Source organism: Mucilaginibacter galii, assembly GCF_014635825.1.
In the GTDB taxonomy this organism is placed as follows: Bacteria; Bacteroidota; Bacteroidia; order Sphingobacteriales; family Sphingobacteriaceae; genus Mucilaginibacter; species Mucilaginibacter galii.
This window is the reverse complement of record NZ_BMDO01000005.1, coordinates 230686-320434: the sequence shown is the minus strand read 5'-3', so window position 1 is coordinate 320434 and position 89749 is coordinate 230686. Positions and strand designations below refer to the sequence as shown.

The following is an 89749-nucleotide window of genomic DNA, read 5'->3' as shown; positions in this document are numbered from 1 at the left end:
GGTAGGTCTGCAAATAGTTCCGCTTTAAGGTCAGATCACTCGTGTTAATGCGCATAACAAGTTAACTTAGTTATTTAAAGTTAAGCTTGTCCCCGAATTATCTGACCTTTACAATTGCGAGCGACAAAGAAGCAATCCCTGCGCTGGCTAATCAAGCGGTTTACCTGTAGTGTAGAGATTGCTTCGTACCTCGCAATGACGCTTTTATAAAATATCCAGTACCTAAATGTCATTGCGAGGAGCGTTAGCGACGTGGCAATCTCTTTATGCTATGTTACCGGGCGTAGGAGATTGCCACGCTATCGCTCGCAATGACATTGTTTTTAAGTTTAAGTGTTAAAAATCGCCAGCAAACTTAATTTCGATGTAACAAACCCGATAATAATGTCAACCTCGCATTATTATAGCCACTTTATTAAATATATTTAAGCCAAATTAACTAAAACTGCAAAATGAAGAAACTTTTACTCGCTTGTTTTGCCCTTTTCATGGTTCATTTGAGTTACGCCCAGGAAACTTTCCCGGTAAATGGCTCTTGGGACGTACGATCGGGGCAATATGCATTTACCAATGCCACTATTGTGGTGAGCGCGGCTCAAACCATTAATAATGGCACCTTAACTATTAAAGATGGCAAAATTGAGTCGGTTGCCGCCGGTGGCACCGTGCCCAAGGGTTATGTAACTGTTGACCTGAAAGGTAAATACATTTACCCCGGATTAATTGATGCCTTTACCACTTACGGTATTCCCGAAGCTCCGCGTACTGCCGGTGCAGGCGGTGGCGGTTTTAACCGTGTATCGGTTCCGGTTAGTACCAAGAACGGCCCTTACGGCTGGAACGAGGCCATTCGCCCCGATGTGAACGTGAAGAACATGTTCCATGTAAACACCACCCGTGCCGAAGAAATGAAACGTAATGGCTTTACTGCCGTGCAATCTTTAATTCAGGATGGTATTGCCCGTGGCACCTCGGCCGTGTTAAGCCTGGCCGATGCCCGCGATAATGAGGTGATCATCAAAGACGAGGCTGCTGCACACTACTCTTTTAGCAAGGGTACTGCCGCTACCAACTACCCATCGTCGTTAATGGGCAGCATTGCTTTGATCCGTCAAACTTATTATGATGCCCTTTGGTATAAAGGACAAAGCAAAGAGTACAATATTTCGTTAGCCGAGTTTAACCGCACCCAAACCCTGCCGCAATTTTTTGAGGTGAGCGATGTGCAAAGCATCCTCCGTGCCGATAAAATAGCCAGGGAGTTTGGCAAAACTTATATTTATAAAACCGACGGACAAGAATACCAGCGAATAGATGCCGTAAAGGCTTTAAACGCCAGCTTTATTGTTCCTTTAAATTTCCCGGCCGCTTATGATGTGGAAGATGCACTGGATGCCCGCAACATTAGCTACAGCCAAATGAAAAACTGGGAACTGGCCCCAACCAACCCGGCCACTTTAGAAAAAGCAGGCATCCGCTTTGCCTTAACTACCAATGGCCTAACCAACGCCCGCGATTTTTGGACCAACTTGCGCACCGCTATCACCAACGGTTTGAGCGAAAAGCAAGCCTTACTGTCGTTAACCGAAATACCTGCTTCGATGTTAGGCGTTAGCGATAAGATAGGCACGCTTGCTAAAGGCAAAATGGCCAACTTTATTATTACTTCAGGCAACTTATTTAAGGCCGATAACACCATTTACGAAACCTGGGTACAGGGCGAAAAATTTGCAGTAAGTAAAATGGACGTAAGCGATCTGCGCGGTACCTATAGCTTAAGCGGCAGCGGCTTTGCCAATACCAACTTAGTAATTGGCGGTACACCCGGCGCTTACACGGCCAACATTAACCGCAGCGGTGCCGATAGCACCCGCACTACCGGTACCATTGTACGCACCGGCGATTTGGTGAGCCTGTACTTCGATCTTAAAAACAAGCCTTCGGGCAACATCCGTTTAAACGGCTATATTACTTCGTTATCACCAGTTACCATGCGTGGTACCGGTGTACTTCCCGATGGTGGTTCTGTTAACTGGACGGCTACTTATACCGGTACTGCACCGGCAGGCGGCGGCTTTGGTGGCCGCGGCGGCCGTGGTGGCGCAGGTGCAACTGGCACTACAGGTGCCGAGCAAACCGCTAAAGCTCCTGTGGTTGGCCCGGTGGTTTATCCTTTTGCAGCTTTTGGCAACGTGGTACTACCTAAAGCCGAAACAACTTTATTTAAAAATGCTACCGTTTGGACCAACGAAAAAGAAGGTGTTTTACAAAATGCCGATGTATTGATAGAGAACGGCAAAATTAAAGCCGTAGGTAAAAACCTGCAGGCAGGTGGCGCCAAGGTTATTGATGCTACAGGTAAGCATATCTCGGCTGGTATTGTTGATGAACACTCGCATATTGCGGCATCAAACGGTATTAACGAAGGCACGCAATCGGTAACCTCCGAAGTACGTATTGCCGATGTAATAGATGCCGAAGATATTAACATTTACCGCCAGCTGGCCGGTGGGGTTACTACTTCGCACATTCTGCATGGTTCGGCCAATGCCATTGGCGGCCAAACCCAATTGATGAAACACCGCTGGGGTGTAATGCCCGAACAGTTGAAATTTGAAGGCAGCGATGGCTTTATAAAATTTGCCCTGGGCGAAAACGTTACCCAAAAGAACAGTCCGCAGCAGTTTGGCAATGCCAATGTACGTTTCCCGCAAACCCGTATGGGTGTAGAGCAGGTGTATATTGATGCCTTTACCCGCGCTAAAGAATACAAAGCCGCCCGTGCCGCCAAAGGCAGCACTACCCGCCGGGATCTGGAGTTGGATGCCCTGGTGGAGATCTTAGATGGCAAGCGTTTTATCACCTGCCACTCTTACGTCCAATCGGAAATTAACATGCTCATGCACGTGGCCGACTCTATGGGTTTCAAGATCAATACCTTTACTCACATTTTAGAAGGTTACAAAGTGGCCGACGGGATGCAGAAACGCAAAATTGCCGGTTCTACCTTTAGCGACTGGTGGGCTTACAAGTACGAGGTTGCGGAAGCTATCCCTTACAATGGTAAGCTCATGCACGAGGTTGGCGTATTAACCGGCTTTAACTCTGACGATGAAGAAATGGCCCGCCGCCTTAACCAGGAAGCTGCCAAAGCCGTTACTTATGGCAACATGAGCCAGGAAGATGCCCTGAAACTGGTAACCCTTAACCCAGCTAAAATGCTGCATGTGGATAACCGCATTGGTAGTTTGAAAGCAGGTAAAGATGCCGATTTAGTATTATGGTCGGCCAACCCGCTATCTATTTACGCCGTTGCCGAAAAAACTTATGTAGACGGTATCCCTTACTGGGATTATGCTAAAGATGCCGACAGCCAAAAAGCTTTAAAAGCCGATGAAGGCCGCATTATTCAAAAAATGATTGAGTCTAAAGGTCGTGGTAACGCTACCCAGCGCCCTGCGTTTCAACGTCCGCGTTCTTACCAGTGTGAAGATGTTGAAGAAGATGCGTACATCGTAGCCGATGATTATAACCACATGAAGCAAACCACCGTTCAGTCTCATCAATAATAAGTTAACAGAAATGAAAAATATATTCACCAAAAAAACCATGTCATTAAAAAGCCCCTCCCCGGCCCTCCCCGGAAGGGAGGGAGTTAATCAAAGTCCTCCCTCCCGGGGAGGATTTAGGAGGGGCTTCTTTTTAAGTTTTGGAGGATTGATGCTTACGGCAGTCCTCGCGTTTGGCCAGGCCAATATAATGCCGGCTAAACCGCAAAGCGGCCCTATTGTTATTACAGGTGCCACAATCCACGTAGGTAACGGTAAGGTAATTAACAACGGTTATATTGCTTTTGATAAAGGAAAAATTACCGCCATTGGCGAAGGCACTGCGCCAAATTCTGGCGGCGCTACTATAGTAAATGCATCGGGCAAGCAAATTTACCCGGGCTTTATTTGCCCTATAACTTCTTTGGGTTTGGTAGAGTTCGAGTCTATCCGTGCTACGGATGATGAAACCGAAACCGGCGAATTGAACCCGCATGTACGCTCGCTCATTGCTTATAATACCGATTCGAAGGTTATACCAACCGTACGTTCTAACGGCGTTTTGCTGGCACAGCCTACCCCGCAGGGCGGTATCATACCGGGTCAATCATCAGTAATGATGCTGGATGGTTGGAACTGGGAAGATGCAGCTTATAAAAAAGACATCGGCATCCACTTAACCTGGCCGGTAGCTAACCGCGGTGGCCGCCGTCGTGCCTTCGTAGTACCGGGCGCTTCGCAGGAATCTCCCACCGAACGTGCTCAAAAAGCCATTGACGAGTTAAGCAGCCTGTTCTCGCAAGCCAAAGGTTATGCCGAAACCAAGCCTGCGGTTACCAACGTTCGTTTAGCTGCTATGGTGGGCTTGTTTAACGGCACTAAAAAGCTGTTTATTAATGCCGATGGTGCCAAGGAGATTATCCAGGCGGTAAACTTTGCCAAGCAGTTTGGCGTGCAAGCCGTTATTGTAGGCGGTAAAGAAAGTTACCTGGTAACCGATGTATTGAAAGACAATAACGTACCGGTGATCATCAAAGAAACCCAAACCCTGCCTGCTAAAGACGAGGATGATGTATACCTGCCTTACAAATTACCCCACCTGTTGCAGGATGCCGGCGTGATGTACGGCTTAACCGGCATTGGTTTCTGGCGCCAGCGCAACCTGCCTTTTGAGGCCGGGCAAGCGGTTGGCTACGGCTTAACTAAAGAGCAGGCTATCTCCATGATCACGCTCAACAACGCTAAAATTCTAGGTATTGATAAAACGACCGGTACTTTAGAAACCGGTAAGGATGCCACGTTATTTATCTCTACCGGCGATGCCCTGGACATGCTGACCCTGAACGTGGAGAACGCTTACATTGTAGGCAAGGCCATTAGTTTAGATAACCTGCACAAACAACTGTACAAACGCTACAGCGAAAAGTATGGATTGAAAGCAGACGGAAAGTAGTTGCGGGGAGCGGGGTTGAGAAGTGCGGGGGAGCGGATAATTGCTTGCTTGCCCAATATCTTTTTCTCATTACCATATCCCAACCCGTCATTGCGAGGTACGAAGCAATCCCTGCGGAGACATGAACAGCTCGCTCAGCTTTTGCAGAGATTGCTTCGTATCTCGTAATGACGGGGTTTATAATAAAAAAGAAAGGCTTGCCGATTGGCAAGCCTTTCTTTTTTATAGAGGAAAGCTAAACTTCCCCATCAACACTGCCGGGTTATCACCAGTAGCTATCGGCTCCCCCACCACCGCTTCGTTAGCCAGCAGTGCAAACAAAATAGCTTCTTTGGCATCAGCGTTAATGCCTATGGTACCAGTGTCGGCTATCTCAACCTTAGGAAACGCTTGCTGAAGATAGTTAACGATAAAATTATTTTTAGCCCCGCCGCCGCTTAGAAGCAGTTGATCTATCTGGATATTGATGTTTGCTTTAATAAACCTGATGATGCCCTCGGCCGTAAATGCACTTAAAGTGGCCAGCAGGTCCTGAGGCGAAATGGTTAAGGCGTCGGACCGTTGCTGCGCTTGCTGTACATAGCTGGCGCTGAACAATTCGGGGCCGGTGGTTTTGGGGGCAGGTTGGGTGAAGAATGCATCTTTAAGCAATTCCTCCAGTAACGGTTGATGTACTTGTCCGCCGGAAGCTAAGCGCCCGCCATCATCATAAGGCTGATTAAAATATTGCTGACATACGCGGTCTATCAACGTGTTGCCGGGGCCAACATCGGTACAAATAATGCGTTGTTTACTGGCTGGCAGCCACGTTAAATTGGCAATGCCACCTATATTAAGCAGTATTCGATTTTTGGTGGGATGGCTGCCCAGCAACACATCACCATATAAAGCCAGCGGTGCACCTTCGCCACCTGCCGCAACATGCTTTTGCCTGAAATCGCTAAGGGTTAAGATGCCAGTCTTTACCGCAATATGGTCGCCGTCGCCTATTTGCAGGGTGGCATTGGGGTAACCCATTTGCCCGTGCAAGCGCTGCGGGGCATGGTAAATAGTTTGACCATGACTGGCAATAAGGTCAATATTTTCTGGCTTGTAGTTCCAGCTTTGCAGGGCTTGCAAAATGTAATCGGCATGCAGGGTGGCTATACTGGCATTGAGTAAACACAGCTTTTCCAGGCTTACCTGTTTTTGGGCAAATACATGCTTAACGTCTTGCTTTAAAGCATCGGTGTAAGGTACAGTAGTAAACTCTAATAATTCAAAACGTGTGTCGAAACCGCTGCCTGTAAAACGGCATAGCGCAATATCCAGCCCGTCTAACGAGGTGCCCGACATGAGGCCGATAATGAGCCGCTCGGGTTTTTGAGCAATTGTAAATAACTTTTGTAAGTTAGCGTTCAGCATAAGTTTAAAGGTAAAAATTGTTTGCTACAAACAATAGCTTATATTTAAGCATCGCTATGGCTCCACGTCGCAAAAAAACTTCCTCCCGCCTGGTTTCGCTCGATGCATTTCGGGGGCTAACGGTCATGTTCATGATCCTGGTAAATAACCCGGGCGATTGGGGGCACATTTACAAACCCTTAGAACATGCCGAGTGGAACGGATGCACACTGGCCGATCTGGTTTTTCCGTTCTTTTTGTTCATTGTGGGGGTATCTACCGTTTTCGCACTCGAAACCAAGAAGCAAACCCAGGCCGATCATGGCCAATTAATGCTTAAAATACTACGCAGGGCAGCCATTATTTTTGGACTGGGATTATTTATGGCGCTATACTGGTACTGGGATTTCCACACTGTACGTATTCCGGGGGTGTTACAACGCATCGCTTTGGTATACCTGCTTTGCGGGTTAATTTATGTTAAAACAGATTACCGCATTCAAGCTGCTTTATTCATCCTGATACTCATCGGTTACTACCTGCTCATGACCCGTGTACAGGTACCCGGCTACGGCCAGGCCAGTTTACAACCCGAAACCAATTTAGGTGCCTGGTTAGACCGCCTGCTGTTTACCCCAGCCCACTTGTGGAACCAATCGCGCACGTGGGACCCCGAAGGTTTGCTGGGTACATTGCCTGCCATGAGCACCACATTGCTGGGTATACTCACCGGTACCTGGCTTAAACGCAAGGAAATGATTGAGGGCACCAAGGTGGGTGCCATGCTGCTGGCAGGCATAGTGCTTGCTGGTGCAGGCTGGTGGTGGAATGCCTCCTTCCCTATTAATAAAGCTTTGTGGACCAGTTCGTACGTATTGTTTACGGGTGGTATAGCTTTGATCGTATTTAGTTTGTTCTACTTTTTTGTTGATGTACTGGGTTATAAAAAATGGACCACCCCACTGGTAGTTTATGGTGTTAATGCGATTACGGTATACGTAGCATCAGGCTTACTGGCGCGCACATTAAACAAAGTACAGATCAGCTTTCAGGGTGAAGATATGAGTTTAGGCAGCGCCCTTTACAAAGTCTTTTTTCAAAATTTTCTCTCGCCCATTAATGCCTCGCTGGCCTGGGCTATTGCTTTCGTACTGGCGTGGATGATCATTTTATGGATCATGTACAAGCGCCGCATTATAGTGAAGATCTAAACGCTCTTCCATGCACTGGCCTCGCCCAGCAACATTTGGCTAAAAATGCTTTTGGGGGCCAAATCTAAATAGGGGTAAGTAATCTTGCTCAGATGCAAGCCCTGCGGATAAGCGGGCTTTATTTCCTGCGGCAGCAAGGGGTTTATAAGGTGTTGCTCAAATGCGTCAACGCTTAATTTCCCGGTGCCAATATCTATGAGTTTACCCATAAGCGTACGCACCATTTTGCCTAAAAACCGGTTGGCAGAGATATAAAACCTCAGTTTATCGCCGGTATTATCGGTAAATATTGTTGCTGCGCTAATATTGCAGATGGTATGCTCATTTTTATCGGGTGTAGCACAAAAAGCATGGTAGTCGTTATAGCGGAGCAACAGGCTGGCTGCCCGCTGCATTTGCTCAACATCCCAGTCTTTAATAGCATATTGGGTACTTACCTTGTTTAAGAACGGATCTTTATAGGGATGGATAAAGTAGTTGTACGACCGTTGAATGGCATCAAAACGGGCATGCGGCAGTCCCGGCATGGGTATAATGTCAAAAACGGCAATATCATCGGGCAGCAATTTATTGAGCCTGAAAAGCAGGTCGTAATCCCAGCCTTCCTCAGCATCCATATGAAAAAAGAACTGGCTGGCGTGTACATGCGCGTCGGTACGGCCACAGCCTACAATGTAAGTTGGCGTTTTTAAGATCTGGCTCAATGCTTTTTCCAAAACAGCCTGGACGCTATGTGCATCCGGGTTTTTTTGCCAGCCGTTGTAATGGGTGCCCATGTAGGCAATGTGAAAAAAGTAACGCAAAGGGTTAATGGGGTTTAATGGCTTCACAAATTTTAAACTGTCAGTTTATCGAAGGCCCGATTAAGCGGCGAATGTTTCGACAAGCTCAACATGGCAAAGAAGTTGTTTTGGATGTTAGCCCGTCGAATACTTAGTAAAGCGTACAAGTCTTCGACAAGCTCAGACTGACAAGTTACTAATAAACTGTATGTTAAATAAAACAACTAACGCAAATCTTCTGCCGTGTACAACGGTCTTATTTCAATCTCACTGGGAACCGGCATGGGGTTAGGGCAGCGTTTTACCCAGGCAACGGCTTCATCCATATCTTTAACGTCCCAAAACCAGTAGCCCGCAACCAGCTCGCGCGGATGAGGGAAAGGTCCATTAATAACCGTTCGCCCCGAACCATCAAACGCAATGCGCTTGCCCTGCGAAGATGGCGTGAGCCCGTCGCAGTCGCCCGCTTTCATAATACCGGCATCTATCAGTTCCTGATTGAACCGGCCCATTGCCTCCATCGACTCCTGCGTATCGGCCGTTGCCTCAAAGCCTTTTTCGCTACTTTCCGTAGCTTTTACCAGTACCATTACGCGCATTTGCTGTGATTTTATGCTTCTAATATAAATAATTTCAAAATGCAGGCAGTTTGCTGTTTCTGCCCTCCTTTTATTCAACCACCTTCATATCATTGTAAAACGGCAGGTATATTTGTCCCGGCTGCGATGATGCATCAAACAAGATAATACCCCTGCATATCTCCTGCGGGTCAATTTCGAAAGCGATGCCTTTAGCCGACCGGTAAATAGCATAAGCCTCTTTTTTCAGCGTAAACGTAGCCGATTTTTTAACCTCGTACACCTTACTGATCTGTTGCAATGTTGAACCATTATGAATCCCTTCCGCAGTCATGAACCAAGGGGATGTCACCCTGATCTGCTTTACCCGGGCAACGTCATCTTGCGTGCCCATTTGCCTTCCCGTATAAATCATGGTTTGATAGCCGGTGGTATCGTGCCCGGCATACCAAATAGATAAAGCTTTGCCCATGGCCGCATCGCCCCCATCGGGTTTACCCAAGCGTTTAAACACCTCGGCGGCATCTTCGCCCAATGCAGTTTGCCCTATGGCTTTACCCGGAACAATCAGTTTATCGGCGGGTACCGGTTTATTTGCTGCAGTGGTATCGCTCTCTTGCTTTACCGTATCTGGCGCATGAGTAGTTATCGTATCAACAGCTTCACCTGTTTTAGGTGATTGATTGCAGGCCATTAAACCCATGGAGGCTAAAATGATGATGGAATATCGCATATATACTATATACAGTTCAAACCCCGTTACTGTTCGGCATGCAACTAAAATACCGTTGCTTTGTAGTATACATCTAATGAGCAACAAAGGGCAGCAAATTATTGGTAAATGGTTTAAACAAAAAGGTTGGCAGCAGTTCCCGTTTCAGCAGGAAATGCAGGATGCCTATTTGGGCGGCTATTCGGGCTTGCTTAACGCACCTACCGGCAGCGGTAAAACCTTTGCCTTGTTTCTTCCCTTTTTGGTAGGCTACATTAACCAGTACCCCGACACTTATAAAACGCGCAAAAACAACGGCCTGCTCATGTTGTGGATTACGCCATTGCGAGCTTTGACCAACGATATCCGCAAGGCTATGCAGGAAGTGTGCGACGAGCTGGAACTCCCCTGGCGCATAGGCACCCGCACGGGCGATACCTCTGCTGCCGAAAAGCAGGCCCTCCGCAAAAAACTACCCGAAGTACTACTTACCACCCCCGAAAGCCTGCACCTCATGCTGGCCCAAAAAGATTATCCCAAAATGTTTCAGCACCTGCAAGTGGTGGTGATAGACGAATGGCACGAACTCCTGGGCACCAAACGTGGCGTGCAGGTGGAGTTGGGGTTGTCGAGGTTGAAGAACCTCCCCCCGGCCCCCTCCAAAGGAGGGGGGGATGAAAATCTCTTGGAGAAGCTTGTACAAAAAGAGCCTGTGCAGGATACATACCCGGGGTATCATACTACGGATGCGTTGACTTGGAATACGAATATTGACAATGCCAAACAAATGCGCCAAGTACCAACTGAGGCAGAAAATGTGTTGTGGCAACATTTGAGAAGAAAAAATTTGGGTTACCGCTTTAGGCGGCAGCATTTAGTAGGTAATTACATACCCGACTTTGTTTGCTTGGAAAAGAACCTGGTAATTGAGGTTGATGGTGGGTATCATTCTGAATCGGAACAATATATACTCGATAAAGAGCGAACCTCTTATTTGAATGAAAAGGGTTATCGCGTAATTAGGTTTACAAACAACGACGTACTGACCAATCTTGATGGCGTACTGGAGCAGATCAATGTTTCATTGTTAAACAAAGGCAGTATCGAAGAGCCTGGAACCAGTGCTGAAGTTAACCCCCTCCCCTTTGGGGAGGGCTGGGGAGGGGTAATCTGGGGTATCAGCGCAACCATTGGTAACCTGGAGCAGGCGGCCGAGGTATTGTTGGGTAATAACTTTCCGAAAGACAGGATGCGGATGGTGAGGGCCAACATCAGCAAGAAGCTGGATATACGGTCGGTTATCCCGAAGGATATTGATAATTATTCGTGGACGGGCCATATTGGATTGAAGCTATTACCTGAGGTAATGGAGATTGTGGCGGGCAGCAAGACGACGTTGATTTTTTGCAACACCCGTGCACAATCTGAAATTTGGTATCATGCTATATTGGATAATTACCCCGAGTATGCGGGCATCATGGCCATGCACCATGGATCGCTGGATAATGAGTTACGCAACTGGGTAGAAGCCGCCCTGCACCAGGGTGCTTTAAAACTGGTAGTTTGTACCTCAAGTTTGGATTTAGGTGTCGATTTTAGGCCGGTAGATACCGTGGTGCAGGTGGGCAGCCCTAAAGGGGTAGCCCGTTTTATGCAGCGTGCAGGGCGGAGCGGTCACCATCCGGGCGCGGTATCTAAAGCTTATTTTATCCCAACGCATTCGCTGGAACTATTGGAAGGTGCTGCATTAAAACAGGCAATTACCAACGTCAATTTTGAAAGCCGCGATCCTATATTACTGGCTATTGATGTGTTAATCCAATACATGGTTACCTTGGCGGTAAGCGATGGCTTCAGGGCCGATCAGTTATACAAAGAAGTTAAAAGCACTTATGCATTTGCCGATTTGCGCGAGAGCGAGTTTGGCGAATTGCTGGAGTTTATAACTACCGGAGGTGCCACGCTATCGCAATACGATGAGTTTTTAAAGGTGGAAGTTGAAGACGGACTGTACAAGGTAAACAGCCGCCGCATTGCTATGCGCCACCGGTTTAGCATTGGTACCATTACCAGCAGTGTAAGCCTGCGGGTTAAAATGCTGCATGGCGGCAGTTTGGGTTCTATTGAAGAAGGGTTTATATCGCGCCTTAAACCAGGCGATACCTTTTGGTTTGCAGGCCGCAGCCTGGAGTTTGTGCAGTTGAAGGAGATGACGGCCTTTGTCAAAAAATCGAACAAAACCAAGGGAATCATCCCCAGCTGGGCAGGCGGACGAATGCCGCTATCATCGCAGCTATCTTCAGTGTTACGCGAAAAGCTGGACGAGGTAGCTCACCACCTCGAAAAAGACGAAGAGGTGGTGGCTCTGCGCTCGCTATTTAATATGCAGGAGCAACTGTCGCACTTACCTAAAAAGACCGACCTGCTGATAGAATCATTTGAATCGCGCGATGGACATCATTTGTTCTTTTACCCGTTCGAAGGGCGGTTAGTGCATGAGGGAATGGCTTCGCTACTGGCCTATCGTATTGCCAAGATCAAGAAAGCCACCTACAGCATTGCCATGAACGATTATGGCTTCGAGTTGCTTACGGATGAACCCATCCCCTTAATGGAAGCACTGGAAGAAGACCTCTTCAGCATTCACAACCTTATAGAAGATATTCAAAATAGCCTGAACGCTAACGAAATGGCCCGCCGCCGTTTCAGGGATATTGCTCACATTGGCGGTTTAGTATTTACAGGCTATCCCGGTCAGCCGATAAAGAACAGGCATTTGCAAGCCAGCACCGGGTTGTTGTTTGATGTATTCAGGGAATATGAACCCAACAACTTACTCATCAGGCAGGCTTATAACGAGGCGCTGGCTTTCCAGTTGGAAGAGTTCAGGCTGCGCGAAGCCCTGCAGCGTATACAGCACCAGGAGATCATCATTAAAACAGTTGACCGCCCCACTCCTTTTGCCTTCCCCATTATGGTTGACCGCCTGCGCGAAAAACTAACTATGGAAAGCCTTGAGGAACGTGTGGCCAAAATGGCCCGCCGCTACGATTCGCTGGAGTTAGGCCCCGAAGAAGAACCTGAACCCATTGAACCGCCTAAGCCGTATAAAAAGAGGCGCAAGTTTTTATAAAGGCTTTTACCTCATGCTTTTTGAAAAACCCGTCATTGCGAGGTACGAAGCAATCTCTGCACGATAGGTGGTGGGCTACTTTTCTCCGCAGGGATTGCTTCGTTCCTCGCAATGACGTTTTTTTTACGAACCCTGTCATCTCGAACGATAGTGAGAGATCTTGTTCGAATGGCAACATAAACAACATGCACGGAGTAACAAGATTTCTCGTTAGCACTCGAAATGACAGGATTAAAACTACATAATTTTCACCTGCATCTCTTTAAACCTTGGCAACAGCTTTTTGAGCAGATCGCTTTTAAAGCTTGCTTCGCTGTAAATATTGGTTATCCAAACCAGTATTTTTAATTCCACACTGTCGGCGGCAATGGTATTTACCAATATTTCGGGTGGGAGATTTTTAACGGTATTATCGGTTTTGCCTATTTCTTCTTCAATAATTTTACTGATAGCCGTTAGGTCGGTATCCACAGGCACTTTAAAGATAACTTCTGCTTTGAGATAATCGTTGCTCAGCGTCCAGTTCACCAAACGGCCAGAGAGCAAGTCGCCGTTAGGGATGATCACCTCCGAACCCTGCGGGGTCAGCATTTTGCTGGAGCGGATGCCAATATCCTGCACCTTGCCTTTTTTGTCGGCCAGTTCTACATAATCGCCTATGCGAAAAGGCTTTTCAAAAATAAGGATGATGCCCGATACAAAGTTATTCACGATGTTTTGCATTCCTAAACCAATACCCACACTCAAGGCACCTAAAACCACGGTCAGCTTATCTAAAGGCACACCCGATGCCGTAACAGCCAGCAACACACCAATAATAATGATGATAAGCCTGATCAGCGCCAGCTTTGAGCCTTTGTGCTCCGTTTTTTCATCGAAGGTTACGCTACTTTCGCCAAACAGCACGCCTATATGTTTTTGCAACATATTAGCCAGGTAAACAATTACGCCAAAGAAAAGCACATTGCTCAGGGTAAAGGTTACGCTGCCAAAACTGCGCTGCTTAACCAATAAATTATGCAGTAAAGCAAACACGCCACCTGCAATGCTCAGGTTAATTAAAAACACCAGCAGCCACAAAATTACCGCTACTACAGAAAGTATTTTTTTGAACGAAGCACGGGTTTTAGCCAGGTTAATACGCGAGAACAACCCGTTATTACACGAACTTACTTTAATTTGCAGTTCAAGGGCATCGGTAAGGGTTTGAACAAATACCGCCAGCCCGATTATTTGCGTAAGCCCGATAACGGCCGTTGTGCTGCAAACCTTGGCTAAGCTAATGCGGCCAAAAATATTGAGCACAATAGAAAGCACATTTAGCCCTACATAAATAATGATGATGGGCTTTATTAACCGTTCGGCAATGTTAGCTTTTAACAGCTTTTTGTAGAAGTAAACCCCAATATAAATGGCCACAAAGTTGAGCGCCATCAATAATAAACGCATCCATATGGCATCGTGTACCATACTGGTAGTTACAATAATAACTACGTATAGGGCTACAATAAGGAGCCAGTAGTTGAGATCGCTTTTGGCCAGTGTTTTCCAGAAATGTATGGTAACGGCCACCAACAGTAAAAACTGTGTAAGCTCAATGTACATGGAGGGAGAATCGGGCTCGAAAAGCGGCGTTAGGTTCAGCATCACCATAAGCGTGGCCAGTATGGGGTAAGGCTTAAGGTAAGTAAAGGTTAACTCCCCTAATTGCTGCTTACTTTCGGGTTTGCGGGCACCTTTATAATTACGGTAAACCCAGATATAGAAGACCAACCCGGCCAGGAAAAGCAGAATGCGGTTATCCCAGGTGGAGTCGATAAAATAACCCAATATCTTGTTTTGACCGCTGTACGACGTCCTGATAAGGTCGCCAATACTGCTGCCATCCTCGTTCTTTGCCGGGGCTGACCAGATGTAAGGCGACTCGCGGCTCAGCGCATTTTGCCCTGATTGGCGCAGCCTGTCGTTAATTACATTCTGCAGATCGGTAACGGTTAAGTACGAGGCCGAAACATCGGCCAGCAGGCGGCTTATGGTATCGAGCTTGGCCGTAGTAATTTTGCCCGCGGTTTGCAAACGCAGCTTTATATCAACCAGTTGCTTGTTGTAAAGCCGCTTTTCGGTGGTATCTCTGGCGGTCACCATCAGCACCGAATCGTTGCTGAGTTCTATTACTTTTTCGGATAGGTTTTGTAGGTTGTTATTGTACTTGGATAAAGCCGTACGCCAGTCGGTTAGCTTAGTTAAGGCATCTTTTAAGATGAGGTTGTAACTCAGCAGGCTTTTTGAGTCGATAACCTTGCGCGCCATATCCAGGTCTTTTTTTACCGGGGCTATGTCTTTATTTACTTCGGCCAGGCCGGTACGGATGTTATCAATACCATACCCTCTTTTGTTGGTGGCATTAATTTCGGTAATAGCGGCCTGTGCCTTTTGGATGCGGAAAAGTAAAGTATCGGGGATGGTTTGTGCCGAATCAGTTGGCGTTTTGGTGGAGTCTTGCGCGTGGGCAAGCGGGGCAACCAAAAGCATACAAACAAACGTTAAAAAAAATATAATTACTTTAATGAATTTGTATTGATTCGGGATGGATTTGCTCATATTCAATTAGGCAGTTAACCCATTACAGGTAATTTTAATTAAACTATTTATACAACCATCTCATAGAACGGTTTTAGCTAACTTGATTTTGAATAATCTTCAGATGGTTAGATGAGTTTGAATAATTGGACTCCATTTGTATATATTCATCGCTTAATCCATAACAAAATATGAAACCACTTTTATTTATTCTTTTCCTGGCTCTGTTCGCTTCTTGTTCATCAAATGAAAAAAACGACATAAGTCAACAAGGGCTTAATGGAAGTATAATTAAAATAACAGAAACGAAGTATGTCGCTAAAGAAAAATTTGGGGTGGTTTCGAAAGGGCGATTAGAAACCACTGACGTAATTGAAGTCAATGAGCAAGGAAATTTTTACAAAGAAATCTACACATCATTTCCTGACCCAGAACTTGATACTGTACTTGGCCCAGAATATAACACTAAAAGTGAATTTATTACATTATCTAAATTCAATGATAAAGGAGAGCGAATTTCAATATTAGATGGAAAGACCAATAAAGTTGGATCAAAATATATTTATAACGAGGATGGAAAAGTTATTGAAATAAACAACTACAACAATGAAGGTAAGTTGTCATCGAAAACTAAATTCACATTTGATGAAGGGCGCCTTACGCAAAGTAACGAATATAATAGTGATGGCAGCTTAAACTCCTTTACAAAATATAAAATGAATGAAAACGATAAAGCAATTGAAGCTGCTAACTTCACAAATGAAAATAAGTTAAGTGGTAAAACAACCTATTCGTTCAATGATAATTTGATAACTGGTTATAAACTCTTTAAAGACAACAGACTAACCGACACCTATAAATTTAAGTATGTTAAATTTGACGATCACAAGAACTGGACCATTAAACACATATCTATCAATAACAAAATTGAAAGTATTGTAGAACAGAAAATAAATTACAGGTAAACTGAGTAGCAGTAAATGAGGTGAAGTATAAATTAGTTAGCATTAGGATCAACGCAAAACCATTGCCTGCTTTCAAGGTTATTCCTCAAGCATCATGGCTATAAAAAACCAACAACCCGTTATCCTTACCGGCCGCCTTAAATGGGTAGAGCGTATTGCGCATCTGTTTGATGATCAATTTACTGTTCCGGGCACCAAGTTTAAGTTCGGGTTAGATCCTATCGTAAATCTTTTCCCGGTGGCAGGCGATGCCGCCGGATTTTTAGTGGGCGCCGCATTGGTACTTACCATGGCCAAAAACGGGGTAAGCCGCAAAGTGCTCATTTTAATGATGCTCAATTTGCTCATTGATGGACTTATTGGTGCTATTCCGCTTATTGGCACCGTCTTCGATTTCTATTATAAAGCCAATACCCGCAACATTAACCTCCTTAAAAAGCATTACGAAGAAGGCAAGTATCAGGGAAGCGGTACCGGCACACTGGTTATCATTGTATTGGTGCTTTTATTATTCCTGGCGTTGTTCACTTACTTAAGCTATAAAGTAGTGTCTTATGTCGTCCATCTTTTCTAACAAATAGTGTAAAAAGTACACTCATAAGCAGGACAATCGATTGCGTAAGTTTTTGCAGGTATTAATGCTGTTTCAAAAGCAAATTCTTTCAATTACTCAATAATTATTATTTAGTTTGTGTATCGGGGTGTTAGCAATTGTGTTTAACGTTTACCGGTGCTAAACTTATAAACCAAACTGTTAACAGCAGTTTTTATTGAATACAGGCTGCTTTAAAGCCGCCAGCATTGACTATGAAAAAGTTTTTAGATGAGAATTTTTTGCTGCAAACTGAAACTGCGCAGCGCCTGTACCACGAGTACGCCAAAGATCTTCCTATTATAGATTATCATTGCCATTTGCCACCAGATCAAATTGCGGCCGATCTTAACTTTAACAACTTAACTCACGCCTGGCTCTACGGCGACCATTACAAATGGCGCGCCATGCGTACCAACGGCATAGACGAAAGCTACATTACCGGCGGCAAATCTGACTTTGAAAAGTTTGAGCAGTGGGCAGCTACCGTGCCTTACACCCTGCGCAACCCTTTATACCACTGGACGCACCTGGAATTGCAGCGCTATTTTGATGTGAACGACTTACTATCGCCATCAACAGCCAAGCAAATCTATGATGATTGCAGCGCCAAGTTGCAGTCGCCCGAGTATTCGGTGCAATCGCTCATTAAAAAAATGAAGGTGGAAACCATTTGCACCACCGATGATCCATTGGATAACCTCGAGTACCATCAGCAACTTACCCAAAACGATGTGGTAAAAGTTTTGCCGGCTTTCCGCCCCGATAAGGCCATGAATGCCGATGATACCGCAGCACTTAATGATTACATAAACAAGCTTGAACAAGTAGCCAACGTAAGCATCGGCGATTTTGACAGCTACCTGCAAGCGCTGAAAAGCCGCCATGATTACTTTGCGGCCAACGGCTGTTCGGTATCTGACCACGGTTTGGAGCAAATTTATGCCGAGGACTTTACCGACGAAGATATTAGAACCATTTTTGGTAAGATACGTGCCGGGGGAGTCTTAATTCCGGGCGAGATCCTGAAATTCAAATCGGCCATGCTGTTTCATTTTGCCGTTTGGGATCATGAAAAAGGCTGGGTACAGCAATTTCACCTGGGTGCTTTGCGCAACAACAATACCCGCTTGTTAACCAAATTAGGCCCCGATACCGGCTTTGACTCCATTGGCGATTTTAGCCAGGCACGTGCCCTGTCTACTTTCCTGAATAAATTGGATACTGAAGACAGGCTGGCCAAAACCATCATCTACAACCTAAACCCTGCCGATAACGAGTTAATGGCTACCATGATTGGTAACTTTAACGATGGCTCGGTTGCCGGCAAGGTACAGTTTGGCTCGGGCTGGTGGTTCTTGGACCAGAAGGATGGTATGATCAGGCAAATGAATGCCTTGAGTAATATGGGCTTACTGAGCCGCTTTATTGGTATGCTGACCGATTCGCGCAGCTTCCTGTCGTTCCCTCGTCATGAGTATTTCCGCAGGTTATTGTGTAACCTGTTTGGCGATGATATAGAGAACGGCGAACTGCCTAACGATATTGAGTGGACAGGCAAAATAGTGCAGGACATTTGCCATTACAACGCAAAAAATTATTTCCCATTTTAAGGGAACGATAAATATCAATTGTCATCTCGAATGATTTGAAAGAAGCCCCTAAATCCTCCCCAGTAGCGAGGACTTTAAACCCCCTCTCTACCGGAGAGGGCTGGGGAGAGGCTATTTCTCGTTAACGCTCGAAATAACAGCATAAATAACATCACTTAAGAATGAGTGAAATTTTAACGAAAGATTACAGCACCGGCTCGGTATTAAACTTTGGCGAACTGCTTTTGCGCATAACGCCCGATGCCGGCGGCGATTGGCTGCAAGAAAACAACCTGCCCGTGTTTGTGGGTGGTGCCGAACTTAACGTAGCCACGGCATTAGCCCTTTGGGATGTGCCTTCCAAGTACTTTACCGCATTGCCGCAAAACGGTATGTCAAACCAACTGATTTCTTTTTTGCAGGAAAAAGATATTGACACTTCACCCATATTTTTTCACGGTAAACGCATTGGCCTTTACTTTTTAACCAAAGGGCAGGATCTAAAAAACGACGCCCTTATTTACGACCGTGCAGGTTCGGCCTTTGCCGAGTTAACCCCGGGTATGGTAGATTGGGATAAAGTATTAGAGGGTGTTACCTGGTTCCATTTCAGTGCTATTTGCCCAGCCATCAGCCAAAATGCGGCAGAGGTTTGTAAAGAAGTGCTGGAAGCGGCATCACGCAAAGGCATTACCATATCGGTAGATTTGAATTACCGCGCTAAATTGTGGCAATATGGCAAACAGCCCATTGATGTAATGCCCGAACTGGCACAGTATTGCGACCTCATTATGGGTAACATTTGGGCTGCCGAACGTATGCTGGGTGTAAAGGTAGAAGAACTGGTAACCGAATCGGGCCAGAAAAGCCTTTATGTTAAAGAAGCACAAAACAGTTCGGAAGCCATCATCAAAGCTTTCCCTAAATGTAAAGCGGTGGCCAATACCTTTAGATTTACAGCCGATGATAACACTAATGTAGAATACTACACCGTTTTATATACGAACGATAAAGTGTACCTTTCGGGCGAGCACCGGGCCGAAACTATTATAGACAAAGTAGGCAGCGGCGATTGCTATATGGCCGGTTTAATCTATGGATTTTACAACAACTTTGATCCGCAGGCAACGGTTGATTTTGCCACCGCGGCCGCCTTTACCAAATTATTCGTGAACAGCGATGCCACCAACCGCAGCGTTGAATTTATACAAGAAGCCATTATTAAATGAAAACCAAGCAAGAAGTTTTAGATAGTATAGTTACGCAGGGCATGTTGCCCCTGTTTTTTTATAAAGATGCCGAGGTAAGCGTAGAGGTAACCCGTACACTATATAAAGCCGGTGTTCGTGTATTTGAATACACCAACCGCGGCGAGGCCGCACTCGAAAACTTTAAGCAGTTAAAAGAACTGCAGCAAAACGAAATGCCCGATTTGCACCTGGGGATAGGCACTATAAAATCGGTACACGATGCCGATGCCTTTATTAATGCCGGTGCCGATTTCCTGGTATCGCCCATTGTAAACCCCGAGGTGGCTAAAATGGCGCACGACCGTAACATGCTTTGGATACCCGGCTGTATGACACCTACCGAAATTTACACCGCGCAGTGCAATGATGCAGCGTTGATCAAACTTTTCCCGGCCAACATCTTGGGTCCTGCGTTTTTGTCTTCCATTAAAGAACTGTTCCGCGACCAGTTATTTATGCCAACCGGTGGGGTGGAGTTAGAAGCTAACAATATTTCTACCTGGTTTAGGGCCGGTGTTTGTGCGGTGGGCATGGGCAGTAAGCTTATTAGCAAAGAAGTGTTAGAAGGAAAATTATACGACCAGTTATATACCGACACGCAAACTGCCATTAACCTGGTGCAAACCAGCAGATAATAACCAACCGAACCTAAAGAAATGAAAGACGTCAAATTTAGTAATTACCGCTGGACCATTTGCGCCCTGCTGTTTTTTGCTACTACCATTAACTACCTTGACAGGCAGGTATTAAGTTTACTACAACCTACGCTTGCTAAAGAGTTTGGCTGGACCAACAGCGATTACGGAACCATTGTAGGGGTGTTCTCACTTGCTTACGCATTTTCGATGTTGTTTGCCGGCCGTGTGGTTGATTACCTGGGTACCAAAATGGGTTACACCTGGTCAATCATTTTATGGTCGTTAGGGGCTATGCTGCATGCCGTTGCTCATTTAATTCCCGGTAAAATATTGGGCTTTTCTTTAGGCCGTACGGTATTGGCCGCAGGCGAATCGGGTAACTTTCCGGCGGCTATAAAAGCCACAGCCGAGTATTTCCCTAAAAAAGATCGTGCTTTAGCCACAGGCATATTTAACTCGGGCGCTAACGTAGGTGCCATATTAGCGCCTATCGTAGTACCCTGGATTGCCGAAATGTACGGATGGAAATGGGCTTTCATTTTAATAGGTGCCCTGGGTTTCATATGGTTAATATTCTGGTTAATATTTTATGAATTGCCTTCTAAAAACAAAAAATTAGGTCAGGCTGAGTATGAATACATTCACAGCGACGAAATTCTGAGTAACGAAGGTATAGTTGTAGAACGCGAAGACGATGGCAAGAAATTTACTTACAGCCAATGTTTAACCTACAAACAAACCTGGGCCTTTGCTTTCGGCAAGTTCATGACGGATGGCGTTTGGTGGTTCTTCCTGTTTTGGTTGCCTGCCTACTTTAAGGCACAATATAATATGACGGGTACAGCAATTTCTTTACCTATCGCCGTTTTATATACTACTACCATGTTCGGCTCTATAGGTGGCGGGGCGTTTCCGGCTTATTTTATTAAAAAAGGTTACGATCCGTATACCGGCCGCATGAAAGCCATGTTTATTATCGCATTGTTTCCGTTAGTCGTTCTGTTAACGCCTTACTTAAGCCAGTACAGCTATTGGTATGCCGTAGGTTTAATTGCTATTGGCGCATCGGCCCATCAAGCCTGGAGTGCTAACATATTTACTACCGTGGGCGACATGTTCCCGAAAAAAGCCATTGCCACGATTACCGGCATTGGCGGTATGGCCGGCGGCATAGGCTCATTTTTATTAAGTAAGGGCGGTGGCTTATTGTTCGATTATTACGAAAAGCAGGGACACATTCAAACCGGCTATTCAATCATGTTTGTTATTTGTGCGGTTGCTTATGTAATTGCATGGGTAGTAATGAAGAGCCTGGTTCCGCGTATGAAGCCTATTGAGTTATAATTGAATACCTCATCATTACGAGGCACGAAGACAACCGACCGTAGGGAGCTCATTAATGCCATTGGAAACAATTAACTCATTAATAATCTCTGCGGGGACTGATCAAGCGTATATCTGGCATGCAGAGATTGCTTCGCTATCGCTCGCAATGACGATAAGACATTTTTAACAACCCGAACACAAATATTAATCTTAAACAATTATCATGAGTTTTAAAGACGAGCTTAACGGCTTATTTGTTGAGGAAAGTCAAATCCCCGAGGAATACCGTATTGAGCCCATTCATCAGCGCGAGTACTTAAGTAATGGCGAGATGAAGCAATGGGATGGCGAGGTAAGCGAGGTTTACTCGCCGATATGTATACCCGGTCCAACGGGATTGGAGCGCAAACTGATTGGCAGCTACCCTCTGGGTACCGAAGTAGAGGCTATGGAGGCTTTAGCCGCCGCAGAAACTGCATATAACAATGGTCGTGGCGAATGGCCCACCATGAGCGTTGACGGGCGCATTAAGTGCCTTGAAAAGTTCGTATACAAAATGGTAGAACAGCGCGACCTCGTGATCAAATTAATCGTTTGGGAAATTGGCAAATCTGTAGCCGACTCTACCAAAGAATTTGACCGTACCGTTGAATATATTAACCTGACCATTGATGCGTTGAAGGATCTTGACCGTCAGTCATCGCGTTTTGAAATTGCCGAAGGTGTGGTGGCACAAACCCGCCGTTCGCCTATTGGTGTGGTGTTATGTATGGGCCCCTTCAACTACCCGTTGAATGAAACCTTTACTACGTTGATCCCGGCCATTATCATGGGCAACACCATCCTTTTCAAGCCGCCGAAACATGGCACCTTGGTTCACTACCCTTTACTACGCGCCTTCCAGGAATCTTTTCCTAAAGGTGTGGTGAATACCGTGTATGGTCGTGGTGCCAATGTAACCCCGGGCTTAATGGCTACCGGTAAAATCAATGTGCTGGCCTTTATTGGTAGCAGCAAGGTGGCTAACGACTTAAAAAAGCGTCACCCTAAAATTAACCGCCTGCGTGCGGTGCTAAGTTTGGATGCCAAGAATGCCGCCATCGTCACCAAAAGTGCCGACCTGAACATTGCTGTGGCCGAGTGTATTCTGGGTTCGTTGTCTTATAACGGACAGCGTTGTACAGCCATCAAAATCATCCATGTGCACAAAGATGTGGCCGATGAGTTTTTGAAACTACTGAGCGAAGGCATTGCCAAACTAAAATACGGCATGCCGTGGACCAAAGGTGTAAACCTTACCCCGGTAGCCGAACCCGGCAAACCGGCCTATTTAAAAGAGTGTATTGATGATGCGATTGCCAACGGTGCCCGTGTGGTAAACGAAAACGGCGGCGAAACGGTAGCCTCTTTCGTGTTCCCGGCGGTAGTTTACCCCGTTAACGCTCAAATGAAGCTGTACCGCGAAGAGCAGTTTGGCCCGGTTATCCCGGTATTGCCTTTCGATTCTATTGAGGAACCTATTCAATACCAGATAGATTCGCCGCATGGTATGCAGGTAAGTATCTTTAGTACCGACGCCGAGGAAACTGCCAGCCTAATCGATCCGTTCGTGAACCTGGTAAGCCGTGTAAACATTAACGCCCAGTGCCAGCGCGGCCCTGATGTGTTTCCATTCACCGGCCGTAAAGACAGTGCCGAGGGTACGTTATCTGTTAACGATGCCCTGCGCTCGTTCTCTATTCGCTCACTGGTAGCTACCAAGATGAACGATACCAACAAGCAATTGCTGAACGAGATCATTAACAAGCATGATAGTAATTTCTTGAGTACGAATTATATCTTTTAGGAGTATAGATTACAAATAAAGAAGGACGGTTAAATAACCGTCCTTCTTTATTTAAATTTCGCTTGTCATGCTGAGCTTGTCGAAGCATTCGCCGCTCGGTTAAGTCTTCGACAAGCTCAGACTGACAGGTGGATTATAGTTTGAACAACTAAACCTCGCTTAGCACCTTCTTTACCCAAGCCCTACCCCATTCTTCTTTTTGTACATCAGTCCATAAAGAAGGATAAAAAATGCGTTTTTGAAAACGCGGAGGCAGATACTTTTGCCAGTTGGTGCCGCCCGTGGCCCTGATCTCCTCGGGCTCGCGGTGCAGGTAGCGCACAGCCGATTTATAGTGCGATAGCGGCCAGTTTACATTGACATTAGTATCTAAGTGCCGCAACTCAGTAGCCAGCGCCTCGGTGGCTTTTCCGGCTTGTTTAAACTTGCGGTATAAAGCGTAAAAGTTGGTATTAATTAAATTCTCGCCTAAATCGACAAACGTTTTGGCGTATTTTTTTTCAAACTGCTTCAGTGTCAACGTTTTTTTACCGGTAGATAGTTCGGTGGCACCATACTTCCAGTAAATATCTTCAAACTGCTCCTTCACAGTGCCGTTGGCAAGCGCTTCCCGGCTGTCTTTGGCTACGAGGTTAAAAAAGTCGGTTGCGTAAATCTCTATCATCCTGTACTGGCCCGATTGAAAACCACTGGCCGGCAGTAACGACATCCGAAACTTTAAGAATTGCTCCTTCTCCATCCCATCCACCATAATTTCGAACGAATGCGTCAGCGCTTCAAAATAGCGGTTAATGCGGTGTAAGCGGGCGGTAAAAAACTCGGCAGTCAGGGCTTCGTGCTGCGCAATCTGCTTGCACTCATTCAGCGCCAGCTTAAAATAAAGCTCGGTAATTTGATGATAGATAATGAAGATCTCTTCATCGGGGAATGGCGTTTTAGGGTTTTGCAGGCTTAGCAGCGTATCTAGGTTAATGTAGTCCCAGTACGTTAAAAAATCGGCATACAGCAAACCATCCAGGTACGAGGCCATATCCTGGCCCATGGCTTCATACTTTTGCTGCAATAATGCCAGCCGTTGTTCAATTTCGGGAGAGATCTGCATGCGGGCAAAGTTAAGAGATTGCAGCAGATGTATTTATTACCAGGGCTTAAAATTAAACTGGTAGGCTACGCGCAAGCCTATTAATGTACCGGCCTGCAGGTGGGTTGGTAAGGCATCGGCCCGTAACGAAAATTCAAGACTGCTGTAATCATCTAAATTCCAATTGTAGCCTGCACCTGCAGAGCCTCCCAAGCCTACTACGCCACCATCGCTGCCACCCACATACACCGAAGGGCCTGCATACGTAAACACGTTTTTGCTTACAAAGTATTTGGCGGCCAGGTTAAGAAACCCGGCGTCGAAGCCCGATCTATCATTAATATTTTTCCCACCGGCTATGGTTTCCCAACCTAACAGCGGCATTAAAGCCAGGTTATTGTTGAGGCGGATGTTTGCCTGTAACACCCTATCGCGCCCAAGGCCATAACCGCTTTTAAAGGGACGATTTATGCCCGCGCCTATACCAATGGAGGTACGGGCCGGTTGGCTATACACCAAATTAGTAACAAGCAGGGCGAGTAAAAGCGCGGGGAGTGAATATCGAATTTTTATCATAGGTTAAGTGCCATAACAACTGCGTCGGCGGCTTAAAGTTTTTTTGTAACCGATGCAATATAACTAAGCCTTGTTACCGGAGTATTAAGCAAGCCATTAAAATAATTTTAACTGTTCGGGCGCATCGTCCTTTTTAGGTTTGGACTGCAGTTCTCCAAAGTTAGATACCGATATACCTAACAGGCGTATCTTCACCTCATCCAGGCCGGTAGCGGCTAATAACTCTTTGGCAATACGGCTTAAAGTTTCTGCATCTCCTAAGGGCTGGGTAAGCGAATGGTTACGGGTAATTTGTTTAAAACTGCTGTATTTCACTTTTAAAGTAACCGTGCGGCCTTTGAGGTTGTAGCGGGCCAGTCGATCGGCCACGGTTTGGGCTATCTTGTCCAGTTCGGTGTGCATTTCTTCCGGTTCAGTGAGGTCATAAGCGAAGGTATCTTCGGCCCCCATCGATTTAGTTTCACGGTGGGGTTGCACCGGACGGTTATCATTACCGCGTACAATTTGGTAATAAAACCGGCCAACCTTGCCAAAGCTTTTCACCAGTTCGTCTTCTGTCAACTTTTTGAGATCGGCCCCGGTATGTAAGCCTTGCTTCTTCATCTTCTCGGCCGTAACCTTGCCCACGCCATGAAACTTTTCTACGGGCAATTGCTCCATAAAACTTTCTACCGCCGATGGGCCGATGAACTTTAACCCGTTAGGCTTATTAATATCCGAAGCTATTTTAGCCACAAACTTATTGATAGATACCCCCGCCGAAGCCGTAAGATTCAATTCATCCTGGATAGCCTGCTTAATTTGCTGTGCTACCTCAATAGCCGAGCCTACACCCAGCTTATCTTCCGTTACATCCAAGTAAGCTTCATCTAAAGAAAGCGGCTCTATCAAATCGGTGTACCTGCTAAAGATCTCCCTGATGTGTTTAGACACCTCCTTGTACACCGCAAACCTTGGCCGCACAAATACCGCATGCGGGCACAACTGCAAAGCCTGTTTAGATGACATAGCCGACCTTATACCAAACTTACGCGCCTCATAACTAGCGGTGGCCACCACACCGCCCCGCCCCTCGGGCAAACCGCCTACCACCAAAGGCTTACCCCGCAGCTCCGGGTTATCGCGCTGCTCTACCGATGCGTAAAACGCATCCATATCTATATGGATGATCTTGCGGTATTGAGTGTCGGCAGGCATTTTACAAATATAAGCTAGGCAACAATAGGTAAGCTATATTGTTACAGCAGTAAAGCAAACGCATAACTTTGACAACTTATTACTCATGATTTTACGTATGTTGTGACATCGAAACTTCTTAGCTTTTCACACGAACAAATGTTAACGCCCGATCAGGATTTTTATACCCAGTTACCCGTTAGTCCACTACCCCTGGGCGACCTGCTATTGAATGAAGAGCATTTTAGCACTGTTCCTGCCAGCTGGCATGTGATCATAACTGATATTAAAAGTTCGACCGAAGCGGTTTTAGGTGGTAGCCATCAAAACGTAAACCTTATTGCTACCGGCAGTATTGTTTCAGTGCTTAACCTTGCTTTTGATATGCAGGTTACTATCCCGTTCTTTTTTGGGGGAGATGGTGCAACCTTCATAGTTCCCGAATGCTTAATTAACAAGGCTATGCAGGTATTGGCATTATACAAGGCCAGCACTTTTGAAAACTTTAACCTTGAACTGCGAACCGGCACGGTAACGGTAAAGAAAATTTACGAGCAGGGCTATCATTTACATATGGCTAAATACAAAAGCTCCAGATCATTCAACATTCCCGTTGTATTGGGTAACGGCTTAAACTATGCTGAAAAAATTATTAAGGGCGATGATTACCTGCTATCGGGACATGATGGTACGGATAGTGTATTAGATCTTACTGGTATGCAATGTCGCTGGGATAAAATACCCCCACCGGAAGATAAGGAAGAAGTAGTTACCCTGCTTGTTGCAGCCCTTCATCATAAACAGCAGGCTTCTGCCTTTAGCAAGGTAATGAAGCAAATAGAGGCATTGTACGGTCCGCACCGAAAAAGGCAGCCTATATCCGTATCGCGCTTAAAGCTGGTAACAACATTTAACCGCATAGGTTTAGAAATGCGCACACGCTTAGGCCAGTTCAAATGGCTCGATCTGCTGCAAACCTGGGCCGTAAACTTATTGGGACATATTTACTTTCGCACCAAAAAAGGTAAGGCCTACCTTAAAAGCTTGGTGGAGATGTCGGATACTTTGGTTATCGACGGCAAAATTAATACGGTAATATCGGGCAATGTAAAACAACGCGAAGCATTGCAGCAATACTTAGATGAATTGGAAACCGCTGGCGAAATCATCTACGGTTTGCATGTAAGCGGCGCCTCGGTAATGTCGTGTTATGTACGCGATATGAAAGACGGCCACATCCATTTTGTAGACGGCAGCGATGGCGGGTACACGCAAGCCGCCAGGGTAATTAAGCGAAAGTTGAAAGAAATTAACCATCAACAAAAAGCAGATTAAAATATAAAGTCCTCCCTCCTGGGGAGGATTTAGGAGGGGCTTCTTTATATTTGCCGCCATGCAAACCATTACCTGGGCCGATTTTGAAAAAGTGGAACTTCGCGCCGGTACCATTGTAGAAGTGCAGGATTTTCCTAAGGCGCGCAAGCCAGCCTACCAGTTAAAGGTAGACTTTGGCGAGCTGGGCATTAAATGGTCGAGCGCGCAGATCACTAAACATTATACCAAAGAGGAATTAGTTGGCCGGCAAATATTGGGCGTGGTCAACTTTCCCGAAAAACAAATAGCCAACTTTATGTCGCAGTTTTTAGTTACTGGCCTGGCCGACGAGAATGGCGATATTGTATTAACCACCGTAGAAAGGCCTGTGCCTAACGGAAGCAAACTCATTTAATGCGTTTTATAAGTTTTGACAACGAAACATCGGTATCGCCCGATGACTTTTTTATGAATGAAGCCTTGCGCGAAGCCCGTTTGGCTTACGCCGAAGACGAAATCCCTATTGGTGCCATTGTAACCTGCCAGGGCAAGATCATTGGCCGGGGGCATAACCTTACCGAGCGGTTGAACGACGTATCGGCCCATGCCGAAATGCAGGCCATGACAGCGGCTACCAACTTTTTAGGTGGTAAGTATTTAAAAGATTGTACCTTATACGTCACCATGGAGCCCTGCGTGATGTGTGCTGGGGCATCATACTGGTTCCAGGTAGGCAAAATTGTGTTTGGAGCCTATGATACACGTTTGGGCTTTGGCCGGTTGAACCAAAAGATCACCCATCCTAAAACGGTAGTTACCGGCGGCATCCGCGAAAATGAGTGCGCCGAGCTGGTTCGCGACTTTTTCAGGAGCAAACGCTCAAAAACTTAACATTAATCTGAACAAATATGATAGCCAACGCTTTATATTTGCAACAACACATCTTTAATTAACCTTAAAAAATAGTCATATGGCATTTGAATTACCGGCGTTACCATACGCTACCGACGCACTGGAACCGCATATTGATAAAGCTACGATGGAAATTCACCATGGTAAGCATCACCAGGCTTATGTAACCAACCTTAACAAGGCTTTGGAAGGCAAACCTGAGGCAACCAGCAGCATCGAAGAAATTGTTAAACACATTTCAAAATTCCCGCCTGCAGTACGCAACAACGGTGGTGGTCATTTTAACCACACTATGTTCTGGACTTTATTATCGCCAAACGGTGGTGGTCAGCCAACAGGTGAGTTAGCCGAAGCTATTAAGAGCACTTTCGGTTCTTTTGACGAATTGAAAACCAAAATGAACGAAGCCGGTGCAACCCGCTTTGGTTCGGGCTGGGCTTGGTTGGTAGTTAATGCCGATAAAAAACTGGCTGTTACTTCTACCCCTAACCAAGACAACCCTTTAATGGATCTTCCTGAAATTGCGGTAAAAGGTACACCAATTTTAGGTATTGATGTTTGGGAGCACGCTTACTACCTTAAATATCAAAACAAACGCCCGGATTACTTAGCCGCTATATGGAACGTAATTAACTGGAACCACGTAGCCGAGCTTTACGCAAAAGCTAAGTAATACAAATTACAAATAATAGAAAATCCCCTGAGCAATCAGGGGATTTTTTTGTACACCATGCATTTACTAAAAATGCTCAGATCTATTTAAAACTTAGAATGTCATTGCGAGCGTAGCGATAGCGACGCGGCAATCTCACTGCGATCAGTCTAAATGAGATTGCCACGCTATCGCTCGCAATGACATATTTTATTCATCAGTTATTATTGTTTTTCAAGCGTCTTAGGCAATAAGGGTTCTTTATGATCTGCCTTTTTTAACGGCCGGAAACTTCATTTTATAATCTACCTTAACCACACCACGCGATATATCGTTCAGGCGTTTCTCGAGCATACGTTTGCGCAGAGGACTTAGCTTATCGGTAAACAGTTTACCCTCAATATGGTCGTACTCATGCTGAATAACACGTGCAGCCAAGCCTTTGTACGTGCCTTCTTGCTGTACCATGTTTTCGTCGTAGTAAGAAATGCGCACTACCGGGCAGCGGTAAACATCTTCGCGCACATCGGGTATGCTCAGGCAACCTTCGTTAAAGGCCCACTCTTCACCGGTTTCTTCTAAAATTTGCGGGTTTACGAATGCTTTTTTGAAATCCTTCAACTCAGGCTCTTCATCATCAAAAGGAGAAGCATCTATGACAAATAAACGTTTAGATAAGCCTACCTGCGGGGCAGCCAAACCCACACCACGGGCATTGTACATGGTTTCAAACATATCGGCAACCAATTGCTTCAAACCGGCTATTTCGTCGGGTTCAAAATCAGTGGCTTTTTTTCTTAAAACAGGGTCGCCGTAGGCTACAATAGGCAGTTTCATATTGCAAAATTACGGATTTAAGTTTTGATTGAAAATTTAGAGTTTTGATAAATAATTATCACACCGTCATTTCGCAGCCTAAAAATCTCCGCGCTTTACTTTTCTTTGGTAAAAAGAAATTCTCTGCCTGCCTGTTTAAGCGTCATTTGACTATTGATTGGGTCAAAAACCATTTCTATACCAGCCGGATCAAACTTAAATTGGTGTTTGGCAACTGCATCTAAATCAAATGCCGATTGGCCCGTTGCCTGCGCAACCAGCACTACATCTTTTTTTGTAATCGTAATTTTTAACGGAATTTGAGTGCTGGCATACACGCCCAGGTACTTATCCAGTTCTTCCGTTTTATACAGGGTGGTTTTAAAATCGGGTACGGTATACGGCGTGTTAAAAACAATACTAAGCACACCAATGAGTATATTGTTAAGATTGGTATTTACACCATTAGCCGTATAAGCTATAGCTATACTATCGGCAGGAAAGTATGCCGCCTGCGACCGAAAACCGTCTATACCACCATCGTGCCCATATGCAGTGTGACCTTTAAAGGGGAAAACAAACAAATTCATGCCGAAACCTTTTTCAACGGTTTTCATTTGAGTTAAGCTTGCCCTGCTAACCAGCTTACCTGCAAATAAGGCCTCCATAAATTTATCCAGATCGGCCGGTGTAGACACCAGCGCACCTGCACCTCCCGGTATACTCATATCGGTTTCGGTATCGGGTGCCCAATTGCCCTGCCAGTTGTAAGAATAAGCCTCATTGTTAGCAGCTACAATTTTGCCTCCATAGTAAGTATCTTTTAAACCTATCTTACCAGTAATACGGTTTTTTAAAGTTGCTGCATAAGGTTTTTTCTCCAACTTTTCTATAATATAACCCAATAGCACAAAGTTACTGTTGCTGTATTTATGCTGTGTGCCCGGCTCAAACTCGGCGGGCATCATCTTAGACAGCAAAGTGGCTGGTGTTACTTTTTGAGTAAGCCATGAGGTGTAACCGCTATCGGCAGTAAAGCTGTGTATACCGCTGCTATGGTTAAGCATTTGTGCAATAGTAATACGGGCAGCATTAGGTACTGTTGGATAGTACTTTGAAAGGGGTGTGGTGAGTTGCAGCTTTCCTTCTTCAATTAACTGAAAGATCATTACCGCCGTAAACACTTTACTTATAGAACCAATACGGTATTTGGTTTTAGTGTTGGCCTGTGTTTTTACCGGCCCGTACCAACTATAGCCAATAGCCCGGCTATACAAAGGCTGGCCTTTTCTGGTAATGGCAATGCTCATCATCGCCTTATTGTTTGTTTCCAAAACATCAAACAGGCTGTCCATTTTGGCTTTATTAAAAGTTTGGGCGGAGCTGATCTGACCAAAGAAAAGCAAGGCGATAAAAGGTAATAAGGTAAGTTTACGTATCATATTATAATTTCCTTTTATGACCACCACCAAAACAGTTAGGTTACACCAAATACCTTAAATAAATAGTTAACGGTAGTTACTCCTGCTCTTCTTTTGGCTCAAACAACAGCGTAATCAGGCTTTGATTATCAAATACCTCGTTGGTTATTTCTAATACCTGTTCGGCTGTGGTGGCTTCTATCTTATCAAACACCTGTTGCAGCGTATCAATGCTATTGAAGTCAATGAGGCTTTTGGCCATGGAGATAATCAGGCTCAGGCGGTTTTCTTCGGCCAGTGCTATTTGCCCGACGAACTTTTGCTTGGCCTGCTGCAGTTGCAGGGTGCCCAGTTTATTATCGCGCAGCTTTTTGAGCTCTTTATGGATGAGGCGCATGGCTTTTTCGGCCTTTTCGGCATCGGTACCAAAGTAAATAGAAAATATACCGGTATCGGTTAACGGGGTATAGTTAGATTCTATGGTGTAGGCAATGCCGTGTTTCTCTCGTATCTCGAGGTTTAAACGGCTGCTCATGCCCATGCCGCCCAGCAGGTTGTTTACCAGCAGTAAAGCACTTTTATGTTGATGAGATGAATCGTAAGCCAGGCTGCCAATTACGCCATGCGTTTGCGAGATGGGTTTTTCAAACGTAATGATCTCCCCTTTTACCTTGCCCGGTTTTTGCCTGTGCTTGGTACTAGTATTTTCGGGCACCGTACCCAAATACTTCTCAGTAAGCTTAATGAGTTTGCTAAAGTCGTAATCGCCTATGACGGCAAACACCATTTGATGGGTATTGTAGGTAGCCTGCATAAAACCGGCTATATCATCACGGTTCAACTGGTTAACCGATTCTTCGGTACCCAAAATGTTATTGCCCAGCGCATGGCCCTTAAACAGCAAGCCTTCAAAATCATCCTGAATGGCTTCTTCGGGCTGGTCCTGGTACGAGGCTATCTCATCCAATATCACGCTGCGCTCTTTCACCAGTTCTTCTTGAGGGAAGGTGGAGTGGAAGAGGATGTCCTCAAACAGATCGAGCGTGCGTTCCAGGTGCTGTTTCAGCAGTGAGGCGTGTATGCAGGTGTATTCTTTGGTGGTATACGCGTTTAAGTCGGCGCCAACCAGTTCTAAACGATTAAGAATTTGGTTGGTGCTGCGGCGCTCGGTTTGTTTGAACAGCAGGTGTTCGATGAAGTGGGCCAGCCCGTCTTTTTGCTGCGGCTCGTCGCGTGCGCCGGCATTAACTAAAAAACAGGTGTGCGTTATATTGGATGGTGAATGCTTGTATAACAGGCGTATGCCGTTGGCAAGCGTGTGTACCTGGTAATCTATCATGAAAGGGCAAAGATAAGCTAATTTATATTGACTTGTAATGAGGCAAATACACACCTATTATGTATTATTGTATATAAAACGGGGGCTGAGCCGTTAAAATGTATTTACGCAACCCGTCCACATTTTGCTATCGTTATTAATTGATAATGACCATGAAAATTGCCGACCTTACTTTTGAGCCGCTCATTGAAGAAGAAGCCATTGCCAAACGCATTAATTTGATGAGCGCACAGCTCAACGCCGACTATGAAGGCAAAACGCCGATCTTTATAGGCGTTTTAAACGGCAGCTTTTTATTTGTGGCCGATTTGATTAAGCAAGTAACCATACCGTGTGAAGTTACCTTCACCAAATTGGCCAGCTATTATGGCGGCACCACCAGCACCCGCAAAATACGTGAAGATATAGACCTGAGCGTTGACATCAGCGGCAGGCATATCGTAATCATGGAAGATATTGTAGATACGGGTAATACGCTGAGCTACCTGATAGAAAAGTTAAAGCTGCACTCCCCCGCCTCTATACGCGTATGCTCCTTACTGCTTAAGCCCGGCAAACTCGAAATATCTATTGAAGAACTACGCTATGTAGGCTTTGAAATTGAAAATGAATTTGTGGTGGGTTACGGTTTGGATTATAAAGAACTGGGCAGAAATTTGAGGAGTATTTATAGGTTGATTAGTTAATAAATCTCTAATGATAAGATTATGGCAGAGCTTCATATTTGTTTTTTTAAATAGCTAATGAAAAAGTGTTTTACAGCAGTAATCTTATTCTTTTTAAGTTGTAATCTTTACGCTCAAAGCAGCGAAGATATTTGGGCAAAATGGAACAAATCGTATGCTGAGGTAAACTTGGACGAAATGCTGAAAAGCGAAACTCTATATGCAGATAGTGTAGAAAAACAACCTAATATACCCCAATATTATTTCAGAGTTGATAAATACAGATTTAAAGCAAAGTATCTTGGAAAAACCAGGTCTATCGATACCGCTGTAGCCCGATCAATGCAAAATGTAAACAATCTTTCTACCCCAAGCGCTAACAATTTCGAAAAGCTTTTAGGATCAGAATTACTATTTCAAGTGGGTTCCAGGAAAATATGGATGTCCTTACAACCACAAATGCTTGATGCCTTTAGGCAAGAGGTTAAAGTAAATGGATGGGTTACACTTTACTGTTTATACCTTAATGAGCATAATAGTCAAAAAAAGCTGTACAACAATTTCCTTATATCTGAATTTATTACTTTATAGCTTAGCGCTCCCCGCCTTTCTTTCTCGCCTGCAATAAATTTAATATCAGCCCTACAACTACGCCAATACATACACACATCACGAACTTGCGTGAGGCGATACCGGTAGCAACGCCCAGCACCAGCCCTAAGGCTAAATAATTTCGTTTGGTTTGCATCAGACGTTATAAGTGTTATTAATGAAATAAGGTTGGCACTGCAATTTATGCCGCGCCAACCTTATATGATAATTTGTTAAATTCTTCCTTCAATAGCATTTAGCCGAACTACGCCATCATCACCTTATCGGGCGTAATAGGCAATTCGCGCAGGCGTTTACCGGTAGCATTATAGATGGCGTTAGCTACGGCTGCCGCCATACCAATGATGGCAATTTCACCCATACCTTTGGCACCCATCGGATTCACTTTAAAGTCGGGTTTGTTTACGAACAGGGTGTCAATCTGCGGAATATCGGCATGTACGGGTACGTGGTAACCGGCCAGGTCGGCGTTTACATAGCGCCCGTAGCGGTGGTCAATAACGCCTTCTTCCATTAAAGCCATACCAATGCCACCAATGGCACCACCCACAATTTGACTACGGGCTGTTTTAGGGCTTACAATATGGCCTGAATCGGCTACGGAAACCACTTTACTCACCTTAACCACACCTGTTTTGGGATGTACCTTTACCTGCACAAAGTGTACAGAGTGAGAGTAGGCCGAGTAGTTACGCATTTCTGACGAGCCGGAAGAGGTGATCTCCACATCCAACTGCGGCAGGTTTTTCTCTTTCAACACTTTGGCATAATCGGGCTTATCTGTCCCCCCGTTACCTATAACCTGCTGAAACTTTTGCTTCAGGGCAGTACAGGCATCATGAACGGCGCCACCTACGGTTGAGGTGATCATAGAACCACCCTGTGTTGGCGATGGCGGCAGCGATGAATCGCCCAGTTCGAAAACGATCTTTTTGATCGGGTAGTTGTCAAACACCTCTGATGCGATCTGCGTCATGGCGGTACCTGTACCTACACCGATATCGGTCACCGAGGTTTGTATCAACAGGGTACTGTTAGACTGCATAGTAGCTCTTACGGTGGCACGGCCACGGCCAGCGCCAAATACGCCCGAACCCATGCCATAGCCTACCAGCCAGCCACCTTCCTGTACTGAACCAGGTTTGTTCTTACGGTTTTTCCAGCCAATTTTATCCGCTCCCATCTGGTAAGCTTCTTTCACGTTCTTAGAGCTGAAAGGCTTGCCGTTCTCGGGGTCGGTATCGGCATGGTTTATTACGCGCAACTCAATGGGGTCCATGTTAAGTTTGGCAGCCAGTTCATCAATAGCAGATTCAAGCGCAAAAGAACCCGTAGCTTCGCCCGGACCACGCATCCAGGTTGGGGTGTTCACATCCACCGGGATAACTTTATAGATAGTACCCACGCTTGGGCAAGCATACATAAAGCGGGTCATATTCACGGTACCCTCGGTAAACTCCTCAAAAGTGGAAGTTTGCGCACGTGCTTCGTGGATAATGCCCGTTAATTTACCATCGGCGGTAGCGCCTATACTTACTTTTTGCCAGGTGTAAGGCCTGTACCCTACCGAGTTAAATTGCTGCTCGCGGGTTAACACCAGTTTTACGGGGCGCTTTACCAATTGTGCGGCCATTACTGCGGCAATTTCATGCGGCCAGGTACGCAGGGCATTACCAAAGGCACCACCTACAAACTTGGTGGTTACATGCACGTTTTCGGGCGGAAGCTTGAATGCTTGCGCAATGGCATTTTGGGTAGATTTTACACCTTGGGTTTTATCGTATACTTCTACTTTGTCGGCAGCCGTCCAATTGGCTACAATGGCACTTAGCTCCATGGGGTTATGCACCTCGGTAGGCAGTATGTATTCGGCCTCCAGGTTTACCGGGGCCGTTTTCCAATCGTCGGGGTTGCCGCGTTTGTAATCGGAAAAGCGCGGGCCTTTGGGGGTAGCGGCTTTATCCAAACTTTTGGCCGTATCGGTGTTATGTGCTTCTTTTGTGTATTCGGCTTTGATCAACGATGCCGCGAAGGTAGCGCGTTCAAAGCTATCGGCCACTACCATGGCAATAGGCTGGCCGTTAAATTTGATGCTGTTATCAACAAATAACTTTAGCGGACCACCACCGGTTGCCGGTTTGCTGGGGTCTTTACCAGTTTCGTAACCCGGCAGCTTAGGCGCATTTAAATGCGTCACTACTTTGAGTACACCGGGTGCATGTTCGGCGGCCTTGGTATCTATACTTTTAATAGACCCTTTGGTAATGTTACTGGTAGCAAACACCGCATAGGTCATACCCGGCAGGTTAAACTCGGCCGAGTATTTGGCAGCACCGGTTACTTTCTGACGGCCATCTACACGGTCTATGCCGTCAGTATAGTCGCCAGGTATGTTGAGTAATTGTTCTTCTTTCATGGTGATAATGGGTTAGACTAAACCTGCGGCATGTTGTAAAGCTTCGGTAATGGTAGCGGGGCCTAACTGTAGTTTAAACGCATTGTCTTTATACGCCTTAGCGCCTTGCATAGCAATTTGTGCAGCCTGTTCAAAACTTGCCATGTTAGCCGGTTTGCCAACTAACGATTTTTCGGCCTCGGTTAAGCGCCATGGTTTGTGTGCCACACCACCCATTGCTAAACGAGCACCGCGGATAGTTCCATTGTCAATATCCAGCGCAGCCGCTACCGATACCAGCGCAAAGGCATATGATGCACGGTCGCGCACTTTTAAGTAGTAGCTGTGCTTGGCATAATTGTTATCAGGTATTTCAACCGCCAGTATCAATTGGTCTTTAGCCAGGTTGTTATCTATCTCGGGCGTGTTACCCGGCAGGCGGTGAAAGTCTGTAAAAGGCAAACGTCGTTGTCCTTTACGACCGGCAATTAATACCGTTGCATCTAACGCAGCCAGCGCTACCGACATATCTGAAGGATACACGGCAATACATTTATCACTGGCACCAAAGATGGCATGCATCCGGTTAAAGCCTTCCAGCGCACCACAACCTGAGTTAGGGATGCGCTTGTTGCAAGGCATGGAGGTATCGTAAAAATATGGGCAGCGCGTACGTTGCATCATGTTACCGCCAACGGTGGCCATGTTACGCAATTGTGCCGATGCACCTGCATTCAATGCCATCGACAACAGCGGGAATTTTTCTTTTACCTGTTTATCCTCCGCTACCTGGCTGTTTAATGCCAATGCACCGATATGCAAACCGCTTTTGGCAGGAGTAATGCCGCGAAGCGGAAGTTTGTTAATATCTACCAGTTTATCGGGCGACATTACACCATGCTTCATCAAATCCACCAGGTTGCTGCCGCCGGCTATGATTTGGGTGCCGGGTTTAGCTATGGCCTCTAATACGCTTTGCTGTGTGGCGGGGCGTATGTATTGAAACTGCTTCATACCTGTTGTCCTCCGTTCTTTACTTCCTGTATGGCGTTCACAATATTAGGGTAAGCGCCACAACGGCAAATGTTACCGCTCATATATTCCCTGATCTCACCTTCCGAATTAGCATGACCTTCGCGCACACAAGCCACGGCCGACATGATTTGCCCCGGCGTACAATACCCACATTGGAAACCATCGTGTTTTATAAAGGCTTCCTGCATAGGGTGCAATTGGTCGCCTTTGGCCAAGCCTTCAATGGTGGTCACCTTCTTACCGTCAACCATCATGGCCAGAGTTAAGCAGGAGTTTACGCGGTGGCCGTCTACATGAACGGTACAAGCACCGCACTGACCGTAATCACAGCCTTTTTTGGTGCCGGTTAGGTCCAGTTGTTCGCGCAGCAAATCGAGCAGGGTTACGCGGGGTTCTATAGATAATTTATGGGCGGTGCCGTTCACCGTTAAATTAAGCGGCAGCTTTTCAAAAGCAGCAGCCACTTTTTCGTCGAAGTGATTTTCGGCAGCCTTTACTGCTACGCCCGGCGTTAATGCTACGGCCGTAAGCAGGGAGGTTTGTTTCAGGAAATTTCTTCTTGGATTTTCTTTCGGCTGATCGTTATCATCAGCTAAGAAACCGTTATTCTGGTCTTCCATAAGGTAATTGGATTTACTATACCAAACTACCTGTTTTTTTGAATAAGGTGTTAATAAAAATCTAATTTATATCGATTCCAGAAAGCTTCTGCAACCGCAATTATTGACGTACCGTTTTTTGATTTGCGAGATTTAAGCCGCCTTTTACGGGCTTGTTATCCTGCACCCGGGTACGGCTTACATCGCCTGCATCAACTATGGCCATACTACCGTCAAGTAAAGCTATGGCATGTGTATTTACACCTGGCGAGGCAGCCTTTACCAAGCATCGCCTTATTTTTACATCTTTAAAATTACTGATTCGGATACCTGCTGTAAAGTAAGGAGGCAAAGCACTATCCGGCCAGCTAATCTTCATATTGTTGAGGCTTAAACCGGTTACATAAGTGGCGGCAATAGCCGGTATATTGCCGGCAAACAAACGCGCATTTTTATCGGCGTTGCCCCATAGCATTACATTACCGCCCATTGCATTATTATAAGCGCTGTTTTTGATTTGAAGCACCACATCATTAAACTGCACCTGCTTTATCATGCTTTGCGCCGAGCCGTACAGTAGTATCTGGTTTTCGCTAACGCAAAAAACATTATTAAAAGTAATGCCGTTAACAACACCCAGCTTAGCAGAATCTGTACCTGCAACGGCCGACATATGAATAGGTTCGCCATTTACTTCCCAACTACCGTAACCCAGTTTGGTTTCGATGTACAGATCGTTAAAATTCATGTTTTCGAGCGAGCCGGCGTTGCGAAGTAAAAGCCCTACGCCTCTGCCCGAAGGCATGATGTTAACCTGGCTTACCTTAATCCCAACAACTGAAGCCTGATTTAGGGCGGTAATATTAATAGCCGTTGAGTACGACTGCAAAGCACAATTAGTGATAGCAATATTTTGCGATGGAACAACCTGTGCCGGCCCCTCGCTAAATCCGTGTATCAATATAGCATCTCCGCCCGAGCGTATGCCGCAACCTTTTATGGTAACCTGTTTGCAACCGTTTATAACAATACCCGAAACATTAACCACTTTAAGCGGGCTTTCGATAGTAACACCCGATACCGATACTCCATCGCAGGCCACAAAGCACATTGCAGCCCCGGCCGCGTTAAGCAGGCTGATGTTCCTGATAGATATACGTTTGCACCCAATAAATGAGCATATATTTTGCGGATTATTGGGAGCAATCAAAGCCGGTGGAGTAAGTCCGCTACGATATTTGCCCTGCTGCCGTGTATACCTTATCAATGCTGTATCAGTAAAAGCAACTAAATCAGCCGGTTTAAGAAATGCCTGGCTGTTGCCCTCTATAATTCCCTGGCCGGCTATATTTATATTTTGAGCACCGGTTGTATAAAAAATGCCGTGATAGCCGGTGGAACCATTACCCTCATAATCAGTAAGGCGTGTACTGCCTATGAGTACGCTTTCCTTTTCAAGATATACCGTGATGTTGCTTTTGAGATGAACAGTACCAGTCAAATACCGCCCTGAGGGAATCAGTACTGTATCGCCGGGAGTACAGGCGTTAACCGCTTTTTCTATGGCAAATGTATTGAGCGTTTTACCATCGGCCTCTGCACCATAATTGTTAATATCGTATGTTTTGGCCTGTGCGCCTTTGGCTATACACAGCAAAAGCACGCATATGAGCGAAATAAAACCCTTCATTAATACCAATAATCAGTCACCTAATGAAGGTTTATACGGTGCCCGCAATGCGGGGGTTACTAATTATCAGCTATTTATTATAGCAGCTCCTGATTAAGTAGTTTGCCTTCGTCTTTTAACTTTTTAAGGTAAGTGGTTTGCAGCGCATGTTTAAAGGCTTGCGCATGGCGCGGATGGTGCATATCGCTCGATATGAAATCGACTAAGCCGGCATCTACCAATGCCTCGGCACTAATTTTAACGCCTTTGCCGTAATAGCCGGTTAGGCTAATCGTATTCATTTGTAAGCGGCAACCCCAGCTGCGCGCGCTTTCGGCCTCTTGTAACGTTAGGTAAGGATAACGTTCGGGGTGCGCCAGGATTGGAATGAGACCTTTATCGGTTATTTTTTGGATGGTGTGTATAAGATTTGGCGGTTTGCTGGTAAAGGCAAGCTCAAACAAGACATACTTATCGTTAATCAGCATTAACTCGTCATTGTCGATCAGCTGCATAAAAAACTCGTCAAAGTAATGTTCTGCCGCCGCCTCAATTTTGATGTCTATGTGTTCGGCTTTTAAGTGTTCCTGAAGCAGGTGCAGGGCATTGTTAATGGTGGTGGCATTATTACGGTAATAATCGGCCATGATGTGCGGCGTGGCAATTATTTTTTTGATACCCAGCCCCATCATTTCCCTGATCAGCACGACTGAATCTTCTACCGTTTGGGCGCCATCATCAATGCCGGGCAGCACGTGCGAGTGCATATCAACCGATACGAAATCATAATCAAAGGTTTCCTGGGGCTGTTTCTTACTTTTACTAAATAATCCGAACATAATACTACAGTGTGACTTAACCTTATCAGGCGTAACAAAAATACTTTTTTAACCCGATAAAGCTAAACAGTCTGCTCTATAAGGCATTTTAAAGCATAAGGTTTGACAGACCTGTGTTTTTCGCACCCAAATATCCCAAAACAGAAAAGGCCCGCTAATTAGCGGGCCTTTTTATATCATGTGTTGTTGGTTACTTGTTTACGTACATTACTTCTTTAACAGCTTTGATTACACGCTCAGGATTAGGCAGGTATTCGGCAATTAAAGTAGGTGCGTAAGGCAATGGAACGTCACCGCCCATAATACGCAATACAGGAGCATCTAAATAATCAAATGCATCTTTTTGTACTTTGAAAGCTATTTCGGTTGCAATAGAACCTAAAGGCCAGCTTTCTTCAACCAGTACCAAACGGTTGGTTTTCTTAACTGATGCAATTACGGTATCATAATCAATAGGGCGAACGGTACGCAGGTCAATAACCTCGGCGCTGATGCCTTCTTTTTCTAATTCGGCAGCAGCAGCGTTAACCACTTTCATGATCTTGCCAAAGCCTACCAGGGTAACATCAGTACCTTCTTTGGTTACGGCAGCTTTGCCTATTGGGGTGTAGTAAGTTTCTTCAGGTACAAGGCCTTTATCACCGTACATTAATTCCGACTCCATGAAAATAACCGGATCAGGATCAATAATGGCTGATTTTAATAAGCCTTTAGCATCGGCCGGGTTTGATGGTACAACCACTTTTAAGCCCGGGCAGTTGGCATACCAGTTTTCAAAGCACTGGCTGTGCTGAGAGCTTAACATACCTGCGTTACCGGTTGGGCCACGAAATACGATAGGCACCGAAAACTGACCACCGCTCATACTCATCATTTTGGCAGCGCCGTTAATGATCTGGTCAATAGCCACCAGCGAGAAGTTGAAAGTCATGAACTCTACGATTGGGCGTAAACCGTTCATGGCCGAACCAATAGCTATACCGGCAAAACCCAGCTCAGAGATGGGCGTATCAATAACGCGTTTGGCTCCAAATTCATCTAACATGCCCTGACTAACCTTGTAAGCACCGTTATATTCGGCAACTTCCTCACCCATCAGGTATATATTCGCGTCGTTACGCATTTCTTCGTTCATTGCTTCACGAAGCGCTTCTCTGAATTGTATTTCTCTCATTATATTATTAAAAATGAAAATTTTCCGTGGCAAATATAATTAATGGCAGGTTAAAAACAACGGGCTTGGCAAAGTAATTACCGCTTAAACTAACGCACAGGCGTTGTTTTATAAAAACTTTACAAATACAGCACTATCGCAAACAAATAGCGGCTACAATTTACGTTGCCGCACCATTATTTTAATTTACCTTAGTATCTGTAAACCTTGCATTTATGACAACCAATTTCACTAAACCATTATTACTGCTTGGCGTTATCTACAGCTTCTTGAGCGTGCGTTATGCCAATGCACAAACGCAACACTTACCACTGGTTACCATTCCTCAATCGCAGCACCAGGTAATGCATTCGGCGTATGCTAAAGCCGATTATGAAATTGACATTCATTTACCCGATGGTTATGAAACATCAAAGACGCCCTACCCGGTACTGTTTGTAGTGGATGGCGCTAATGATTTTGCACCCACCTTAGAGTATTTAGGTTTGTTGATGGCCGAATACCACATAACTGAGCCTATTGTAGTTGCCATTGGCGATGGTGGCCGCATAGGCACACCCGGCAACCGGCGCAACCAGGATTTTACACCCAGCGCCATTACCGGCATCCCTAAAAGCGGCGGCGCCGGTGCGTTCCTGCCGTTCATAGAAAAGGAGCTGCTCCCCTACATAAGTGCGAATTATAAAGCCGATGCCAGTAACCGCACGCTTTACGGATACTCTATGGGTGGTTTATTTGCTACTTATGTTTTATTTCAAAAGCCTCAATTATTCAAAAATATCCTGATCGGTAGTCCGGCTTTAGCTTATGATAACGGGAAGATATTTGATTATGAGAAAGCTTACGCGGCCAGCCATAAAGATCTTCCTGTTCATGTGTTTATTGAAGTAGGCGAATTAGAAACCCCGGAAATGATTGAGCCCAACAAGCGAATGGTGCAGCAACTGAAAAACCGCAATTACCCTAACCTGGATATGCATTCCATTATTCAAAATAAGGTTACCCACTTAACCGGCAAGCCCACCACCATGCTTAAAGCACTGGCCTGGGCCTACACAAAGCCGCACGTGGTAGATTAATAGCATGCAAAAGCGGAACTAAGTCCGCTTTCCAAATTTTATTAGTATTACAAGATTATCATTCAAAAGCCCCCCTCCCGGGTACGGTTTGGGAGGGGTTTCTTATCTTTTCCTCTCGCCTTTAACTTTTCCTGCTAAAATAACCGACTCATAGGCGTTTACTATGCCTCCGCTTTTACTTAGTGTGGTAAAATCAACCTTTTCGGTAGTGCTTCCCGGTTTAAACACCATAGTACCGGTTAATGGTTTAGCCGATTGCATGATGATTTGCTTCAATTGTTTAGCACTCAAGTCAGGATAATACTCCAGCAGCAAGGCAGCAACACCAGCTGTAATAGGCGATGCAAAACTGGTACCATCGGCCGTATTAAACTCAGCGTCTTTATCAACTGAGGTTACTTTTACACCCGGTGCAAATACATCTACATTATTTTTACCATAGTTACTAAAATCGCCGGCCAGCTTTTCACCCTTACGGGCCGATGATGCACCAACGCTTAGCAGATTATCTGCATCGGTAGTTCCATCCTCAAACATATCGTTCGGAAATTCCGGTTTAACATCTACATCCAAGTGATCATTACCCGAAGCTTGTACCAGCAGCACATCATGCTCGCCGGCATACTTAATGGCATCGTCAACCCATTTTTTATGAGGCGATATCTTCTTACCAAAGCTCATGTTTACCACCTTGGCGCCGTTGTCTACTGCATACCTAATAGCCTTGGCTATGTCTTTATCGTATTCATCTCCGTTAGGAACCGCTTTAATGGCCATAATGCGCACATTATCGGCCACGCCGTCGATACCGTATTTATTACCATGTACGGCACCCATTAGTCCGGCTACACCCGTACCGTGCGATGCATCATCAAACTTCAGTAAGCCGCTGCCATAAGGCTTGGTATCCCACACGTTAGGGTCATCGCCTACAATGCGCTGGCGGGCTTCCAGGTCGGGGTTAATATCGTTGTTAAGCTTGGTGAGGTATTCGCTCAGTTCTTTAATAATTTTATCGTTGGTAGAAGTCGGGCCTTCTTCGGTAAAAAAGTAAGTCCATACGTTTTTGCTTTGAGCTAAAGTGTCATTGGCGCTTTTCAGGCGGTCCAAATCGGCCAGTTTAAAGGTACCGTTAGCTGGCAAGTTCAACCCTTTTTTCACATAACCGCTGGTGATCATAAGCACATTCATCATTTGCGATAACTGCTTGCTCTCACTGCTCGATTTAGTTAAGGTAGAATCGTAAGTGGTGCGCACGGTTTGCCAGTAGGCAAACTCTTTTTTATCCGGAGCGGTGGCTTCGGTTAATTGCAGATACTTACCCTTTAAGCGGTTGTATTCACGCACCTCTTCGGTGGTTTCGGTAAAATCACATTTACCGCCGGGGCCGCCTAAAAAATTCCAGCCGTGTATGTCGTCTATGTAACCGTTACCATCGTCATCTTTACCGTTACCCGGTATTTCTTTAGGGTTTTTCCACAGCACGGCTTTCAAATCTGCCTGAGCGGTATCAATACCACTATCTATGGTAGCTATTACTACCGGTTTGCTCTTTTTGCCTTTTAAAGCTAAGTAGGCCTTGTTAAGACTAATGCCAAAATAACCCTGAGTTTTAAGATCCATGGCGTGCCAGTTCTTTGGCAATTCGGGTTCGGCCGGTTTAGGGGCAGTTTGAGCATTAGCTTGTGCGCCTGCCAGTAAAGCACTGCTAATTGTACAAGATAAAAGGTATTTAGCGTATATGTTCATTATAGATTAATTGTTCGAGAAGATATAAATAATTGTTTTGTTAACGGCTATTTGATGTAATAATTGTTATAAAACATCCCACACCGGCCACGCAATAACAAAGCAATGCGCATAACGTTTAATAATTATAGGAAATATGAGCCAACTTGCAACCCTTGTATGGTGTTACGCAACACTTAAACCTATACATTTGGGTCGGCAGCAGGTTGTAATTATTGGCCGAATAATTGTATTTCATTATCAATTAGTTGCATTTTTAAATGTTAACATTGCTTCAATGTTGAAAACTAAATTATTAAACCGTACCTTATAGTTGTAATTTGAACTCAATTGCAGCTTTGATATCCGCCAAAATTGCTTATATTGAAGCTATAGTTGTAAAATACGATCAGATGGAAGATGAATATGAATTTGGTTTTACGGAAGACCCCAAGTTTTCGGTAGAGCGATATGAGGAGATGATCCGCAATCATGATCAGTACTTTTTTGATGCACAGGCATTTGAGAACATTATTGATTATTATATAGAAAAGAATGATGCCACCAAGGCGTTGCAGGTAGTAGAATACGCAAAAAACCAACACCCCTTTGCCGCGGTGTTCTTAATAAAACAAGCTCAGTTATTAGTAGTTACCAGCAAGGTTAACGAGGCTTTTGCCGCGTTGGATAAAGCCGCGCTGTTAGAAGCATCGGACGCAGATATTTATATAATTCGCGGTAACTTGTACGAAAGTATGGACCGCTACACCGAGGCACTCGAAAACTACGAGAAGGCCTTGAATATGGCCGAAGAAACCGACGATATTTTGCTGCACATAGCCTACGTTTACCAAAACATGGGCGATTATGAGCAGGCCATTCATTACCTCAAAGAGTGCCTGAAACAAAATATGGAAAACCAGGACGCCTTGTACGAACTGGCTTTTTGTTATGATGTGATAGACAATCAGCAGGAGAGCATACAGTTTTACCAGCAGTATATAGATAATGAGCCTTATAGCTATGCCGCCTGGTATAACCTGGGTAATGCCTTTACTAAACTGAGCCTTTTTGAAAAAGCTATAGATGCTTACGATTATGCCATTTTAATTAAAGACAGCTTTGCCTCAGCCTACTTTAACAAAGGTAACGCCCTGGTTAACCTGGAAAAATATGCTGAAGCCATTGAGGTTTACCGCCAAACTTTTGAGTACGAACAACCCAATGCCGATACTTATTGCGCTATTGGCGAATGCTACGAAAAGCTGGAGCAAATGGACGAGGCCCGGTCTTTCTACAAAAAATCGGTACGGATGGACAGCAAACTGGCTGATGCCTGGTTTGGTATTGGCGTAACGCTCGATTTTGAAGAGCGCTACTTTGAGGCCCTGCATTTTTACCGCAAGGCTTTAGATATAGATGCCCTTAACGCCGATTACTGGTTTGCCATTGCCGACGCAGAGTATAAACTTGGTCACCTGCCCGAAGCGGAAATAGCCTACGAAAAGGTGGTAGAGTTAAATCCGCTTGATGTGGATGCATGGCTGGATTATTCCTCCATTTTGTATGAGCAGGAACGCTTGGTAGATGCTACTGAGGTAATTGCCAATGCCATTAAAAACAACCCCGAAGCAGCCGAACTATACTACCGTATGGTAGCCTACCTATTTGCCAAAGGCGATTATAACGAAGCGTTGGCTAACCTGGAACTGGCCTTAACATCAGACCCGGATAAGCATTACATTTTGTTTGATTACCTGCCTCAATTACAAAAGAATAAAGTGATACTGGATATTATAAACCGGTATACACGTTAATGGAAATACTTCGTATCAAGGCCAAAACCATAAGTTTTGGCCTTTTTGTTAGGTACTTATATAAGGTTTCTTTTGCACGCTATCCCAAAGGATACCGGTTTCCTTTAGGATAGCAGCGTGTTTTTGAAACAATGGTTGCTTACGTTTGCTTAAACATTAAAAGCAACAAAAAAATGAAAATATTACATCTCATATCAAGTCCGCGTGGTGAGGCATCATTCAGTATAAAACTGGGCAACGCCATTGTAGAAAAACTACAGGCTGCCAATCCTGAAAGTACTGTAAAGGTCCACAGCCTGATTAAAACCCCCTTCCCTCACCTGGAAGAAGCACACCTGAACTCATTCTTTACCCCGGCCGAAAGCCGTACACCAGAGATGCTGGAAGCCGTTAAGCACTCTGACGACGCTATTGCTGAGTTACAGGATGCCGACGCTATAGTTATTGGCGTGCCTATGTACAACTTTAGCATTCACTCTACGCTAAAAGCCTGGATAGATCATATTGCCCGTGCAGGCATCACCTTCCGTTACACTGAAAACGGACCTGAAGGCTTGGTAAAGAACAAGAAGGTTTACCTTGCCATTTCTACAGGCGGCATTTACAGCGAAGGCGCCATGAAAGCATATGATTTTACCGAACCTTACCTGAGAAGTGTATTAGGCTTTTTAGGGATGACAGACATTACCGCCTACCGTGTTGAAGGCGTAAACATGCCTCAATTTAAAGATACAGCACTTGAAAAAGGCATCAATAGTATAGATATCTAATACCTGCTGTATTCTGTTACAATAACGCCGGTCGACTTACCAGTTGCCCGGCGTTATTATTATCAATTGTTTTTAACAATTAGTTAGTCACCGCTTCAATATCTTCCCGGTTGTTTTCTTTAGCGTAAAGCTCTTCTACCAGCACCATAATAATGGCAAGTGTAGGCGTAGCCAATATAATTCCTAACGCACCAGATAAAGTACCCATTAGTAATTGACTAATGATAAGTAAGGCTGGCGGCAGGTTAATCATCCGGCGTTGTATGGTAGGCGTAATTACGTTACTTTCCAGCGTTTGAATAAGAATATACAACGCCGCTACAATAATGGCTGTTTGCGTACTATCAACCAAACCCAGTAAAACGGCGGGCACCATGGCCATAATAGGCCCAAAGTTGGGTATAAAGTTGAGTATTCCGGCTATTACAGCCAGTGCCAGCGCCATAGGTATACCTATAATAGTTAACCCTGTGAACGAAAGTACGGCAATAAGGATCATGGCAAGTATCATCCCTTTAAGCCAGCCTTTAAGCACCTGGCTAAGGCGGTCAATTATTTCGCGGGCCTTAGGTTGTCCTTTACGTGGTACTAACCTTATAATGCCGTTCTTGTATAGCGATGGACTAACCGTAAAGAAGATGCCCAAGAAGATGATAATATAAATATCGCCCAGTACACCAAAACTGGTACGGAAGAAGTTCTGCGCGGTATTCATCACTTTCTGAGAATTATCGCCCGATACATTATCAAGCATTTTAGCACCCATAGGCAATTGCCTTACCTGCGTTTCTAACTTGGAAACCAACCTTGGAAAATCCTGGCTCAGGGCATTTACTTGTTGCTGTATTTTGGTACCCATAAACCAAAAGATCAACCCAATGATCAAAAATGTACCTATAACAGATATTAACATGCAAACACGCCTACCCAAAGGCGTACGGCGCTCAATTACATCGGCAAGTCCGTTAAAGTATACGGCTATAAGGGTACCGGCCAACACCATCAGCATTACGTTAAATGCAACCCTGATAATCAATATCACAATAACTACCAATGCCAGGGCACCAATGCCCATAAATATCCGTTGTAAATACAGGCTATTGTCCCGCTCCTTTTCTGTTTTATTCTGATCAATATTCATTTGTATACACTTGTTACCCTATCAAGAACGTAGTAACATTTTTGTTTCAATTAAGTAAATTGAGAGCAATACAACCTTAGATTTATTCAAAATATTACACAAAAGCACCTTTAAACCTCATTATTATTCTAATATTTGCATCATTAAAACTTTTAGTTATAGTCTATAACCAACTGCCAATTTTATGAATTATACATTAACCCAGATACCCGAGCGCACCGAGAAACCCCGCAGCAGCGGCATGACCATGGTGATGGATAAAGGTTTAAGCCTTCGCCAGGTGGAAGACTTTTTAGAAGTATCGGGTGCTTATACAGATATTGTAAAATTGGGTTGGGCTACTTCTTACGTAACCCCTAACTTGAAGGATAAACTTAAACTGTACCGCGAAGCAGGCATACCGGTATACTTTGGCGGCACCTTGTTCGAGGCATTCATCATCCGTAATCAGTACGAAGATTATTGCCGCATGCTGGATACCTTTCAACTGGAATATGCCGAAGTTTCGGATGGCTCTATTACTATTGAACACGATATTAAATGCGAATACATCAGCAAGTTGAGCAAGCAGGTAACAGTAATATCTGAGGTAGGTTCTAAAGATGTGCAAAAGATCTTTGCGCCTTACAAGTGGATCCAACTCATGAAAGCCGAACTGGAAGCCGGCTCGTGGAAGGTGATTGCCGAAGCACGCGAAAGCGGGAATGTAGGTATTTACCGGGATTCGGGAGAGGTTAGGCAGGGTTTGATAGATGAGATACTGACCCAGATACCGGCTGAAACCATTATATGGGAAGCACCGCAAAAAGCACAGCAGGTTTGGTTTATTAAGCTACTGGGCAGCAACGTTAACTTAGGCAATATTGCACCTGCCGATATGATTCCGTTGGAAACGCTGCGCCTGGGTTTACGAAGCGATACTTTCGACCATTTTTTAAATCAATAATACCGATTGACTGTTAACTGATAAATAGGCACCTTAGCAAAAACTATTGATCGTTAGTAGCCATGAAACAATACGGGTTAATCGGGTATCCGCTCTCACATTCATTTTCTAAAAAGTTTTTTACCGAAAAATTTGAGCGGGAAAACATTGAAGACCACGAGTATCAATTATATGAGCTCGAAAACCTGAGCGATTTGCCCGAACTATTGGAAGCTAATCCCGGTCTTTGCGGGCTCAATGTAACCGTACCGCATAAGATAGGGGTAATGTATTACCTCGATCATGTGCACCCTGACGCTAAGGAAATAGACGCCGTAAATTGCATTCGTATAACACCCGAAAGCCCCATTGCAGCTGCTTTTGCTGGCGAAGTAGGGATCAAAGATAAAGAGTTCAGGCTGGAAGGCTTTAATACCGATGCCTACGGCTTTGAAATGTCGTTAAAACCCCTGTTGCAGCCACAGCACGTTAGGGCCTTAATATTGGGCACGGGCGGCGCCTCGAGGGCGGTAAAGCATGTGCTGAGCAAACTGAACATTTACAGCAGATTTGTATCGCGCGAGTCGGACGGCGACAGGCTCACCTATAAAGACCTTACTCCCGAAATTATTTCGCAGTACCAGCTCATTATCAATACTACTATTTTAGGCATGGCGCCTAACATTGATAAATGCCCCGATATACCTTACGAGGCCATAGCACCCGGGCATTTACTATATGATTTAATTTACAATCCCGAAGAAACCCTGTTTCTGCAAAAAGGACGCGAGCAAGGCGCCGTAATTAAGAATGGCGCAGAAATGCTGGTATTACAAGCCGAAAAATCATGGGAGATATGGAACGATCGCGAAAAAAATCCATAGCTGGTATTTGGGGCTTATTTATAGCCTTAACAAGCCTTTACGCTTGCAGCAGCGAGCCCGATTACTCACCTAAACCAAGGGGCTACGCACGTATTTATTTTCCGGAAAGAACATACCGCCAATACAAGGCCGATTGCCCTTACACGTTCACTTATCCAACCTATGCCATTGTAGAGCCCGATAACGCCAAAGGCGCCAAACCCTGTTGGATAAACCTGCAGCTGCCCCAATTTAAGGGCACCCTGCACCTGAGCTATCAGCCCGTTACGTCTAAAAAAGTGTTCAACGAGTTAATTGAAGATGCGCATACTTTTGCCTTTAAACATACCGTGAAAGCCACTTCTATTGATGAAGGCATCATTCGTTACCCCGACCGCAAGGTGTACGGCATTTACTATACCATTGACGGTAATGCAGCATCATCGGCACAATTCTTTTTAACCGACAGCACTCATCATTACCTGCGCGGGGCTCTTTACTTCAACACCCAGCCCCGACTGGATTCTATACAGCCAGTGCTCGATTTTGTAAAGAAAGATATGGCGGTGCTGATCAAGAGTTTCAGGTGGAGCACCACATTTCCAGGAGCCCCTAAAGGGAGATTGTTACCATGAGGTTGGATATATTATACCCCCACAGGGCTACCTGTTTATAGCCAATATATTAGATCAACATTTGTGCCGTAGGTGCTACACCTAACAAATAGTTAAGGGTAACATCTTACGAGGTACAATTGCTACACCTATTAGTTTTTACAAACAGGCAGCTCCTACGGAGCATTTGTACTGTTGTATTATAAATTTCAATAATAAATATTCATCACCCCCCTTTAAAAGGCCGCAGGGCTTTTTAGTACCTTTGCCATATGGCATCTATCCAGGCATTCCCAAACAATCCTTACCAGGAAAACACGTATCTGTTGTATGATAATAGCGGCGAGTGCGCTATTATTGATCCCGGTATGTACACCGCTGCCGAGCAAAACGCGGTGGTCAACTTTATTACGCAGCATCAGTTAAAGCCGGTATTATTGCTCAATACCCACTGCCACATCGATCATATACTCGGCAATAAGTTTGTATTCGACCAGTATGGCCTTAAGCCGCAGTTTCATGAAGGTGAACTGGTCGTTATGCAAGCCACGCCGGTATGGGCACAGCAATCGGGCATCCGCTACGAGCTTTCGCCCCTGCCCGAAGTTTACCTGCCCGAAACCGGCAGCATTAGCTTTGGCAACACTACCCTCGAATTGATATTTGCACCCGGCCATTCCCCTGCACACCTGTGTTTCTATGATAAAGCCGACAACCTGCTCATCGGCGGCGACGTACTTTTCAGAGGCAGCATAGGCCGTTACGACCTCCCCGGAGGCAACCAGGCCCAACTGCTTAAAAACATCGAAGAGAAATTATTCATCCTCCCGCAAGACTGCACCGTATACCCCGGCCACGGCCCCGAAACTACCATCGGCTACGAGCGGGAGACAAATCCGTTTTTTTAGGGAGCGGAGGGTGTTTAGGTGCGGGGAGCGAGGTTTAAGGATGTGTGTGGAGCGGGGTTGAAAAGAGCGAAGTTTTAAGAATGGGACAAAGGTTATAAGAACTTGTGATTAATTTATAGATCAACGTATAATAAATGAATTTTACAGATTTAGAAGTTTGGAAGGAATCAAGGGCCTTGGTGAAAATGGTTTATGAGATTGTTCGTAACTTTCCTAAAGAGGAAGTTTACGGCTTGCAATCACAAATTAAGCGTTCTGTGATATCTATTCCTTCTAATATTGCCGAAGGATGTGGCCGCAATACTATAAAAGATTCTATGCAGTTCTTGTATATAGCAAGAGGTTCGGCTTTTGAATTGGAAACACAATTGTATCTTTCGCTCGACTTAAACTTTATTAATGAAGAAGAGTTAAGTATACTGTTGGAAAAGCTGAAAAGAATAAGAATTTTACTTGCCGGCTTCATTAAGTATCACAAAGACCAAATCAATTAATCTTATACCTCCCCGATCCCGCACCTCAAAACCCCGCACCCCATTTGAACACCTCCATTTACATAGCACAACGGTATCTTTTTTCGAGGAAGAAGATGCATGCCATTAACATTATTTCGGGTATATCTATGCTGGGGGTATTTGTGGGCAGTGCAGCATTAATTATTATCTTATCGGTGTTTAATGGGTTTGAGAAGGTGATTTTGTCGCTGTACAATAATTTTACGCCCGAACTCATTATTGAACCGGTAAAAGGCAAAACCTTCGACCCCGGAACGGCATACTTTAAAAGTCTGCACAAAAACGACCAGCTTTTTTCTTATGTGGAAGTACTGCAGGAAAAGGCGTTGATCCGTTATGGCTCGCGGCAGTTTATTGGTACGGTACGCGGCGTAAGTAAAGATTTTTTGAAGAACAAACAGCTGGACAGCACGATACGCAGTGGTTCGTTTACCCTGAATGCTAACGAATTACCCTATGCGGTTATTGGAGCCACGGTGCAAAACAGTTTACTGGTTAATATAAATGACCAATTGTCGTCGCTCCAAATTTATTCGCCTCGACGTAAAGTAGTCAACTCCATTAACCCCGAAGATGAATTTGTACGGCGGCCCATCAGCGTATCGGGTGTGTTTTCCATCCAGCAGGATTTTGATGACATTATTATCGTCCCCCTTAGCTTCACGCGTGATTTGCTGGACGAGCCTAAAGATGTATCATCGCTTCAGCTTAATTTTAAGCCGGGCACTAATGTTGAAAAGCAGAAAGCAGCAATCCAGGAAAAACTGGGCAAAGCTTTTACCGTGAAAGATCGCTATCAGCAAAATACCGAACTCTATAAAACACTGAATTACGAGCGCTGGTTTACTTTCTTGATCCTCACTTTTGTGCTCATTATTGCCATATTTAACATTATTGGCTCGTTAACCATGCTGGTGATGGATAAGAAAAAAGATATAGCTATTTTAACCAGCTTAGGCGCCGGCAAGCCATTGATACAAGGCATCTTCTTTTTCGAAGGTATGATGATCTCTATTGTAGGTTGCATTGCAGGTATTATTGTGGGGCTCATATTTTGCGTATTGCAGCAGCAGTTTGGCCTGGTAAAAATGGGCGGACAAATGATGGTGATTGATGCCTACCCGGTAGATATGCAGGTATCAGACTTTTTCCTGGTGTTTTTCACCGTAACGGGTATCGCTGTTATTGCATCGGGCATCAGCGCGCGATTAAGCATAAAAGGGTTAGACGAAATTAAACAGGATTTATAAATTTGCAGCATGTGGTATAACGCTTCGAAATTTGGATTGATGCTGTTGGTAGTGTTTTGCTGCTCCTGCAACCGCAATGAAAAAAAGGGGGACTCGCCCCAGGTTTTTAAGGGTTTGTACAGCTTTGGCCCGGAGTCAAAATCATTTAAGAACTGCGATGACCCTCATGAATATTGGGTGGCCGATAGTTCGGCGCAATTAGAGCTCAAATACAGTCAAATGAATTTTGAGAAACCTTACGAGCCTGTTTACATTGAAGTAGAGGGCAACAAAATAGCATCAAAAGATGATGGCATGGGTTCGGAATATGACAGCACTCTGGTAGTAAAAAAAGTATTAAAAATTACCAAAGAAATACCGCAAGACTTATGCAATTAATAGGTTAATACAACGCTTTAATAGTTAACAGCACGTCAAAAACAAGCTGGCGAGCAAACCAATTAACTGTTTTAAGCTTTTTACATTAACCTTTCACCTTCCTTAAATAAACATTATGGAATCAAAACGTCAACAAAAATTTGCCGGTGTTTTACAACAAGACCTGGCCGCTATATTTCAGCGTGAAGGGATGAATTACTTACCCAACACGCTGGTTACCATAACTAAAGTTCGTGTAACGCCCGATCTGGCTATTGCCCGGGTGTTTTTGAGCTTTTTTAATAATGTTAATGTGCAGCAGTCGTTGCAAATTGTAAAATCGCACGCCAACGAAATTCGTTATAAATTAGGCGCCCGTATTAAAGACCAGGTAAGGGTTATACCTCAGCTTGAATTTTTTGTGGATGATACCAATGAGTACGTAGAACGTATGGACAAGATCTTTGATAAAATAAGCAAAGAACCACGCCAGCCCGACGAAGAGCAATAACATGAACAGGCACCAGCAACTGGCCAATTATATAGCTAAGCACCCTGAAGAAGTTGGTAAGGTAGTAGATTTTGATACTTCTACAGACCGGCTGCTTCAGTTCAATTTTACGGCAAGCAACAGCGAGCTATCGCCCGAGGGCATTGCCGATACCGCAAGGTTTAGTAACTGGGTTAACCTCCAACTCATGCAAAACCGCTGCCGCTATGGTATTGGCGGTTATATGGAGCACCGCACCCTATATGCCCGAAGTGCCTTGTTTGATACCAGTAACGAAGAACCACGCCGTTTGCATTTGGGCATGGATATTTGGGCGGCAGCCGGTACGCCGGTTTATGCGCCTTTAGATGGCACTGTCCATAGCTTTCAAAACAATGATCGTTTTGGCGATTATGGCCCTACTATTATACTGCAGCATGACCTTGATGGCTTGCCTTTATACAGCCTTTACGGCCATTTAAGCGCAGATAGCTTAAGCCACCTGCAAGTAGGACAGCCTGTTGCTAAAGACCAGCAGATAGCCGCATTTGGCACCGAAAGAGAGAACGGTAGCTGGCCCCCACACCTGCATTTTCAGCTAATGTTTGATATGCAGGGAATGACTGGCGACTACCCGGGCGTTTGCCGTTTTTCTGAACGGGAAAAATACCAAGAAAACATCCCCGACCCTGATCTGATTTTAAAGTTTTCGGGCGCAACTATAATCTGATTTAACTGTTAGCGTTTTAATTAAGTAATTGAATTAAAATGCAAAAAGCAATCACCTCCATCATATTTACCTGCCTTGCCTTTTTTACCGTGGCACAGGCACAACCCACTTTTAAAGGCGGGCAAACTGCGCTCGATAATTTTATTGCCGGTAAAATTATTTATCCCGAATTTTCGAGCCAGAACTGTATTGAAGCAACCATACAGGTAGGCTTTTTAGTAAGTCCCGACGGACAAGTTACCGATGCCCGTGTACAGCAGGGCCCCGGTATTGATTTGGATGATGAAGCTCTAAGGGTAGTTAAGCTAACTTCGGGCAAATGGCAAATACCTGCCGGATACAATAATGCCGTGAGAGTTGTTTTACCCATACGTTTCAGGCCAGATTATGTGAAATGCCAGAAACGTACCACCGGTGCCATGAATATGAATGAAGCCATTACAGCCTATCAAAAGCGCCAGGAACTGGAAAACGCGGTAACCAACTACTACATTAACAAACGTGCCGGCAAAGCCGATGAGCAAAAAGAAGGCACCATACAGGCACTAAAAACAGAGCTAGGCATTGATGAGGACCTTTGGAAAGACCTGCTTGACCAGGCCAGCCAAAAACTTAAGCAAGGCGACAAAGAAGGCGCCTGCAAGGACTGGAAATTCATCCGTGATACGGGTAGCAGTTTAGCAGATACTTATTTGGCTAAATACTGCAACTAACAACATTAAAAACTCAAATTGTCATCTCGAACGACAGTGAGAGATCCTGTTCGATCCTGCACGTAATCATTATTGTAGGTTCGAGCAAGATTTCTCGTTAACACTCGAAATGACATTTTGGAGTAATGTCAGTCTGAGCTTGTCGAAGACTTAGCCAAGCGCACAAGTCTTCGACAAGCTCAGACTGACATGATAGCGCAGAACTATTCTACTTTTTAACCTCAAAAGTAAAATACCTACTCCCGGCTTCGCCGTTTGCGGTTAAACCCTGAATTACACCTATGTATTTACCTGGCTGGTCTGATGTGTAGAACGACAGGCTGGTTTTTCCCTGGGCATTGGTTAAGGCATCGGGTTGCCAGTACAGGGCATTCCTGAAATCGGGTAAACGGCTGCTGCGCTGCTCTTCGGTATCATACACCGGCGAATAAAATTTGCGCTGCAACTGCAAGCCTTCATAATCTATGACCAAAGCACGCGGATCTATTTCAAAGCCGGCCAGGTCATCTTTATAACCGGTAAAGCTCAACATCCCATCAAAACGGGCCGGGCCGTAGTAGTAACGTGTATTCACCACGTCCAGCTTTTTAACCTTTAACGGGTCAATAGCAAAAGCTTTATTCATATCAAATACGGGTATACCGTTGTACAACACCAGCGGATCATCCTCCAAGAGCCTTACCTCGTTAAACATGGTTACTTTAAACCTTCCCCGCCTTTTGGCAACGGTTAGCCATGAGGTGTATTCGCGTAGCACTTCTTCAACCGTGGTAAAGCGTACGTAATTATCGAGTAGATAAGATTTATCGGGCTTGCCAAAAAAGGCAACGCTGTCAACGCCCGGATCGTAAAATTGCCTGAGTTTGGGTGCGGCATATACATTAAGCACCTGCATATTCAGGCTGTTGGTTTCCAGGGCAGATTGCATGCCCTCATTTAACTTAAAAGCCGGAAGTGTAGTGGCCGAGTACTGTTCTGCAAACGGGTTGGTAATCTGTATTTTGTAGGTACTGTCGTACTGCATATTGGTTTGCACCACCATTTCGCTTAACCCGTAAAAATCTTTGGTATTAAAAAGCAAGCGACCCGTTGAATCGCTGCGGGCAGGAAACAGTTGTACGCGCGTTCCGGGTATGGCCAGGTAAGCCGTAATGCCTTTGGCCGCGTTACCGTTGGCTGCATCTGTCAACTTACCGGTAACAATGTGGCCAGTGTATTCGGGAAGGTATTTAATTTCAGGCTTTCCGGTTAATACCTTGTTCCATTCAAAATTACGCCAGCCTTGGGTAATAAGCAAATTGTTCAGGGCTTCGTTATTTTCGGCACCTTGCTCAAAATAGTACCCTGCTCCTTCAATGGCTCCCCGCAAACTGGAGCTTAGCCACAAGTAGCTGGCAATATCCTGCTCATTTAAATTTTGCAACGAATCGGCCTGAAAAACCGATACCGATAAATTGGCCGCCAGCAGACTTTGGTTCTGGTTTTTAGTTTCAATATCCAAGCCCACCTTTTTGCGTGTACCATAAACAGGATTATCAGTTTGCGCATTAATAACCAGCTTTTTTGCCGGGCGTTTGAAAACCAGGCGCTCACATACCGGCTGCTGCCTGCCATTAAACAATGTAATATGGCTGATGCCATCATCCAGTTTACTCTTCTCCAGCGTAAACGTGGCCTGCCCATTGTTTAAAACAGCGCCCTGCGCTTGTTTAATTACCTGCCGGTTGTGGGCCAATAAATAAACATTCTCAGCAGGAATACCGGCTGTTTGTACGTTAATTTCCCAACTGCTGCCTTTATCGCTGGCCTGCATTACATAACCCTGCTCTTCTATGGCAGGGATACTTTTTATAACCTGCTGGTTGTTTATTTTTAAAACGGCTTTATAAGTATTCCCTGCAACCGGTAAGAAATCGAAACTCCCTATACCAAATTTAAGCGGTTTAAAACGGACAACGGTATCGTTCTTTTGATCAACAATGGCACCCATAAACGCGGGTACACCTTTGCCGGTGGTTGCGGTTACTTTAAACCCTACTTTACCGTTCAGCCCTTTAACCAAATGGCCTCCTTCGGGAAAGAACTGCACATCATCATCTGCTTTGTTATTTACTACCACCGCTTCCTCGGGCGACTTTTGTGCATTAACTATGGTAATGCTCTTTTCAAAGAAGTATTCAGGGCTGAAGTTTTTCATCCAGCTGGTATAAGCCCTAAAGGTATAATTTCCGTTGGCAATAGCCGCCGGAACGTATATTGACCCGCTTCCCACTCCGTCCTTTAACACAATTTTCGCTTGCATTACCGGTGTATGATCTGCGTTCAGCACCTCAACGTAAGCCACCTTGCTCATATCGAACGGGCGGTTAAAACTTCCATCTACATTATATACTTTAAACCACAGTATTTCGCCGGTTAAATAGAAGTTCTTATTGGTATGTACATATAGTTTCTCCTGCAACGCCGTGCGCTGGTAAGCATCAAAACGGCTTTTTACCTCGGGCAAAACCTGCGCCACACCAGGCAAGCCGGCCAAAGCCATAAAGCAAGTGATTGCTAAAATATATCTTAAAGATCTCTGCATTGTTGTCGTAATAATTATTGCCAAAAAGCAGGTTGAATGTTGGTGCCCCTAAGCCGGCAATCTATGCAGCCGGTTGAAGATGTTGTGTAGGCTATAGGCGTAGGCGAGGGTGGTACAGTAAGCGCATCCAAAGGGATTTGCCCGCCCGAATAAAATGTTGAAGCATAATCTTTAGGCAGTATTGTGTCTACCGGGCAGGCTCCTGAGCGCCTGTACCTAAACTCCACAGGCACTTCACCCGCATCAATAAATATCCGCTTACGTTGTATGGTTCCTGCGCTGATGTATCCAATCACAATTTCGGCAGGATTGCTCACCGCATGAATATTACCCTGTAATTGCGACGGCTGTGAATCAAAAATACTACCTACTTGCTCTGTATTCTTTCTTAATATCTCCCAAAAGTCAAAGGCATCCTTAGTTAAAACTTGCTGGTTTACAATAATGCTATACCTTATACCCAGTCTTTCATCGCCCGGAGGTATCTTTTTTATAGGCGCTTTGGCAACCACATCATTAGTAAGTTTTAAGGTTGATGCCAATACGATATTGCTCGAATTGATCGTACGCCAGCAATAATAGATATCCTCGCCGGGCAGATTTCTTTGTCTTATTGATCTGCCATCAACGATATATGAAGAAAAGTTATTGGTGTTGTACTTGTAGGTTTCCACAAAATCCCACTTATAATACCTCGATTTGTTAGTGGCATCATGAGTGTTAGTATAAACTTGCAGTCCTTGTACACCGTTAGTTTGCGCTTCAAACCCTACAGCGTCAATTGGTGGCGATACTTTAACCTCGGTATAATCCGAAAGATATTCTTTTCCTCCGGAGGTTCTAATTCTCAGGCGGTATTGCTTAGTAGCATCCAGGGCAAAAGGTAGGGCATAGTAAATTCCACCACTCCGTTCAACTAAAGTCCGTTTAACCAAATTATCATTGCTTTCAATGGTTAATATGGCTTTCAGCTCGGGCTGGATGGCTACCTTACTGGTCAGTTTAACTGTTCGGTTAACCCTTATAATAGTTGAATCTACGCCACTGGTATTAATTAATCCCTCTACTGTCAGGTAGTTCAAATTAGTATCTACTTCGGGTGGATTAAAACGCTCTTTACAAGCGAATGCTCCCATCATCATGAGTAAAATGAATAAATAACTATGTTTTTTCATCTTTAAAACAGCTATGTGTACCGGCTACTTAAAACCGGATGTTATAATTTATGAATGGGAATGGTTTGGCAAAAATAGATAGATTGTATCCGTTAATTACGCCACCTTCCTGGGCAAAATAAGTTGAGTAAGCATTACGGCGGCCGGTAACATTGTAGATGCCTACCGTCCACGAATTGTGAAAACGCTGATGCACTTTATGGTTTCCATCTATGTTGATAGAAAAATCGGTGCGGAAAAAATCAGGGATGCGGTACTGATTTCTCTCCGAATAAAACACACGTTCGGCACCGGCATAGTAAAATTTAGCAACCGGCAGCGTTAACGGCCTGCCTGTACTGTATACCGTATTTAACGATACGCTGTAACGGTGTGTAAAACGATAGTTACCAATTAAATTGAAACTATGCGGCTTATCATAATTGGCCGGGTAATAGGCGCCGCCATTGATCAACTCGCCAGCATTAGGGTCGTCTTGTTTGAGGAAGGTGCGGGAGTAGGTATAACTTACCCAGCCGTTTAATTTACCTGCGGTTTTCTTAATCATGAACTCAGCACCGTAAGCCTTGCCACGGGTAGATAGTACGTCAGTTTCTATATTTTGATTGAGCACCAGTACTGCACCGCTGCGGTAATCCAGGTAATTTTTTAGCCTTTTATAATATACCTCGACTGATGTTTCTATGGTGTTAGAACTAAAGTTTTTATACAAGCCTAAAGCAACCTGATCGCCAAACTGCGGTTTAATGTTAGGGTCGCTCAGCTTCCATACATCAGTGGGTGATATAGCCGTGGTGTTAGATAGTAAATGGATGTATTGCCTAAGCGTGTTGTAACCGGCTTTTATAGAGAAGTTTTCGGAAACAATATAACGTGCCGAAACCCTTATTTCGGGGCCACCGTAGGTTTTAATAAACTTGTTGCTGCCGTAGGTAGTGCTATCGAGCAGGTTAACGGTAGTACGCGGGAGGTTAGGTGCATAGTTGTTAACTGTTTGCGGGCCCAGGTAATTAAACAAGGAATAACGCACCCCCATGTTAATGGAGAAGTTTTCACTAACGTTAAATTTATCGCCTAAATATAAAGCACTTTCAAGGGCTTGCTCGCCGGGTACTTTTTCAGGAACGATTAATGATTCGTTGCTCACCGGCTTGTTGGTGCCTGGTGTAAGCTGGTAACGTATACTATTTAAACCAAAGGAGAGCGTATGCTTAGGATTAATAAAATAGCTAAAATCAGCTTTAAAGTTGATCTGGCTTATATCGAAATTGAACTTGTATGCATTTACCGGGTTTAACGAACTGCCTACATTATATTGATAGCGGTCATACCCACCTGTTATTACGCTGTATAGCTTGTTATTATAATTATGCTTCCATTTTAACGATACGTTGCGGTTACCGTAAGCATAAGAAGTATCGCTGTTTAACCTGAAACTATCGGCACTGTAATAGCCGCTAAAATAAAGGTTGTTCTTTTCATTGATCTGATGACTTATATTCAGGCTTAAATCATAAAAAGTAGCACGACTATTTTTATATTCCTTAGGTAAAGACTTAAGCAGCCAGTTGGCATAGGTAGTTCGTCCGCCAAATATGAAGGAGGTTTTATTAGAGTCGATAGGCCCTTCTATATTAAAGCGGCTGGTTAATAAACCAATACCTGCCGAGCCGGTAAATTTCTTTTTGTTGCCCTCGCGATTAGTTACATCTAAGATGGATGATAAGCGCCCGCCAAATTTTTCGGGGATACTGCTTTTATAGAGCTCAATATCCTTTACAATATCAGGGTCAAATGCCGAAAAGAAGCCAAAGAAGTGCGATGGATTGTAAATTGTGGCATCATTAAGTAAGATCAAATTTTGATCGGCCGAGCCACCGCGTACGTTAAAGCCGGTACTGGCCTCGCCCACGGTTTGCACGCCGGGCAATGTTAATACGGCCCGCAACACATCAGCTTCGCCAAAAACGGCCGGTATTTGTTTAAGTGTGGTAATATCTATTTTGTTAACGCCCATTTCTACACTACGAACGTTAGCCACTTTTTCTGCCGATATCTTTACTTCTTTCAGCGTGGTTACCTGCTCCTGCATTTCAATGTTCAGCTTGCCATCGGTATTTAGAACCACTTGCCGGCGCGTATCTTTCATACCCAGTCCGCGCACCAATAATATATGCGGCCCTCTGGGCAAGTTGAGGGAGTAGTAACCAAACTGATCGGTAGCAATACCTGTTTTAAGAGCGGCTATATATATGCTGGCACCAATAACCGGTTCGCCCGACTTTACGTCCCTCACATAACCGGCCAACGTTACCGTACCTGTTTTTGATGCTCCCTTGATACCTATTTCATAGGTTTTATTCTCGGAGGTGGCTTCTACCACCTGTTTTTCGGCCAGCGCCACGGTATAATCAGTGGTAACGGGGACTGCTTTTGCACCCGGCACAACAGGCTTGCTGTTAAAAAAGCCTGCGGCAAGCTGCGTTTGAATGGTAAGCCCTTTAGTTAGCAACACCTGTTGCTGCGCCGTAATAGCGTAGTTGTAAGGCGTATTTTTGAAGGCTGCATCCAGCACAGTTTTGAGGGTTACCTGGTTTAGTTGAACGGTAACACGTAGGCTGTCAAACTTATTGGCCTCGTAATAAAAATAGTAGCCGGTTTTGATTTCCAGTTCTGAAACAAACTGGGTTATGGTTGCCTGCTGTAAATTAACATCAATAAGTTTAGCACCCTGCTGCTGAGCCATTGCGAAGGTTGACAGACCAAATAAGCAGCAAAAAAGTAGGTATAGTTTCTTCATGTTTATTTGCTTATCTGGTCATAGTAGGCGGCCAACCGGGCAATTGCCAAACCTTTATTATTCTTATAATCAATGTTATTGCGACTGAGATATGTATTCAGTTCTTTCTTTTTATCCTTAAAGGCATTAAGTACCGAACCCTTGCTATTTACACTATAAATAGTGGCACCTTTTTTTATGAAGAAACTTTGCTTATCATCAAAAACCACTTCAATACCTTGCGCGGTAACTGTCTCCGTTTTAATCTTTGAATATTTGCATATCACCACTGTTTTCCCCGCATAGAGCTGATCGTAATAACCATCGTTTATGCTTGCATTATCGCTACTCATAGCGTTCAAATGAACAAAGTGATGACCGAACAAATAAAACTCGGCTAAGTACTCTTTGTGCAAAATATACTGAGCCTGGTTAACAGGTTGAGTTGCCACTAAAACATCTTTAAAAGCATCGTATAGTATAGATACATCATTGTACCAGGTGTCATTGTACTTAATGTTGGCGTTCGTAAATTCAAACCGGTCTTCAAGATAAGGAGAGCCTTTAGTAGCACGAGGGAGAAAATTATACTCGGTACCGTTGTAGATTTCTGATTGCTCACTAATATTGCGATTATAATAATCTACAGCATAGCGTACTTTTTGCGTAAATGCCATTGTATCGACAGTTGGATTCTGCGCATACGCAACAGAAAAGCAGCCGAAACCTACAATTAAAGCAAGTAGCTTTTTAATCATTGGTGATAATGTTTAGTGCTGTAATATACGTACTTACTATACTAAATGTAACAGGTGGCAAACTTTAATTTTAGTTAACATTTACAGAACCACTTTACTTTTAAGAAAAGTTTTGCTTTTCATTCCAAATATTATGAAACCATTAGCTGTATTTCACGAACACCCTGACTGGTTTAAACATTTATTTAAAGAACTGGGAAAGCGGTGTCTTGCTTATGAAGCTATTGATCCAACCAAATATTTACGCCTTTGAAGAAAAAGCACCGGCATTTTCGCTTTTATTCAACCGCATGAGCCCATCGGCTTATTTACGCAATGTAATTTGCTTTAACCCGCATGAGCGCCTGGTTTATTTTCTGGAGCAGGAGGCAGTAAGGAAAACGGAGGACGTGGCAGTACTGTAACCTATAAGCTTCATTGCTAATAAACGAAAAAGGGCTGCTATGATGAATAGCAGCCCTTCGTATTTTATAATTGTAATTACAATTTACGTTTAACCTCTACGTTTTCGTAAGCTTCAACAATGTCGCCTACCTCAATGTTGTTGAAATTGTGGATGTTTAAACCACATTCGTAGCCGGTAGCAACTTCTTTTACATCGTCTTTATAACGTTTCAACGAAGCTAACTCACCTGTGTAAATTACTACACCATCACGAACGATACGGATCTTACTGTTACGGTTAATTTTACCATCCAACACCATACAACCTGCAATGGTACCCACTTTGCTGATCTTGAAGGTTTCACGTATCTCAACGTTAGCCACAATTTTCTCTTCAAAGGTTGGCGCCAACATACCTTCCATCGCTGCCTTAATTTCGTTAATGGCATCGTAGATGATAGAGTACAGGCGGATATCGATTTGCTCCTGCTCGGCCAGCTTGCGGGCACTTCCTGATGGACGTACCTGGAAACCGATGATGATCGCATCTGAGGCCGAAGCTAACAATACGTCTGATTCAGAGATCTGACCTACCGCTTTGGAGATGATATTTACCTGTATCTGGTCGGTAGAGAGTTTCAATAATGAATCTGACAGGGCTTCGATAGAACCATCCACGTCACCCTTAACAATAATGTTAAGTTCCTTAAAGTTACCGATAGCCAAACGACGACCGATCTCATCAAGTGTAATGTGTTTCTGCGTACGTAAGCCTTGCTCGCGCTGTAATTGCAAACGTTTGTTGGCAATTTCACGTGCTTCCACTTCATTTTCCAGTGCGTTAAACTTATCGCCCGCTGTAGGTGCGCCTTGCATACCCAGCACCTGTACCGGTGTGGATGGGCCTGCCTCGCTTACACGCATACCGCGTTCGTTAGTTAACGCTTTAACACGTCCGCTGTAGCTACCCGCTAATATCGGATCGCCCACACGCAGCGTACCTGCTTGTACTAATACGGTAGTTACAATACCACGGCCTTTATCTAAGGCTGCTTCAATTACAGTACCTATGGCACGTTTATTAGGATTTGCTTTAAGTTCAAGAATTTCTGCTTCCAGCAATACTTTCTCTAATAGCAAGTTTACATTCAAACCTGTTTTGGCCGATATTTCCTGCGACTGGTATTTACCGCCCCATTCCTCAACCAAAATATTCATAACCGATAGCTGCTCACGAATTTTATCAGCGTTTGCGCCTGGTCTGTCAATTTTGTTATAAGCAAATATAATAGGTACACCGGCTGCTTGGGCATGGTTAATGGCCTCACGCGTTTGCGGCATCACGCTATCGTCTGCTGCAATAACAATGATAACAATATCTGTTACCTGGGCACCACGTGCACGCATGGCGGTAAACGCCTCGTGACCCGGTGTATCCAGGAAAGTAACTTTACGTTTATCTTCCAGCGTTACTTCATAGGCACCAATGTGCTGGGTTATACCCCCGGCCTCGCCGCCAATAACGTTAGTTTTACGTATAAAATCGAGTAGTGATGTTTTACCATGATCTACGTGACCCATGATGGTTACAATAGGTGCACGAGCAATCAGCGAGCCTTCGGCATCTGCCTCTTCCAGGTTAATCTCCTCATCGGCCAGCGTTACAAACTCAACCTGGTAGCCAAATTCTTCTGCCACAATGCTTAGGGTTTCGGCATCCAAACGTTGGTTAATGGACACGAACATACCTAAACTCATACAGGTAGAGATGATCTGCGTAACCGATACATCCATTAATGAGGCCAGCTCATTAGCCGTAACAAACTCGGTAACTTTCAGCACTCTTGATTGTGCATCCTGCTCCATTGCCAGTTCTTCGGCTGTTGCAGCTACATCATCACGTTTTTGACGACGGAACTTAGCCCGTTGTGCAAATTTACCTGATTTACCGGCACCGCTTAAACGGGCCAGTGTAGCTTTGATCTGATCTTGTATTTCTTTTTCTGTAGGTTCTTCTTTAGGTGCTCCCGGAGTTGCCGGTGCATTGCGATTACCAAAAGCAGGTCTTCCACCGGCATTGTTACCTGCAGGACGATTACCCTGGTAGCCACCGCCCGCAGGACGATTGCCCTGGTAACCACCACCCGGACGATTGCCCTGGTAGCCGCCACCGCCTTGCTGACCCGGACCGCCCTGACCCTGAGCTGGCTGTTGCCCGCCTTGTTGGCCTGGTTGGTTAGGGTTTTGACCCGGCGCATTTTCTTTACGCTTACGCTTGCGTTTATGATCGGTATTTGATGAAGAAGCAACCGGTCCGTTACCACGGCGGTTGTTCTCTACCGGTAATGTAATTTTACCAACAACGTTTGGTCCTGTAAGGCGATCGGCCTTGGCACGTATCACTTCATTTTCAGGAGCTACTGTGGGTACATTAGGAGCAGGTGCTGGTGCCGGTGTTGATGGCGCTGTAGCAACGGGTGCAACTGGTGCTTTAACCTCCGGAGTAACCGGTTTTGGCGCAACAGGAGCAGGTGTTGGTACTACAGGCTCTGGAGCTGGTGCCGGTTTAGCGGCTACTACAGGTTCCGGGGCTGGCGCTTTTTCAACAGGAGCAACTGGCGCAGGTGCCGGAGCAACTGGAGCCGGAGTTGGTGCTACCGGTTCAGGAGCTGGCGCGGGGGCAGGTTTAGCTGCTTCGGGCACAGGTGCTACTACTGCCGGAGCAGCTTTCTCTGCAGGCGCTGTAGGAGTTTTGTTCAGGTTATTAAGGTCAATTTTACCTACAACCTTTACACCCGGTAACGAACCGTCGGTACGTTCGGGGGTTTTCTCAGCTTCTTTAGGCTTGGCGGGTTGAGCCGGAGCAAAGTTTCCTGCATTTTTTATCAGGATCTCTTCACGCTCAAATTCCTTAGCCTTATTTTCAGCCGGTTTGTTTTCAGGCACAAAGCCAGGCTCATCACGACGGATTTTTCCGATGTTGATCTGCTTGGCTTCTTCCTTGATGCTTTTGTCGGCAGCAAACTGTTTAACTAAGGTGCTATACATCTCGCCGCTTAAAGACGACATAGGACTTTTGTCTACTTTATAGCCTTTAGACGCTAAAAAGTCTACAATGGTACCCATACCAATGTTAAGCTCTTTTACTGCTTTTATTAATTTTATACTTTTGTCTTCTGACATTTATTATTTTTTACTCCGCTTATTATACGCAAATTTACGATTTTTTATCGGCATATATTCAGCTTATTCAAACTCTGCCTGCAGAATTGATAAAACATCTTTAATGGTTTCTTCTTCCAGGTCGGTACGTTTCACCAATTCGCCAATACTCAGGCTCAAAATTGATTTTGCTGTGTCTAAACCAACACGTTTAAGCTCATCAATAATCCAGCCATCTATTTCATCCGAGAACTCTTCAATATCCACATCTTCCTCATGTACATCAGCTTCTCGGTACACATCAACCTCGTAACCGGTTAACTTACCGGCCAGCTTAATGTTATGACCACCACGGCCAATAGCCAGCGATACCTGATCGGGCTTTAAATATACGGCGGCAGTTTTGCGCTCATCATCTAACTTAATAGAAGTGATCTTAGCCGGCGATAATGCCCTTTGTATATAAAGCTGAATGTTATTGGTATAGTTAATAACATCAATGTTCTCATTCTTTAATTCGCGCACTATACCGTGTATACGTGAGCCCTTCATACCTACGCAGGCACCTACAGGGTCTATACGGTCATCGTAAGACTCTACGGCCACTTTAGCACGCTCGCCAGGTTCGCGCACAATTTTCTTGATGGTAATTAAGCCGTCAAAAATTTCGGGCACTTCCAGTTCAAACAAACGTTGTAAAAACTCAGGAGCCGTACGTGAGATGATGATCTTAGGATTAGTGTTCATCATATCTACCTTATGTACCACCGCTTTTACACTGTCGCCTTTTTTAAAGTAGTCGGCCGGTATTTGCTCAGTTTTTGGCAGTAACAACTCGTTACCTTCATCATCAAGCACCAGTGTTTCTTTTTTCCACACCTGGTAAACCTCACCGGTTATGATCTCGCCTACACGGTCTTTGTATTTCTTGAAGATCTCGTCTTTTTCAAGCTCTAAAATTTTAGATACCAGCGTTTGGCGGGCAGCTAAAATAGCACGGCGGCCAAAGCTTTCTAAAGTGATCTGCTCAACAAACTCATCGCCAACTTCCAGATCGGGGTCAAACTTATGGGCTTCGGCAATTTCAATTTCTAGGTCGTCGTCTTCCGAAAAACCGTCTTCCATTACCTTACGTGTGCGCCATATTTCCAAGTCACCATTGTCGGTGTTTACAATTACGTCACAGTTTTCGTCATTACCGTATTTTTTACGGATCATGCTACGAAATACGTCCTCCAACACACTCATCATGGTTGGGCGGTCAATGTTCTTAAAATCTTTAAATTCCTGAAAGGAATCAATTAAATTAATATTGCTCATCTTTATTTAAACGATATTAAAACTTTGGTTTCTGTTATAGTATCTACCGGGATGGCGCTTTCCACCAGCTCCGCTTTTTTACCTTTTTCTTTTTTTGTTTCTTCAATCAGTACGTGGTCGGTGTTAAAGGCCAAAAGCTTACCCTCATGTATGCGGCCATCGGTAGTTTTAATAGCTACCTGCCTGCCCACATTTTTAACATATTGCCGGGGCAGCGTAAGCGGCATGTCAATACCAGGCGATGATACCTCCAGATTATACGCTTCGTCTACCACATTTTCTTCTTCAAGGTGATAGCCCACATGGCGGCTTACATCTACACAGTCGGTTATTCCCAGGCCATTGTCGCCATCTATTAAGATGATGAGTTTGCCGTTACTGTGCATTTTAACACTTACTAAGAACACACCCGGCTTTTCGGTCAGCTTTTCTTCAACCAGTTCTGTTGCTCTCTTTTCAACAGTAGTCATTTCCACAAAAATTTGATTGATAAATAAAAAGAGGGGACACAGGTCCCCTCTTTCGATGCACAAATGTAAGAAATATTTTTTTGTTAGTCAAGTAGAATATTAGTTCATAGTTGATGGATGATGGTTGATTGGTTTTAACGGGGCTCAAACGATGATCCATGAACTCTACTTTATCTTCAACAAATAATCGGTACTACAGGCCTGCTTACGGGTAGCCGGGTTTAAAAACTCTTTGGTAAGGCGGGTAACGCCAAAATCGGTATCGCTGTACACCATTTCAAATTGGAGGCCGGCTTTTTCCATCAATTCTTTAGTTCCTGCCGTGGTATAAATCCATACGGATTCGCCCTTTGCACGTTTGGCCTTAATTTCATCAATGCTGGTAAAGCCGGTTAGATGCTGTGTATAAAAATTGAACCCCGAACTATGGAAATCTAAGTTAAAGATGCGGTCTTTAGGAATATGGTTACGGTTAACCACTTGTGCTAAACCAATACCTCCCTGGTAATTGAGCAGCTGCTGGTAAACGTTACCATTTAACAGCACATTGGTAAGCGAGGCCATGAGCACTGATAGCACCACCAAGCGCGTCAGTAAACCACGCTCCTTAATAAACACATAAACCATAGTCGCCAGTACAATTAACGAAACGCCCGCAACCGCCGAAGAATGAACCGGGAAACACCAAAAGTTAAGCAGCAATAATAACACCGCTACAATAGCAATGACGAGGTACTGCACCTTTAAGTAAATATTAAGTGTCTTATCCTGATGTTGTTCAAACTTGGCCCATAGTACGCCGGCCGTAATAAGAGCGAAGAACGGAAACAGGATATTTAAATAATGCGGTAATTGGTACCCCGACGAGGAAATGATGGCAAATATAATAACGATTGTACCTGCCGTTAACAGTTCCTGGTTTTTGAGATTAGCAAAGCGACTTTTGAAAAAGAATGCCACCTTATCGAAAAACGCTATATAGGTAAGCAGGCAAAACGGCAGGAATGCCCAAAGCAAGGTGTGAAAAAAGAAAAAGTAATCTTTATGTCCTTTACCCCAATGCTTACCTTCTAAGCGCTCAAAGTTTTGCTGCCACATAATAAACTTTACGCCCGATACATTCGTCATACCGCGTACTACTTTTTCGGGATGCAGATCGTATTGCAGATAGTAGCAGTACACGCAGGGAGCAATAAACACCAGCCACAGCACAAACACCAGCAGCCAGCGCCAGTTAAACATTTTACCCCAGTTGCGCTGATACAAAAGCCAAAAGAACAATGCGGCGCAAGGCATTACAAACCCAATCATGCCTTTGGTGGTAAAAGCCATAGCCAGCCCCAGGGCGGCTAACACATAATTATACCAGCGCGCCGTACTCATGGCCGACTCCACCAGTTGCCAGGTTGCAAATATGATGCTGGCTGTAAGCAGGGCATCCATCCGTACATCATTATTAGCTAAAAATTGCGCCTGTGCGCTGGCATAAATTACCGCCGCCATTAAACCGGCATTACGGTTATACAATATTTTACCTAAGCGAAACGTGGAGAATAAACCTAATATGGTTACTAAAAAGGCCGGTATTTTATAAGCAATGGTATTTACGCCAAATAGGTTGAATGACAATGCCGTTAACCAAAAATGCAAATGTGGTTTATCCAGGTAGTCTTTACCCATGTCATCAACCAGGTTCACATAGTCGTGGTTTTGCACCATGTGCAGGGCTATGTTGGCATGGTGCGAGGCATCCTCATTCATGAGCGGCACAAACAACCCAAAAATGTAGGCTACCAGCAACGAGAAAAAGAGCCAGAACCAGGTTTTATTATTGATAGGATTTTGCGTCATAAATTACTATTGGTGCTGGCCCGACTGTACATATGCGGGAGCTAATTAAACGCAAAATTACTATTTTAAGCACAAGCCCCGAACTGCTTAAACACATTTCAACAAAACATTAAGCCAAACGCACCTGTTTAACAAAAACTATAAACTAATAACTACTATGAAAATCTTAAGAAATATAGCCGCCTTAGCGTTAATAACCGCATCGTTTGCAGCCTGCCAGGGAAACAATGCCCCAAAAACAATTGGCGGAAGTGTAGATACCATGAACTCGGTAGAAGGTGCCAATGCCGGTAACGAAACCACCGGTTCGCCCATGACCAATGACACCACGGCTAAAAGAAACGGTAAAGGCGACGGCAACGGCAGCACTCCTCAGAAAGATTCTACCAGCAATACCGAGGGCAATGCTAAGCCTGATGGCCGTCCGCAGCAATAAGACTTCAAATAAAAATGGGACTAAGAATCAACACCTCATTAAACTAAAAATTTGCCTGGGTTAAAACGGTATAAGCAATTATGCTTATCGCCAAAACCCAGGCAAATTTATTCTATAAAACTACCTAATATCCCGAATGCTTAGTTAATCCACTCGAACTTAGTGTAAGGCACCAGCACCTCGGGGATCTTTATGCCGTTTTCTGTTTGATTATTTTCTAACAGCGTAGCTACAATGCGTGGCAATGCCAGGGCACTACCATTTAAAGTATGTGCCAATTGCGTTTTACCCTCGGCATTACGGAAACGCAGTTTAAGGCGGTTGCTCTGGTAGGTTTCAAAGTTTGATACCGATGATACCTCCAGCCAGCGCTGCTGTGCTGCACTCCAGGTTTCCATATCATAAGTTAAAGCAGCCGTAAAGCTCATATCGCCACCGCATAAACGTAAAACACGATAAGGCAAACCTAACTTTTGCAGCAAGCTTTGCACGTGAGTGCTCATTTGCTCTAAAACATCGTAAGATGTATCGGGGTGTACTACCTGTACAATTTCTACCTTATCAAATTGATGTAGACGGTTTAAGCCACGTACATGTGCACCATAAGAACCAGCCTCACGGCGGAAACATGGTGTATAACCTGTGTTTTTTACCGGCAATTCATCTGCTTTTAAAATAACATCGCGGTAAAGGTTGGTAATAGGCACTTCTGCCGTAGGTATCAAATAAAGGTTATCCTGACCTACAAAGTACATTTGGCCTTCCTTATCGGGCAACTGTCCGGTACCAAAGCCCGAGGCCTCGTTCACCATCAGCGGCAGCATCACCTCGTTATAACCGGCTTTTTCGGCTTCATCTAAAAAGAAAGCAATTAAAGCACGTTGTAACTTAGCACCCTTGCCTTTGTAAACCGGGAAACCTGCACCCGTTATTTTAACACCCAGCTCAAAATCAATAAGGTTGTATTTAGTAGCCAGTTCCCAATGGGGTAAAGCATTCTCTATCAGGTTAGGCTTTTCGCCATTTTCAAGCACGATTTCGTTATCCTCGGCAGCAACGCCTTTAGGTACGCTGCTGTGGGGCAGGTTGGGTAGTACTAAAATCTTTTGCTGTAATTCCTGCTCAATGCTGGTTAACTCCTCGCCAAGTCTTTTAATATCCTCTTTCCAGGTACCGGTTTGCGATTTCAGCTGGTCGGCTTCGGCCTTTTGACCTGTACGCATCAGTTCGCCAATACGTTTAGCAGCAGCATTGGCCTCAGCCGATGTACTGTCTAACCGGTTTTGCGTTTGCTTGCGGTTATCATCAAGCCTGATGATCTCGTCAACCAGTTCGGGCTGTTTAAAATTTTTTACAGCCAAACGTTCTAAAACCTGTTCCCTGTTATCGCGGATATAACTAACTTGCAGCATTGAATTTTTAAGATTTTTCAACGCAAAGATAGGGAATCAGTTGTCTGTTTTCGGTTGCCTGTTATCAGATTATTGATGACAGTTATACTTACTCATACAGATCACAGGCAACAGGCAACCGAAAACAGGCAACATACAACTAAAAATGACCGGCAAACTTTACTTAGTACCCACACCTATAGGCAACCTCGAAGATATGACCTACCGGGCAATCCGGGTGTTAAAAGAAGCCGACCTTATATTGGCCGAAGACACGCGTACCTCGGCCCCCTTGCTTAAGCACTTTGGTATTGAGAAAAAAGTGTTTGCCCACCACCAGCATAATGAACACCAGTCGAGCTCAGAAATTGTAAAGTTTTTACTGGAGGGTAAGAATATTGCCCTCATCTCGGATGCGGGTACACCGGCCATATCCGATCCCGGTTTTTTCCTGGTGCGCGAAGCGTTGAAATTTAACCTGCCGGTGGAATGCCTGCCGGGAGCTACTGCATTTGTGCCTGCGTTGGTAAACTCCGGCTTTCCTACAGACAAGTTTTGTTTTGAAGGTTTTTTGCCACTTAAAAAAGGGCGGCAAACCCGTTACAAATTTTTGGCTGAAGAAGAGCGCACCATCATTTTATATGAATCGCCGCACCGGTTATTAAAAACGCTCGACGAAATAGCCACCTATTGGGGCGATGACAGGCAGATCTCTGTATCGCGAGAGTTGACCAAAATGTTTGAAGAAACGGTTAGAGGTACTGTTAATGAGGTAAAAGCATATTATGAAACCCACCCCGTAAAAGGGGAATTTGTGATTTGTGTGGCAGGAAAGCAATAATATGTCAAATCCAATTTTAATTTATCTTTCAGTTAAACATAAGTGATAAATTTCTTATAATAGCATCGATTTAATTAATACTATAACCAATTAGTTTAAATCCTCGTAAAACCGCTATTATTTCTCTTGACTTTGAATATTAACGAATCACCACTCGATGGCAGTGTTGATGAAAAGCTATTTAAGCTGCTTGTTGCTAATGTAAAGGACTATGCCATTTACTTGGTTGATCCTAATGGCTATATTTTAAGCTGGAATGAAGGCGCACAACACATTAAAGGCTACCGCGCCGATGAAGTTATTGGCCGGCATATTTCCATATTTTATTTAAATGACGACGTCGAGAAAAAGCGGCTAAGGCATAACTTAAACCAAGCTTTAAAACATGGCATGTATGAGAGCGAGGGTTGGCGGGTAAGAAAAGACGGCACGCTTTACTGGGCCAACAATGTTTTAACCACACTTTATAACGATAGTGGTCACCTTATTGGGTTTGCCAAAGTAACCCGCGATTTTACCGAGCGCAAGCTGTTAGAAGAAAAGCAGGCGCAGATAAACACCGAGCTGGAAAGGCGTGTAAAGCAAAATACGGAACAAATTATAGCCAATGAGCTAAGGTTTAGAAAACTGATCGAAAACAGCTATGAGGGAATTTCACTTTTAGATGAAAATCTGAAAGTATTTTACCGCAGCCCATCTGCTGAGCGCATAAATGGCTGGCAACAAGGTGAGCGCGAAGTTACCAGTGCGCTTGACATTGTTCATCCTGATGACAGGCCCGCCGTTATGCTGCTTTTTAAAGAGATGCTTAAAAAGCCGGCAGAGGCTTTTTTCGTAACCTGCCGTGCGTTACATGGTAAAGGGTATTACTTGTGGTTAGAATGCGTGTTTACCAATATGCTGCACGATGAAAGCTTTAAAGCCATTGTATGCAATTTCAGGGATATTACCGCACAAAAGAATGCAGAACTGGAACGTGAAAAAGTTACGCTCGACCTGGTGCAGCGTAATAAAGACCTTGAGCAGTTTGCTTACATCATCTCTCACAATTTAAGAGCTCCGGTCGCCAATATTACAGGTTTGTCTACCCTGTTGCAGCACACCATGACCGAAGACCAGGAAAGCGCAGATATTTTAAAGGCCCTTGCAAAATCTATAGATAACCTCGACGATGTAATTGGTGACCTTAACCAAATTTTGCAGGTTAACAATGAGGTGAATGATAAAATAGAAAAGGTATCCTTATCGCACCTGTTCAAGGAGATACAAATAGGGCTCAGTTCCATTATTCAAAAGAATGATGCTACGTTAAAATGCGACTTTAACGAGGTGGAAGAAATTTTAAGCTTAAAAGGGTTTATGTACAGCATCTTTCAAAACCTCATTATTAACAGTATAAAATACCATAGGCCCGGCGTGCCGCCGCTGGTTAATATCCGAACTGAGCTAAAAGACGATTGCATTCACATCTACTTTAAAGATAATGGCAAAGGGATAGACCTGAAGAAATACGGCAACCACCTGTTTGGCCTTTACAAACGCTTTGACCAAACTGTAAAAGGTAAAGGTATTGGCCTTTTTATGGTTAAAATGCAGGTAGAAAGATTAGGCGGCTCTATACAGGTTGAAAGCGAGCCGGATGCGGGTACCGAGTTTACCCTTAAATTTCCGGCATCGATAAAAGCTGAAGAATAAATTTACTTTTACGCCTGCTGATTAAGTTACGCCGGGAAGTATTTTGTCATACTTTTGCCCCCAATCCACCGTTTCTTTGTATCGCATGAAAAAAAATCTTTTACTCGCTGTATTTTCGGGGCTGTTGCTTTGGATTGCCTGGCCGCCAACGCCATACACCACGCTGCTGTTATTTGTAGCACTGGTGCCCATGCTCATAGCGATGGAAAACATCATCAACGCACCGGTTAAGAAAAAAGGGCAGTTCATATTTGCCACCACCTTTATCGGCTTTTTCATCTGGAACAGCCTATCTATATATTGGGTATACAATTCATTGAAAACCATAGGCCCGCTTATAGCCATCCCTATTACCCTCATACCTTATGCTTTAGGTCCGTTATTAATGGCGGCGGCCTGCTGGCTTTACTTCAGGATGCGGTTGGTTACCGGCCGTGCCTGGGCACTGCCTGCCTTGGTTTGCTTTTGGATAGGCTATGAATATCTACACCAAACCTGGGATCTTAAATTTCCGTGGATGACCTTAGGCAACGGTTTTGCCGTAAGCCATAAATGGATACAGTGGTATGAATATACCGGCGTTTACGGCGGTACCATTTGGGTATGGGCTTGTAACATTCTCTTGTTCCTGCTTTATATAAGTTTGCGTGAGGCGCAAACCAAGACTTACCGCTCAAAACTGGTAATTGCATTAGTGTCCGTTTTAATTATCCCGCTCGGATTTTCTTTAGTTCAATATTACAACTACCAGGAGCAGGAAAACCCATCGAACGTGGTGGTGGTGCAACCCAATATTGACCCTTATACCAAATTTAATTTACCCGCCTACCAGGAAATACAAACACTTACCCAACTCTCCGATTCGCTGGCACAACCCAATACCGAATACTTCATCTGGCCCGAAACAGCCATTGCGCAGGACATTAATGAAGATCGCCTTGGCTCTACACCCGAGTATGCGCAAGTAAAGAAGTTTTTAAATAAGTATAAAAACGGCAACATCATTACCGGGGTATCTACCTATAAATTTTATAAAGATGCCCAAACGCTAACAGCTCAGCTAATGCCCGAAAGCAACCAGTATGTAGATGTTTTTAATACCGCCGTACACATTGAAAATTCAGATAAACTTCAATTTTACCACAAATCTAAATTGGTTCCTGGTGCCGAGGCTTTGCCTTTTGGTTCATTATTAAGTTTCTTGAAGCCGGTGTTTGCACACTTAGGCGGCTCGACCGGTGGATATGGCAGCCAGAAAGAAGCGGGCGTATTTTATACCGAAAGCGGCATTGGTGCCGATCCGGTAATTTGCTATGAAACCATTTGGGGCGATTGGGTGGCACAATCGGTACGCAAGGGAGCGCAATTTATTGCTATTATTACCAACGATGGCTGGTGGGAAAACACCTCGGGCAAAGATCAGCACCTCGATTACGCTAAACTACGTGCTATTGAAAACCGGCGCTGGGTGTGCCGTTCGGCCAATACGGGTATCTCGGCCTTTATAAACCAACGAGGCGATATTGTGAAGCAAAGTAGCTGGTGGGTTAAAACCGCTTTAAAGCAAGATATCAACTTAAATTCGGAGCTTACCTTTTACAGCCAGCATGGCGATTACCTGCCCAAAGCAGGTTGCTTACTTGCATTATTGGGAGTTGCGTTCATTATACTCCGCCAGTTTAAACCACGTGTGGCAGCAAGTAATTAATTTTAGATAAAAAAAGCCCGTTAAAAACATCTAATGTCTTTTAACGAGCTTTTTTTACTTGTGAAAGTATTAAATAGTGTTACTTAGCCTGAGCTATTACGCTTTCGTTTAAGCGCATATACTCATCATTCTTTGCTTCTTTAGATAAGCGGACGCCTTCTTGTGCTGTGGTCACAGCACCGGCTTTATCACCCATTTTTAGTTGTATACGGGCTTTCCAGTATTTATAGTAAACAGCCTTCGGATCCGATTTTTCTACTTCGTTCATCCACGCCAATGCTTTGTTCAGATCCTTGTTATTTTCGTAGTAATACTGTGCCGCAGCAAAGTAAGGTTTCTTTTCGCCTTGCATGGCGGCATCAATGCTGGCCATAATGCGGCTGTCTACCTCGGTAGTTAAATGCAGGGTTATAGATGTGCGCTCCCACTCCAGGTTTAAGTCGGCTGTGGTAGGTTTTACGTTGGCAAACTGCATGGTGAAGGTTTCTACAGGGGCTGCGGTTTTGGCGGCTTTTACTTTAAAGCGCAAAAAATCATCGGCCTGTTTATAATCATAAGCTCCCCATTGCTTGGGAGTTTTGTTAAGAATAATAGTCCACTCATTAGCATTGGGGATGGTAAACAACGCATAATCGCCGGCAGGAACCTTGTTGCCCTCAATGGTCACATCATCGGTAAAGGTAATTACCGTGGCCGAATTAGCACCTGTACGCCATACCTGTCCGTAAGGCTCCAAGCCACCAAATATCTTACGTCCTTTAGTGTTAGGCCGCGAATAGGCAACAGTAACTTTGCCTAATCCAAACTCTTGTATAATAGTTTGTGCCGAACTGGCCTGGGGCATTTTTAAACCTTGTGCCTGTACTTTAATAGTGCTGCCGGCTGCCAGCAGCACTAGAATTAACGTGTATATTCTCTTCATGATCTATGATTTAGATAAACCAAAGATATAGAATAGTTAGCAGGAGAATTTACCTATTATATGATGCATTCACTATTAGTAAATAGTTGGTCCGCCCGGTCCGCCTCCCGGAGGGCCGCCACCACCAGGACCACCGCCAAAGCCACCACGACGGCCACCGCCATCATTTTGGTCGCCACCTTGCGGACGACCTGCAAATTTTTGTAACCGCAGGGTAAAGGTTACCAAAAAGTAACGGCCTAACCTGTTCACGCTGCTTTGTGTGGTTGATGTACCGCTTGCACTGCTGGTATAACCCCTGTTTTGGTTTAACAAGTCATAAGCACCGGCACGTATGGTAGCCGCATTGTTTTTAAGAAAACGGCGTTCTACGTAACCATTTAAAATATTGGTTGGCTTAACCGGCACCTGGTAGCCATAAAAGTTGTTATGATAATAATCATAACTTACAGTCCAGTCTTTCCATAAATAGTTTTTTCCGGTAAGTGTAACTGCCCACGTTCTAAAGTTTGAATTCAATGCCGTCAGGCTGTTGTCAATGGTATTGTTGGTTTTGTTGGTAGAATAACTGGTACCTAACTGCGCATCAATTACATTGGTAATATCTGTTCTGAATCGAATTTCGGGCGTATAGTTCCAGTTCTTGGCAATGTTCTTTTCAGAGGTCTGAATGGCCGTGTTCGGATCCACAGATCCTACATAGGCTACGTTATTGGTATAACTAACACTACCTCTAAGATATAGCGTATACCTGCGGTTTTGCCAAGGTTTTGCATAAGTAACTTGGCCACTGCCACTGTAATAGCCATCTACGTTTTGATAGGTGGTTAAGTTGGTGTTTTGCAAAGGCCTGTAAAATGCATTGTTGTTTAATGCATCGCTTTTAGGTATGGCAATTAAGTTGGTTACGATCTTGTTATTGGTTTGGGTAAACTGCAAGTTCGTAAAAATCAGATCGCCTGTTTGAAAGCTGAATTTATTGTAACGGAACGATATTGTGTTTTGAAATTCAGGTTTCAGGAAAGGATTACCTAATACCGGGTATAATGCATTAGACCTGTCTACAACGGGTTGTAACTGGTTAAATGTTGGCTGGTTGTTATTTCCGTTATAGAAAGCGCTGAAGGTTTGGCTGCGTGAAAAATTATAAACAAAGCGTGCCGTAGGCGCAAAGTTAACGGTTGATTGATGAGTATTGGTTGGAATAATGGTTACGTTATCAATAATGATAGGTGTTTTAACCACATTTTCGTTTTTACCATCTAATATAGCTGGCTGTAAACCTGCACCTAAAGTATAGTTGTACTTAGGCTTTACCACCCTAAAGCTTAACCCCGCACGATGTGTAGTAAAAGTAAAGTTGAAGTTATTGCTAAAATCAGGATCAAAGGTGTATCCTGTTCCTGTTAGAAAGCTCTGTGTAAGTTTATCACTTGTAGTATATGAACGATTGTAGGCGTAGTTAAATTCTAAGAATGATACGCGGCTCAATGGTTCAATATAAGATACCGTAGCCCCGGCAGCATCGGTTCTGCTGTTTACATCAATTAACTGATTGGCAGGCACACCTGTTGTGCCCTGGGTATACACATAAATAGGGTTCTGAGCCTGGTCATTCTTGCTGGTATTGCCAGTAAGAAACAAGCTCAGGTTGCGGCCACGGCTGTTAAAGCGGTGGTTATATAATGCAGTTATACCAGCATTAGGAGATGATGAATTAGCATAAGTGGTACTGTTGTAAGCCAAATTACGTGTAGCGTCTGTAGATACCTGTGCTACTTGCTCTGTGGATGTAGTAAGCGATTTGCCATACGAAAGTGTAGGTGTTACCTTTAAGTAGTTTACGGTATCAGGCTTGTATTCGAGGTTAAAGGTAAAGCGGTGATTAATATTGTTATCGTTTTGAATGCTGCTTTGATTGGTGTTGCTGGTAATGGTTGAACCATTGCTGCTTCTGATGTTGTTCTGTTGTATGATGTTACTGGTGGTGTAGGTATCATTATCGGCAAAGCTATAACTGCCATAAACTGCCAGGTTTTTACCCCATTGATCGCGGTAATTACCCCCGATAGAACGGGCAGTGGTAATACCATTTTGATTGCTTGTTGCGCCGCCAGAGCCACGTGACGCATTACCACGACCACCACCGCCGCCACCGCCACCAAAGTTACCGCCGGCACCGCCACCGCCGCCAAAAGAGAAGGTGTTAAGGTTGGTATTGTTAATATTTCCCAAGATGGATATCTGTTGGTTGCCTTTAAACTTAAAGTAATTTAAAGAACCCAAATAGCGGTTTTGGTTTTCTTGTTTTGGTAAAGAGTTAATATCGCTTTCCTGATTTTTAGCTAAAAGATCCTGCCCGTCGCCCGCTGTGGCTTGTAAGGAGTAACCATAATTTTTATCTGCACGTATGGTAATGTTCAGTACTTTTTGCGGCTCGCCAGTTTTAATACCGGTAAGATTAGCCTGATCACCGTAATCATCAACAATTTGCATGTTTTCGGCTAAATCGGCCGGCAGGTTACGGGTCAGCGAGGTTACGTCTCCGCCCATGTAATCTTTACCGTTAATACGTACTTTGGTTACTGCCTGGCCTTGCGCGGTAACAGCACCTGTACTTGGGTCAACATCAACCCCAACCGACTTTTTCAAGGCATCTTCCAGGGTTGCATTGGCCCTTAAATTTAAAGCTTTGATATTGTACTGTACTGTGTCTTCTTTAATAACCACAGGGTTGGTGGTACCTACAACAGTAACTGCACCTAATTGGCGGGCTTCGGGTTTTAAGGTGATGGCGCCAACATCGGCTGGTTGGTTACCTGCCGGTATGGTATAATGTTTAATTAATCCTTCAAAACCTATGGAGGTAACTGTTAGGTTAAGCTTAGTTCCTTTAATACCTGTAAATGAAAACTTACCATCGCCGGTAACGGAGGTGGTAACATTATCATTAAGATCTGACGTTAACTTCACTGTGCTTCCGGGCAGAGTTTGCTTGGTAGAATCAACCACTGTACCGTATACAGTTCTACCGGTTTGGGCTTCAGCGTAAGTTAGTGTGCCTATAAAGAAGGCTAAAAGGATTAGAATTTTTTTCATATATCTTATTGCGACCTGCGTATTATTAATTGAAATCAACCATATGACACTTATCGGACTACAAAGTTCAACTTCTTTTAGTTAAATAATTAATAATCATACGATTGTTACAAGCAGGCAATCGCCATTTGCCCTTTGTACTGTTCCAATACTTAGTTCCTGCCAATAGTGCAACTCTGCTTAACCTGATATTAAAACTTAATCTTGATGATTTAGGTTTTATGAAAACATCATACAGGTTAAGTATAAAATTGATTATCAACACATTCAGTATAATTAATGGCATGAAATATGCGACAAATACCATCGAATTTAAGAAGTTAATGTGCCGGCCGCAAGGGCAGGTTAATTAAAAATTACAAATGCAGTTGCAGCAACCTACCTGCAACAAACTTCAAAAAATTTCCTCATGAACACAATGCGCACCAACCTGCACTCCAGCGTACACAACTGGATGGATCAAATGGGTTTCAGGCTCAATTCATCGCAAACCAATGAAAAGAACCAGGTAGTAACCCGTCATTATTTTTTCGAAACCTTTAATTTTTTAGAAAAGACAAAAACCAGCGAACCTGAAAAATCGAGCTTTGTTTGTTTTGACCCTTATGGCGAAACCTTGAAAGTAAGATCGTTACTTGACCTGCAAACCGCTTTTTACGATAATATTAGCCAGCTGAAGTAATGAAGGGTATGAAAAATACTTAGGCATGCTTATTAATAAAATAATAAGCATGCTGTTTATTTATATGCGGCGCTTTAGCGTTATAATAGTTGAATAAAAAGTTTCTTTACGGCGGTATTCTATAATTAAGCTTCGCTCCGCCTTCGACCTGAACATCCGGTCTACATCCATGATACCTAATTGAGAAATTGATTTTAAATTGATGGCCGTTATTTCGTCGTTCTCTTTAAAACCGGCTTCCTCTCCCGCCGATCCTGGTTCTACACGGCTTATAATAACCCGTTTCAAATCATCGCCACCGGCATAATATTCTAAGCCTGTCATATCATGCTCAAAAGGTTCTTTAAACCGGTAGTTGGCTTTCAGGTACATCTTACCCTTGCTATAATCTACAACCATATTAAACCGCTTAAGTAAACCCAGGCCCAGGTTCCCATCGCGCGGTACGATGTAACCTACATGAATATTAGCATCGGGAAAAGATGTAATTACATCTTTGAACATGTATTTGCCTAAATCAATTTCATTTATACGGCTTAATACCCCAACAACAGGCCCGGTTAAGCCCATGCCAATATTAGCCACAATTGATTTTTGTACTGATTCGCTGTGGAAGTCTTTATTATTTAACGATAAGGGATGAGTGGCCCCTAAATCAACAATAAACTTATGTTCGGCCAGGCAGCCATCCGGCATCATAATATTGGTTTTAATATAGGGTTTTCGCTCCTCTATACTAATGGGAAGCTCAACCCCTCTTTTAAAAGGCTTAAATGAACCCGGATCAGCAGCAATGAGTGTACTATCAGAAAAATTGAGCTTTACCGCCAGCTGTGAAAAAAATTCATAGCCCAGCAAGCCATGAATTGGCATGCCCGTATAGTTAGAGAGTCCAAAATGGTCTTCCTTAAATATAGCCGCCGAAACGTATCTGCCCACCAGTCCGCCGGGTATAACAATATCCAGCGCCGATGTAGCATAAGCTTCATAACTAATTGCATTACCGGCCCCATAGAGTTTAAGGGTACGCTTAGTATTCACATCTATAGAATCTACCAATTTTGGATCGGTAATAATCATTAGGCCTACACCTGAATCGAGTACAAAATTAAAGGGGCCTTTTTGATTGATGTAAAGCGGAATAATGATAAGATCGCGCACCATTTGAAAGCGGAGCCGTGCCTTTTTTTGATGACCGGCCAGGGCAAAGTACTGTGCGTTTGCCAAAGTAAAATGGCAAATCAAAACAGGTATCAATAATAGATACCTACATATAACTATTACCCGGAACACTGCATTATAATTGGTACCATAAAGTTACAATAAACATTACAGTATTTTATAAGCAAATATTGCGGGTAATAAATTGGATTATAATAAAAATGGATGAGCGATTGGTTTAGCTGCCCTTCTTGCTTTCGTCTGCAAGTTCTCCCTTTATCTGAGGGTTTTGAGGTGGCAGCTTGTCTACTTCCCTTTCTATTTCAGTTTGTTGCACATGTACGGCATAATCCGCCGGTTCAATGGTGCTACAGTTGGCCTCTGCGTATACCTGGGTAAACTCGGCACCAATGTAAAGTATGGCGGCCGTATAATACACCCAAACCAACAATACAATAATAGATCCTGCGGCCCCGTAGGCAGACCCTTGGGCTGAGTATTTCAAATACAGGCTAATCACAAACTGACCTAACATAAATAATATAGCCGTAAAAATAGCCCCGGAGCGTACATCCTTAAATTTAATTTTTACATCTGGCAAAAACTTAAAGATAATACCGAACAAGATAGATATTACGATGAACGAAACACCAAGATTTACGATCTCGATAAGGCGTTCGGTAATTTCGGGCAAAAAGCGGCTCAACCTGGTACTAATAGCACTTACAATAATATTGACCAGTAAAGAAGCCAGCAACAGGAAGCCTAAACTTATAATGAGGGAAAAAGAGATAAAACGGTTTTGCAGCATTTTAACCCAACCTTTTTTAGGCTTGGCTTTAACACGCCAGATGGTGTTTAGTGAATCTTGTATCTCTAAAAATAAACTGCTGGCGCCAATTAGCAATGTAATAACGCCCGACACCAGTGCAATGCCACTTTTACCTGAAAACTGCAGGTGTTTAATAATATCTTGAATTTGCTTGGCTGCTTCAGCGCCCACATACTGATTTATCTGGCCATATAGCTTGTTGCTGGCTGAATCGGGGCCTAAAAATATACCGGCCAAAGAAAGTATTAATATCAGAAGAGGGGCAATTGAAAAGATGGTATAATAGGCCAGCGAGGCGCTCAGCTTTAAACCATTATCTCTCGAAAATCCTGCAAAAGTAGCAAGTAATACTTTCCATAAACTTTTTAAATACTCTTTACTAAATACTTTCATAGGTGGACCGGGGTATTGTAATTATATGTTCGATGTTAGTACTTTTAAGTTTAGTAATACCTTTATAAACCAACATCAGTTAACCATGTTCAACAAAATTGTTGTTATATTATCAATCGCTGCTTTATCCTTAAGCAATTTTGATGCCCTTGCACAAAAAACCACCATTTGGCTGGTAAGACATGCAGAAAAAGAAACTGCAAACCCTGCAGATCGCGACCCTGACCTAACTGCTATTGGTAAATCGCGTGCTTCTGCATTGTCGCAGGTGCTTAAACGCGAAAAGATAAGGCATATATACAGCACTATCTATAAACGCACGCAAAATACAGCCATGCCACTGGCAGGCACACTCAAACTAATACCGGAGATATACGACACCAAGGATCTCACTGCTGTTGCTCAAAGAGTGCTTGCTGAAAACAAAGGTAAGTATGCCTTGATTGTAGGACATTCTAATACGCTGATCCCGATGATTAAGGCACTAAACTGTGAGGTGCCTTTTGAAGAGCTTTCGGACAATGATTATGATATGTTGTTTAAAGTAATTGTAGACGACAAGGGAAAGGCCAGGCTAAATATTAGCCACTACGGCGATCTTCATCATACTACAGAGGTTCCATCGGCTTTCTCACAAGGTGAGAATCCAGGTACCAACACACCCATTAAAGTTAATAATTAATTTCCCTACCGGTTAGCTACAATAAGCAGATCAAGATCTTTACACGGAATGTTAAAACGTTCGCCAAGGTACTTGTTAGTTAGCTGGCCGTGGTAAATGTATACGGCGTTACGCACACCCGTCTTTTGCCAAATTAAGTTGTTGATACCACCTTTTTCGCCAATATCCAACAAAATAGGCGTAAAAATATTGGTTAATGCGTAAGTGGCAGTACGTGCCACCCTTGAGGCAATATTAGGCACACAGTAATGAATCACCTCGTATTTGGTAAACACCGGGTGTGTATGATTGGTAACTTCCGACGTTTCAAAACAGCCGCCTTGGTCTATACTCACATCAATGATCACCGAATTTGGTTTCATCCGGCTAACGGTTTCTTCGCTCACAATGCACGGACTGTAGCCATCCTCGGTACGCATGGCACCAATAACCACATCGCAAGTGGTTATTGCTTTCTCTAATACGATAGGCTGTATAACCGAAGTAAATACCCGGCTGCCGATGTTATTCTGCAATCTACGTAGCTTGTAAATAGAAGGGTCAAACACCTTTACCTCGGCACCTAAAGAAATAGCTGTACGCGCAGCATATTCGCCCACGGTACCTGCACCTAAAATTACAATTTCGGTTGGTGGCACACCGGTTATGCCTCCCAGCATTAAGCCCTTTCCGCCAAAAACATTGCTCAGGTATTCTGCTGCTATTGATATAGAGGTGGCACCCACAATTTCGCTCATGGCGCGTACCACGCTCAATACATTGCCTTCATCGCGCAGATGTTCGAAAGAAAGTGCGGTTATTTTTTTATTGATGAGCGCCTGCAGGCAATCTGCTTTTAGGGTAGAGATTTGAAGGGTAGAGATGAGTATCTGGCCTGGCTTCATCATTTCAATTTCTGCCATGGTGGGCGGCGCTACTTTAATGATAATGTCGGCTTCGTAAACCTTTTTTATATCGTACACAATTTGTGCACCCTGCTCGCTATAATGGTTATCTAAAAAGTTAGCGGCTTTACCGGCATTGGTTTCCAGCAATACATCGTGCCCGTTATTTACCAGTAAGGCTACCGAAAGCGGGGTTAAGGTAATACGGTTTTCCTGGAAAGAGATCTCGCGCGGAATACCAATATAAAGCTTGTTTTTTTTGCTTTTGGTTTCCAGCATCGATTCCTGTGGTTGCATCATGGCTTGTTTGGCCACATCCGAAAATCCACTATATAACCCTGAACTCATATCTCAATATATTTCAATCTCTGCCCCTCAATAAGGCTGATGAAGATAAGCAAATTTACACAAACGATGGTTAAATACTTTCAAAGGTGAACAGCCTGCTTTGTTGCTCTTGCAACGTTATACTCACTTTGATGTAATGATGGGGCAACAGATCGGGTATTTTTTCGGGCCACTCTATCAGGCAATAATTGCCCGAATAAAAGTATTCTTCATAACCCATATCCAGCGCTTCGTCCTGACTCTTCAAACGGTAAAAATCAAAATGATATACTTGAGCAGTGCTGCCCATATACTCATTTACAATAGAGAATGTAGGGCTGGTAACGGGTTCTTTTACACCTAATTGTTCACATAATGCTTTGATGAAAGTAGTTTTACCCGCCCCCATATCGCCATAGAACAAAAAAATTTTTTGATCGCCGGCAAAGTTAAGCAAGGACTGGGCAGCAGCAGGAAGCTCAGCAAGAGCGGCAATAGATAAATTATTTACTGGCGGGGTCATGTAAAATCAAATCTAAACCGTCAATACCATGAAAACCTTTATCGGCCGATACTAATGGAACATTGAGGTAAATGGCCGTTGCAGCAATGATTGCATCCGGAATTTTAACTTTCTTTTTTGAACGAATATTTATTATGATCTCTTTTAGTTCGGGTTGGTAAGCTATTACGTCGTGTTGAGATATTAGATACCTTACACTTTCAAATTCCTGTTCTTTAAAGTAGGGGTTAGACAAAAGCTCTAATTCAGATATGAAAGACAAGCCGGTTTGTGATTCAAAGAAATATTTTTGAACATCATTATACCCCAAAAGAAAGTAGATAGCAATGTTACTATCTACCAGTAATTTAATCCCATTCACTCCGTAACTGTTTTTGTATTTCTAACGGGTCTAAGTCAGATTTTATGGCGCCAAAACATTTCATCAATCTTTCTCTGCGCTCATTAGCTGCGATCAACTGCTTCTGTTCACTTGCTTGCATAATAGCCTGAAGCTTTTTATCCACTTCTTGTGGCGTATCTGTGCTTTTAATTTCCACTACCATACCCAAATATACAAATTTTACTTCGACACGTAAGTTACCACCGGTATGATCATTTCTTCTAACGAAATACCACCATGCTGGAAGGTTTCGTTATAAAAGTTCATAAAGTGGTTATAATTGTTAGGGTACACAAAGTAGCTATCGCCCTTGGCAAATACAAAACTTGAACTTACATGCAGCTTAGGCAGCATGGCATCGTGCGGGTTACGAATGTGCAATACATCTTTGGCGTTAAAGTTCAGGTTTTTACCTTGTTTGTAACGCAGGTTGGTGTTCGTGTTCTTATCACCAATGATCTTGCTAGGGTTTTTTACGCGAATGGTACCATGGTCAGTTGTGATAACTACCTTCACTTGCTTGGTAGAAAGAAACTTCAATAAATCTAATAACGGCGAGTGCTCAAACCATGACAAGGTTAACGAGCGGTAAGCGGCATCATCGCTGGCCAGTTCGCGTATCATCTGCATATCGGTACGGGCATGCGATAGCATATCCACAAAATTATACACCACTACGTTCAGCTCATTTTTCATCAGGTTATTCACTGAATCGTTCAGCGAGCGACCTTCATCAATGTTCAGTATTTTGTGGTATGAAAACTTGCAGTCTTTACGTAAAGTACGTTTAATATTATCGGCCAAAAAAGCCTCTTCATGCAGGTTCTTTCCACCTTCGTCTTCATCGTTTTGCCACATGCCAGGGAAACGTTTCTCCATATCCAGCGGCATCAGACCGGCAAAAATAGCATTACGGGCATATTGTGTGGCAGTAGGTAAAATACTGTAATAAGTATCTTCTTCTTCCATACGGAAGTACTCTGAAATAATAGGGTTAATGATCTTGAACTGATCATAACGCAAGTTATCTATCAAAATGAAGAACACCGGGGTGCTATCCATTTTGTTAAACACTTTTTGTTTAACCAATTGGTGCGATAACAATGGTGCATTTTCGGGCGTTTTTAACCAGCTGATATAGTTCTTTTCTATGTACTTACAAAACTGTACGTTGGCTTCGGCCTTTTGCAGGGTTAGTATTTCGTGCATACCGGCATCTTCCAGCTTCTCCAGTTCCAGCTCCCAGTAAATAAGTTTTTTATAAACATCTACCCATTCCTGGTAACTTAAATTATCGTTCAGGGTCATGCCCAACTGTCTGAAATCCTGCTGGTAAGCCATGGTTGTTTTTTCAGTAACCAGGCGCTTGTTCTCGGTCAGTTTTTTTATGGTAAGCAATATTTGCTTAGGGTTAACCGGCTTAATCAAATAATCATCTATTTTAGAACCAATGGCATCTTCCATCATAGGCTCTTCTTCATTCTTGGTAATGAGCACGATAGGCACATCGGCATTAATAGCCTTTATTTGGGTAAGAGTCTCCAGTCCGGTTAAGCCCGGCATATTTTCATCCAAAAAAACAAGGTCATAATAATCGGCGCGAAAAGCTTCCAGCGCATCAGATCCATTGGTTACCGTTTTAACTTTATAGCCTTTTTCGTTTAAAAATAAAATATGAGGTCTGAGTAAATCAATTTCGTCGTCGGCCCAAAGTATGGTAGTTTCTTGCATGGTATCTTAATATATGTTCAAATTATAACTTCTAACCTACCGTTTTGTTGTCAAATTTATAGCGTCTTAACAAAAAATAACAAATTTATACTTTATAGCTTACGTTAATTTAACACTTTTGCAAACCATAAAGCATTAGGCTTGAATAAGAAAAAAATCATCAACGATCCGGTTTACGGATTCATCAGCATACCCACCGAACTGGTTTTTGACCTGATAGAGCATCCCTATTTTCAGCGGCTGCGCTACATCAAACAATTGGGCATGACGCATTTGGTTTATCCCGGCGCCCTGCATTCACGTTTTCATCATGCATTGGGTGCTATGCACCTTATGAGTTTGGCCATAAATACCCTGACAGATAAGGGCCAGGAGCTCACCACCGAAGAACAGGAAGCCGTTATGATTGCCATTTTGCTGCATGATATTGGCCACGGCCCATTTTCGCATGCGCTCGAAAAAAACATTGTACAGGGTATTGATCATGAGGATATTTCTACCCTGCTCATGAACCGGCTTAACGTCGTTTTCAATGGAACGCTCACCATGGCTATCCACATTTTTAACGACACTTACCCTAAAAGGTTCCTGCATCAACTGGTATCGAGCCAGCTGGATATGGACCGGTTAGATTACCTGAACCGCGATAGCTTCTATACAGGAGTATCTGAGGGAGTAATCAGCTCCGAACGCATTATTAAAATGCTGAACGTGGTGAACGATACCATTGTGGTAGAAGAAAAGGGTATTTACTCCATTGAGAAGTTTTTGGTGGCCCGCCGTTTAATGTACTGGCAGGTGTATTTGCACAAAACCGTAACCTCGGGAGAGCAAATGCTGGGTAAGATATTACAGCGTGCCCGGGAGCTGTCTTTAAAGGGCGAACAACTTTTTTCTACACCGGCATTAAACCATTTCCTGGTCAATAGCATCACAAAGGAACAGTTTGAGCACGAAGAGCATCATATAGAAACCTTTACCTGTTTGGATGACACGGATGTAATGTCGGCCGTTAAGGTTTGGACGCGCCATACCGACACGGTTTTAGCCAGGTTATGCGAAAGCTTTATACAGCGGCGTTTATACCATGTAGATATTACCAACACCAAACCTGATGCCTTTAGGGTTGAAGAACTACGCCAAAAAGCGATGGAAAAGTATCATATCTGTTTCGAAGATGCCGGTTATTTCGTCTTTACAGATACCATAAGTAACAATGCTTATAAAGTAGGAGATACAGATATAAAAATACTTATGAAAGGTGGCACGATAAAGGATATTACTACAGCCAGCGACAACTCAAATTTGGAGGCTTTGGCCAAAACTGTAGAAAAATATATCTTTTGCTATACTAAAGATTTAATATAGCCTGTTAACACTATGTTTATAATTTGTTGCTTAACTTTTAACCTTTAAATTTGCCCGATGCAATTTACCGCACAGGATATAGGCTTGATGCTGAATGGAAGTATTGAAGGCGACCCAACGGTCACCATCAGTAAGCTGGCTAAGATAGAAGAGGCTTCGGCAGGTGCATTGTCATTTTTAGCCAATCCTAAGTATGAGCAGTTTCTGTACCATACGCAGGCATCAGTGGTAATTGTAAACAATAGCCTGGTGCTTACTGAGCCGGTTAAGGCTACGCTTATAAGAGTAGAGAATGCATACAGTGCTTTTTCGGTATTGCTCGAAAAATATAACACATTAAAACTCAACAAAACAGGCATAGAGCAACCCTCCTTTATTAACCCATCGGCGGTTATTGGTCAAAATGCTTACATCGGTGCTTTTGCTTATATTGGCACCGAAGCCA

Annotated in this window: 77 protein-coding genes (1 of these 77 cut by a window edge); 39 read left to right on the top strand and 38 right to left on the bottom strand. The window is 44.1% G+C overall.

Going from position 1 to position 89749, the window contains the following annotated elements; genetic code table 11:
* The first annotated feature begins 452 nt into the window (after window positions 1-452).
* The gene (locus tag IEV61_RS11440; protein ID WP_188416725.1) at window positions 453-3569 is read left to right on the top strand and encodes an amidohydrolase family protein; all 3117 of its coding nucleotides are present in this window, start codon (window positions 453-455) and stop codon (window positions 3567-3569) included.
* Window positions 3570-3582: 13 nt separating this feature from the next.
* Entirely contained in the window at window positions 3583-5001 is a 1419-nt protein-coding gene (locus tag IEV61_RS11435; protein WP_229747108.1) for an amidohydrolase family protein, read from the top strand.
* Between the two features lie 222 nt (window positions 5002-5223).
* Here the strand turns inward: IEV61_RS11435 and IEV61_RS11430 are convergent, their stop codons facing one another.
* Complete coding sequence (locus IEV61_RS11430) at window positions 5224-6405, bottom strand: anhydro-N-acetylmuramic acid kinase (protein WP_308472326.1); 1182 nt, start codon at window positions 6403-6405, stop codon at window positions 5224-5226.
* A 56-nt stretch (window positions 6406-6461) separates the two neighbouring features.
* Here IEV61_RS11430 and IEV61_RS11425 point away from each other — a divergent pair, with 56 nt between their 5' ends.
* A complete protein-coding gene (locus IEV61_RS11425; RefSeq protein WP_188416723.1) occupies window positions 6462-7595 on the top strand; it encodes an acyltransferase family protein in 1134 nt (377 codons plus the stop codon).
* Here IEV61_RS11425 and truA read toward each other — a convergent pair.
* The 3 genes from truA to IEV61_RS11410 all read right to left on the bottom strand — a co-directional run bounded on the left by truA (window position 7592) and on the right by IEV61_RS11410 (window position 9688).
* Window positions 7592-8425 carry a tRNA pseudouridine(38-40) synthase TruA gene (gene truA, locus IEV61_RS11420; protein ID WP_229747107.1) on the bottom strand — a complete coding sequence of 278 codons (834 nt, stop codon included), beginning with the start codon at window positions 8423-8425 and terminating at the stop codon, window positions 7592-7594. The two genes, IEV61_RS11425 and truA, sit on opposite strands and share 4 nt — an antisense overlap.
* 176 nt (window positions 8426-8601) lie before the next feature.
* Entirely contained in the window at window positions 8602-8976 is a 375-nt protein-coding gene (locus IEV61_RS11415) for a YciI family protein (RefSeq protein WP_188416722.1), read from the bottom strand.
* A 70-nt stretch (window positions 8977-9046) separates the two neighbouring features.
* Entirely contained in the window at window positions 9047-9688 is a 642-nt protein-coding gene (locus IEV61_RS11410) for a hypothetical protein (protein ID WP_188416719.1), read from the bottom strand.
* 76 nt (window positions 9689-9764) lie between these two features.
* Between IEV61_RS11410 and IEV61_RS11400 the strand changes: the two genes are divergently transcribed.
* Complete coding sequence (locus tag IEV61_RS11400) at window positions 9765-12800, top strand: ligase-associated DNA damage response DEXH box helicase (protein ID WP_229747106.1); 3036 nt, start codon at window positions 9765-9767, stop codon at window positions 12798-12800.
* A gap of 237 nt (window positions 12801-13037) precedes the next feature.
* On the opposite strand, the gene IEV61_RS11395 is transcribed toward IEV61_RS11400, so the two are convergent.
* Entirely contained in the window at window positions 13038-15332 is a 2295-nt protein-coding gene (locus IEV61_RS11395) for a mechanosensitive ion channel family protein (RefSeq protein ID WP_229747105.1), read from the bottom strand.
* Between the two features lie 239 nt (window positions 15333-15571).
* On the opposite strand from IEV61_RS11395, the gene IEV61_RS11390 reads away from it, so the two are divergent.
* The 7 genes from IEV61_RS11390 to IEV61_RS11360 all read left to right on the top strand — a co-directional run bounded on the left by IEV61_RS11390 (window position 15572) and on the right by IEV61_RS11360 (window position 23589).
* Window positions 15572-16345, top strand: coding sequence for a hypothetical protein (locus tag IEV61_RS11390; RefSeq protein WP_188416715.1), 774 nt, complete (start codon window positions 15572-15574; stop codon window positions 16343-16345).
* A gap of 94 nt (window positions 16346-16439) precedes the next feature.
* Window positions 16440-16919, top strand: coding sequence for a DUF4112 domain-containing protein (locus tag IEV61_RS11385; RefSeq protein ID WP_188416712.1), 480 nt, complete (start codon window positions 16440-16442; stop codon window positions 16917-16919).
* Between the two features lie 233 nt (window positions 16920-17152).
* A complete protein-coding gene (gene uxaC / locus IEV61_RS11380) occupies window positions 17153-18550 on the top strand; it encodes a glucuronate isomerase (protein WP_188416710.1) in 1398 nt (465 codons plus the stop codon).
* A 161-nt stretch (window positions 18551-18711) separates the two neighbouring features.
* Window positions 18712-19758, top strand: coding sequence for a sugar kinase (locus IEV61_RS11375; protein WP_188416708.1), 1047 nt, complete (start codon window positions 18712-18714; stop codon window positions 19756-19758).
* Window positions 19755-20414 (top strand): bifunctional 4-hydroxy-2-oxoglutarate aldolase/2-dehydro-3-deoxy-phosphogluconate aldolase, encoded by a 660-nt coding sequence (locus IEV61_RS11370; protein ID WP_188416706.1) that lies wholly within the window; start codon window positions 19755-19757, stop codon window positions 20412-20414. Before IEV61_RS11375 ends, IEV61_RS11370 begins: the two co-directional genes overlap by 4 nt.
* A gap of 21 nt (window positions 20415-20435) precedes the next feature.
* On the top strand, window positions 20436-21761 hold the full coding sequence (locus IEV61_RS11365; RefSeq protein ID WP_188416704.1) for an MFS transporter: 1326 nt from the start codon (window positions 20436-20438) through the stop codon (window positions 21759-21761).
* A gap of 205 nt (window positions 21762-21966) precedes the next feature.
* Entirely contained in the window at window positions 21967-23589 is a 1623-nt protein-coding gene (locus IEV61_RS11360) for an NADP-dependent glyceraldehyde-3-phosphate dehydrogenase (protein WP_188416703.1), read from the top strand.
* A gap of 148 nt (window positions 23590-23737) precedes the next feature.
* Here the strand turns inward: IEV61_RS11360 and IEV61_RS11355 are convergent, their stop codons facing one another.
* The 3 genes from IEV61_RS11355 to dinB form a co-directional block, all read right to left on the bottom strand.
* Window positions 23738-24691, bottom strand: coding sequence for a tryptophan 2,3-dioxygenase family protein (locus IEV61_RS11355; RefSeq protein ID WP_188416702.1), 954 nt, complete (start codon window positions 24689-24691; stop codon window positions 23738-23740).
* Between the two features lie 36 nt (window positions 24692-24727).
* Window positions 24728-25246 carry a hypothetical protein gene (locus IEV61_RS11350; RefSeq protein ID WP_188416701.1) on the bottom strand — a complete coding sequence of 173 codons (519 nt, stop codon included), beginning with the start codon at window positions 25244-25246 and terminating at the stop codon, window positions 24728-24730.
* Between the two features lie 96 nt (window positions 25247-25342).
* Entirely contained in the window at window positions 25343-26443 is a 1101-nt protein-coding gene (gene dinB, locus IEV61_RS11345) for a DNA polymerase IV (RefSeq protein WP_188416700.1), read from the bottom strand.
* Between the two features lie 138 nt (window positions 26444-26581).
* Between dinB and IEV61_RS11340 the strand changes: the two genes are divergently transcribed.
* The 4 genes from IEV61_RS11340 to IEV61_RS11325 all read left to right on the top strand — a co-directional run bounded on the left by IEV61_RS11340 (window position 26582) and on the right by IEV61_RS11325 (window position 29321).
* Window positions 26582-27757: a DUF3095 domain-containing protein gene (locus tag IEV61_RS11340; RefSeq protein ID WP_188416694.1), complete on the top strand. Its 1176-nt coding sequence runs from the start codon at window positions 26582-26584 to the stop codon at window positions 27755-27757.
* Between the two features lie 58 nt (window positions 27758-27815).
* Entirely contained in the window at window positions 27816-28151 is a 336-nt protein-coding gene (locus tag IEV61_RS11335; protein ID WP_188416692.1) for a tRNA-binding protein, read from the top strand.
* Window positions 28151-28627 carry a nucleoside deaminase gene (locus IEV61_RS11330; protein WP_188416690.1) on the top strand — a complete coding sequence of 159 codons (477 nt, stop codon included), beginning with the start codon at window positions 28151-28153 and terminating at the stop codon, window positions 28625-28627. Before IEV61_RS11335 ends, IEV61_RS11330 begins: the two co-directional genes overlap by 1 nt.
* A 79-nt stretch (window positions 28628-28706) precedes the next feature.
* Entirely contained in the window at window positions 28707-29321 is a 615-nt protein-coding gene (locus IEV61_RS11325) for a superoxide dismutase (protein ID WP_188416688.1), read from the top strand.
* A gap of 240 nt (window positions 29322-29561) precedes the next feature.
* On the opposite strand, the gene def is transcribed toward IEV61_RS11325, so the two are convergent.
* The 3 genes from def to IEV61_RS11310 form a co-directional block, all read right to left on the bottom strand.
* On the bottom strand, window positions 29562-30137 hold the full coding sequence (def, locus tag IEV61_RS11320; protein WP_188416686.1) for a peptide deformylase: 576 nt from the start codon (window positions 30135-30137) through the stop codon (window positions 29562-29564).
* Between the two features lie 95 nt (window positions 30138-30232).
* Window positions 30233-31558: a serine hydrolase domain-containing protein gene (locus IEV61_RS11315; protein WP_229747104.1), complete on the bottom strand. Its 1326-nt coding sequence runs from the start codon at window positions 31556-31558 to the stop codon at window positions 30233-30235.
* Between the two features lie 76 nt (window positions 31559-31634).
* A complete protein-coding gene (locus tag IEV61_RS11310) occupies window positions 31635-32873 on the bottom strand; it encodes a M16 family metallopeptidase (RefSeq protein ID WP_188416748.1) in 1239 nt (412 codons plus the stop codon).
* A gap of 155 nt (window positions 32874-33028) precedes the next feature.
* Between IEV61_RS11310 and hpt the strand changes: the two genes are divergently transcribed.
* Both hpt and IEV61_RS11300 read left to right on the top strand, forming a co-directional pair.
* Window positions 33029-33562, top strand: a complete 534-nt coding sequence (gene hpt, locus IEV61_RS11305) for a hypoxanthine phosphoribosyltransferase (RefSeq protein ID WP_308472325.1) — start codon at window positions 33029-33031, stop codon at window positions 33560-33562.
* Window positions 33563-33619: 57 nt separating this feature from the next.
* Window positions 33620-34132 carry a hypothetical protein gene (locus IEV61_RS11300; protein WP_188416681.1) on the top strand — a complete coding sequence of 171 codons (513 nt, stop codon included), beginning with the start codon at window positions 33620-33622 and terminating at the stop codon, window positions 34130-34132.
* A 1-nt stretch (window position 34133) separates the two neighbouring features.
* Here the strand turns inward: IEV61_RS11300 and IEV61_RS11295 are convergent, their stop codons facing one another.
* From IEV61_RS11295 to IEV61_RS11265, 7 genes are all read right to left on the bottom strand, one after another.
* Entirely contained in the window at window positions 34134-34289 is a 156-nt protein-coding gene (locus tag IEV61_RS11295) for a glycine zipper domain-containing protein (protein WP_188416679.1), read from the bottom strand.
* Between the two features lie 108 nt (window positions 34290-34397).
* Window positions 34398-36569, bottom strand: coding sequence for a xanthine dehydrogenase family protein molybdopterin-binding subunit (locus tag IEV61_RS11290; protein ID WP_188416677.1), 2172 nt, complete (start codon window positions 36567-36569; stop codon window positions 34398-34400).
* A 12-nt stretch (window positions 36570-36581) separates the two neighbouring features.
* Window positions 36582-37562, bottom strand: a complete 981-nt coding sequence (locus tag IEV61_RS11285) for an FAD binding domain-containing protein (protein WP_188416675.1) — start codon at window positions 37560-37562, stop codon at window positions 36582-36584.
* Window positions 37559-38203: a (2Fe-2S)-binding protein gene (locus IEV61_RS11280; protein WP_188416673.1), complete on the bottom strand. Its 645-nt coding sequence runs from the start codon at window positions 38201-38203 to the stop codon at window positions 37559-37561. The genes IEV61_RS11285 and IEV61_RS11280 overlap by 4 nt, the downstream gene beginning before the upstream one ends.
* Before the next feature lie 100 nt (window positions 38204-38303).
* Window positions 38304-39872 carry a glycoside hydrolase family 28 protein gene (locus tag IEV61_RS11275; RefSeq protein ID WP_188416672.1) on the bottom strand — a complete coding sequence of 523 codons (1569 nt, stop codon included), beginning with the start codon at window positions 39870-39872 and terminating at the stop codon, window positions 38304-38306.
* 77 nt (window positions 39873-39949) lie between these two features.
* Window positions 39950-40690 carry a tyrosine-protein phosphatase gene (locus tag IEV61_RS11270; RefSeq protein WP_188416670.1) on the bottom strand — a complete coding sequence of 247 codons (741 nt, stop codon included), beginning with the start codon at window positions 40688-40690 and terminating at the stop codon, window positions 39950-39952.
* Window positions 40691-40880: 190 nt separating this feature from the next.
* Entirely contained in the window at window positions 40881-41864 is a 984-nt protein-coding gene (locus tag IEV61_RS11265) for a pyruvate dehydrogenase complex E1 component subunit beta (protein ID WP_188416668.1), read from the bottom strand.
* Between the two features lie 215 nt (window positions 41865-42079).
* On the opposite strand from IEV61_RS11265, the gene IEV61_RS11260 reads away from it, so the two are divergent.
* A complete protein-coding gene (locus tag IEV61_RS11260; protein ID WP_188416666.1) occupies window positions 42080-42943 on the top strand; it encodes an alpha/beta hydrolase in 864 nt (287 codons plus the stop codon).
* Between the two features lie 102 nt (window positions 42944-43045).
* Here IEV61_RS11260 and IEV61_RS11255 read toward each other — a convergent pair whose 3' ends face one another.
* Entirely contained in the window at window positions 43046-44692 is a 1647-nt protein-coding gene (locus IEV61_RS11255; RefSeq protein WP_188416664.1) for a S8 family serine peptidase, read from the bottom strand.
* A 392-nt stretch (window positions 44693-45084) separates the two neighbouring features.
* Between IEV61_RS11255 and IEV61_RS11250 the strand changes: the two genes are divergently transcribed.
* Both IEV61_RS11250 and IEV61_RS11245 read left to right on the top strand, forming a co-directional pair.
* Complete coding sequence (locus tag IEV61_RS11250; protein WP_188416746.1) at window positions 45085-46488, top strand: tetratricopeptide repeat protein; 1404 nt, start codon at window positions 45085-45087, stop codon at window positions 46486-46488.
* Between the two features lie 173 nt (window positions 46489-46661).
* Window positions 46662-47258, top strand: coding sequence for an FMN-dependent NADH-azoreductase (locus IEV61_RS11245; protein WP_188416662.1), 597 nt, complete (start codon window positions 46662-46664; stop codon window positions 47256-47258).
* A gap of 79 nt (window positions 47259-47337) precedes the next feature.
* On the opposite strand, the gene IEV61_RS11240 is transcribed toward IEV61_RS11245, so the two are convergent.
* A complete protein-coding gene (locus IEV61_RS11240; RefSeq protein WP_188416661.1) occupies window positions 47338-48399 on the bottom strand; it encodes an AI-2E family transporter in 1062 nt (353 codons plus the stop codon).
* 184 nt (window positions 48400-48583) lie between these two features.
* Between IEV61_RS11240 and IEV61_RS11235 the strand changes: the two genes are divergently transcribed.
* The 10 genes from IEV61_RS11235 to IEV61_RS11190 all read left to right on the top strand — a co-directional run bounded on the left by IEV61_RS11235 (window position 48584) and on the right by IEV61_RS11190 (window position 55764).
* Window positions 48584-49345, top strand: coding sequence for a phosphosulfolactate synthase (locus IEV61_RS11235; RefSeq protein ID WP_188416660.1), 762 nt, complete (start codon window positions 48584-48586; stop codon window positions 49343-49345).
* 62 nt (window positions 49346-49407) lie between these two features.
* A complete protein-coding gene (locus tag IEV61_RS11230; RefSeq protein ID WP_188416659.1) occupies window positions 49408-50208 on the top strand; it encodes a shikimate dehydrogenase family protein in 801 nt (266 codons plus the stop codon).
* On the top strand, window positions 50181-50822 hold the full coding sequence (gene gldD / locus IEV61_RS11225; protein ID WP_188416658.1) for a gliding motility lipoprotein GldD: 642 nt from the start codon (window positions 50181-50183) through the stop codon (window positions 50820-50822). Before IEV61_RS11230 ends, gldD begins: the two co-directional genes overlap by 28 nt.
* A 251-nt stretch (window positions 50823-51073) precedes the next feature.
* The gene (locus tag IEV61_RS11220) at window positions 51074-51709 is read left to right on the top strand and encodes an MBL fold metallo-hydrolase (protein ID WP_188416657.1); all 636 of its coding nucleotides are present in this window, start codon (window positions 51074-51076) and stop codon (window positions 51707-51709) included.
* Window positions 51710-51843: 134 nt separating this feature from the next.
* The gene (locus IEV61_RS11215) at window positions 51844-52203 is read left to right on the top strand and encodes a four helix bundle protein (protein ID WP_188416656.1); all 360 of its coding nucleotides are present in this window, start codon (window positions 51844-51846) and stop codon (window positions 52201-52203) included.
* Between the two features lie 44 nt (window positions 52204-52247).
* Window positions 52248-53474, top strand: a complete 1227-nt coding sequence (locus IEV61_RS11210) for an ABC transporter permease (RefSeq protein WP_188416655.1) — start codon at window positions 52248-52250, stop codon at window positions 53472-53474.
* Between the two features lie 9 nt (window positions 53475-53483).
* The gene (locus tag IEV61_RS11205; protein WP_188416654.1) at window positions 53484-53852 is read left to right on the top strand and encodes a hypothetical protein; all 369 of its coding nucleotides are present in this window, start codon (window positions 53484-53486) and stop codon (window positions 53850-53852) included.
* Window positions 53853-53967: 115 nt separating this feature from the next.
* On the top strand, window positions 53968-54342 hold the full coding sequence (gene rbfA, locus IEV61_RS11200) for a 30S ribosome-binding factor RbfA (RefSeq protein WP_188416653.1): 375 nt from the start codon (window positions 53968-53970) through the stop codon (window positions 54340-54342).
* A gap of 1 nt (window position 54343) precedes the next feature.
* On the top strand, window positions 54344-55051 hold the full coding sequence (locus IEV61_RS11195; RefSeq protein ID WP_188416652.1) for a peptidoglycan DD-metalloendopeptidase family protein: 708 nt from the start codon (window positions 54344-54346) through the stop codon (window positions 55049-55051).
* Between the two features lie 38 nt (window positions 55052-55089).
* A complete protein-coding gene (locus IEV61_RS11190) occupies window positions 55090-55764 on the top strand; it encodes an energy transducer TonB (RefSeq protein ID WP_188416651.1) in 675 nt (224 codons plus the stop codon).
* Window positions 55765-55972: 208 nt separating this feature from the next.
* On the opposite strand, the gene IEV61_RS11185 is transcribed toward IEV61_RS11190, so the two are convergent.
* The 4 genes from IEV61_RS11185 to IEV61_RS11170 are packed head-to-tail and all read right to left on the bottom strand — an operon-like array spanning window position 55973 to window position 63060.
* Window positions 55973-58306 carry a hypothetical protein gene (locus IEV61_RS11185; RefSeq protein ID WP_188416650.1) on the bottom strand — a complete coding sequence of 778 codons (2334 nt, stop codon included), beginning with the start codon at window positions 58304-58306 and terminating at the stop codon, window positions 55973-55975.
* A 56-nt stretch (window positions 58307-58362) separates the two neighbouring features.
* Window positions 58363-59523: a DUF4249 domain-containing protein gene (locus IEV61_RS11180; protein ID WP_188416649.1), complete on the bottom strand. Its 1161-nt coding sequence runs from the start codon at window positions 59521-59523 to the stop codon at window positions 58363-58365.
* Window positions 59524-59551: 28 nt separating this feature from the next.
* Complete coding sequence (locus IEV61_RS11175; protein WP_188416648.1) at window positions 59552-62323, bottom strand: TonB-dependent receptor; 2772 nt, start codon at window positions 62321-62323, stop codon at window positions 59552-59554.
* A 2-nt stretch (window positions 62324-62325) separates the two neighbouring features.
* Window positions 62326-63060 (bottom strand): hypothetical protein, encoded by a 735-nt coding sequence (locus IEV61_RS11170; RefSeq protein WP_188416647.1) that lies wholly within the window; start codon window positions 63058-63060, stop codon window positions 62326-62328.
* A 215-nt stretch (window positions 63061-63275) separates the two neighbouring features.
* Here IEV61_RS11170 and IEV61_RS11165 point away from each other — a divergent pair, with 215 nt between their 5' ends.
* The gene (locus IEV61_RS11165; RefSeq protein ID WP_188416644.1) at window positions 63276-63464 is read left to right on the top strand and encodes a hypothetical protein; all 189 of its coding nucleotides are present in this window, start codon (window positions 63276-63278) and stop codon (window positions 63462-63464) included.
* A gap of 76 nt (window positions 63465-63540) precedes the next feature.
* On the opposite strand, the gene infB is transcribed toward IEV61_RS11165, so the two are convergent.
* The 4 genes from infB to IEV61_RS11145 all read right to left on the bottom strand — a co-directional run bounded on the left by infB (window position 63541) and on the right by IEV61_RS11145 (window position 70247).
* A complete protein-coding gene (infB, locus tag IEV61_RS11160; protein WP_188416642.1) occupies window positions 63541-66627 on the bottom strand; it encodes a translation initiation factor IF-2 in 3087 nt (1028 codons plus the stop codon).
* Window positions 66628-66690: 63 nt separating this feature from the next.
* Window positions 66691-67926, bottom strand: coding sequence for a transcription termination factor NusA (nusA, locus tag IEV61_RS11155; RefSeq protein ID WP_188416634.1), 1236 nt, complete (start codon window positions 67924-67926; stop codon window positions 66691-66693).
* A gap of 2 nt (window positions 67927-67928) precedes the next feature.
* Window positions 67929-68396 carry a ribosome assembly cofactor RimP gene (rimP, locus tag IEV61_RS11150; protein ID WP_188416632.1) on the bottom strand — a complete coding sequence of 156 codons (468 nt, stop codon included), beginning with the start codon at window positions 68394-68396 and terminating at the stop codon, window positions 67929-67931.
* A gap of 165 nt (window positions 68397-68561) precedes the next feature.
* Complete coding sequence (locus tag IEV61_RS11145) at window positions 68562-70247, bottom strand: ArnT family glycosyltransferase (protein ID WP_188416630.1); 1686 nt, start codon at window positions 70245-70247, stop codon at window positions 68562-68564.
* 157 nt (window positions 70248-70404) lie between these two features.
* On the opposite strand from IEV61_RS11145, the gene IEV61_RS11140 reads away from it, so the two are divergent.
* On the top strand, window positions 70405-70683 hold the full coding sequence (locus tag IEV61_RS11140) for a hypothetical protein (RefSeq protein ID WP_188416628.1): 279 nt from the start codon (window positions 70405-70407) through the stop codon (window positions 70681-70683).
* A 140-nt stretch (window positions 70684-70823) separates the two neighbouring features.
* Here the strand turns inward: IEV61_RS11140 and serS are convergent, their stop codons facing one another.
* A complete protein-coding gene (gene serS, locus IEV61_RS11135) occupies window positions 70824-72095 on the bottom strand; it encodes a serine--tRNA ligase (protein ID WP_188416626.1) in 1272 nt (423 codons plus the stop codon).
* Window positions 72096-72240: 145 nt separating this feature from the next.
* Here serS and rsmI point away from each other — a divergent pair, with 145 nt between their 5' ends.
* The 3 genes from rsmI (at window position 72241) to lnt (ending at window position 76318) form a co-directional block, all read left to right on the top strand.
* Window positions 72241-72915, top strand: coding sequence for a 16S rRNA (cytidine(1402)-2'-O)-methyltransferase (gene rsmI / locus IEV61_RS11130; RefSeq protein WP_188416624.1), 675 nt, complete (start codon window positions 72241-72243; stop codon window positions 72913-72915).
* 132 nt (window positions 72916-73047) lie between these two features.
* Entirely contained in the window at window positions 73048-74610 is a 1563-nt protein-coding gene (locus tag IEV61_RS11125; protein ID WP_188416622.1) for a PAS domain-containing sensor histidine kinase, read from the top strand.
* Window positions 74611-74695: 85 nt separating this feature from the next.
* A complete protein-coding gene (lnt, locus tag IEV61_RS11120) occupies window positions 74696-76318 on the top strand; it encodes an apolipoprotein N-acyltransferase (protein ID WP_188416620.1) in 1623 nt (540 codons plus the stop codon).
* A 79-nt stretch (window positions 76319-76397) separates the two neighbouring features.
* Here the strand turns inward: lnt and IEV61_RS11115 are convergent, their stop codons facing one another.
* On the bottom strand, window positions 76398-77240 hold the full coding sequence (locus IEV61_RS11115) for a DUF2911 domain-containing protein (protein WP_188416619.1): 843 nt from the start codon (window positions 77238-77240) through the stop codon (window positions 76398-76400).
* 75 nt (window positions 77241-77315) lie between these two features.
* Entirely contained in the window at window positions 77316-80339 is a 3024-nt protein-coding gene (locus IEV61_RS11110; protein ID WP_188416617.1) for an outer membrane beta-barrel protein, read from the bottom strand.
* A 409-nt stretch (window positions 80340-80748) separates the two neighbouring features.
* Here IEV61_RS11110 and IEV61_RS11105 point away from each other — a divergent pair, with 409 nt between their 5' ends.
* On the top strand, window positions 80749-81021 hold the full coding sequence (locus IEV61_RS11105; protein WP_188416615.1) for a hypothetical protein: 273 nt from the start codon (window positions 80749-80751) through the stop codon (window positions 81019-81021).
* 60 nt (window positions 81022-81081) lie between these two features.
* On the opposite strand, the gene IEV61_RS11100 is transcribed toward IEV61_RS11105, so the two are convergent.
* Window positions 81082-82248 (bottom strand): aspartyl protease family protein, encoded by a 1167-nt coding sequence (locus IEV61_RS11100; protein ID WP_188416613.1) that lies wholly within the window; start codon window positions 82246-82248, stop codon window positions 81082-81084.
* A 172-nt stretch (window positions 82249-82420) separates the two neighbouring features.
* Entirely contained in the window at window positions 82421-83407 is a 987-nt protein-coding gene (locus tag IEV61_RS11095; RefSeq protein WP_188416611.1) for a YihY/virulence factor BrkB family protein, read from the bottom strand.
* An 85-nt stretch (window positions 83408-83492) separates the two neighbouring features.
* Here IEV61_RS11095 and IEV61_RS11090 point away from each other — a divergent pair, with 85 nt between their 5' ends.
* Complete coding sequence (locus IEV61_RS11090) at window positions 83493-84089, top strand: phosphoglycerate mutase family protein (RefSeq protein WP_188416609.1); 597 nt, start codon at window positions 83493-83495, stop codon at window positions 84087-84089.
* 5 nt (window positions 84090-84094) lie between these two features.
* On the opposite strand, the gene IEV61_RS11085 is transcribed toward IEV61_RS11090, so the two are convergent.
* From IEV61_RS11085 to porX, 5 genes are all read right to left on the bottom strand, one after another.
* Complete coding sequence (locus IEV61_RS11085) at window positions 84095-85321, bottom strand: alanine dehydrogenase (RefSeq protein WP_188416607.1); 1227 nt, start codon at window positions 85319-85321, stop codon at window positions 84095-84097.
* A gap of 70 nt (window positions 85322-85391) precedes the next feature.
* The gene (tsaE, locus tag IEV61_RS11080) at window positions 85392-85823 is read right to left on the bottom strand and encodes a tRNA (adenosine(37)-N6)-threonylcarbamoyltransferase complex ATPase subunit type 1 TsaE (RefSeq protein ID WP_188416605.1); all 432 of its coding nucleotides are present in this window, start codon (window positions 85821-85823) and stop codon (window positions 85392-85394) included.
* Window positions 85804-86184, bottom strand: a complete 381-nt coding sequence (locus tag IEV61_RS11075; RefSeq protein WP_188416600.1) for a type II toxin-antitoxin system VapC family toxin — start codon at window positions 86182-86184, stop codon at window positions 85804-85806. Before IEV61_RS11075 ends, tsaE begins: the two co-directional genes overlap by 20 nt.
* Window positions 86171-86368, bottom strand: a complete 198-nt coding sequence (locus IEV61_RS11070; RefSeq protein WP_188416599.1) for a hypothetical protein — start codon at window positions 86366-86368, stop codon at window positions 86171-86173. Before IEV61_RS11070 ends, IEV61_RS11075 begins: the two co-directional genes overlap by 14 nt.
* Before the next feature lie 17 nt (window positions 86369-86385).
* Complete coding sequence (porX, locus tag IEV61_RS11065) at window positions 86386-87936, bottom strand: T9SS response regulator signal transducer PorX (protein ID WP_188416598.1); 1551 nt, start codon at window positions 87934-87936, stop codon at window positions 86386-86388.
* A 141-nt stretch (window positions 87937-88077) separates the two neighbouring features.
* On the opposite strand from porX, the gene IEV61_RS11060 reads away from it, so the two are divergent.
* Entirely contained in the window at window positions 88078-89304 is a 1227-nt protein-coding gene (locus IEV61_RS11060; protein WP_188416596.1) for an HD domain-containing protein, read from the top strand.
* A 57-nt stretch (window positions 89305-89361) separates the two neighbouring features.
* Window positions 89362-89749, top strand: partial view of a UDP-3-O-(3-hydroxymyristoyl)glucosamine N-acyltransferase gene (gene lpxD, locus IEV61_RS11055; protein ID WP_188416594.1) — the 5' end (the start) only. It continues 665 nt past the right edge of the window; the window shows 388 of its 1053 coding nt (coding positions 1-388); its start codon is at window positions 89362-89364; the stop codon falls past the right edge of the window.

Bases quoted from the DNA above. Each gene is read 5' to 3' on its own strand.
- IEV61_RS11440 (WP_188416725.1), top strand. From the start codon at position 453: ATGAAGAAACTTTTACTCGCTTGTTTTGCCCTTTTCATGGTTCATTTG.
- IEV61_RS11435 (WP_229747108.1), top strand. From the start codon at position 3,583: ATGAAAAATATATTCACCAAAAAAACCATGTCATTAAAAAGCCCCTCC.
- IEV61_RS11430 (WP_308472326.1), bottom strand. From the start codon at position 6,405: ATGCTGAACGCTAACTTACAAAAGTTATTTACAATTGCTCAAAAACCC.
- IEV61_RS11425 (WP_188416723.1), top strand. From the start codon at position 6,462: ATGGCTCCACGTCGCAAAAAAACTTCCTCCCGCCTGGTTTCGCTCGAT.
- IEV61_RS11415 (WP_188416722.1), bottom strand. From the start codon at position 8,976: ATGCGCGTAATGGTACTGGTAAAAGCTACGGAAAGTAGCGAAAAAGGC.
- IEV61_RS11410 (WP_188416719.1), bottom strand. From the start codon at position 9,688: ATGCGATATTCCATCATCATTTTAGCCTCCATGGGTTTAATGGCCTGC.
- IEV61_RS11400 (WP_229747106.1), top strand. From the start codon at position 9,765: ATGAGCAACAAAGGGCAGCAAATTATTGGTAAATGGTTTAAACAAAAA.
- IEV61_RS11395 (WP_229747105.1), bottom strand. From the start codon at position 15,332: ATGCTTTTGGTTGCCCCGCTTGCCCACGCGCAAGACTCCACCAAAACG.
- IEV61_RS11390 (WP_188416715.1), top strand. From the start codon at position 15,572: ATGAAACCACTTTTATTTATTCTTTTCCTGGCTCTGTTCGCTTCTTGT.
- IEV61_RS11385 (WP_188416712.1), top strand. From the start codon at position 16,440: ATGGCTATAAAAAACCAACAACCCGTTATCCTTACCGGCCGCCTTAAA.
- uxaC (WP_188416710.1), top strand. From the start codon at position 17,153: ATGAAAAAGTTTTTAGATGAGAATTTTTTGCTGCAAACTGAAACTGCG.
- IEV61_RS11375 (WP_188416708.1), top strand. From the start codon at position 18,712: ATGAGTGAAATTTTAACGAAAGATTACAGCACCGGCTCGGTATTAAAC.
- IEV61_RS11370 (WP_188416706.1), top strand. From the start codon at position 19,755: ATGAAAACCAAGCAAGAAGTTTTAGATAGTATAGTTACGCAGGGCATG.
- IEV61_RS11365 (WP_188416704.1), top strand. From the start codon at position 20,436: ATGAAAGACGTCAAATTTAGTAATTACCGCTGGACCATTTGCGCCCTG.
- IEV61_RS11360 (WP_188416703.1), top strand. From the start codon at position 21,967: ATGAGTTTTAAAGACGAGCTTAACGGCTTATTTGTTGAGGAAAGTCAA.
- IEV61_RS11355 (WP_188416702.1), bottom strand. From the start codon at position 24,691: ATGCAGATCTCTCCCGAAATTGAACAACGGCTGGCATTATTGCAGCAA.
- IEV61_RS11350 (WP_188416701.1), bottom strand. From the start codon at position 25,246: ATGATAAAAATTCGATATTCACTCCCCGCGCTTTTACTCGCCCTGCTT.
- dinB (WP_188416700.1), bottom strand. From the start codon at position 26,443: ATGCCTGCCGACACTCAATACCGCAAGATCATCCATATAGATATGGAT.
- IEV61_RS11340 (WP_188416694.1), top strand. From the start codon at position 26,582: ATGTTAACGCCCGATCAGGATTTTTATACCCAGTTACCCGTTAGTCCA.
- IEV61_RS11335 (WP_188416692.1), top strand. From the start codon at position 27,816: ATGCAAACCATTACCTGGGCCGATTTTGAAAAAGTGGAACTTCGCGCC.
- IEV61_RS11330 (WP_188416690.1), top strand. From the start codon at position 28,151: ATGCGTTTTATAAGTTTTGACAACGAAACATCGGTATCGCCCGATGAC.
- IEV61_RS11325 (WP_188416688.1), top strand. From the start codon at position 28,707: ATGGCATTTGAATTACCGGCGTTACCATACGCTACCGACGCACTGGAA.
- def (WP_188416686.1), bottom strand. From the start codon at position 30,137: ATGAAACTGCCTATTGTAGCCTACGGCGACCCTGTTTTAAGAAAAAAA.
- IEV61_RS11315 (WP_229747104.1), bottom strand. From the start codon at position 31,558: ATGATACGTAAACTTACCTTATTACCTTTTATCGCCTTGCTTTTCTTT.
- hpt (WP_308472325.1), top strand. From the start codon at position 33,029: ATGAAAATTGCCGACCTTACTTTTGAGCCGCTCATTGAAGAAGAAGCC.
- IEV61_RS11300 (WP_188416681.1), top strand. From the start codon at position 33,620: ATGAAAAAGTGTTTTACAGCAGTAATCTTATTCTTTTTAAGTTGTAAT.
- IEV61_RS11295 (WP_188416679.1), bottom strand. From the start codon at position 34,289: ATGCAAACCAAACGAAATTATTTAGCCTTAGGGCTGGTGCTGGGCGTT.
- IEV61_RS11290 (WP_188416677.1), bottom strand. From the start codon at position 36,569: ATGAAAGAAGAACAATTACTCAACATACCTGGCGACTATACTGACGGC.
- IEV61_RS11285 (WP_188416675.1), bottom strand. From the start codon at position 37,562: ATGAAGCAGTTTCAATACATACGCCCCGCCACACAGCAAAGCGTATTA.
- IEV61_RS11280 (WP_188416673.1), bottom strand. From the start codon at position 38,203: ATGGAAGACCAGAATAACGGTTTCTTAGCTGATGATAACGATCAGCCG.
- IEV61_RS11275 (WP_188416672.1), bottom strand. From the start codon at position 39,872: ATGAAGGGTTTTATTTCGCTCATATGCGTGCTTTTGCTGTGTATAGCC.
- IEV61_RS11270 (WP_188416670.1), bottom strand. From the start codon at position 40,690: ATGTTCGGATTATTTAGTAAAAGTAAGAAACAGCCCCAGGAAACCTTT.
- IEV61_RS11265 (WP_188416668.1), bottom strand. From the start codon at position 41,864: ATGAGAGAAATACAATTCAGAGAAGCGCTTCGTGAAGCAATGAACGAA.
- IEV61_RS11260 (WP_188416666.1), top strand. From the start codon at position 42,080: ATGACAACCAATTTCACTAAACCATTATTACTGCTTGGCGTTATCTAC.
- IEV61_RS11255 (WP_188416664.1), bottom strand. From the start codon at position 44,692: ATGAACATATACGCTAAATACCTTTTATCTTGTACAATTAGCAGTGCT.
- IEV61_RS11250 (WP_188416746.1), top strand. From the start codon at position 45,085: ATGGAAGATGAATATGAATTTGGTTTTACGGAAGACCCCAAGTTTTCG.
- IEV61_RS11245 (WP_188416662.1), top strand. From the start codon at position 46,662: ATGAAAATATTACATCTCATATCAAGTCCGCGTGGTGAGGCATCATTC.
- IEV61_RS11240 (WP_188416661.1), bottom strand. From the start codon at position 48,399: ATGAATATTGATCAGAATAAAACAGAAAAGGAGCGGGACAATAGCCTG.
- IEV61_RS11235 (WP_188416660.1), top strand. From the start codon at position 48,584: ATGAATTATACATTAACCCAGATACCCGAGCGCACCGAGAAACCCCGC.
- IEV61_RS11230 (WP_188416659.1), top strand. From the start codon at position 49,408: ATGAAACAATACGGGTTAATCGGGTATCCGCTCTCACATTCATTTTCT.
- gldD (WP_188416658.1), top strand. From the start codon at position 50,181: ATGGAACGATCGCGAAAAAAATCCATAGCTGGTATTTGGGGCTTATTT.
- IEV61_RS11220 (WP_188416657.1), top strand. From the start codon at position 51,074: ATGGCATCTATCCAGGCATTCCCAAACAATCCTTACCAGGAAAACACG.
- IEV61_RS11215 (WP_188416656.1), top strand. From the start codon at position 51,844: ATGAATTTTACAGATTTAGAAGTTTGGAAGGAATCAAGGGCCTTGGTG.
- IEV61_RS11205 (WP_188416654.1), top strand. From the start codon at position 53,484: ATGTGGTATAACGCTTCGAAATTTGGATTGATGCTGTTGGTAGTGTTT.
- rbfA (WP_188416653.1), top strand. From the start codon at position 53,968: ATGGAATCAAAACGTCAACAAAAATTTGCCGGTGTTTTACAACAAGAC.
- IEV61_RS11195 (WP_188416652.1), top strand. From the start codon at position 54,344: ATGAACAGGCACCAGCAACTGGCCAATTATATAGCTAAGCACCCTGAA.
- IEV61_RS11190 (WP_188416651.1), top strand. From the start codon at position 55,090: ATGCAAAAAGCAATCACCTCCATCATATTTACCTGCCTTGCCTTTTTT.
- IEV61_RS11185 (WP_188416650.1), bottom strand. From the start codon at position 58,306: ATGGCTTTGGCCGGCTTGCCTGGTGTGGCGCAGGTTTTGCCCGAGGTA.
- IEV61_RS11180 (WP_188416649.1), bottom strand. From the start codon at position 59,523: ATGAAAAAACATAGTTATTTATTCATTTTACTCATGATGATGGGAGCA.
- IEV61_RS11175 (WP_188416648.1), bottom strand. From the start codon at position 62,323: ATGAAGAAACTATACCTACTTTTTTGCTGCTTATTTGGTCTGTCAACC.
- IEV61_RS11170 (WP_188416647.1), bottom strand. From the start codon at position 63,060: ATGATTAAAAAGCTACTTGCTTTAATTGTAGGTTTCGGCTGCTTTTCT.
- IEV61_RS11165 (WP_188416644.1), top strand. From the start codon at position 63,276: ATGAAGCTATTGATCCAACCAAATATTTACGCCTTTGAAGAAAAAGCA.
- infB (WP_188416642.1), bottom strand. From the start codon at position 66,627: ATGTCAGAAGACAAAAGTATAAAATTAATAAAAGCAGTAAAAGAGCTT.
- nusA (WP_188416634.1), bottom strand. From the start codon at position 67,926: ATGAGCAATATTAATTTAATTGATTCCTTTCAGGAATTTAAAGATTTT.
- rimP (WP_188416632.1), bottom strand. From the start codon at position 68,396: ATGACTACTGTTGAAAAGAGAGCAACAGAACTGGTTGAAGAAAAGCTG.
- IEV61_RS11145 (WP_188416630.1), bottom strand. From the start codon at position 70,247: ATGACGCAAAATCCTATCAATAATAAAACCTGGTTCTGGCTCTTTTTC.
- IEV61_RS11140 (WP_188416628.1), top strand. From the start codon at position 70,405: ATGAAAATCTTAAGAAATATAGCCGCCTTAGCGTTAATAACCGCATCG.
- serS (WP_188416626.1), bottom strand. From the start codon at position 72,095: ATGCTGCAAGTTAGTTATATCCGCGATAACAGGGAACAGGTTTTAGAA.
- rsmI (WP_188416624.1), top strand. From the start codon at position 72,241: ATGACCGGCAAACTTTACTTAGTACCCACACCTATAGGCAACCTCGAA.
- lnt (WP_188416620.1), top strand. From the start codon at position 74,696: ATGAAAAAAAATCTTTTACTCGCTGTATTTTCGGGGCTGTTGCTTTGG.
- IEV61_RS11115 (WP_188416619.1), bottom strand. From the start codon at position 77,240: ATGAAGAGAATATACACGTTAATTCTAGTGCTGCTGGCAGCCGGCAGC.
- IEV61_RS11110 (WP_188416617.1), bottom strand. From the start codon at position 80,339: ATGAAAAAAATTCTAATCCTTTTAGCCTTCTTTATAGGCACACTAACT.
- IEV61_RS11105 (WP_188416615.1), top strand. From the start codon at position 80,749: ATGAACACAATGCGCACCAACCTGCACTCCAGCGTACACAACTGGATG.
- IEV61_RS11095 (WP_188416611.1), bottom strand. From the start codon at position 83,407: ATGAAAGTATTTAGTAAAGAGTATTTAAAAAGTTTATGGAAAGTATTA.
- IEV61_RS11090 (WP_188416609.1), top strand. From the start codon at position 83,493: ATGTTCAACAAAATTGTTGTTATATTATCAATCGCTGCTTTATCCTTA.
- IEV61_RS11085 (WP_188416607.1), bottom strand. From the start codon at position 85,321: ATGAGTTCAGGGTTATATAGTGGATTTTCGGATGTGGCCAAACAAGCC.
- tsaE (WP_188416605.1), bottom strand. From the start codon at position 85,823: ATGACCCCGCCAGTAAATAATTTATCTATTGCCGCTCTTGCTGAGCTT.
- IEV61_RS11070 (WP_188416599.1), bottom strand. From the start codon at position 86,368: ATGGTAGTGGAAATTAAAAGCACAGATACGCCACAAGAAGTGGATAAA.
- porX (WP_188416598.1), bottom strand. From the start codon at position 87,936: ATGCAAGAAACTACCATACTTTGGGCCGACGACGAAATTGATTTACTC.